The organism is Devosia sp. Z11_6 (assembly GCF_058133665.1).
This window is the reverse complement of sequence record NZ_JBYUNQ010000002.1, coordinates 335,986-447,187: the sequence shown is the minus strand read 5'-3', so window position 1 is coordinate 447,187 and position 111,202 is coordinate 335,986. Positions and strand designations below refer to the sequence as shown.

107 protein-coding genes, 1 tRNA gene and 3 pseudogenes (2 of these 111 running past the window's edge) are annotated in these 111,202 nt (G+C 63.2%); 56 read left to right on the top strand and 55 right to left on the bottom strand.

The annotated features are described in order from the left end of the window. Window positions 1-386 carry the 5' portion of an FxsA family protein gene (locus AC3YMN_RS07410; RefSeq protein ID WP_489889522.1) on the bottom strand. The gene continues 70 nt to the left of window position 1, outside the view, so 386 of the gene's 456 nt are visible here — the first part of the coding sequence; the start codon lies at window positions 384-386; the stop codon falls past the left edge of the window. A 161-nt stretch (window positions 387-547) separates the two neighbouring features. Between AC3YMN_RS07410 and AC3YMN_RS07405 the strand changes: the two genes are divergently transcribed. From AC3YMN_RS07405 to AC3YMN_RS07395, 3 genes are read left to right on the top strand one after another with little or no spacing between them, the layout of a single operon-like run. Further along, entirely contained in the window at window positions 548-1,261 is a 714-nt protein-coding gene (locus AC3YMN_RS07405) for a Tim44/TimA family putative adaptor protein (protein ID WP_489889521.1), read from the top strand. A gap of 18 nt (window positions 1,262-1,279) precedes the next feature. Beyond that, window positions 1,280-1,870: a Smr/MutS family protein gene (locus AC3YMN_RS07400; protein WP_489889520.1), complete on the top strand. Its 591-nt coding sequence runs from the start codon at window positions 1,280-1,282 to the stop codon at window positions 1,868-1,870. Continuing rightward, entirely contained in the window at window positions 1,867-2,232 is a 366-nt protein-coding gene (locus AC3YMN_RS07395) for a helix-turn-helix domain-containing protein (protein WP_172121695.1), read from the top strand. Before AC3YMN_RS07400 ends, AC3YMN_RS07395 begins: the two co-directional genes overlap by 4 nt. 155 nt (window positions 2,233-2,387) lie before the next feature. Here AC3YMN_RS07395 and hslU read toward each other — a convergent pair whose 3' ends face one another. The 3 genes from hslU to hslV are packed head-to-tail and all read right to left on the bottom strand — an operon-like array spanning window position 2,388 to window position 4,773. Beyond that, window positions 2,388-3,698 carry an ATP-dependent protease ATPase subunit HslU gene (gene hslU, locus AC3YMN_RS07390; RefSeq protein WP_489889519.1) on the bottom strand — a complete coding sequence of 437 codons (1,311 nt, stop codon included), beginning with the start codon at window positions 3,696-3,698 and terminating at the stop codon, window positions 2,388-2,390. Next, window positions 3,695-4,216 carry a GNAT family N-acetyltransferase gene (locus tag AC3YMN_RS07385; RefSeq protein ID WP_489889518.1) on the bottom strand — a complete coding sequence of 174 codons (522 nt, stop codon included), beginning with the start codon at window positions 4,214-4,216 and terminating at the stop codon, window positions 3,695-3,697. Before AC3YMN_RS07385 ends, hslU begins: the two co-directional genes overlap by 4 nt. Continuing rightward, window positions 4,213-4,773, bottom strand: a complete 561-nt coding sequence (gene hslV / locus AC3YMN_RS07380) for an ATP-dependent protease subunit HslV (protein WP_127754969.1) — start codon at window positions 4,771-4,773, stop codon at window positions 4,213-4,215. Before hslV ends, AC3YMN_RS07385 begins: the two co-directional genes overlap by 4 nt. A gap of 115 nt (window positions 4,774-4,888) precedes the next feature. Between hslV and hisB the strand changes: the two genes are divergently transcribed. The 8 genes from hisB to coaA all read left to right on the top strand — a co-directional run bounded on the left by hisB (window position 4,889) and on the right by coaA (window position 9,743). Next, window positions 4,889-5,506 (top strand): imidazoleglycerol-phosphate dehydratase HisB, encoded by a 618-nt coding sequence (gene hisB, locus AC3YMN_RS07375; RefSeq protein ID WP_489889517.1) that lies wholly within the window; start codon window positions 4,889-4,891, stop codon window positions 5,504-5,506. 118 nt (window positions 5,507-5,624) lie between these two features. Beyond that, the gene (locus AC3YMN_RS07370) at window positions 5,625-5,972 is read left to right on the top strand and encodes a DUF2628 domain-containing protein (RefSeq protein WP_489889516.1); all 348 of its coding nucleotides are present in this window, start codon (window positions 5,625-5,627) and stop codon (window positions 5,970-5,972) included. Then, complete coding sequence (gene hisH, locus AC3YMN_RS07365; RefSeq protein ID WP_489889515.1) at window positions 5,969-6,622, top strand: imidazole glycerol phosphate synthase subunit HisH; 654 nt, start codon at window positions 5,969-5,971, stop codon at window positions 6,620-6,622. Before AC3YMN_RS07370 ends, hisH begins: the two co-directional genes overlap by 4 nt. Further along, window positions 6,619-7,350 carry a 1-(5-phosphoribosyl)-5-[(5-phosphoribosylamino)methylideneamino]imidazole-4-carboxamide isomerase gene (hisA, locus tag AC3YMN_RS07360; protein ID WP_489889514.1) on the top strand — a complete coding sequence of 244 codons (732 nt, stop codon included), beginning with the start codon at window positions 6,619-6,621 and terminating at the stop codon, window positions 7,348-7,350. Before hisH ends, hisA begins: the two co-directional genes overlap by 4 nt. Further along, entirely contained in the window at window positions 7,351-7,668 is a 318-nt protein-coding gene (locus tag AC3YMN_RS07355) for a hypothetical protein (RefSeq protein WP_489889513.1), read from the top strand. A gap of 4 nt (window positions 7,669-7,672) precedes the next feature. Then, the gene (gene hisF / locus AC3YMN_RS07350) at window positions 7,673-8,476 is read left to right on the top strand and encodes an imidazole glycerol phosphate synthase subunit HisF (protein WP_489889512.1); all 804 of its coding nucleotides are present in this window, start codon (window positions 7,673-7,675) and stop codon (window positions 8,474-8,476) included. After that, window positions 8,473-8,790, top strand: a complete 318-nt coding sequence (locus AC3YMN_RS07345; protein WP_489889511.1) for a phosphoribosyl-ATP diphosphatase — start codon at window positions 8,473-8,475, stop codon at window positions 8,788-8,790. Before hisF ends, AC3YMN_RS07345 begins: the two co-directional genes overlap by 4 nt. Beyond that, window positions 8,790-9,743 carry a type I pantothenate kinase gene (gene coaA, locus AC3YMN_RS07340; protein WP_489889510.1) on the top strand — a complete coding sequence of 318 codons (954 nt, stop codon included), beginning with the start codon at window positions 8,790-8,792 and terminating at the stop codon, window positions 9,741-9,743. Before AC3YMN_RS07345 ends, coaA begins: the two co-directional genes overlap by 1 nt. A gap of 3 nt (window positions 9,744-9,746) precedes the next feature. Here the strand turns inward: coaA and AC3YMN_RS07335 are convergent, their stop codons facing one another. After that, on the bottom strand, window positions 9,747-10,097 hold the full coding sequence (locus tag AC3YMN_RS07335) for a VOC family protein (protein ID WP_489889509.1): 351 nt from the start codon (window positions 10,095-10,097) through the stop codon (window positions 9,747-9,749). 116 nt (window positions 10,098-10,213) lie between these two features. Between AC3YMN_RS07335 and dapB the strand changes: the two genes are divergently transcribed. Next, window positions 10,214-11,044 carry a 4-hydroxy-tetrahydrodipicolinate reductase gene (dapB, locus tag AC3YMN_RS07330; RefSeq protein ID WP_489889507.1) on the top strand — a complete coding sequence of 277 codons (831 nt, stop codon included), beginning with the start codon at window positions 10,214-10,216 and terminating at the stop codon, window positions 11,042-11,044. After that, window positions 11,041-11,655 (top strand): 2,3-bisphosphoglycerate-dependent phosphoglycerate mutase, encoded by a 615-nt coding sequence (locus tag AC3YMN_RS07325; RefSeq protein ID WP_489889506.1) that lies wholly within the window; start codon window positions 11,041-11,043, stop codon window positions 11,653-11,655. Before dapB ends, AC3YMN_RS07325 begins: the two co-directional genes overlap by 4 nt. Here the strand turns inward: AC3YMN_RS07325 and AC3YMN_RS07320 are convergent. Then, window positions 11,652-12,527: a methylated-DNA--[protein]-cysteine S-methyltransferase gene (locus tag AC3YMN_RS07320; protein ID WP_489889505.1), complete on the bottom strand. Its 876-nt coding sequence runs from the start codon at window positions 12,525-12,527 to the stop codon at window positions 11,652-11,654. The genes AC3YMN_RS07325 and AC3YMN_RS07320 overlap by 4 nt on opposite strands. A gap of 62 nt (window positions 12,528-12,589) precedes the next feature. Further along, window positions 12,590-13,072 carry a DUF2244 domain-containing protein gene (locus AC3YMN_RS07315; protein WP_489889504.1) on the bottom strand — a complete coding sequence of 161 codons (483 nt, stop codon included), beginning with the start codon at window positions 13,070-13,072 and terminating at the stop codon, window positions 12,590-12,592. Window positions 13,073-13,117: 45 nt separating this feature from the next. On the opposite strand from AC3YMN_RS07315, the gene nth reads away from it, so the two are divergent. After that, complete coding sequence (nth, locus tag AC3YMN_RS07310) at window positions 13,118-13,810, top strand: endonuclease III (RefSeq protein WP_489889503.1); 693 nt, start codon at window positions 13,118-13,120, stop codon at window positions 13,808-13,810. On the opposite strand, the gene AC3YMN_RS07305 is transcribed toward nth, so the two are convergent. Then, a complete protein-coding gene (locus AC3YMN_RS07305; RefSeq protein ID WP_489889502.1) occupies window positions 13,807-14,259 on the bottom strand; it encodes a DUF2214 family protein in 453 nt (150 codons plus the stop codon). The genes nth and AC3YMN_RS07305 overlap by 4 nt on opposite strands. A 51-nt stretch (window positions 14,260-14,310) precedes the next feature. Here AC3YMN_RS07305 and AC3YMN_RS07300 point away from each other — a divergent pair, with 51 nt between their 5' ends. Beyond that, the gene (locus AC3YMN_RS07300) at window positions 14,311-14,871 is read left to right on the top strand and encodes a TetR/AcrR family transcriptional regulator (RefSeq protein ID WP_127754985.1); all 561 of its coding nucleotides are present in this window, start codon (window positions 14,311-14,313) and stop codon (window positions 14,869-14,871) included. 86 nt (window positions 14,872-14,957) lie between these two features. Further along, window positions 14,958-15,962: an adenosine kinase gene (locus tag AC3YMN_RS07295; protein WP_489889501.1), complete on the top strand. Its 1,005-nt coding sequence runs from the start codon at window positions 14,958-14,960 to the stop codon at window positions 15,960-15,962. On the opposite strand, the gene AC3YMN_RS07290 is transcribed toward AC3YMN_RS07295, so the two are convergent. From AC3YMN_RS07290 to AC3YMN_RS07275, 4 genes are read right to left on the bottom strand one after another with little or no spacing between them, the layout of a single operon-like run. Then, window positions 15,959-16,522, bottom strand: coding sequence for an NUDIX hydrolase (locus AC3YMN_RS07290; RefSeq protein WP_489889500.1), 564 nt, complete (start codon window positions 16,520-16,522; stop codon window positions 15,959-15,961). The two genes, AC3YMN_RS07295 and AC3YMN_RS07290, sit on opposite strands and share 4 nt — an antisense overlap. Further along, window positions 16,515-17,213, bottom strand: coding sequence for an orotidine-5'-phosphate decarboxylase (gene pyrF / locus AC3YMN_RS07285; protein WP_127754988.1), 699 nt, complete (start codon window positions 17,211-17,213; stop codon window positions 16,515-16,517). Before pyrF ends, AC3YMN_RS07290 begins: the two co-directional genes overlap by 8 nt. 36 nt (window positions 17,214-17,249) lie before the next feature. Continuing rightward, window positions 17,250-17,888: a histidine phosphatase family protein gene (locus AC3YMN_RS07280; RefSeq protein WP_172121715.1), complete on the bottom strand. Its 639-nt coding sequence runs from the start codon at window positions 17,886-17,888 to the stop codon at window positions 17,250-17,252. Between the two features lie 6 nt (window positions 17,889-17,894). Then, on the bottom strand, window positions 17,895-18,440 hold the full coding sequence (locus AC3YMN_RS07275; RefSeq protein WP_489889499.1) for an NADPH-dependent FMN reductase: 546 nt from the start codon (window positions 18,438-18,440) through the stop codon (window positions 17,895-17,897). Between the two features lie 120 nt (window positions 18,441-18,560). Between AC3YMN_RS07275 and AC3YMN_RS07270 the strand changes: the two genes are divergently transcribed. Continuing rightward, window positions 18,561-18,791 (top strand): hypothetical protein, encoded by a 231-nt coding sequence (locus AC3YMN_RS07270; RefSeq protein WP_489889498.1) that lies wholly within the window; start codon window positions 18,561-18,563, stop codon window positions 18,789-18,791. Window positions 18,792-18,806: 15 nt separating this feature from the next. Here AC3YMN_RS07270 and dnaJ read toward each other — a convergent pair whose 3' ends face one another. After that, window positions 18,807-19,937 carry a molecular chaperone DnaJ gene (gene dnaJ, locus AC3YMN_RS07265; RefSeq protein WP_489889497.1) on the bottom strand — a complete coding sequence of 377 codons (1,131 nt, stop codon included), beginning with the start codon at window positions 19,935-19,937 and terminating at the stop codon, window positions 18,807-18,809. Between the two features lie 240 nt (window positions 19,938-20,177). Then, window positions 20,178-22,088 (bottom strand): molecular chaperone DnaK, encoded by a 1,911-nt coding sequence (gene dnaK / locus AC3YMN_RS07260; protein WP_127754993.1) that lies wholly within the window; start codon window positions 22,086-22,088, stop codon window positions 20,178-20,180. A gap of 282 nt (window positions 22,089-22,370) precedes the next feature. On the opposite strand from dnaK, the gene pabB reads away from it, so the two are divergent. Together pabB and pncA are read left to right on the top strand one after the other, a co-directional pair. Then, window positions 22,371-24,173: an aminodeoxychorismate synthase component I gene (gene pabB, locus AC3YMN_RS07255; RefSeq protein WP_489889496.1), complete on the top strand. Its 1,803-nt coding sequence runs from the start codon at window positions 22,371-22,373 to the stop codon at window positions 24,171-24,173. Further along, window positions 24,170-24,805: a bifunctional nicotinamidase/pyrazinamidase gene (pncA, locus tag AC3YMN_RS07250; RefSeq protein ID WP_172121720.1), complete on the top strand. Its 636-nt coding sequence runs from the start codon at window positions 24,170-24,172 to the stop codon at window positions 24,803-24,805. The genes pabB and pncA overlap by 4 nt, the downstream gene beginning before the upstream one ends. A 71-nt stretch (window positions 24,806-24,876) precedes the next feature. Here pncA and grpE read toward each other — a convergent pair whose 3' ends face one another. Then, a complete protein-coding gene (gene grpE, locus AC3YMN_RS07245; RefSeq protein ID WP_489889495.1) occupies window positions 24,877-25,458 on the bottom strand; it encodes a nucleotide exchange factor GrpE in 582 nt (193 codons plus the stop codon). A 72-nt stretch (window positions 25,459-25,530) separates the two neighbouring features. Beyond that, the gene (hrcA, locus tag AC3YMN_RS07240; protein WP_210258582.1) at window positions 25,531-26,613 is read right to left on the bottom strand and encodes a heat-inducible transcriptional repressor HrcA; all 1,083 of its coding nucleotides are present in this window, start codon (window positions 26,611-26,613) and stop codon (window positions 25,531-25,533) included. Between the two features lie 143 nt (window positions 26,614-26,756). On the opposite strand from hrcA, the gene rph reads away from it, so the two are divergent. The 8 genes from rph to AC3YMN_RS07200 are packed head-to-tail and all read left to right on the top strand — an operon-like array spanning window position 26,757 to window position 32,408. After that, entirely contained in the window at window positions 26,757-27,473 is a 717-nt protein-coding gene (rph, locus tag AC3YMN_RS07235) for a ribonuclease PH (protein WP_489889494.1), read from the top strand. Then, window positions 27,470-27,643 carry a hypothetical protein gene (locus AC3YMN_RS07230; RefSeq protein ID WP_489889493.1) on the top strand — a complete coding sequence of 58 codons (174 nt, stop codon included), beginning with the start codon at window positions 27,470-27,472 and terminating at the stop codon, window positions 27,641-27,643. The genes rph and AC3YMN_RS07230 overlap by 4 nt, the downstream gene beginning before the upstream one ends. Next, window positions 27,640-28,287 (top strand): non-canonical purine NTP pyrophosphatase, encoded by a 648-nt coding sequence (locus tag AC3YMN_RS07225; protein WP_489889492.1) that lies wholly within the window; start codon window positions 27,640-27,642, stop codon window positions 28,285-28,287. The genes AC3YMN_RS07230 and AC3YMN_RS07225 overlap by 4 nt, the downstream gene beginning before the upstream one ends. A gap of 54 nt (window positions 28,288-28,341) precedes the next feature. Continuing rightward, the gene (gene hemW, locus AC3YMN_RS07220; RefSeq protein WP_172121724.1) at window positions 28,342-29,493 is read left to right on the top strand and encodes a radical SAM family heme chaperone HemW; all 1,152 of its coding nucleotides are present in this window, start codon (window positions 28,342-28,344) and stop codon (window positions 29,491-29,493) included. A gap of 39 nt (window positions 29,494-29,532) precedes the next feature. Beyond that, complete coding sequence (rsmI, locus tag AC3YMN_RS07215) at window positions 29,533-30,414, top strand: 16S rRNA (cytidine(1402)-2'-O)-methyltransferase (protein ID WP_489889491.1); 882 nt, start codon at window positions 29,533-29,535, stop codon at window positions 30,412-30,414. Further along, on the top strand, window positions 30,383-30,778 hold the full coding sequence (locus tag AC3YMN_RS07210; RefSeq protein WP_489889490.1) for a YraN family protein: 396 nt from the start codon (window positions 30,383-30,385) through the stop codon (window positions 30,776-30,778). The genes rsmI and AC3YMN_RS07210 overlap by 32 nt, the downstream gene beginning before the upstream one ends. A 9-nt stretch (window positions 30,779-30,787) precedes the next feature. After that, window positions 30,788-31,732 (top strand): glutathione synthase, encoded by a 945-nt coding sequence (gene gshB, locus AC3YMN_RS07205; protein ID WP_489889489.1) that lies wholly within the window; start codon window positions 30,788-30,790, stop codon window positions 31,730-31,732. A 31-nt stretch (window positions 31,733-31,763) separates the two neighbouring features. Next, entirely contained in the window at window positions 31,764-32,408 is a 645-nt protein-coding gene (locus AC3YMN_RS07200) for a MarC family protein (protein WP_489889488.1), read from the top strand. A 170-nt stretch (window positions 32,409-32,578) separates the two neighbouring features. On the opposite strand, the gene AC3YMN_RS07195 is transcribed toward AC3YMN_RS07200, so the two are convergent. Both AC3YMN_RS07195 and AC3YMN_RS07190 read right to left on the bottom strand, forming a co-directional pair. Then, window positions 32,579-32,701: a hypothetical protein gene (locus AC3YMN_RS07195; RefSeq protein ID WP_282567566.1), complete on the bottom strand. Its 123-nt coding sequence runs from the start codon at window positions 32,699-32,701 to the stop codon at window positions 32,579-32,581. A gap of 84 nt (window positions 32,702-32,785) precedes the next feature. Next, window positions 32,786-33,622, bottom strand: a complete 837-nt coding sequence (locus AC3YMN_RS07190; protein WP_127755004.1) for a glycoside hydrolase family 25 protein — start codon at window positions 33,620-33,622, stop codon at window positions 32,786-32,788. A 176-nt stretch (window positions 33,623-33,798) separates the two neighbouring features. On the opposite strand from AC3YMN_RS07190, the pseudogene AC3YMN_RS07185 reads away from it, so the two are divergent. Both AC3YMN_RS07185 and AC3YMN_RS07180 read left to right on the top strand, forming a co-directional pair. Beyond that, window positions 33,799-34,443, top strand: a pseudogene (locus AC3YMN_RS07185) (magnesium chelatase domain-containing protein); the annotation flags it as partial. Window positions 34,444-34,667: 224 nt separating this feature from the next. Further along, window positions 34,668-36,833, top strand: a complete 2,166-nt coding sequence (locus tag AC3YMN_RS07180) for a phage infection protein (RefSeq protein ID WP_489889487.1) — start codon at window positions 34,668-34,670, stop codon at window positions 36,831-36,833. A gap of 37 nt (window positions 36,834-36,870) precedes the next feature. On the opposite strand, the gene AC3YMN_RS07175 is transcribed toward AC3YMN_RS07180, so the two are convergent. The 5 genes from AC3YMN_RS07175 to AC3YMN_RS07155 all read right to left on the bottom strand — a co-directional run bounded on the left by AC3YMN_RS07175 (window position 36,871) and on the right by AC3YMN_RS07155 (window position 43,276). After that, entirely contained in the window at window positions 36,871-39,522 is a 2,652-nt protein-coding gene (locus tag AC3YMN_RS07175; protein WP_489889486.1) for a DEAD/DEAH box helicase, read from the bottom strand. Further along, on the bottom strand, window positions 39,522-41,054 hold the full coding sequence (locus AC3YMN_RS07170) for a site-specific DNA-methyltransferase (RefSeq protein WP_489889485.1): 1,533 nt from the start codon (window positions 41,052-41,054) through the stop codon (window positions 39,522-39,524). The genes AC3YMN_RS07175 and AC3YMN_RS07170 overlap by 1 nt, the downstream gene beginning before the upstream one ends. A gap of 171 nt (window positions 41,055-41,225) precedes the next feature. After that, a complete protein-coding gene (locus AC3YMN_RS07165; protein ID WP_489889484.1) occupies window positions 41,226-42,185 on the bottom strand; it encodes a helix-turn-helix domain-containing protein in 960 nt (319 codons plus the stop codon). Between the two features lie 171 nt (window positions 42,186-42,356). Beyond that, entirely contained in the window at window positions 42,357-42,734 is a 378-nt protein-coding gene (locus AC3YMN_RS07160) for a hypothetical protein (RefSeq protein WP_489889816.1), read from the bottom strand. Window positions 42,735-43,006: 272 nt separating this feature from the next. After that, window positions 43,007-43,276, bottom strand: a complete 270-nt coding sequence (locus tag AC3YMN_RS07155) for a hypothetical protein (RefSeq protein ID WP_489889815.1) — start codon at window positions 43,274-43,276, stop codon at window positions 43,007-43,009. A 52-nt stretch (window positions 43,277-43,328) separates the two neighbouring features. Here AC3YMN_RS07155 and AC3YMN_RS07150 point away from each other — a divergent pair, with 52 nt between their 5' ends. After that, window positions 43,329-43,568 (top strand): hypothetical protein, encoded by a 240-nt coding sequence (locus tag AC3YMN_RS07150; RefSeq protein WP_489889814.1) that lies wholly within the window; start codon window positions 43,329-43,331, stop codon window positions 43,566-43,568. A gap of 153 nt (window positions 43,569-43,721) precedes the next feature. On the opposite strand, the pseudogene AC3YMN_RS07145 reads toward AC3YMN_RS07150, so the two are convergent. The 3 genes and pseudogenes from AC3YMN_RS07145 to AC3YMN_RS07135 form a co-directional block, all read right to left on the bottom strand. Further along, a pseudogene (locus AC3YMN_RS07145) lies at window positions 43,722-44,093 on the bottom strand (hypothetical protein); the annotation flags it as partial. Next, window positions 44,093-44,395: a plasmid mobilization protein gene (locus AC3YMN_RS07140; protein ID WP_489889483.1), complete on the bottom strand. Its 303-nt coding sequence runs from the start codon at window positions 44,393-44,395 to the stop codon at window positions 44,093-44,095. The gene AC3YMN_RS07140 and the pseudogene AC3YMN_RS07145, both read right to left, overlap by 1 nt. Window positions 44,396-44,830: 435 nt before the next feature. Further along, window positions 44,831-46,384: a recombinase family protein gene (locus AC3YMN_RS07135; RefSeq protein WP_489889482.1), complete on the bottom strand. Its 1,554-nt coding sequence runs from the start codon at window positions 46,382-46,384 to the stop codon at window positions 44,831-44,833. Window positions 46,385-46,414: 30 nt separating this feature from the next. Here AC3YMN_RS07135 and AC3YMN_RS07130 point away from each other — a divergent pair. Together AC3YMN_RS07130 and AC3YMN_RS07125 are read left to right on the top strand one after the other, a co-directional pair. After that, window positions 46,415-47,308: pseudogene (locus tag AC3YMN_RS07130) on the top strand (YifB family Mg chelatase-like AAA ATPase); the annotation flags it as partial. A 55-nt stretch (window positions 47,309-47,363) separates the two neighbouring features. Beyond that, on the top strand, window positions 47,364-48,002 hold the full coding sequence (locus AC3YMN_RS07125) for a DUF1294 domain-containing protein (RefSeq protein WP_489889481.1): 639 nt from the start codon (window positions 47,364-47,366) through the stop codon (window positions 48,000-48,002). Here AC3YMN_RS07125 and AC3YMN_RS07120 read toward each other — a convergent pair. Together AC3YMN_RS07120 and AC3YMN_RS07115 are read right to left on the bottom strand one after the other, a co-directional pair. Continuing rightward, complete coding sequence (locus AC3YMN_RS07120; protein ID WP_489889480.1) at window positions 47,999-48,694, bottom strand: helix-turn-helix transcriptional regulator; 696 nt, start codon at window positions 48,692-48,694, stop codon at window positions 47,999-48,001. The genes AC3YMN_RS07125 and AC3YMN_RS07120 overlap by 4 nt on opposite strands. 208 nt (window positions 48,695-48,902) lie before the next feature. Then, a complete protein-coding gene (locus tag AC3YMN_RS07115) occupies window positions 48,903-49,913 on the bottom strand; it encodes an aldose epimerase family protein (RefSeq protein WP_489889479.1) in 1,011 nt (336 codons plus the stop codon). A gap of 125 nt (window positions 49,914-50,038) precedes the next feature. Between AC3YMN_RS07115 and AC3YMN_RS07110 the strand changes: the two genes are divergently transcribed. From AC3YMN_RS07110 to AC3YMN_RS07065, 10 genes are all read left to right on the top strand, one after another. Beyond that, complete coding sequence (locus AC3YMN_RS07110; protein WP_489889478.1) at window positions 50,039-51,088, top strand: LacI family DNA-binding transcriptional regulator; 1,050 nt, start codon at window positions 50,039-50,041, stop codon at window positions 51,086-51,088. Between the two features lie 93 nt (window positions 51,089-51,181). Further along, a complete protein-coding gene (gene xylB, locus AC3YMN_RS07105; RefSeq protein ID WP_489889477.1) occupies window positions 51,182-52,648 on the top strand; it encodes a xylulokinase in 1,467 nt (488 codons plus the stop codon). After that, the gene (xylA, locus tag AC3YMN_RS07100; protein ID WP_489889476.1) at window positions 52,645-53,952 is read left to right on the top strand and encodes a xylose isomerase; all 1,308 of its coding nucleotides are present in this window, start codon (window positions 52,645-52,647) and stop codon (window positions 53,950-53,952) included. Before xylB ends, xylA begins: the two co-directional genes overlap by 4 nt. A gap of 248 nt (window positions 53,953-54,200) precedes the next feature. After that, window positions 54,201-55,814, top strand: a complete 1,614-nt coding sequence (locus tag AC3YMN_RS07095; protein WP_489889475.1) for a glycoside hydrolase family 43 protein — start codon at window positions 54,201-54,203, stop codon at window positions 55,812-55,814. Between the two features lie 186 nt (window positions 55,815-56,000). Next, window positions 56,001-56,816, top strand: a complete 816-nt coding sequence (locus tag AC3YMN_RS07090) for a DUF2189 domain-containing protein (RefSeq protein WP_489889474.1) — start codon at window positions 56,001-56,003, stop codon at window positions 56,814-56,816. Window positions 56,817-56,920: 104 nt separating this feature from the next. Continuing rightward, the gene (mutS, locus tag AC3YMN_RS07085; RefSeq protein WP_489889473.1) at window positions 56,921-59,632 is read left to right on the top strand and encodes a DNA mismatch repair protein MutS; all 2,712 of its coding nucleotides are present in this window, start codon (window positions 56,921-56,923) and stop codon (window positions 59,630-59,632) included. Then, entirely contained in the window at window positions 59,613-62,411 is a 2,799-nt protein-coding gene (locus AC3YMN_RS07080) for a [protein-PII] uridylyltransferase (protein WP_489889472.1), read from the top strand. Before mutS ends, AC3YMN_RS07080 begins: the two co-directional genes overlap by 20 nt. A 24-nt stretch (window positions 62,412-62,435) precedes the next feature. Next, window positions 62,436-64,025 (top strand): murein biosynthesis integral membrane protein MurJ, encoded by a 1,590-nt coding sequence (gene murJ / locus AC3YMN_RS07075; protein WP_489889471.1) that lies wholly within the window; start codon window positions 62,436-62,438, stop codon window positions 64,023-64,025. A gap of 78 nt (window positions 64,026-64,103) precedes the next feature. Then, the gene (gene trpS / locus AC3YMN_RS07070) at window positions 64,104-65,138 is read left to right on the top strand and encodes a tryptophan--tRNA ligase (protein WP_489889470.1); all 1,035 of its coding nucleotides are present in this window, start codon (window positions 64,104-64,106) and stop codon (window positions 65,136-65,138) included. An 11-nt stretch (window positions 65,139-65,149) separates the two neighbouring features. Then, window positions 65,150-65,623: a universal stress protein gene (locus AC3YMN_RS07065; protein WP_127755017.1), complete on the top strand. Its 474-nt coding sequence runs from the start codon at window positions 65,150-65,152 to the stop codon at window positions 65,621-65,623. A gap of 575 nt (window positions 65,624-66,198) precedes the next feature. Here the strand turns inward: AC3YMN_RS07065 and AC3YMN_RS07060 are convergent. Then, window positions 66,199-66,486 carry a DUF3817 domain-containing protein gene (locus AC3YMN_RS07060; RefSeq protein WP_489889469.1) on the bottom strand — a complete coding sequence of 96 codons (288 nt, stop codon included), beginning with the start codon at window positions 66,484-66,486 and terminating at the stop codon, window positions 66,199-66,201. A 126-nt stretch (window positions 66,487-66,612) separates the two neighbouring features. Here AC3YMN_RS07060 and AC3YMN_RS07055 point away from each other — a divergent pair, with 126 nt between their 5' ends. After that, window positions 66,613-67,182: a NifU family protein gene (locus tag AC3YMN_RS07055; protein ID WP_172121738.1), complete on the top strand. Its 570-nt coding sequence runs from the start codon at window positions 66,613-66,615 to the stop codon at window positions 67,180-67,182. A 51-nt stretch (window positions 67,183-67,233) separates the two neighbouring features. Here AC3YMN_RS07055 and AC3YMN_RS07050 read toward each other — a convergent pair whose 3' ends face one another. The 4 genes from AC3YMN_RS07050 to miaB all read right to left on the bottom strand — a co-directional run bounded on the left by AC3YMN_RS07050 (window position 67,234) and on the right by miaB (window position 71,444). Continuing rightward, window positions 67,234-68,268, bottom strand: coding sequence for a hemolysin family protein (locus tag AC3YMN_RS07050; protein ID WP_248305194.1), 1,035 nt, complete (start codon window positions 68,266-68,268; stop codon window positions 67,234-67,236). Window positions 68,269-68,328: 60 nt separating this feature from the next. After that, on the bottom strand, window positions 68,329-68,775 hold the full coding sequence (gene ybeY, locus AC3YMN_RS07045) for an rRNA maturation RNase YbeY (protein ID WP_489889468.1): 447 nt from the start codon (window positions 68,773-68,775) through the stop codon (window positions 68,329-68,331). Between the two features lie 23 nt (window positions 68,776-68,798). Continuing rightward, window positions 68,799-69,842, bottom strand: a complete 1,044-nt coding sequence (locus AC3YMN_RS07040) for a PhoH family protein (protein ID WP_127755021.1) — start codon at window positions 69,840-69,842, stop codon at window positions 68,799-68,801. 162 nt (window positions 69,843-70,004) lie between these two features. Beyond that, on the bottom strand, window positions 70,005-71,444 hold the full coding sequence (gene miaB, locus AC3YMN_RS07035) for a tRNA (N6-isopentenyl adenosine(37)-C2)-methylthiotransferase MiaB (protein ID WP_489889467.1): 1,440 nt from the start codon (window positions 71,442-71,444) through the stop codon (window positions 70,005-70,007). Between the two features lie 101 nt (window positions 71,445-71,545). On the opposite strand from miaB, the gene AC3YMN_RS07030 reads away from it, so the two are divergent. The 4 genes from AC3YMN_RS07030 to AC3YMN_RS07015 all read left to right on the top strand — a co-directional run bounded on the left by AC3YMN_RS07030 (window position 71,546) and on the right by AC3YMN_RS07015 (window position 75,673). Then, the gene (locus AC3YMN_RS07030; protein ID WP_127755023.1) at window positions 71,546-71,734 is read left to right on the top strand and encodes a hypothetical protein; all 189 of its coding nucleotides are present in this window, start codon (window positions 71,546-71,548) and stop codon (window positions 71,732-71,734) included. 180 nt (window positions 71,735-71,914) lie between these two features. Beyond that, entirely contained in the window at window positions 71,915-72,211 is a 297-nt protein-coding gene (gene rpsO / locus AC3YMN_RS07025; RefSeq protein ID WP_349236728.1) for a 30S ribosomal protein S15, read from the top strand. 468 nt (window positions 72,212-72,679) lie between these two features. Then, entirely contained in the window at window positions 72,680-74,806 is a 2,127-nt protein-coding gene (gene pnp / locus AC3YMN_RS07020; RefSeq protein ID WP_173088421.1) for a polyribonucleotide nucleotidyltransferase, read from the top strand. Between the two features lie 297 nt (window positions 74,807-75,103). Further along, complete coding sequence (locus AC3YMN_RS07015) at window positions 75,104-75,673, top strand: L,D-transpeptidase (protein ID WP_489889466.1); 570 nt, start codon at window positions 75,104-75,106, stop codon at window positions 75,671-75,673. 360 nt (window positions 75,674-76,033) lie between these two features. Here the strand turns inward: AC3YMN_RS07015 and infB are convergent, their stop codons facing one another. The 6 genes from infB to metK all read right to left on the bottom strand — a co-directional run bounded on the left by infB (window position 76,034) and on the right by metK (window position 84,022). Further along, a complete protein-coding gene (gene infB, locus AC3YMN_RS07010) occupies window positions 76,034-78,931 on the bottom strand; it encodes a translation initiation factor IF-2 (protein WP_489889465.1) in 2,898 nt (965 codons plus the stop codon). Between the two features lie 14 nt (window positions 78,932-78,945). Continuing rightward, window positions 78,946-79,626, bottom strand: a complete 681-nt coding sequence (locus AC3YMN_RS07005) for an RNA-binding protein (RefSeq protein ID WP_489889464.1) — start codon at window positions 79,624-79,626, stop codon at window positions 78,946-78,948. Between the two features lie 26 nt (window positions 79,627-79,652). Further along, window positions 79,653-81,260, bottom strand: a complete 1,608-nt coding sequence (nusA, locus tag AC3YMN_RS07000) for a transcription termination factor NusA (RefSeq protein ID WP_172121745.1) — start codon at window positions 81,258-81,260, stop codon at window positions 79,653-79,655. Further along, window positions 81,261-81,896, bottom strand: a complete 636-nt coding sequence (gene rimP, locus AC3YMN_RS06995; RefSeq protein WP_489889463.1) for a ribosome maturation factor RimP — start codon at window positions 81,894-81,896, stop codon at window positions 81,261-81,263. Between the two features lie 112 nt (window positions 81,897-82,008). Further along, window positions 82,009-82,719 (bottom strand): tRNA (guanosine(46)-N7)-methyltransferase TrmB, encoded by a 711-nt coding sequence (gene trmB, locus AC3YMN_RS06990; protein WP_489889462.1) that lies wholly within the window; start codon window positions 82,717-82,719, stop codon window positions 82,009-82,011. Window positions 82,720-82,765: 46 nt separating this feature from the next. Then, window positions 82,766-84,022 carry a methionine adenosyltransferase gene (metK, locus tag AC3YMN_RS06985; protein WP_489889461.1) on the bottom strand — a complete coding sequence of 419 codons (1,257 nt, stop codon included), beginning with the start codon at window positions 84,020-84,022 and terminating at the stop codon, window positions 82,766-82,768. A 217-nt stretch (window positions 84,023-84,239) separates the two neighbouring features. Here metK and AC3YMN_RS06980 point away from each other — a divergent pair, with 217 nt between their 5' ends. The 4 genes from AC3YMN_RS06980 (at window position 84,240) to trxA (ending at window position 91,776) form a co-directional block, all read left to right on the top strand. After that, window positions 84,240-84,932, top strand: coding sequence for a nucleotidyltransferase family protein (locus tag AC3YMN_RS06980; protein WP_489889460.1), 693 nt, complete (start codon window positions 84,240-84,242; stop codon window positions 84,930-84,932). Next, entirely contained in the window at window positions 84,929-87,943 is a 3,015-nt protein-coding gene (gene addB / locus AC3YMN_RS06975) for a double-strand break repair protein AddB (protein ID WP_489889459.1), read from the top strand. Before AC3YMN_RS06980 ends, addB begins: the two co-directional genes overlap by 4 nt. Further along, on the top strand, window positions 87,940-91,374 hold the full coding sequence (gene addA / locus AC3YMN_RS06970) for a double-strand break repair helicase AddA (protein ID WP_489889458.1): 3,435 nt from the start codon (window positions 87,940-87,942) through the stop codon (window positions 91,372-91,374). Before addB ends, addA begins: the two co-directional genes overlap by 4 nt. Before the next feature lie 75 nt (window positions 91,375-91,449). After that, entirely contained in the window at window positions 91,450-91,776 is a 327-nt protein-coding gene (gene trxA / locus AC3YMN_RS06965) for a thioredoxin (protein ID WP_489889457.1), read from the top strand. A gap of 75 nt (window positions 91,777-91,851) precedes the next feature. Here the strand turns inward: trxA and AC3YMN_RS06960 are convergent, their stop codons facing one another. From AC3YMN_RS06960 to AC3YMN_RS06910, 11 genes are all read right to left on the bottom strand, one after another. Continuing rightward, complete coding sequence (locus AC3YMN_RS06960; protein ID WP_489889456.1) at window positions 91,852-93,144, bottom strand: bifunctional folylpolyglutamate synthase/dihydrofolate synthase; 1,293 nt, start codon at window positions 93,142-93,144, stop codon at window positions 91,852-91,854. 98 nt (window positions 93,145-93,242) lie between these two features. Continuing rightward, window positions 93,243-94,214, bottom strand: a complete 972-nt coding sequence (accD, locus tag AC3YMN_RS06955) for an acetyl-CoA carboxylase, carboxyltransferase subunit beta (RefSeq protein WP_489889455.1) — start codon at window positions 94,212-94,214, stop codon at window positions 93,243-93,245. 96 nt (window positions 94,215-94,310) lie between these two features. Next, complete coding sequence (gene trpA, locus AC3YMN_RS06950; protein WP_489889454.1) at window positions 94,311-95,138, bottom strand: tryptophan synthase subunit alpha; 828 nt, start codon at window positions 95,136-95,138, stop codon at window positions 94,311-94,313. Window positions 95,139-95,212: 74 nt separating this feature from the next. Continuing rightward, window positions 95,213-96,424: a tryptophan synthase subunit beta gene (gene trpB / locus AC3YMN_RS06945; protein WP_127755040.1), complete on the bottom strand. Its 1,212-nt coding sequence runs from the start codon at window positions 96,422-96,424 to the stop codon at window positions 95,213-95,215. 83 nt (window positions 96,425-96,507) lie between these two features. Then, window positions 96,508-97,155, bottom strand: a complete 648-nt coding sequence (locus AC3YMN_RS06940) for a phosphoribosylanthranilate isomerase (RefSeq protein WP_489889453.1) — start codon at window positions 97,153-97,155, stop codon at window positions 96,508-96,510. A 32-nt stretch (window positions 97,156-97,187) separates the two neighbouring features. Next, window positions 97,188-97,550 (bottom strand): DUF1049 domain-containing protein, encoded by a 363-nt coding sequence (locus tag AC3YMN_RS06935; RefSeq protein ID WP_489889452.1) that lies wholly within the window; start codon window positions 97,548-97,550, stop codon window positions 97,188-97,190. A 28-nt stretch (window positions 97,551-97,578) separates the two neighbouring features. Next, window positions 97,579-97,860, bottom strand: a complete 282-nt coding sequence (locus AC3YMN_RS06930; RefSeq protein WP_127755043.1) for an integration host factor subunit beta — start codon at window positions 97,858-97,860, stop codon at window positions 97,579-97,581. 34 nt (window positions 97,861-97,894) lie between these two features. Beyond that, window positions 97,895-98,860: a signal peptide peptidase SppA gene (gene sppA / locus AC3YMN_RS06925; protein WP_489889451.1), complete on the bottom strand. Its 966-nt coding sequence runs from the start codon at window positions 98,858-98,860 to the stop codon at window positions 97,895-97,897. A 65-nt stretch (window positions 98,861-98,925) separates the two neighbouring features. Further along, window positions 98,926-99,432, bottom strand: a complete 507-nt coding sequence (locus AC3YMN_RS06920) for a GNAT family N-acetyltransferase (RefSeq protein ID WP_489889450.1) — start codon at window positions 99,430-99,432, stop codon at window positions 98,926-98,928. Window positions 99,433-99,496: 64 nt separating this feature from the next. Continuing rightward, a complete protein-coding gene (rpsA, locus tag AC3YMN_RS06915) occupies window positions 99,497-101,209 on the bottom strand; it encodes a 30S ribosomal protein S1 (RefSeq protein ID WP_127755045.1) in 1,713 nt (570 codons plus the stop codon). Window positions 101,210-101,357: 148 nt separating this feature from the next. Continuing rightward, on the bottom strand, window positions 101,358-102,002 hold the full coding sequence (locus AC3YMN_RS06910) for a (d)CMP kinase (protein WP_489889449.1): 645 nt from the start codon (window positions 102,000-102,002) through the stop codon (window positions 101,358-101,360). A gap of 130 nt (window positions 102,003-102,132) precedes the next feature. On the opposite strand from AC3YMN_RS06910, the gene AC3YMN_RS06905 reads away from it, so the two are divergent. The 4 genes from AC3YMN_RS06905 (at window position 102,133) to AC3YMN_RS06890 (ending at window position 104,556) form a co-directional block, all read left to right on the top strand. Then, a complete protein-coding gene (locus AC3YMN_RS06905; protein WP_127755047.1) occupies window positions 102,133-102,534 on the top strand; it encodes a TIGR02300 family protein in 402 nt (133 codons plus the stop codon). Window positions 102,535-102,674: 140 nt separating this feature from the next. Beyond that, window positions 102,675-102,750 (top strand) — tRNA-Ala (locus AC3YMN_RS06900). A gap of 147 nt (window positions 102,751-102,897) precedes the next feature. Beyond that, window positions 102,898-104,202 carry a nicotinate phosphoribosyltransferase gene (pncB, locus tag AC3YMN_RS06895; protein ID WP_489889448.1) on the top strand — a complete coding sequence of 435 codons (1,305 nt, stop codon included), beginning with the start codon at window positions 102,898-102,900 and terminating at the stop codon, window positions 104,200-104,202. A gap of 102 nt (window positions 104,203-104,304) precedes the next feature. Continuing rightward, window positions 104,305-104,556: a hypothetical protein gene (locus AC3YMN_RS06890; RefSeq protein WP_172121760.1), complete on the top strand. Its 252-nt coding sequence runs from the start codon at window positions 104,305-104,307 to the stop codon at window positions 104,554-104,556. Between the two features lie 312 nt (window positions 104,557-104,868). Here the strand turns inward: AC3YMN_RS06890 and AC3YMN_RS06885 are convergent, their stop codons facing one another. The 3 genes from AC3YMN_RS06885 to tsaB form a co-directional block, all read right to left on the bottom strand. Further along, window positions 104,869-105,270, bottom strand: a complete 402-nt coding sequence (locus AC3YMN_RS06885; protein ID WP_127755392.1) for a Fur family transcriptional regulator — start codon at window positions 105,268-105,270, stop codon at window positions 104,869-104,871. An 85-nt stretch (window positions 105,271-105,355) separates the two neighbouring features. Beyond that, the gene (gene rimI, locus AC3YMN_RS06880; protein ID WP_127755050.1) at window positions 105,356-105,835 is read right to left on the bottom strand and encodes a ribosomal protein S18-alanine N-acetyltransferase; all 480 of its coding nucleotides are present in this window, start codon (window positions 105,833-105,835) and stop codon (window positions 105,356-105,358) included. Beyond that, window positions 105,832-106,449 carry a tRNA (adenosine(37)-N6)-threonylcarbamoyltransferase complex dimerization subunit type 1 TsaB gene (gene tsaB, locus AC3YMN_RS06875; protein ID WP_489889447.1) on the bottom strand — a complete coding sequence of 206 codons (618 nt, stop codon included), beginning with the start codon at window positions 106,447-106,449 and terminating at the stop codon, window positions 105,832-105,834. Before tsaB ends, rimI begins: the two co-directional genes overlap by 4 nt. Before the next feature lie 136 nt (window positions 106,450-106,585). Here tsaB and lnt point away from each other — a divergent pair, with 136 nt between their 5' ends. After that, window positions 106,586-108,199, top strand: coding sequence for an apolipoprotein N-acyltransferase (lnt, locus tag AC3YMN_RS06870; RefSeq protein ID WP_489889446.1), 1,614 nt, complete (start codon window positions 106,586-106,588; stop codon window positions 108,197-108,199). A gap of 4 nt (window positions 108,200-108,203) precedes the next feature. Here lnt and pheT read toward each other — a convergent pair whose 3' ends face one another. Next, the gene (gene pheT, locus AC3YMN_RS06865) at window positions 108,204-110,627 is read right to left on the bottom strand and encodes a phenylalanine--tRNA ligase subunit beta (RefSeq protein ID WP_489889445.1); all 2,424 of its coding nucleotides are present in this window, start codon (window positions 110,625-110,627) and stop codon (window positions 108,204-108,206) included. 11 nt (window positions 110,628-110,638) lie between these two features. Beyond that, window positions 110,639-111,202 carry the 3' portion of a 3'-5' exoribonuclease domain-containing protein gene (locus AC3YMN_RS06860; protein WP_489889444.1) on the bottom strand. 480 nt of this gene lie beyond the right edge of the window, so only the last 564 of its 1,044 coding nucleotides appear in the window; its start codon lies beyond the right edge, outside the window; the stop codon is at window positions 110,639-110,641.

Below are 111,202 nucleotides of genomic sequence, written 5' to 3'. Positions count from 1 at the left end.
GCGCTTGAGCTTTGATAGCTGGCAGTACTCACCACTGTCATCCGCCTGGCAAGGCTCCGGTAGATCCAGCTGCGCACCGGCGGCAGCAGCAAGAACAGGGCAACAATGTCGGAGAAAAAGCCCGGCAGCACCAGGAGCACCGCGGCGATCCCCAGCATCATCGCATCGGCAATGGCGCGCGCCGGCATCTCGCCCCGGTTCATGCGCTGGCGCATTTGCGTCAGCACGCTCACCCCTTGCTGGCGCAACAGCACCGCGCCGAGGAGCGCCGCGAGGATCACGAGCCCCAGCGTTGGCCACAGGCCGATTGCCTGTCCCACCTTGATAAACAAGGCAATCTCGACAATAGGCAGCAGCAGCAGGGCAAACGGCAGATAGCGGATCACGCGAACACTCCTTGTTAAGCCAGATGCGGGGTGGCGCGACACAATGCAACTTGCCCGCTGGCGAACTGGTTTCGCCGTCAGCTTTGCCTATATATAGAAACACTTCGTGCGCATGCGAGCGCATCAGCGTCCTTTGCGGCGCTTCAAGCAAAGGTGCATTGATGGACGATTTTCTCGATCTGCCCACTCTCATTGTGATCGTGGTAGCCGTGATTGTTTTATTCCGGCTGCGTTCGGTGCTGGGAACGCGGACGGGAACGGAGCGTCCACCCGTCGAGCGCCGCAAGCCTGCCGAGGCCGCTGCCGCCGATGATACCGTCGTGCCGCTGCGCCCGCGTGGTGCCGGCCAACCTGAACTTGACGACGAGCGGCGCGCGCGCAAGCTCGAGGCCGAGATCGAGCAGCATTCGCGCGGCAATCAGCCTTTGGCACAGGGCATGCGCGACGTCGCGGCGGCCGACCCCACCTTTACGCCCAAATCCTTTCTCGATGGCGCCAAGCAGGCCTATGAAATGATCGTGACCGGCTTTGCCGCCGGCGACCGCGCTCTGCTCAAGACGCTGCTGGACAAGGACGTGTTTGACGGGTTCAACCGCGCTATCACCGACCGAGAAGCGGCGGGCCAGACCGTCGATTTCACCTTTGTGGGCCTCCCCAAGGTGGAAATCTCGGAAGCCGAGAACAATGGCAAGTCCGTTCTCGTGACCGTGCGCTTCCATGCAGAAGTGGTTTCGGCCACCCGCGACAAGGACGGCAATCTGGTTGAAGGCAATGCCGATCAGGTACAAACCGTCGCCGATGAATGGACCTTTGCGCGCAACCCCAAGTCGCGCGATCCCAATTGGAAGGTCATCACCACCAGCCAGCTCGACTGATCCGAGCCGGCCACCCCCATGTCCAAGCGTGATCCCAAGCGGCTGCCGCATGACTTCCACTTGTGGACGACGGTCGCCGCAACGGTGGATCCGCTCCGGCGCAAGGGGCTGATGCGCATGGGGGCTGGGCCGCTGCCCATGCCGCCGGCCGAAACGCCCGCTGAGCCCCCTGCGCGGCCCGCTCCCGGCAAGCCCAAGCCGCCCCGCAAACCGTTCCTCGCGCCGTACCAGGCGCCGCTCCCAAGCGCACCACCTCCCGAGCGCAGCATCGAGCCCGCCATCCATAAAAAGGTGCGCAAAGGCCGGATCGATATCGATGGCACCATCGATCTGCACGGCATGACCCAGAACGAAGCGCGCAGCGCGCTGCATCGCTATGTGCAATTGCGCTGGGCCCGTGGCGATCGCACGCTCCTCGTCATCACCGGCAAGGGTGCCCGTACCGACAATGACTACATTGCCGCCATGAACGAGCGCGGCGTTTTGCGCACCATGCTGCCGATCTGGCTGAGCGAGCCGGCGCTGTCGCCACTGGTATCAGGCTGGACCTTGGCGGCGCGCGGCCATGGCGGGGAGGGGGCGTGGTATGTGCGCCTGCGCCGCCAATGACCCCCCTTGGTGCTAAATTGCGCGCGCTGCGCGAAGAACGCGGCATCCAGCTCAAGGACATGGCAGCGGCGCTCCAGGTGTCGAGCGCCTATCTATCCGCTCTCGAGCACGGCCGGCGCGGCAAGCCCACCGGCTTTCTGCTCCACCGCATCATCGCTTATTTCAACGTCATCTGGGACGAAGCCGAGGAGCTGCAGCGCCTCGCCGAAATCAGCGACCCCAAGATAACCATCGACACCGCCGGCATGGTCCCCGAAGCCACCGAGCTCACCAACCGCCTCGCCGCCGATATCGGCAAGCTCACCGCCGAAGACCTCCGGTTCCTCCACACCGAACTGGTACGCCGCTCCACCCGCCGTTAGTTTCGAGCTGTTAGGGCCGGTGCTGTCTGTCGGCTCACCGCCCCAATCCCACCCCCGAGGGTTGGCTACTCAACATTTACGCGGCTGGAAGCCATCACACGGGCAAAATCAAAAGGGGTGAGAGAACCACCTCCCACCCCTTCACACCCAAAAGACTACAGCACGAACTTGCTCAGATCCGTGTCCGCCGCCAGCACGCCGACCTTTTCGGCCACGAAGGCCGCATCGATTCGGATGGTCTCGCCCTGCTTGTCCGGGGCCTCGAACGAAATGTCTTCCACCAGCCGCTCTAGCACCGTTTGCAGCCGCCGGGCGCCGATATTTTCCACCGACGAATTCACCCGCACCGCGGCATCGGCAATGGCCTCGATGGCATCCGGGGTGAATTCCAGCGTCACCCCTTCCGTGCCCATCAGCGCAACATATTGCTTGATGAGGCTCGCCTCGGTGTCGCTCAAAATTCCGATGAAGTCTTCGCGGGTCAGTGCCTTGAGTTCGACCCGGATCGGCAGGCGGCCCTGCAATTCGGGCAGCAGGTCCGAGGGCTTGCTCACATGGAACGCGCCCGAAGCGATAAACAGGATATGGTCGGTTTTGACCGGCCCATATTTGGTCGCGACGGTCGTGCCTTCGATCAGCGGCAACAGGTCGCGCTGCACGCCTTCGCGCGATGGCCCGCCCTGCACGCCGCCCTCGCGCGCCGCCACCTTGTCGATCTCGTCGATGAAGACGATGCCGTGGTTTTCCACCAGCTCGATCGATTCGGTCTTGAGCTGTTCCTGGTCGAGCAGCTTGTCGGCTTCCTCGGCGATCAGCGGCTCATAGGCATCCTTGACCTTGAGCTTGCGCTTGACCCCGCGCCCGCCCATTGCCGACTTGAACATGTCCGATAGATTGATCATGCCGATCCCGCCATTGGGCATGCCCGGCATCTCAAAACCACCAGTCGAGGGCGATGGGGTCAGCTCGATCTCGATTTCCTTGTCGTCGAGCTCGTTGGCCCGCAGCTTCTTGCGGAAGGAATCGCGGGTTGAAGGCGTGGCTGACGTGCCGACCAAGGCATCGAGCACCCGCTCTTCGGCATTATGATGCGCCTGGGCCTGCACATCGGCGCGGCGCTTGTCGCGCAGCACGGCAATGCCCGCTTCCACGAGGTCGCGGATGATCTGCTCCACATCCCGCCCGACATAGCCTACTTCGGTGAACTTGGTGGCTTCCACCTTGATGAATGGTGCTTGAGCCAACCTGGCGAGGCGGCGCGAAATTTCGGTCTTGCCGACGCCGGTCGGCCCGATCATCAAAATATTCTTTGGCGTCACTTCCCGGCGCAGCTCAGGGGGCAGCTGCTGGCGCCGCCAGCGATTACGCAGCGCCACGGCTACCGCGCGCTTGGCATCGGCTTGACCCACGATATTGCGGTCGAGCTCGCTGACGATCTCGCGCGGGGAAAAATTGGTTTCACTCATTTCGTTGTCTTTCCTGGTGCCTCGTCGAGCAAGCGCACCATCAGGTGTTCGTCGATATAACGACCGTTCACATAAAGAGACCGCGGTTCGGTCCCGTAGATTTCAAACCCAGCTTTCCGGTACAGCGCCAGGGCCGGTGCATTTTCTGCGCCAGCGGCCAGCAGCACCTGCTGGTGGCCGAGCTGTCTCGCACGGGCCACAGCCGCCTCGATCAGCGGCAGCCCCATGCCTTGGCCGCGCGCTCCAGGGCGGACATAAACGGTATAAAGATTGCCGATATGTCGCCGCTTGGCGCTCTGGCTCCAATACAGCCCGACCACGCCGCAGAGCCTTTCCGCAACAAAGCCACCAAACACGGCGCTGCCCGTCAGTTGATCGGTAAAGGCCTCGAGCGGTTGCTGGCTTTCCTCGCCATGATCGCCGCCAAAGGCTTCCGGTGTATCGAGCAGCGCTTCGAGCCGGATCGTCCGGAACGCTTCGGCATCCGCCGCCGTCAATTGCCGGACCGAAAAACTCACGCGTCCAGCTCGATGGTTTCCACCGTCACATTGCCATTGGTGTAGACGCAGATTTCCTCGGCGATCTTCATCGCCCGGCGCGCCACATCCTCGGCATCGAGCTCGGTTGCCTGGTGCAGGGCCAGCGCCGCCGAATGGGCGTAGTTGCCGCCCGAGCCGATGGCGATCACGCCATGATCGGGGGTCAGCACATCGCCATTGCCGGTCAGCACCAGCGTGTCCTTCTTGTCGGCCACGATCATCATGGCTTCCAGCCGCCGCAGATATTTGTCGCCGCGCCAGTCCTTGGCCAGCTCCACGGCCGCGCGCATCAGCTGGTCGGGATATTGCTCGAGCTTGGCTTCGAGGCGCTCAAAGAGGGTAAAGGCATCGGCGGTCGAGCCGGCAAAGCCGCCGATCACCTTGCCCCCGGCCAGGCGTCGCACCTTCTTGGCGCCGTGTTTCATCACGGTCTGGCCCATGGACACCTGGCCATCGCCAGCCACCACGACCTTGTTGCCCTTGCGCACGGAAACGATCGTCGTCCCGTGCCAGCCGGGGAATGCTGCATCACTCATGGGGAGAACTCCAGAACTTGTCGGTTCTTACTTAAGCGCAGCCCCGGTGATTTCAATGTGGGCGCGGGCGGGGCGCCACCTCGCTTCAATCCAATCTTTAAGGCTGCGGCGCTACATGCTAGGAGCCCGACGCCCGGAGGCCCCAATGCGCACTGCCACGATCGCCCGCAAGACCAACGAAACCGATATCCGCGTCTCCATCAATCTCGATGGCACCGGCAAGCACGCCATGGCGACGGGTGTCGGCTTTTTCGATCACATGCTCGACCAGCTGGCGCGCCATTCCCTGATCGACATGGAGATCAGCTGCACGGGCGATCTGCATATCGACTTCCACCACACGGTAGAGGATGTCGGCATTGCCCTGGGCCAAGCCATTCGCGAGGCCATCGGCGACAAGCGCGGCATCAACCGCTATGCCAGCTGCGATCTGCCCATGGACGGCACCTTGACCCGGGCAGCGCTCGATGTCTCGGGCCGCCCCTTCCTCGTGTTCCGCGCCCAGTGGAGCCGCGACAAGATCGGCGAGATCGACACCGAGCTGTTCCAGGAATTCTTCCAGGCCTTTGCGGTCAATGCCGGCATCACCCTCCACATCGAGAACTTCTACAGCGACAACAGCCACCATCTGGCCGAGTCCATGTTCAAGGCCGTCGCCCGTGCCCTGCGCGTGGCGCTCGAAATCGATCCGCGGGCAGCCGATCGCGTTCCCTCCACCAAGGGCACGCTCTAGGCTTTCACTGCGGCCCCTTTTGCCCTAATGGAGCAGCAGCGGGCGGGAACACCCCGCGCGGCAGGCCCACGCCCCGGGTCTGCCCTCCGCCGCGCTCTTTGTGCACTGGAGCCAACTGGTGACCTTTTACGCCATTTTTGACGCCAAGCCCGGCCAGGCCAATCTGCCCGTCGCCGTGGGGGATCGCTTCTCCTGGCTCGCCTTCTGGCTGCCGCCGGTTTTTGCCCTGCGCCATGGGCTCTGGCTCGAACTGCTGGCCTTTGTGCTCCTTGTCCTCGTGCTGGCTGTGAGTTCGCTCTGGCTGGGGCAGGGCGCCACCACAGCTCTTTATGGCGTGCTGGCCGCGTCGATCGGCTTTGCCGCGCCCGCGCTGCGCCGCGCCAAGCTGGCCCGCACCGGCTGGACCTATCGCCGTGAACTCTGGGCACCCTATCCCGAACAGGCTCAACTGGAGGCCCTGCAATGAGCCGCGTTGCCATCATCGATTACGGCGCAGGCAATCTGCACTCCGCCGCCAAAGCCTTCGAGCGGGTGGCAGGAAGCCTTGAGCATCCGCCGGAAATCCTCGTCACCGCCGACCCCGAAGTTGTCCGCCAGGCCGACCACATCATGCTGCCCGGCGTCGGCGCCTTTGCCGATTGCAAGCGCGGTCTCGATGCCGTGCCCGGCATGGTCGAAACCCTCAACAGCAAGGTCATCGCCAGCGGCACGCCGTTCCTGGGCATCTGCGTGGGCATGCAGCTCATGGCCGGCGAAGGCCGCGAGAAGGAAATCACCCCCGGCCTTGGCTGGATTCCCGGCCCCGTCGAGCGCATCACCCCCACCGATACCAGCCTCAAGATCCCCCATATGGGATGGAACACGCTTCGCTTCGAGCGCGCCCATGCCCTGTTGTCGGGGATCGCCGACGGCCCTGATGGGCTCCACGCCTATTTCGTGCATTCCTATCACCTGCGCCCCACCCATCCCGAGCATCTCATCGCCACTGCCGATTACGGCGGCCCGGTGACCGCTTGCGTTGGGCGCGACAATCTCTTTGGCGCGCAGTTCCACCCGGAAAAATCCCAAACCCTGGGCCTGCGCCTGATCGAAAACTTCCTGAGGTGGACGCCATGATCCTCTTCCCCGCCATCGACCTCAAGGATGGCCAATGCGTGCGCCTCAAGCTTGGGGACATGAACCAGGCCACCGTCTTCAACGACGATCCGGCCGCCCAGGCCAAGAGCTTTGAAGACCAGGGCTTTGAGTATCTCCACGTCGTTGACCTCAATGGCGCCTTTGCCGGCCAAAGCGTCAACGGCGCCGCGGTGGAAGCTATCCTTAAGTCCGTGAAATTTCCCGTCCAGCTCGGCGGCGGCATCCGCAATCTCGGCCATATCGAAGCCTGGTTGGAGAAGGGCCTAGCGCGCGTCATCCTCGGCACTGTCGCCGTGCGCGACCCCGCCCTCGTCAAGGAAGCCGCCCGCAAATGGCCCGGCCAGGTCGCCGTCGGCATCGACGCTCGCGCCGGCATGGTGGCGGTGGAAGGCTGGGCCGAGACCTCCGAGCTCAGCGTCATCGAGCTCGCCCAGCGCTTTGAAGGCGCTGGCGTTGCCGCCATCATCTATACCGATATCGACCGCGACGGCGTGCTCGCCGGTATTAATTGGGACTCGACCCTCGAGCTTGCCCGCGCCACCGGCATTCCGGTGATCGCCTCGGGGGGCTTGGCGTCCATGGCTGATATTGAGCGCCTGACCCAACCCGATGCGCAGGTGCTCGAAGGCGCGATCACTGGCCGTGCCCTTTACGATGGGCGCATTGATTCACGTGAAGCCCTGACCCTGCTGCGGCAGGCGGCCTGAATGGCGAACCGCTTTCCCTGGCGGTTCTACCTTCTGGCGCTCGCCGTAATCGTCTTTCTGGCCCTCCTGCCACTGATTTCGGTATGGCTGGCCACAGGTCTTGCCGATTGGCACAATTGCCAACTGGACGAAGGCTCTGTTCATGCCTGCATGATCGCCGGGGCCGATTGGGGGGAAGCGCTTTACGCCATGGCCCTGATGGGCTGGCTGATGCTGGCCAGCATTCCGTTCGGTGGCGGAGCCGTGCTGGTCTGGCTGATCATGCTTACTATTCACTGGCTGGCCTGGCGCCGGCACCATCGCCTGCCGCAAGGATAATCCGATGACTCTCAAGACCCGATTGATCCCCTGCCTTGATGTGATGGGTGGCCGCGTCGTCAAGGGCGTGCAGTTCGTTGACCTTCAGGATGCCGGCGATCCCGTCCAGGCTGCCATGGCCTATGATGCCGCCGGCGCCGATGAGTTGACCTTCCTCGATATTGCCGCCAGCCATGAAGGGCGCGACACCATTGTCGATGTGGTCCGCCGCACCGCCGAGCATTGCTTCATGCCGGTAACCGTTGGCGGCGGCGTGCGCACGGTCGAAGACATTCGTCGCCTGCTGCTGGCCGGGGCCGACAAGGTCGCGATCAACTCTGCCGCCGTCAGCGATCCCGATTTCATTGCTCGCGCCGCCGACAAGTTCGGCAATCAATGCATCGTCGTTTCCGTCGACGCCAAGGCCCGCGCCGAGGGGGCAGGTTGGGAAATCTGGACCCATGGCGGCCGCAAGCCCACTGGCATTGATGCGGTAGAATTTGCCACCCGCATGGTCGAGCGTGGCGCCGGCGAATTGCTCGTGACCTCCATGGACCGCGACGGCACCAAGACCGGCTTTGATCTGCCCCTCACCCGCACCATCGCCGATGCCGTGGAAGTCCCGGTGATCGCCTCCGGTGGCGTCGGCACGCTCGATCACCTCGTTGAGGGCGTCCGGGAAGGCCATGCCAGCGCCGTGCTGGCCGCCTCCATCTTCCACTTCGGCACCTTCACCATCCCCCAGGCCAAGCAGTACCTGCGCGACCACGGCATTGCTGTGCGCATGGACCCGCCCGATGTCGAACCCGAGCAAAGGATTGCCCCATGACCCTCGAGGAACTCGACGCCCGCATCGCTTTGCGCGCCCAAGCCTCCCCGGAAGAGAGCTACACCGCCAAGCTCCTGGCCCGGGGCATCGAAAAATCAGCGCAAAAGCTCGGCGAAGAAGCCACCGAAGCCGTGATTGCCGCCGTCACCGGCAATAAGCCTGAACTCACCAAGGAAGCTGCTGACGTGCTTTACCATCTGCTTGTCCTGCTGCGCGCGGCTGACGTGCCGCTGGCCGAGGTCATGGCCGAGCTTGACCGCCGCACCGCCCAGAGCGGGCTCGAGGAAAAAGCTTCGCGCGGCGCAGAGCACTGATGGCCAAGCTCAAGCGTCGTCCCCCCGAGCCCTATCACCACCTCACCAAGGCGCAATGGTCCAAGCTGCGCGCCGATGAGCCCATGACCCTGACGCGCGAGGATGTTGCGCGCCTGCGCACCCTCTCCGATCCCATTTCGCTCGAGGAAGCCGAGGAAGTCTATCTGCCGCTAACCCGGCTTCTGTCGTTCTATGTGGAAGCGGTGCAGAATCTGCACCAGGTTTCGACGCGCTTTCTGGGCACGCCCGACCAGCGCGTGCCCTTCATCATCGGCGTTGCGGGCTCGGTTGCCGTGGGCAAATCCACCACGGCCCGCATTCTTCAGGCGCTGCTGCGCCGCTGGCCGGCGAGCCCCAAGGTCGATCTCGTCACCACCGATGGCTTCTTGTACCCCAATGCCGTTCTGGCCGAGCGCGGCCTCATGGAGCGCAAGGGCTTTCCCGAGAGCTATGATCGCGCTCGCGTCGTCGGCTTCCTCGCCGATGTGAAATCGGGCAAGGGCAAGATCTCGGTGCCCGTTTATTCTCACCTCGTTTACGACGTCGTACCCGGCGAGGAAGTGGTGATCGATCGCCCCGATATCCTCATTGTCGAGGGGCTCAACATCCTGCAAACCGGCGAACTCCCCAAGACCGGGGACCCGATCCTCTTTGCCTCGGATTTCCTCGACTTCTCCATCTACATTGACGCCGACGAGGATGATCTGCGCGACTGGTACATGGAGCGGTTCTTCCGCCTGCGCGAAACCGCCTTCCGTGACCCCAATTCGTTCTTCCGCCGTTTTGCCGATATGACCGAGGAAGAGGCGGGGGCATTTGGGAACAAGGTCTGGGAAACCATCAACCTGCCCAATCTGCTCAACAATGTGCTGCCGACGCGTGGCCGCGCCGATCTGATCCTCAAAAAGGGCAAGAGCCATTTGATCGAGGAAGTGCGCCTGCGTCGCGTCTGACGCTTAGTACGTCCCCGGCCGCGGCTCGCTTAAGACGATCTGGTTGCCGTCGGGGTCGCGCAGCTTGGCGGTCTTGAAGAAATCACCCATCGATTTGGCCACCGGCTCGATGCCCACGCCTTTGAGCCGGTGCAATTCCCCCGCCAGATCATCGACGATCAGCGTCAGCGTCGATGCACCCGCCCGGTCCCCGTCGGTAATCAGCTGGATCCAGCCATCGGTTGGCAGTTTCCATTCGGCCACATCGCCCAGCGGGCGCGAATCGGCCTCCCGACCGAACAACAGCTCATACCAAGGCAGCGACTCGCCGAAATCGTCGACCGCGATGCCCGCAAGTGCATTGGTGATGGTCATGCAAGATCTACCCCGCCCTTAGAGTTTCCCAACCTAGCACGCCGGTCCCCGCGGGGCACGCAGTTGGCGCGGCCCGATGGCGCTGCTATAGGCAAAGCCGAAAATCGGAGTAGATGATGGCGGAACTGAGGGTAATCGTCGCGGGCGCCGGCGGGCGCATGGGCGCAGCTAATATTCGGGCGCTGGTCAACCATCCCGGCGTGGTGCTCCACGCCGCCCTGGATCGGCCCGGCTCAAGCGTGCTCGGGCGTGATGCCGGTACGCTAGCAGGGCTCGAAGCCCTCGGCATTCCGGTGGTCGATTCGATCGATACCGCGCTGCCCGGCGCCGACGCCATCATCGATTTCACCGCCCCCGCGGTCAGCGTCGCACTGGCACAGCGGGCCGCTGACACTGGCTTGATCCATGTGATCGGCACCACTGGTTGCACCCCCGAGGACGACTCGGCGATTGCCGCCGCTGCCAAGGCCGGCGCGCGCATCGTCAAATCAGGCAATTTCTCCCTCGGCATGGCCGTGCTCTCCAACCTCGTGGAACAGGCCGCTGCGGCTCTGGCCGACTACGACATCGAAATCGTTGAAATGCATCATAGCCGCAAGGTCGACGCCCCCTCGGGCAGCGCCCTCATCCTCGGGGAAGCGGCCGCGCGCGGTCGCGCCGTTTCACTGGAGGAAAAATCCGTGCGCGTGCGTGATGGCCATACCGGCCCGCGTGAAGCCGGCACGATCGGCTTTGCCACCCTGCGCGGCGGCACGGTCGTTGGCGATCACAGCGTCATCTTTGCCGGTCCCGGCGAGCGCCTCGAGCTCGGTCATCGCGCCGAAGACCGCTCCATCTTTGCCAATGGCGCCCTGCGCTCCGCGCTCTGGGCCCGCGATCAGGCCCCCGGCCTTTACACCATTGCCGATGTGCTCGGCCTCACCCAGTCATCAAGGACCTCATCATGACCGGCACCCTGATCCTTGTCCGTCACGGGCAAAGCGAATGGAACCTGCTCAACCTCTTTACCGGCTGGCGTAACCCCGACCTGACCGAGCAGGGGATGGAAGAGGCCCGCGCCACCGGCAAGGCGCTGAAGGCCGCGGGCATCGTGCCCGACCTTTATTATACCTCGGCTCTGCGCCGGGCCCAGCACACGCTCGATTTGATGCTCGAGGAAATGGGGGTTCTGAATTGCACCATCGTCCGCAACACTGCGCTCAATGAACGCGACTATGGCGACCTCTCGGGTCTCAACAAGGATGATGCCCGCGCCAAATGGGGTGAGGAGCAAGTGCTGATCTGGCGCCGCTCCTATGATGTGCCCCCTCCGGGCGGCGAATCGCTCAAGGACACGGCGGCCCGCACGCTGCCCTATTACGAAGCCGAGATCCTGCCGCGTCTCCAGGCCGGCGAAACCATTCTCATCGCTGCCCATGGCAACTCGCTGCGCGCCATGGTGATGGCCATTGAGGGGCTGACGCCCGAGCAGATCCTCAAGCGCGAGATCGCGACCGGCCAGCCCACGGTTTACGAGATCGGCGGCGACGGGGCGCTGGAGCGCCGCATCGAGCTCTAGGTTTCACGTGAAACCGGGTGGGTGGCCGAAATGACCCCGGCTTCCCACCCCAGGATCGCGCGCTTGCGCGGCACGCCCCAATGATAGCCGGTCAGCGCCCCTGAACTGCCCACCACTCGGTGGCAGGGTACCACAAAGCTGATCGGGTTCTTGCCCACCGCCGCCCCCACCGCCCGCGATGCCGAGGGCCGTCCCACCTGACGCGCCACCTCCGCATAGGTGCTGGCCTGCCCCAGTGGGATCGAAAGCAGCGTCTCCCACACCTTGACCTCGAAGTCGGTGCCGATCAGCACCACCCGCACCGGCTGCTCGGACGACCAATGCTCGGGCGAAAACACCTGGGCGACCATGGGCGCAATGCGCGCATCGTCGCGAATGAACCGGGCATTGGGCCAGCGCTGCGCCAGATCCTCGAAGGCCCGTTCGATGCTGGTCTCCCCATCGGCAAAGCCCAGCCCGGAAATACCGTAGTCGGTGGCAGTCACGACGGCGGTCCCGAACGGGGAGGGGGCCGCGCCCCAGATCATGTCGATCCCCGCGCCACCGGCCCGGAACACGCCGGGCGGCATCGCCTCATAGGTCACGAACAGATCATGTAGCCGCGAGGTCGAGGAGAGACCCACTTCATAGGTGGTGTCGAGTACGCTTTGCCGGCTCGCCAGCAGCGATTTGGCATGGTCGAGCGCCACTGCCTGGGCAAAGGATTTGGGCGTCAGCCCGCACCAGCGGCGAAACAATTCGCTGAGCGAACGCTCGCTTTGCCCCAGCGCGCGGGCGAACCGGGCGAGATCGAGTTCATCCGGGCCCGTTTCGCTGAGATAGCGAATGGCCGCGCGGATCGCCTCGTAATCATCGGCTGCGGATATGGTCACATGCGTGTTCATGGGGAAGAAGCTAGGCCAATGCGCCCCCGCAAGCGACCCGAAAACAACGTCTAGGCGCGCGCCTTGCGCAGGGCCGAACCGAAGGCCTTGCTGAAGCTCGACAGGTCATCGGGATGCAAGAACGCCCCCACCGGCGTATCGAGTCCGCCCGAGCGCAACAACAAACCCGTTGTGCGCTCGTTGATATCGCGCTCGATCACTAGCCGCACTTGGCGCGGGTCAAACAGCTGCGTGCTGGTTTCGCCCTTAGCCCCGATGCTGGTCAGCTCGAGCCGATCCTTCCACAGCCGCACCTGCTCGGCCTGCTTGCCGCCCTTGATCGAGGCATGCATCGCCCAGGCAATGGCCAGCACGTCTAGGCCCATGAAACCGATAACCGGCCAGGCGCCCATCGAGAAAAAGATAACCCCCGGAATCAGCGCGAGGACGCCTGCCAGGGCAACAACGAACCAGCCACCGCGTCGCGACAAGGAGCGGTGTGGCGTCAGCCTAGCTGCAAAGAGCGGCGCTGTGGTTGTAGCTTGCATCGACATGGTAAAGCTCTCAAGCCATATAACCCCAAAGCGGGGAGTGAGAAAATGCCGCCATTAAAAAAAGTGAAGTCACTGCTTCCCGCGGCTATCGCGGCGATCTTCGAGCGCTTCCACAGCATAGACCCTGAGCCGAAGGGCGAACTCGAATATGTCAACGCCTTCACTTTGTTGGTTGCCGTAGTGCTTTCGGCGCAGGCGACCGATGCCGGCGTCAACAAGGCGACCCGCGCGCTCTTTCAACTCGCGCCCACCCCCGCCGCCATGGTGGCGCTTGGCCCCGAGCGCATCGAGGAAATGATTCGCACCATTGGCCTGTTCCGCACCAAGGCCAAGAATGTCTATGCCCTCAGCCAAAAGCTCCTGGCCGAGCATGGCGGCGAGGTCCCGGCCGATCGGGAGGCGCTGGAATCCCTGCCCGGCGTCGGGCGCAAAACCGCCAATGTCGTGCTCAATATCTTTTTTGGCCAGCCCACTATGGCCGTCGACACCCATGTGTTCCGGGTCAGCAACCGCACCGGCATCGCTCCAGGCGCCACGGTGCTGGCGGTGGAAACCCGGCTCATGCAGGTTATTCCACCTGAGTATGCGCTCCATGCCCATCACTGGCTGATCCTGCACGGCCGTTATATCTGCAAGGCGCGCAAGCCCGAATGCTGGCGCTGCCCCATCCGGCAATGGTGCCTGTTCGAGCCCAAGACGCCCGCACCCGGCGGCGGACCGCAACCGCTCTCGAGTTAGCTGCCGTAACCCCGCGCCATCATCGCCGCGAAGATCGGCACGAGGATGAGAAAGCCCAGTTCGGCATGGAGGAACCGACGCTGCCGGCGAATTTCACCTTCGCTTGGGCGAAAGCCGGGATCGGCGCTAAGGGCTTTGCGCCACCGGCCAAAGGCAATTGTGGGCGCAATTGACAGCAGGCCCACCGCCACAAAGGCGGCCATCTTTCCCCAGAAGGCGTGATTGCTGAAATAATAGTCCGGACCCGCGGCACCCCAGTACAGCCGCATCACTCCCACTAGAACGACCAGCACTGCGGCGCTGCCATAAACGGCGTCGAGCCGCGCCAAGCGCTGCAGCTGTACGCCGTCTAGACCGGGACGCAGCAGCACGAATTCGGCTGCGATCGCGCCAACCAAGGTGAACACCGCTAGATGGTGACCGATCGCCAAGGCAAGATCTGCATCCATCTTCCGCTCCATTGTTGACGCTGTTCACATGCTAGTTTAGGCATGTGAACAATGTCAACTTCGAACCACCCGCCGTATCACCATGGCGATCTGCGCAACGCCTTGCTCGACGCCGCTCTCATCATTCTGGAGCGGGAAGGGGAGGCGGGCCTCGGCCTGCGCGAACTCGCCCGGGCCGTTGGCGTGTCACCAGCCGCGCCTTATCGCCATTTCGACGGCCGCATTGCCCTCCTGGAAGCGCTGGCGGTAACCGGCTTTCGCCGCTTCACCCAGATGATGGACGAGGTCGGCGCCACGAACCCGCCCGATCCGCTCGCCGCCATGGGCCGCGCCTATGTCTTGTTCGCGCTTGATAACGGCAATCTCTTTCGCCTGATGTTTTCCCCGCAGCTGCGCCGCGCCAATCGTCCCGGCCTGCGCATGGCCGCCGATGCCGCCTTTGCCACCCTGCGCCGCGTTGCTGGCGGGGAAGGGCGGGAAGCCCGCATTGCCTCGCTCACCGCGTGGGCGCGCGTTCACGGCCTTGCCGTGCTGCTGCTCGATGGCCAGATTGCCATTGAAGCAGGCGAAGACACCCGCGACCTGATCGCTCAGATCATCGGCCGCTCCTAAGCTGGCTACCCGCCTAGTTCGGCTGGCCAATTGCACAGCCCGGCGCGATCCTCTACACCGCCAAGGTCTGGTCCCGGAGCCCCTGCATGTCCGAAACACGGTTTGACGTTCTCACCATTGGCAATGCCATTGTCGATATCATCGCCCCCGTCGAGCCAGGCTTCATCGAGCGCGAAGGCATGAGCAAGGGCATCATGCACCTCATCGACACCGACCGCGCTGCCGATCTTTACGACAAGATGCCCCTGGGCAAGCAGCAGATCTCGGGCGGCAGCGCCGCCAATACCGCCGCCGGCGTCGCCTCCCTTGGTGGCCGCGCGGCCTTTATCGGCAAGGTCGCCGACGATCCCCTGGGCGATGTGTTTGCCACCGATCTTGATGCGCTGGGCGTCTACTACGCCACCAGCCGCCTCGAAAACGGCGCGCTCACCGCCCGCTCCATGATCTTCCTGTCCGAAGATGGCGAGCGCACCATGAACACCTATCTTGGCGCCTGCCACGAGCTGACCGAGCGCGACATCCGCCCCGACGAGATCGGCGGCGCTGCCATCACCTATATGGAAGGCTTTTTGTGGGACCCGGTCGAGGCCAAAAAGGCCTTTGTGCTGGCCGCCCACTACGCCCACAAGAACGAGCGCGCCGCCGCCTTCACCCTTTCGGACCCGTTCTGCGTCGATCGTTATCGCGCCGAGTTCCTCGATCTCATCCGCTCCAAGACCATCGACTATGTCTTTGCCAATATCAACGAGCTGAAATCGCTCTACCAGACCGATGATCTGGGTGTCGCCGTGCGCGAGATCGCCAAAGATGCCGAGCTCGCCGCCATTACCATGGGCGCCGATGGCGCCATGGCCATCTGCAATGGCGAAGTGGTTTCGGTACCAGCCTTCCCGGTGCCCCATGTCGTCGATGCCACCGGCGCCGGCGATCTCTTCGCCTCGGGCTTCCTCTTGGCCATTGCGCGCGGCCAAACCTTTGAAACCGCGCTCAAGACCGGCTGCCTCGCCGCCTCCGAGGTGATCACCCATATCGGCGCGCGCCCGCAGCTCGATCTGGGCGACCTCACCCGCCAGTACGGGCTAGCAGGCTAGGCTCGGAGCGCCTCCAGCCGCCGCAGCGCGCGCGGGGCGAAATCGGCCAGCGCCTCGACTGGCCGCCACTGCGCGCCATGCACTTCCTCGAGCTGGGGCGTGAGCGGCAAGGCCGGGTCGGCCACGAACAGATATTGCAGATCGTGGTGCACATGCGCCGGCTCGTTGCGGGCCGGTTTGCCCGGCACGTCATGGCTGTCGATGGTGAAGGGCAGATCGCCATCCCCGTGCCAGGAATGGAGCCGCAGATCTGCGACCCCCGTTTCCTCGAAGGCTTCCCGTGCCGCCGATTGGGCAAAGCGCGGCGCCGGTTCGTAGTGCCCGCCCGGCTGCAGCCATCGGCCGATGGTGACATGGTCGATCAACAGCGCCTGCCGGAGATCGGGCGAAAGCACAAAGGCGCTGGTCGTGACATGCCCCGGCAAGGTGCTCCGCTCATCGAGCTGATGCCCCTCTGCGATCTGCCAGCGTAACAGGGAGAGGTATTCTCCCCGCTCCGCCACTTCGGCAAGGTAGCGCTCCACGAGGGCATTTAGCGTGGGCAGGAAGAGTTTAGGCAAGCCGGGTGCCGCCGGCCATTTCGGCGAGGATCGCCCGGGCTGCCGCTGCGGGATCGGGCGCTTCGATAATCGGGCGCGCCACGACGAGATGGGTCGCGCCGGCGTCGAGCGCCTCGCGCGGACCCATGACCCGCTTCTGGTCCCCCGCCGGCGAACCGGACGGGCGAATGCCGGGCGTCACTACCGCGAGGTCAGGACCCACGAGATTGCGCACCATCCCCGCTTCATGGGCCGAAGCCACAACGCCACCGATCCCGGCTGCCCGCGCCTGTTCGGCCCGCAGCGCGACGAGGCCCGCCGCATCGCGCTCATAACCCGCTTCGCGCAGATCGGCATCGTCCATCGAGGTTAGCACGGTAACGCCCAACACGCACAGCCCCGATCCGGCGGCGGCCTTGGCGGCGGCGCGCATGGTCTTGGGATAGGCATGCACGGTCAGCATGGTCGCGCCCGTCTGCGCGAAAGCAGCGACCCCTTTTTCAACCGTGTTGTCGATGTCGAGGAGCTTGAGATCGAAGAATACCTTCTTGCCCGCGCTAATCAACTCCTTGCCCAGGGCAAACCCGTCCCCGCCATAAAACAGCTGGTAGCCGATCTTGTAGAACTCGACGCTGTCGCCCAGCCGCGCCACCATGTCTTCGGCCTTGGCGCGCGACGACAGGTCCAGACCAACAATCAATTCTCCGCTCACCGCTGCTTCTCCCGGGCTCAAAAACTGCCGGGAGGCTTAGGTCAAAACCCGCGCCTCCGCAATCGCCGGCGCGGTGAACCAGTCGGCCGGCAATTCCTCGAGCGGGGTCCAGTCCAGCAGCACTTGTCCCTCGGCAAGATCGAACACGAACCCATTGCCACCGCCCCGACCGCCGCGGCGTCCCTGGTCCTCCTTGCGATCGATCGGCACTCCTGCGACAAAGCATTTGAGCAGCGTGCCCACCCCGCCATGCCCGCAAAACACTGCCGGGGTGCCCGGGGGGACACTGGCCAGCGCCGTGCGCACCGTTTCAACGATACGGGCCTGCGCGTCGATCGCCCGTTCCCATCCCTGGTAGCTGCTATGGGGTTCGGCAAAGAACTGGTCCGCCGCCAGCTCAAACAGCGCCGGCGGCAGAAAGCCGGTGCTGCTGCGATCATTTTCCCCCATCAGGTGATCGCTCAACACCACTGTCCCGGTGCTCGCCGCGAGAACTTCTGCGAGATCGAGTGCCTTGCGCTCGCGGCTCGAAAAGATCATCGCGCCGGGCGGCACCACGCCCCGCGCCGCAAAGCGCTCAGCCCGCTCGCGCCCTTCGGCCGACAGCGGCCACAGCGGCACCGGCACATTGGCATCCATGCTGATCTGCGGGTGGGAAAGGTAAAGTGCCCGCATCGCTTGCTAGCCTCTGCTGAAATGGGTGAGATCGTGCACCAGCTGCTCGATCTTGCCGACCACGGATTTTTCGGTCGGATTGCCGGCCGCATCAAAGGCAGCGGCGCCCGGGCCAATGCCGAGCAGCGTCGGCACCACCAGGGCCCCGAGCTTGCTCAGGCTATCGCGCACATAGGACTGGCCCATCACCGCGCCATATTTGCCCGAACTCACCCCGCCAATGCCAAAAACGGCGTGCCGGAACGGATTGGGCTTTTGCCGGCTGAGCCAGGCAATGGTGTTGACCGTCAGGGGTGTCAGCCCGCCATTATATTCCGGACTGGCCCAGAAGATGATGTCGTGGCTGGCAAACAGCTGCGCGAGAACAGGCGCTGCTTCAGGTACCTGGTCCGGTTCCAGATCCTCGTTGAACAGGGGCATGGGAAAGTCGCCCAGTTCAAGCTGGGTGACCGCAACCCCGGCTTGCGTGAGCTTGCCCCCGACATGGTGCTGCAGCACGCGGTTGAGCGAGCCGCGCCGGATCGAGCCTGAAAGCGTCAATGCAGTGGCCATGCCGGCAGTGTTCCTCCGCGTTGGAGGATCAATGTTGCTCAGCTGCGGGATGTGCACAAGCCATGTTGACGCATAGCTGCCGATGGGATCGTCTCAACGCGCACTGAGGGAGACAATTTCATGGCTTCGAAGTTGAACGTGACCCATCTCTCGCACGACCTGACGGCCGGCAAGAGCTATCTGTCATTCGTGTGGGCCGATGACTCCAACAAGCGCCTTGGGCTTGAAGTGCCCTTCGGCACCGCCATCGCCGATGCCGAGGAAGCGGGCAGGGCGGCGCTCACAGCCCTGTCGCGTGAACTCGACGAAGCCGTGCTCGTCGTCCCGCCGGCGGCAACCGCCGGTTCTTGACCGGCAGCAGCGCCCTTAGGCGTCGAACATCTTTTTGAGCTTGGCGAAAAACCCGTCTGAAGTGGGGCTGGTTTCGTCCGTGGTCAGGCGCTGGAATTCTTCGAGCAGTTCGCGCTGCTTGCGGCTGAGGTTTTGCGGCGTCTCGATATCGAGCTGCACATAAAGATCGCCCTGGTCCTTGGAGCGGAGCACCGGCATGCCCTTGCCCTTGAGGCGCACGCGCTGCCCCGGCTGGGTGCCGGCCGGCACCTTGACCTTGGCTCGCGCATTATCAAGCGTTGGCACTTCGAACTCGCCCCCCAGCGCCGCCGTCGTCATGGCGATAGGGACACGCGCATAAAGATCGGCCCCGTCGCGCTGGAACAGGTCGTGCGGCTTGATTGAAATGAAGATGTAAAGATCGCCCGGCGGGCCACCGCGCAGCCCCGCTTCCCCTTCATTGGCCAGCCGGATGCGCGTGCCATCCTCGATCCCCTTGGGAATATCGACCGAAAGCTTGCGATTCTCCTCGCGCCGGCCCTGGCCACCGCAATCGGTGCAGGGCTGGTCCATCATCTGGCCGCGGCCCTGGCACACCGGGCAGGTCCGCTCGATGGTGAAAAAGCCCTGGGCAGCGCGCACCTTGCCATGGCCATTGCACTGCCGGCAGGTGTGGGTGCCGGTGCCCGGCTTGGCGCCCGAGCCATCGCAGGTGGTGCAGCCAACCAGGGTTGGCACATCGATCTCGACCGTGCGGCCGGTATAGGATTCCTCGAGCGAGATTTCGAGATTATAGCGCAAATCCGAGCCGCGCAGCTTGGCCGAGGCCCCGCCACCGCCGCGTCGGCCGCCCATGAAATCGCCAAAGATGTCTTCGAAGATATCCGACATCGAGGAGTTGAATTCGGGGCCAAAGCCCGCGCCTCCACGCCCACCGCCATTTTCAAACGCGGCATGGCCAAACCGGTCATAGGCGGCGCGCTTCTGGCCGTCCTTGAGCGTGTCATAGGCCTCGCTGATTTCCTTGAACTTGGCTTCCGCTTCGCTGTTGCCGGGGTTGCGGTCGGGATGATGCTGCATGGCCAGCTTGCGATAAGCACTCTTGAGTGCCGCATCGTCGGCTCCCTTGGCAACGCCAAGCACTTCGTAGAAATCTCGTTTGGCCAAGAAAATTGTCTCCAGACGCCGGGCTGCGGTACGGGCGTCGCGCGGGGAGCGCGCCAGCCCGGCACCGATGGGATTGGTTGGAACTGCCTCACAGATGGCGACGCTGCGCCGCCGGTGCAAGGGTGATTATCAAGGGTAGGGCACGCCAGCAACTCTTGGATTCACGTGAAACCCTGTTGCCCCGGCCCAAAAACAAAAAGGGCCCGGCCAAGCCGGACCCCTCTAGACCATTCTGAAGGCTTACGCCGACTTCTGGTTGTCGTCGTCGCGCACTTCCTCGAAGTCCGCATCGACCACGTCGTCATCGCCGTCGTCCGTGCCGGAGGCCTTGGCCTCGGCTTCCGCCTGCGATGCCTTGTACATGGCCTCGCCCAGCTTCATCGACGCTTCCGCCAGAGCCGCGGTCTTTTCCTTGATCGCTTCGGCATTGTCGCCTTCGATCACCGAGCGCAGATCGGCAAGAGCGGTTTCGATCGCCGTCTTGTCTTCGGCCGAAACCTTGTCGCCATATTCCTTGAGCGACTTTTCGGTCGAGTGGATCAGGCTTTCGCCCTGGTTCTTGGCTTCCACCGCTTCGCGCTTCTGCCGGTCGGCTTCGGCGTTCTGCTCGGCTTCCTTGACCATGGCTTCGATATCGGCGTCGCTGAGACCACCCGAAGCCTGGATGCGGATCTGCTGCTCCTTGCCGGTGCCCTTGTCCTTGGCCGAAACCTGCACGATGCCGTTGGCGTCGATGTCGAAGGTCACTTCGATCTGCGGCACGCCACGCGGTGCGGGGGGAATGCCGGTCAGGTCGAAATTGCCCAGCAGCTTGTTGTTGGCCGCCATTTCGCGCTCACCCTGGAACACCCGGATGGTCACGGCGCTCTGGCTGTCTTCGGCCGTCGAGAACACCTGGCTCTTCTTGGTCGGGATGGTGGTGTTGCGATCGATCAGGCGGGTGAACACGCCACCCAGGGTTTCAATGCCCAGTGACAGCGGGGTCACGTCGAGCAGCAGCACGTCCTTGACGTCGCCCTGCAGCACGCCGGCCTGGATCGCTGCGCCAAGCGCCACCACTTCGTCCGGGTTCACGCCCTTGTGGGGCTCCTTGCCGAACAGCTGCTTGACCACTTCCTGGACCTTGGGCATGCGGCTCATGCCGCCCACCAGCACCACTTCGTCGATCTGGGCTGCCGAAACCCCGGCATCCTTCATCGCCTGCTTGCAGGGGTCGATGGTCCGCTGGATCAGGTCTTCCACGAGAGTTTCGAGCTTGGAGCGCGTCAGCTTGAGCGTCAGGTGCTTGGGGCCCGAAGCGTCTGCCGTGATGAAGGGTAGGTTGATTTCGGTCTGGGTTGCGCTCGAAAGTTCAATTTTGGCCTTTTCGGCAGCTTCCTTGAGGCGCTGCAGGGCGAGCTTGTCATTGCGCAGGTCGATGCCCTGCTCTTTCTTGAACTCGTCGGCCAGATAATCCATCAGGCGGTTGTCGAAGTCCTCGCCACCCAGGAACGTGTCGCCATTGGTGGATTTCACTTCAAAGACGCCATCGCCGATCTCGAGGATCGACACGTCGAACGTGCCACCGCCAAGGTCATAAACGGCAATGGTGCCGCTGTTCTTCTTGTCGAGGCCATAGGCCAGCGCCGCTGCGGTGGGCTCGTTGATGATGCGCAGCACTTCAAGGCCGGCAATCTTGCCGGCATCCTTGGTGGCCTGGCGCTGCGAATCGTTGAAGTAGGCGGGAACCGTGATCACCGCCTGGGTGACGGTTTCACCGAGATAGGATTCGGCGGTTTCCTTCATCTTCTGCAGGATCATGGCCGAGACCTGCGAGGGCGAATATTTCTCGCCCGAGGCTTCCACCCAGGCGTCGCCATTGTCCGCCTTGACGATCTTGAAGGGCACCAGGTTCTTGTCCTTGGCCACAACCGCGTCATCGAAGCGGCGCCCGATCAGGCGCTTGACGGCAAACAGCGTGCCTTCGGGATTGGTCACCGCCTGCCGTTTGGCCGGCTGGCCAACCAAACGCTCGCCATCCTTGGAAAATGCCACCATGGAGGGGGTGGTACGCGCCCCTTCGGCGTTCTCAATCACCTTGGGATTGCTGCCGTCCATCACGGCGACGCAGCTATTGGTGGTGCCCAGGTCGATACCGATTACTTTAGCCATAACGTGCCTCTTTTTAAGCAAAACCCTTGATCGAAACCCCTCTTGAAAGCGGGTTTCCAGGGCCTTCGGAGCCGGGTTTCCTTGAATTGGGTGTGCTCATTGCTGAGCGTGAGGGGTATATAGGAGGGGGGCTGGAAGCGTTCAAGCAGAACAAAAGCGATTTGCCTGAACGAGGGGCCCTCCGGGGCCGCCATCGTGCCGGCCCGGCGCTGCTTGTGCCACCCGGCCGCGCTCGCGCCAAGTGGCTTTGCACGGCGGCCCATCCACAATAGAATCAAAGCCATGTTCGCTCCCGGCTCAGTGCTGCTCCACGACAATCTCGCGCCCGACGGCACCAATCTGCTGTTCACGGACCCGCACGCCATCCTTGTGGCCCATACCAGCGAGGAAGCCCGAGCCGCCCTGGCGGAACTGGAACGAGCCAAGCAGCAGGGCTTCTGGGCCGCCGGGTTTCTGAGCTATGAGCTCGGCTTTTTGTTTGAAGAGCGCCTCGAGCCCCTCCTGCCCGAGCGCTCGCCTTTTCCCCTGCTTTGGCTTGGCCTCTACAGCGCGCCCCAACGCTTGTCCGCCGGGGAAGTAGACCAACGCCTCGACAGCGCCATAGCCGGGCAGGGCGCAGAAGCCCTCGACCTCGTCCCCAGCCGGCCCTTTGCCGATTACGCCCCGGGCTTCGGGCAAGTGCAGCAATGGATCGGCGCCGGCGACACCTATCAGGTCAACCTCACCTTCAAGGCCCGCTTCCGCCTTGAAGGCCACCCCGCCGCGCTTTATCGCGATCTCGCGCGCAAGCAGCAGGTTGCCTATGGCGCGCTCATCAACACCGGCGAGCACTGGATCTTGTCGCGCTCGCCCGAACTTTTTGTCGCCAGCACCGGCGGCACGCTGTCCGCTCGCCCGATGAAGGGCACGCGGCGGCGCGCCGGCACCATTGCACAGGACGAAGCGGGCCGCGCGGCCCTCGCCGCCGATCCCAAGAACCGCGCCGAAAACCTGATGATCGTTGATCTCTTGCGCAACGATCTGTCCCGCATCAGCGCCGTCGGCTCGGTGCAGGTCACCGACCTCTTTTCGGTGCAAACCCTGCGCACGCTCCACACCATGACCTCGGGCATCACCGCGCAGCGCTTGCCCGATGTGTGCACCACCCAGCTGCTGGCCCAGCTCTTCCCCTGCGGCTCCATCACCGGGGCGCCAAAACTGCGGGCCATGGAAATCATCGCCGCGGTGGAGGCCGAACCGCGTGGGCTTTACACCGGCTCGATCGGCTATTTCGCCCCCAATGGGGACCTTACGCTCAACGTCGCGATCCGCACCGCTGTGATCGACGGGGAGGGGCAGGGGGAAATCGGCATCGGCGGGGGCATCGTTGCCGACTCGGTGGCCGAGGACGAATATGAGGAAGCACTGCTGAAAATGGCTTTTCTTGCGGACAAGAGCCCACCCATCTGCCTGATCGAAACCCTGCGCTGGACCAACACCACGAGCTTTTGGCTGCTCGAGCGCCATCTCGATCGCATCGCCGCTTCCGCGCAATATTTCAACATGCCGTTCGACCGCTACGCCGCAACAAGCCTCCTCACCGACATCGCTGCCGGCTGGAGCGAGCCGGCCATGCGGGTGCGCCTTACTCTCGACCAGGTGACGGGGCTCGGCCTGTCCGCCACCCCGTTGCCGGCCAACCCGGCGCTGTTCCGCTTCGCGGTTGCCGAGGAGCGGCTCGATTCCGGCTCGCTCTGGCTGGCGCATAAAACCACCAACCGCGCTTTTTACGACGAGCCGCGCCAGCGCGCCGCGGCCGCGCTTGGCGTCGACGAAGTCGTCTTTCTCAACGAGCGCGGCGAGCTGACCGAAGGCTCCATTACCTCCCTGTTCCTGCGCCAGGGCGGCGTGCTCCTCACCCCGCCGCTCGAGGCCGGCTTGCTGCCCGGCACCTTGCGTGCTGAACTGCTCGCAACCGGCGCAGCGAGGGAGGCGCGCCTGACCCTTGATGACCTGGCAAGCGCCGACGCCATTTATCTCGGTAATTCCGTGCGCGGCTTGCTCCGCGCCAGCTGGATTCACCGCCCAAGCAAGGATGCCACATGACCTTCGACATCACCCCGCATGACGTTCTGATCGTGGTGGATGTGCAAAATGATTTCCTGCCCGGCGGCAGCCTTGCCGTGCCCGGCGGTGACGAAATCGTGCCGCTGATCAACCAGCTGGCCCGCCGCTTTACCCATGTGGTGCTGACCCAGGACTGGCACCCCGCCGATCACATCTCCTTTGCCAGTCAGCATCCCGGCACCCAACCCTTCCAAACCATCGAGTTGCCCTATGGCACCCAGGTCCTGTGGCCCGACCATTGCGTTTGGGACACCCACGGCGCGCAGATTTCGGCCGATCTCGATATCCCCCATGCGCAGCTGACCATCCGCAAGGGCTATAACCGCGGCGTTGATTCCTATTCCGGCTTCCAGGAAGCCGACCGCCGCACCCGCACCGGCCTGGGCGGCTATCTCGCCGAACGGCGCCTCGCCAAGATCTATGTTGCGGGTCTCGCCACCGATTTCTGCGTCGCCTGGACCGCGCTCGATGCCGCCGAGGCGGGCCTCGATGTCAGCGTGATCGAAGACGCCAGCCGCGCCATCGACAGCAATGGTTCACTGCAACAAGCCTGGACCCAAATGCAGGACGCGGGCATCGGCCGCCTGATGAGCAGGGATATTTTAGGGTAGCGGGCCCTCCCCACTCCCTACAAACAAAAATCCCCGCCAAAGCGGGGATTTTCAGAACCGTACCTAAGCAATCAGGCTGATTTATCAACAGTTTCGGCGCCGTCTGCGGCGCGGGGGCCACCCTTGGCCACACCAACCATCGCCGGGCGCAGCACGCGATCGCCGATGGCAAAGCCGGTCTGCACCACCTGCACCACCGTCCCTTCGGGATGGCTGGGATCGGGCACTTCAAACATCGCCTGGTGCTTGTGCGGATCGAACTTCTGTCCTTCGGCTTCGATCGGCTTGACGCCATGCTTGGCCAGCAGGCGCTGCATTTCGCGCTCGGTCATCTCGATGCCCTCGATCAGGGACTTGGTCGTGGCATCGCCCGATTCGCGCGCTTCGGGCGGCAGCACCATCAGCGCCCGGCTCAGTGCATCGGTGGCCGAGAGCATGTCGCGGGCAAACCCGGAAATGGCATAGGAGCGCGTATCGGCAATATCGCGTTCCATGCGCTTGCGCAGGTTTTCCATCTCCGCTGCCGTGCGCAGCACCCGGTCCTTGAGCTCGGCATTCTCGGCGCGCAAGGCTTCCACGGGATCCACTTCGCTTTCCGGTACGGGCGTTTCGATCTCGAATTCTTCGCTGGGCGAGGTGTTTTCGTCGCTCATAAGGGCAAGCTTTCGCATTGGGAATGAATTTGCCCCCGATATCGGTCAATGCACCGGCTTTTTCAACCCTCCCTAGCCGCGCCCCTTGCGCGCCATCATCGAGGTGATGACATTGGCGGTATAGTCCACCACCGGCACGATACGGGCATAATTGAGCCGCGTCGGCCCGATAACCCCAAGCACGCCCACCACCTTGTCATTGGCGTCCTTGTAGGGGCTCAGGATCACCGAAGATCCCGAAAGGGAAAACAACTTGTTTTCCGAGCCGATAAAGATGCGCACGCCCTGGGCGTTTTCCGCATCTCCCAAGAGCTCCAGCAACCCGTCCTTGCTTTCGAGTTCGTCGAATAGCTGTCGCATGCGCGCCATGTCTTCGGACGCCATGGTGTCATTCAACAGATTGGCCCGGCCCCGCACGATCACCGTGGGCTGCGCCGCCGGCGATGGCTGGCTCAGTGTCGCGATCCCGGAATCAACCAGCTTTTGGGTCAGCTCGTCCAGTTCCGTCCGCTGCTCGGCGCGCTGCTCGCCCAGCGCCTTGCGCGCTTCCGCAATGGTGCGCCCCACCACATGATGGGCAAGGTAATTGCTGGCCTGTTGCAGCGCACTGGCGGTCAGGCCCGGGGGCAGGGGCAGGATGCGGTTTTCCACCTGCCCGTCCTCCCCCACCAGGATCGCCATCGCGCGAGCTTGGTCGAGCCGGACAAATTCGATGTGCTTGAGCACCATATCCGCTTTGGTCGCGATCACCACGCCCGCGCCCTGGCTTAGCCCCGACAGCAGCTGGCTGGCCTCGGCGAGGAGGTCTTCCACCTGCCCGCCCTGCGCGGTTTCGGCGATGTGCTGGGCAATGCGATTGCGCTCGCGCTCGTCGACGGCACCCACTTCCAGCATCGCATCAACGAAAAAGCGCAGGCCCTCCTGGGTGGGCGCGCGCCCGGCCGAAACATGGGGTGCGGCAATCAGCCCGAGATCCTCGAGATCGGCCATCACATTGCGCACCGAAGCGGGCGACAGGCCCAGTTGCAGCATGCGGCTCAGATCACGCGAACCCACCGGCTGGCCCGTGTCGAGATAGCGCTCCACGATGCGCCGGAAGATATCCTGGCTGCGCGTATTGAGGACGGCGAGAAAGTCTTCGGGTGGCTTGACCATCATATTCGTTCAAATTGTCGGCTTTAACCCTCCCCATTCATTTAGGGGCATTGCGGCCATTCGCCAAGCCAGCCTGGCTTGTGAGGACCTGCAGAGAGGGTTAAGAGGCGGTTAACTGTTTTTTACTGCCAAGGTGATTGCCTATGCGCCCTTCCGGACGCGAACCCAACCAGATGCGCGCGATTTCCATCGAGCGCAATGTTTCGCTGAAAGCCGAGGGATCCTGCCTTGTCTCGTTCGGCGATACCAAGGTTCTGGTGACCGCTTCGGTGGAAACCAATCTGCCGGGCTGGCTGCGCAACAAGGGCCAGGGCTGGGTCACTGCCGAATACGGCATGCTGCCCCGCGCCACCGGCTCGCGCACCCGCCGCGAAGCGACCGCCGGCAAGCAATCGGGCCGCACCCAGGAAATCCAGCGCCTCATCGGTCGCTCGCTGCGCGCCGTGGTGGATCTCCCCATGCTGGGCGAAAACCAGGTCACCCTCGATTGCGACGTACTCGAAGCCGATGGCGGTACCCGCACCGCCGCCATCACCGGCGCTTATATCGCGCTTGCCGATGCCATCCGCTGGATGGAGGAGCGCAAGCTTACCCGCGGTCCGGCCTTGCGCGATTCCGTGGCCGCCGTGTCCTGCGGCATCTATCGCGGCACCCCGGTGCTCGATCTCGATTATCTTGAAGATGTCGAAGCCCATACCGATGCCAATTTCGTTATGACCGGCTCGGGCAAGTTCGTGGAAATCCAGGGCACCGCCGAAGGCGCCCCGTTCAGCCGCGACGAGCTCGACCAGCTCATGGGCCTGGCCGAAACCGGCATCGCCGAACTCACCCGCCTTCAAACAGCAGCACTGCAAGCATGAACCTGTTTTTCGGCAAGAAAAGCGGCGCCGCCACGACTGCCCCCCAGGCAAGCGGCCGCAGCACGCCCGGCACCAATTGCCCCATCTGGCATGATGTGGCGCGCGCCCTTGATCAATCCGCCCGCGCCTCGGCCGGGCGCAGCAAGGCCCGGCAAGGATCCCCCAAATGACCGCCATTCCCCGTCTTCGCGCTGGTGACCGCCTCGTGCTGGCGTCGCACAATGCCGGCAAGCTGGCCGAATTCCGGGAATTGTTTGCCCCCTTCGGGCTCGAGCTGATCTCGGCCGCGCAGCTTGATCTGCCCGAGCCCGATGAAACCGGCACCAGTTTTGCCGAAAACGCCCGCATCAAGGCCCATGCCGCCGCGAGCGCCGCCAATATGCTGGCCCTGTCCGATGATTCCGGCCTGTGCGTGGATGCGCTGGGCGGCGATCCCGGCGTCTACACCGCCAATTGGGCCGGCCCCAACCGCGACTTTAATCACGGCATGAAGCGCGTCGAGGATGCCCTCCAGGCTGCCAATGCCACAACGCCAGCCCAGCGCCACGGCTCCTTCCGCGCCACGCTTTGCCTCGCCCATCCCGATGGCCGCGACGCCCTCTACGAGGGCCGCATCGATGGCACACTGGTCTGGCCGCCACGCGGCGATGTCGGCTTCGGCTTTGATCCCGTCTTCATGCCCGAAGGCTTCGACGTCACCTTTGGCGAAATGCCCTCGCGCGTCAAACATGGCTGGGCTCCGGGTCAGGAGGGTCTCTCCCACCGCGCCCGCGCCTTTGCCAAATTCGTCGAGGGCCAAATTGAGCAGGCTTGATCGCGTGCCCGCCAATCGCTGCCACGCCACCAACCCACATGAGGGGGCTGCCGCATGAGCCGTAACGACCTCTTTGGCGTTTATGTGCACTGGCCCTTTTGCGCGGCCAAGTGCCCCTACTGCGATTTCAATTCCCATGTGCATCGCGGCCCGCTCGATGAGCAGGCCTTTGTCGCCGCCTATCAGCGCGAGATTGCCCATACCGCCAGCCTCACTCCCGGCCGGGTCGTGCAGTCGATCTTTTTTGGCGGCGGCACGCCCTCGCTGATGAGCCCGTGGGCCGTCGGCACCATTCTCGATACCATCGCCGCCCATTGGACGGTCGAACCACGCGCCGAGATCACGCTCGAAGCCAATCCCACCAGCGTCGAAGTAGACCGCTTCAAGGGTTTTCGTTCCGCCGGCATCAACCGTGTCTCGCTCGGCGTGCAGTCCCTGCGCGACAAGCCGTTGGCTGACCTCGGCCGCCGCCACACCGTCGATGAAGCTATCGCTGCCGTGCGCATCGCCCAGTCGATCTTTGATCGCTCGAGCTTCGATCTGATCTATGCCCGCCCCGGTCAAACCCTCGAGGATTGGGAAGACGAGCTCAAGGAAGGCCTCTGGCTCGCGCGTGGCCATATCTCGCTCTACCAGCTCACCATCGAGCAGGGCACGCGCTATTTCGACCTGCATCGCGCCGGCAAGCTCATTATGCCCGATGAGGATCTGTCCGCCGATTTCTATGAGCTGACTCAGGAACTCACGGCCTCCGCCGGCCTGCCCGCCTATGAGATTTCCAACCACGCCCGCCCCGGCCAGGAAAGCCAGCACAACATGCTCTACTGGCGCTATGGCGAATATGCCGGCATCGGCCCCGGCGCGCATGGGCGCCTCTTGATCAACAACCAGCGCCACGCCACCGCCGCCGAAAAGCTGCCCTTCAAGTGGCAGGAAAAGGTGCTGGCGCAGGGCCATGGCCTCGTCACCGATGATGTGTTGACCTGGGAAGAGCAGGGCGACGAATTCCTCGTCATGGGCCTGCGCCTCAAGGAAGGCATATCGCCCCAGCGCTTCACCGCGCTGTCGGGGCGCCGCATCAGCCAGCGCCAGATCGAGGATCTCAAGGGCTATGGCTTTGTGGAAACCCTGCCCAACGGCAATATCCGCGTCACCGATCGCGGCTGGCCGGTGCTCGACGCCGTCGTTGCCGATCTTGCCGCTTAGCGATTGGGTGGCGCGCGCCTGCGTGCTAGCCTTGCGCCCATGAGTTCAGAGTTCTTCATCGCCGGCACCAAGCTCGAGGCCCCACCCCTGGCGCCCGGCCTTTACGTGGTTGCTACCCCCATCGGCAATCTGCGCGACATCACCATCCGCGCCCTTGAAACCCTCGCCGCCGCAGCCGCGGTACTGTGCGAGGACACCCGCATGTCCGCGCGCCTGCTCGATCATTACGGCATCAAGACCCGTCGCGTGGCGCTGCACGAACACAATGAACGCGCCAAGGCGGACGACATCGTTGCGCGCATCGCCGCCGGCGAAGCCCTGGCGCTGATTTCCGACGCCGGCACGCCCTTGCTTTCCGATCCCGGCTTTCCCCTGATCCGCGCCCTGGCCGCCGCCGACCTGCCGGTCTTTGCCGTCCCCGGCGCCTCAGCACTTCTTTCCGCTCTTGTCGTCGCGGGCCTGCCGACCGACGCCTTTGCCTTTCACGGCTTTTTGCCGGCCAAGGCGGGCGCTCGCGCCACCGCGCTTGCCGCCCTTTCGGTTTCACGTGAAACTCTGGTGTTCTACGAATCCCCGCGCCGCCTCGACGATACTTTGGTGGCTATGGCCGAAATTCTCGGTCCGGACCGGCAAGCGGCCGTCGCCCTCGAGCTCACCAAGCGCTTCGAACGCGTGCAGCGCGGCACTCTGGCCGAACTCGCTGAGAGCTTCGCCGAAGGCGATACCAAGGGCGAAGCCGTTATCGTTGTCGCCGGCGCGGCCGAAGCTCCGGCCCCCGACGCGGCCGATTGGCAGGCCGCGCTCCTTGCCGAAATGGCCGACCAGCCCCTCCGCGCCGCGGTTGACGCTGTCACCGCCCGCTTTGGGCTCAAGCGCAAGGAGGTCTATGATGCCGCCCTCGCCCTTAAAGCCACCGACTGAACCCAGCCGCGCCCGCCAGCGCGCCAACCGCGGGGGCGAACGCGCTGAAGCCCTGGCCGCGCTCTTTCTCCAGCTCAAGCTCTACCGCATTCTTGCCCGCCGCCACAAAACCCCGCTTGGCGAAATCGACTTGATCGCCCAGCGTTGGGGCACCACGGTCTTTGTTGAGGTCAAGGCGCGTGCTTCGAGAGCCCAGGAAGGCGAGGCGCTCACCCAGGTGAACCAGGCCCGCATCAGCCGCGCCGCCCACTACTGGCTCTCGCGCCACCCCGCCTATGCCCAAGCCAATCTGCGCTTTGACGTGATTTTCCTTGCGCCCTGGGCTTGGCCGCGCCATCACATCAACGCTTTCGACGCTTCCTAGGACCTCTGCATGTCACTCAAGATCGCCGTCCAGATGGACCCCATTGCCAGCATCAATCCCGCCGGCGACTCCACCTTTGCCATGATGCTCGAAGCTCAGGCGCGCGGCCATGCGCTGGTATATTATACACCCGACACGCTCGGCCTGCGCGGCACCACCGTTTCCGCCCTCGCCGCACCGGTCGAGGTCTTCGACAAGCCCAAGGGCGAGCACTTTAAGCTGGGGGCGTTCACGCGCATCGATCTGGGCGAGCAGGATGTGATCCTGATGCGCCAGGATCCGCCCTTCGACATGAGCTATACCACCATCACCCATATTCTCGAGCGGCTGCACCCGAAAACCTTCGTGGTCAATCCGCCCGCTGCGGTGCGCAATGCGCCCGAAAAGATCCTCGTCACCGATTTTCCCGAGCTGATGCCGCCCACCCTAGTGACGCGCGATCGCGAGATGATCCGCGCCTTCCGCCAGGAGCATGGCAACATCATCCTCAAGCCCCTTTACGGCAATGGCGGCGCCGGTGTCTTCTTCCTTCAGGAGGGCGACCATAACCTCGCCTCCCTGATCGAGCTGTTTGAGCTCAGCTTCCGCGAACCCTTCATGGTGCAGAAATATCTGCCCGATGTCCGCAAAGGCGACAAGCGCATCATCCTCATCGATGGCGAGCCCGTCGCAGGCCTCAACCGCATTCCCGCCGAAGGGGAATCGCGCTCCAACATGCATGTGGGTGGCCGCCCGGAACTGTCCGAACTCACCGCCCGCGAGCGCGAGATCTGCGCTGCCATCGGCCCCGCGCTCAAGGAGCGCGACATGATCTTTGTCGGTATCGACGTGATCGGCGACTACCTCACCGAGATCAATGTCACCTCGCCCACCGGCATTCGCGAGATCAAGCGCTTTGGCGGTCCCGATATTGCGGTGATGATCCTTGATGCCATCGAACGGCGCCGCCGCTGATCGTGCGACTTAACTTAAGGGCGGTGTGCTGATGCCGGTCGATACCTATCTGCTGGCGGTTACCACTTTTTTCGCCACCATCGGCCCCGCCGATCTGGCCGTGGTGTTCCTGGCGCTCACGCGCGACACCTCCTCGCCCGAGCGGCGCCGCCTGGCGCTTCGCGGGGTGCTGATCGGCGGATTGATCCTGCTCTTCTTCGCGCTCTTCGGCGAACCGCTCCTTGCGCTCTTCGGCATTACCTTGCCGGCACTGCGCACGGCCGGCGGCGTGCTGCTGCTCCTCATTGCCATCGACATGGTGTTCGCTCGCTCATCTGGCGGCACCTCCACTACCACCGAGGAAGATATCGAAGCGCGCGAGCGCGCCGACATTTCCGTCTTTCCTCTCGCCACCCCATTGATCGCCGGGCCCGGCGCCATCAGCGCCGTGATCCTGCTCATCGCTGGTTCGGAAGGCGATTACGTCAAGGACGCCGCGGTGATCGCGGGCCTGCTCACCATCTTGCTGCTGACCTATGTGATGCTGCGTCTCGCCATCCCCATCCAGCGCTTGCTGGGTGTCACCGGCGCCCATGTGGTGTCACGCGTGGTCGGCGTGCTGCTGTCGGCCCTGGCGGTGCAGTTCATCTTTGATGGCATTGCCTCGAGCGGCATCTTCCGCCCCTTGGCCAGCTAATCCCGCGGCGCCCCTTCTTTGGGCGCTCGCGCCCGCGGCGCCCCTTCTTTGGGCGCTCGCGCCCGTGGCGCCGATTCAGGCGCTCGCGCTGCTGGCCCCCGTTGCAGCCCCCAACAACAAAAAAGCGACCGGCCTTGTGCCAGTCGCTCATTCGCATTTGCTCGGCATGCTTACTTCTTGCCGGTATTGCCGGTGCTGCCGCTACCAAGGCCCGTGATCGGCTTTGCTGTTTCCAGCTTGTCCTTTTTGGGCTTCTTGGCTTCCTTGTTGCTGCGCATCTGACCTTTAGCCATGGCTGTTCTCCTCTGCGCCGGGCTGAGCCCGGAAGACGGGCTGGAATCTAGTCCTCGCCACCGCGGCTGACAAGTGACGGCGCCCTATTTGTAGACGCGGCACCGGCCAGTGGGGGCAAGGGCGGCAAATGAGCGTGGATCGCAGCCCGTCATCAGGAAATTGATCCAGTCATTCCGATCACCGTAAAAGGCGTTGCGGTCCACTTCACCTCGGATGCCGGGCACGACGCCAGTCTGCGTCCACTGCCAGAACGTCCAGCCGCGGTTACGATAGCGCTCATGCGGCTCGGCAGCCGTGGAGCGCAACCAGAACGCATTGGGGAAGTACTCCCCATCCAGCACGTCGCGGTGGAAGTTCATGTCGGTATAGATGATGGGCAGCTTGCCGGTATGGGCTTCCATTGCCGCCAGCATCACCCGGATCTTTTCCAGCGCATCGGCCCGCGATGGCTTCACCTTGCACGAGGAATGATTGTTCCACTCCAGATCCAGAACGGGCGGCAGCGCGTCAGGATCATTGGGCACATTGGCGATGAACCACTGCGCCTGCTCGGAGGCGAGCGAACACCAGGTCATGAAGTGGTAGGCGCCGCGCGGCATGCCCGCATCGCGTGCGGCCGCCCAGTTCCGGCGGAAGTTCGGATCGATGTAATCCTTTCCTTCCGTAGCCTTCATGAACACAAAGGCGATGCCCGAGCGCAGCGCCGTCGAAAAGTCGATATGGGATTGGTAGCGCGCCACATCGATCCCCTGGATCGGCATTTTGCGCGCCCGGTCCACTCCGGCATGAGGCCGGTTGTCCCCGTCGATCGGGCCATAAAGTCCACCGCCGCTCGCGCACGCGGCAAGCAGCACCACCATTGCCGCCATTGCGGCGCCCTTGAGCATGGAAGAAAAACGGCGCGCGCAGACTGGGGGCATGAATATACTCGTGTACGACCAGGCGAGCCTTTCATTCAACATGGCGCGGTTAAGGGAAGCTTGCGTTAACTCCAATCCGGCGCCTCGTGGTTAACCCCTATTTAATGTTCGCCGAACGTTCTTGTTGGAGCGGCAGTGCTCTGCTAGCCTCCTCCTGTTCTGGGGGAATGGCGTACATGGTAACCCGGGTTGCGACTGTGGCTTTTCAGGGCATCGAGGCGGTGCCGGTCGATGTCCAGGTGCAGATTGCGCCAGGCCTGCCCAAGTTTCTCATGGTCGGTTTGCCCGATAAGGCGGTCAAGGAATCGAGCGAACGGGTTTACGCTGCGCTGCTCGCTTCGGGGCTGAGCCTGCCGCCCAAGCGCATCACCGTTAATCTCGCTCCCGCCGACCTGCCCAAGGAAGGCAGCCATTATGATTTGCCCATCGCCCTGGGGCTGATGGCCGCGATCGGCGCCATTCCGCAGGATGCGCTGGAAGGTTTCCTTGCCCTGGGCGAACTGGGGCTCGATGGCCGCCTCGCTCCCGTAAATGGCATCCTGCCTGCTGCTATTGCCGCTGGTGCCCGCGACCTTGGCATCATCTGCCCCGAAGCCTGCGGCCCCGAAGCCGCTTGGGCCGGGGAAGACATCGACATCGTCGCTGCCGAAAGTCTTTTGGCCTTGGTCAATCACCTGACCGGCCATCAGCGCGCCCCGCGGCCACTGCCGCGCAAGCACCAGACCAATGGCGGCCTGCCAGATTTGAGCGAAGTGCGCGGGCAACTCGTCGCCCGCCGCGCCCTCGAAGTCGCCGCCGCCGGCGGCCACAACCTCCTGATGTTGTGTGCACAAATGTCTCACCTATAGCATGCCCACTATTTCTGCGTACCGGTGGGCCCGCTGCTGGGTTTGACAACCAATACCGTGCCGAGATCGACCAGTGGCGGTCTGACTACGGTCGATCTCATGCGACTGCTAGCGCGTCGTGAGCAGACGGTCGAACGCCTGGATCGACACATCGTCTGGGGTATGGCAAAGCTTCCTGTAAAAATGGGGGGACGCAGATGGACATGCTCGAAGTCGATTTGGAATATTGCTATGGAATAAAGTCGCTGAAGGCATCATTTGACTTCAGCAAGAAGTCTAAAGCTTATGCTATTTATGCCCCAAACGGCGCCATGAAGACATCGTTCGCGAAAACATTCCAAGATGTTGCGAATGGCACTGCTTCGGGAGACCGCATTTTCCCTGCGCGAATTGGAAAACGTTCGATAAAGGACGAGACGGGGAATCAAATTGGTGCGGACAGTGTTCTAGTCGTTCAGCCGTATGATGAAGTCTTTGGCCACACGGAGAAGACTTCAACACTACTCGTCAATTCTGTCTTGCGCCTTGAGTACGAGCAGTTGCACTTGGAGACCGAGGAGGCCAAAGACACTCTCCTGAAGGCCCTCAAGAAGCAGTCGGGATCCAAAAAAGATTTGGAAAAGGAAATCTCTCGGACCTTCACGACGAGTGATAATCAGTTTTTCAAAGCACTCTTGAGGATCGATGAAGAGCTGAAAGAACAGAAAGAGGCGCCGTTTGCCGATCTGAAGTACGATATTATCTTCGATGAAAAGGCGATTGAGTTCCTCGCAACGCCTGACGTCAATTCAGTGATCAAGGAATATATCGAAAAATACAATGAGCTCCTGGCAGCCTCTATCTATTTCAAAAAAGGTGTTTTTAATTACTACAACGCTGGGACGATTGCTAAGAGCTTGGCCGATAACGGCTTCTTCAAAGCGAAGCACTCGATCCGGCTACACTCGGACGCGCCGAAGGAAATCACTACACGTGAAGAATTGGAGGAGTTGATTGCGAGGGAAAAGGAGGCGATCACCGAAGACGCTGAGCTTCGCAAAAGGTTTTCCGAAATTGAAAATCTGCTCCAAAAGAATGCCGGCATGCGCACCTTCGATGCCTACCTTTCGGAACATGAGGACATCCTGCCCTTCCTTGAGAACATGGCAGGGTTCCGCGAGGAGGTCTGGAAGTCTTACCTGAAGACTCACGTCGACAAGTACGCCGACCTGGTCGAAAAGTATCGGGCTGCCCAAAAGCGGCGCGCGGAAATTGAAGTCGAAGCAGGTAAGGAACGGACGCAGTGGGAAGAGGTTATCGAGATCTTCAACGACCGCTTCTTCGTCCCCTTCAAGCTAACGGCTAAGAACCGAACCGAGGTCGTGCTGGGGCAAGAGCCTATGCTTAGCCTCGGCTTCACATTCGAGGATGGTGCGGACTCGGCAAGCATCGACCGCCCTGCGCTGATGGCTGCACTGAGCACCGGCGAGAAGAAGGCCCTCTATATTCTCAACATCATCTTTGAGATCCAGGCGCGGCAAAAGGCCGGCATCAAGACGCTAGTGATCGTTGACGACATCGCGGACTCGTTCGACTACAAAAACAAATACGCGATCATTCAGTACCTCAAGGATGTCGCTGATGGCGACAATTTCCGACAGGTCATCCTGACGCACAACTTCGACTTTTTCCGGACGGTGAAAGGAAGGTTCGTCGGCTATGGAAACTGCCTGATGGTGGCCAAGAGCGCCACTGGCATCACCCTCAACAAGGCCATCGGCATCGACAATGTCTTCATCAATGACTGGAAGAAAAACTTCTTCTCAGACGACAAAAAGCGCATTGGCTCGATTCCGTTCATGCGCAACTTGCTGGAATTCACTAGGGGTGAGCAGCACGCCGATTACATTCGTCTGACGTCACTTTTGCACTGGAAAGCAGACTCACAAAGCATGACGCAGGATGACCTCTGCGGCATCTACAATGACCTTTTTGGTGGGACGGAGAAACCTGCCAACGGCGCGACATCGGTGACTGACGCCATCTTTCAGGCGGCAGAAGACTGCTTGGTGGCAGGTGTCGGCGCGAACTTCGAGAATAAGATTGTTCTCTCAATCGCAATCCGCCTGAAGGCGGAGCAGTACATGGTGGGCAAGATCGCTGACTCTGCGTTTGTGGACGCCATTACCTTCAACCAAACACCGGTCTTGTTGAGCAGGTTTAGGAACGATTTTCCCGGCCACTCAGCGGGCCCGATCCTCGATCGTGTGATGTTGATGACGCCCGAAAACATCCATCTCAACGCTTTCATGTACGAGCCGATCATGGATATGTCGGACGAACACCTCCGCAAGCTCTACGCTGAGGTGAAGGCGCTGTCCTGAAGTCACGCATCCGCCGCCTGGCATTGTCGGGCGGCGTCTAGCGCGACAGCTTACTATCGAGACCTGCCGCGATCTGTCCGCGTACATCCTGCCCATTCACCTGCTTCTCGACCATTAAAAACACGCCCTTGCCTTGACTTGCCCTTTCCCATAGTGCGCCGATGGCCCGCTTCTCGTCGGTGTCGGCAGCGTCGATAAGGTGGGCACCCTTGTATTCGACGACGAGGATCCGGCCATCTTTCAACTCGGCCGCGAAGTCGGGATAGAAACGCCCGGAAGCGGTGGGTAGCCAAAACGCGCTTGGATGGCGGGCGACGTTCCTGATCCAGTGCTTGACGGCGCCGGTGGCGTCCAGGGCCTTGGCGCAATCGAGTTCCTCGCCTTCATCGGCACCGTCAAAAAACGGCACCTCGGCGGTAAAATGCTTGTTGAACCGGTAGTTGCCTCGATAGCGCCGGACATCGGCGAACATGTCGTCGGCGAAAACGAAACCGGTATCGAACGAGATTTCCGGCTTGGCTTCCGGGGCGAACAGCGAGCGCTGATAGACGCCCTGGCGTTCCTGGGCCCGGATGGCGGCGATACGATCCTTGATCTTGCGAGCGAGAACGTACTTGCAGGCCATCAGGACTGACAGGGGCAGGTTGCGCGGGCCCGTCAGGTAGTTGACCACGTCGGTCAGCCAGCGCACGAGGTCCCCTTGGCCGATGAACTTGTCGCGTACCTGCCGATCAAGGAACAAAACCAGCGCCTGCTCGCTCCACCCTTCTACGGGAATATCGAGCAGGAGCTGCGCGCTCTGGTCACTATGGCGCACGAAGAGGGATTGCCCATCGATATCGATCTCGAAGGTGTCGGCGGTTTCCTGGATGGCGAATTCACCCGCCTCCATCCGGGCGGAATGGTTCGCCAGCGACCAGTCGTGATCTTCCATGAGCACGTCAATGTCGGCCAGCTCAAGCTCGCCCTGGACCCATGTCATCAGCGCCGGAACGGTGAAACGCTCGCCGCGTTCGGCAGCCGATGCGTCCCCTAGGTTGGCCGATTCGTATTCGGCAACCTTCTCCCGCAGCGCACCGGCTTCGGCTGGCGGCAAAGCTTCATAGACCACCGCCTTTTCGCTGGCCTTGAGGAACCCGGTGATTTTGACCTGGGAGGCGCCCGCTGCCGTTGTGGTGACGGTGATTTTTCCGGGCGCAGCAGCCTGGATGGCGCGCAAGGCAGCGGAGTCAGCGCTGACCGTCACGGTTACGCTGGGCTTGGCACGACGTGCCTGGCCGAACAGACCGTCCTCGAGGTCGAGCTGTTGCGGGATGATATTGGCCTCGGCCTCGGTTTCCTCAAAGCCCATGCTGACCAGACGGTCTCGGAGGGCGTGGGCGGCTTCGGCAAACGATCTGGACGTGAGATGCGCGTAGGCTCGGTTGAGGGCTGGAGCGGCTCGCCTGCGGGCATAGGGCATCCGTAGCACCCGGCCCAGCAGCTGCTCGGCGTCGGTGGCGCTGGCGATGTTAGCCACCGAACAGAAGACGTAGGCAAATGAACAGTCCCACCCCTCCTTAAGGGCTTGCACGGTGATGATGAAGTCGATTTCACAGGCGGGATCGAACAGGTTGATTCCGTCCAGGTCGCGCTGGTCGCCCGTCGCCACGGCGATACGGTTGGCGGCGATGCCTTCGGTCTCGGTCAGGTGCTGCCTCAGCACCTCGACGGTGACGTCCTGGTCGCGGTTCTGGGCCTGAAACAGAACGATGGGGCGAATATACTCGCGGTCGGTCGTGGCCACTTCGGCCAATTCGGCCCGCTTGGCGATAGCGCCCGTCACAGCACCCTGCCAGGTCTGGTGCTCGGCCAGCATCACCGGCAACTTTATCATCTCCTCATCCTTGAGTTCCTGTGCGGAGACGGAATGGAGAATGTTCGAGTTCGGCTGCGGGGTGGCGGTGAATTCCACGATGGCGGTGGGGTTAACCCGGGCTTGCATATCGCGCGACAAGCCCGTGACGGCGGTATGGGCCTCATCGACGATCATGAGGGGGCGATGCAGGTGCAGCAGGTTGGCGAAGGAAAACTTGATGGTCCCCGCGCCGGGCTTCCCGTCCTCGATTACCTCCAGCCCCGGAGCCCTGGCAGGGACGCTGGTGAAATGGGGCTCCAGCATTTCGTGATGGGCATAGACCTTTCGGCCTTCGGTGTTGTTGACCCTTAGCGTCTGGATGGTGGCGACGACGACGACACAGTTCGATTTCAGGTCATGCGGCAGGATCTGGGTAAAGTCGCCGATATCGAACACCCTGACCCGACCGGAAAATGCCGTGTCTAGCGCTGCTCGATAGGCATGACGCGGATTCTTGAGCGCATCGACCGTTTGCTGCCGGATCGTGGTGGTGGGCACCAACCACAGCACCAGCGGAAAGTCTTTCTCGATCCATGCCGTCTTCGCCACGTTGACGGCGTGGGCTGCCAGCAACGTTTTGCCGCCGCCGGTCGGCAGCCGCAGACATACATAGGGAGTCTCGGGCATTTCGTTGAGGGGACGGTATCGCCCAGCGAAGCCGCGCAGTCGCCGGGCCTGGTCGGGCTGGGCCACGATGGCGTTATAGGCGGCTACAGGGCCGGTGATGCGGGCCTCGGCAAGAAACTGGCGCAGGGTATCCAGGGTGGCGGCTTGGTAGTTTTTGAGTTCCATCAGGCGTGCGCCTTCACATCATAAGGGGTCTGCTTGAAGGTGATGCCGAATTTCTCCAGCGTTGCCGGTGACAGGGCCGAACGCTCCCCATAGACGGACATCGGTCCCGCAAATCCCTCCGGGAGGGCGGCGCGGACAATCGCCAGCGTCCCGCGGGTCAACACGTTGCCGCCACTGGCCGACTTGTCGCCGAGGATGCCGTTATAGAGCAGAGCAACCGCTCTCCCATCATTTGTGCCCAGCACCGGCGATAGCGGCACCGGCGCGGTCCAGGGCGCGCGGGTCTCGGAAAACCAGATATGAGCGGCCAGCACGGGGAATTCTATGTCGGGACGTATCTGGCCGTTATCGTCAAACACCGATGGCCCAAGCCGGTAGAAGCGGAAGCCACCACCACCCTGCCAGCTCTGGGACTCCGATATACCGCCCTGTTCACCGTGGATGACCTTGTTCAGGCGTGGGGCACAATGGGTGGCTGCATGGTCGCCCATTTCGATGCCGATGTATTTCCGGCCCATTTTGTGGGCAACGGCTGCCGTGGTGCCGGATCCAAGGAAGGAGTCCAGAACCAGATCACCCGGGTTGGTGGCGATCTGCAGCACGCGCTCGATCAGACGTTCAGGCTTTGGGGTGCCAAACGATACGTCGTCTGGGAATAGGGCCCGCATCTCGTTTTTTGAAGTTCGGTTACTTCCTACATCGTCCTTTGACCAAAGGGTGCGCGGGACCAGGTCGCTTACCTCGGTCAGGTATCTCTTGATGCTGGGTCGGGCGGTGCCATTGGGTCCCCACCAGATACGGCCATCGGCATCCAATTCCCTGATACGTTCTTCCGACACGCGCCAGAATCGCCCAGGAGGCGGGGAGAACATGCGTCCAGTTGGACCGGTGAGCGTGTAGGTCCCGCGCGAGTAGGGCTTATTGGCATAGGGATCGCCGGGTAGCCACGGGCCGCGCGCATCATCATCGGGGTTACGGTAGATGGAGTTGGCTTCGGTCGTTCTTGTCAGCCTTTTCGGAGACCATTCCGGATTTCTGGAATAGACAAATATGTAGTCGTGGTCGCTAGAAAACTGACGGGCCGAATTTCTTGGCGAATCGGCCTTTTGCCAGATGACAGTGTCAACGAATGTCCCGCGCCCGAACACCTCGTCCATCATGACCTTGAGGTAATGCCCCTCGTTGTCATCGATGCTGACCCAGATGGACCCGGCAACGGGGTCAAGCAGGTCCCGCAATAACTCCAGTCTCGGCCACATCATCGCCAGCCAGCGGCTGTGTTCCAGATTGTCGTCGTAGTGCTCGAAGGCCGACTTCGTGTTGTAAGGCGGGTCGATGTAGATGCACTTCACCTGGCCGGCATAGAACGGCAGCAGCGCCTTGAGCGCATCCAGGTTGTCGCCCTGGATCAGCATGTTGCCGGTGTCACGGTCGCCATGGCCGAGTTCGGGCACTTCCTCCAGCAGGCGATACGGCACCTTCTCGGTGGCACGGATATCGTCGTCGCGGGTCAACCAGCGAAGTGTCGGCATTCAGGCATCCATTCGTTCACGCTTCGGCACCAGAGAACCGCAGCCCACTGTGGCCGTGGCTCGATACCCCAAGATGCGACCTATGCGTCACCTTAATAGTCTATGCCAAGCCTCGGCAGCTTCACGGTCAGCGTGGAACAGACACCAGCAGTGGATAGAGCAGGTGACCCGTTAAGATAGCTCCATCCAAAATTCTCTCCCATAGCCAGGAGGAACAACATCATAGATGTCCCCGTCCATAACCTCCTGCGACCACAGGAGCAGCTCTTCCGCATCTGAGGCCCGGCAGTCCTCTGTGACGTGGTGGGAAACGATCCTTGCACCCGGAAAGATAGCGAGGACGGCCATGACCAACGGGTCACTACTCGAGACAGCGAGGGAGTCCTGCTCCACTGGAAGTGAAGGAATAGAATTGGCCGATGCGACAACAGCCATGTCCATCCGCGATTCCAAGTCTGCGGATGTCGCCGCTGCAACCGACGAAGCATTGGATAAACAGGCGCGGGCGTCGGTCTTCATGGCGACAGGTAATGCTGGCCTGGCGGTGCTGTTGTCGGGGGTACCCCCTGGCAACATTGTAGATGTGGCCCGCTCATGGGACTGTGAATTAACCACTTCAGGGCTTGCAGGCCTGCTGGCGGGACTGCTGGGTGGCGTGTCGGCTGCGGAGATGTTCTCCAGTCCGGCGGATCGGCCTATCGATCCCGTCGATGGGACTGGCTTTTGTTTTCTCGGGGCGTCCGCAGTAGCGGCTACCTTGCCCCAACGAGCGAATTCCTTGCTCGCCAGTTCACCCGTCACGTCGTTCTTCAACTCGGTCAGCCGCCACTCAACCGCCAGGCGTTTCTGATCGAAGGTATGACTTTTCTCGCGGACGATGAAGCCGTGTTCCTCAAGCTCCTTGAAGTACCGGCTGGCGGAACTTTTGCCCAAGCCGAGGGCCGTTCCAGCGTCCCTGGCACTAAACGCCAGAGCGCCGTTGTTCTTGCCATTGAACCGTGCCTTGAGCTCAACATACAGAGCACGCGCCGTTGGCGTGAGGTCCTGCCAGGCGGGCGACTGTATCATCCATCGATATATCTGCACGAACGGGATCGTGCTGCGACCGCCCTTACCCATACGCTTGCTCATGCGCTATCCCATGTTCGGAGCCGATCCACGACGGTGGGAATCGGTCTGTACGGACATGTTCGAATCAGACGGGCCAAACGACCAGAGGATTCGGCAGGGCAAGATAGAAAATCGTGATGCGAGCCGTCCGGGAGTTTTCGGCGTCGCGGAGGGCAAGTGCCGCCAGAGGTCTTACGTCTCGAGCGGCAAGCCCCAGATGTCGCGGGCCAGCGGGTTCAGGAGATACCGGCGCCGGTCAAGCTGGCGACCGACCGACTGCACGAAGCTCGGGCCGCCGTAAGCCAGGCGTGGATAGTAGTGGATGACGCGCCTGGTGGTTCTGACCTGGTCAATCGTCGCGCGCGCTGCGCTGGCCCGGTGCTCGGTCTGGGCTCTCTGTACTTCCCCGGCTGCTCGATGGGCCCGCTCCGCCCGATCAACGCTGGCCTTTGCCGCCAGCCATCCGCGTTCCGCTGCCACCAGTTGACCCATGACTTGGGCCAAGGTCTTCGCGGCCTCGACGCTGGCGGTGTCGCCGGCACCACCATCACGGCCAAACAGGCGTGCCATCACGCCCGGCGGTTTAGGATCGGGCAGCGCCTCTAGGGCTCGGCGCTCCCTCCATAAAGCCTCCAGCCTGGCGCCGGTCGCCTGCTCCTGGGAAATCGCCGCGTCCAGTGCGGCCCGCGATGGCGACGGGGCGTTTTGCAACTTCCCCAGCTCGGCTTGGGCAGCCCGTTCCAACCCGTCGAGATGGCTATGAGCCCGGGCTGCAAACGGCTGCCCAATATCTATACGATGAAGTTGTACGAGGGCCTTGGCGGCGCTGCCGAATGCGGCGATTAGTCCTCGGTCATCACGCGGCGCAACGTCGCCGCGATACCCGGTTCCTCCAGGCGCCGATGCAGCGCCGCTACCGACTTCTGGGTCTCGTCCACGCCGTTGACGATCATCCCCAGCAGTCCGATTACCGTGTTGAGGAAACTGGCCTGTTCCCCCTCCAGCGGCACCGCCACGGTTTTCGCCAGCGCCAGGATAGTCTCGATGTCGGCCTTGATCTTGGCGGTGTCGTTGAGGATTGTCTGTGCTGCGCTCGGTGGCGTTGTCGTCATGCCTTGTCTCCATTTTTCGTGTGAATTCGTCGCGCCGTGCCCGGACCAACCGATGGCCAGACCCGAGAAACACGCCCTCGGTCGTGCGGATGACCCACACGTTTTCCTTGTTGCCAGGCGCTACGGTCATCCCGTGCTCGGCCAACGCCTCGGCAAAATCGTCTCCGGACGAGCTGGCGATCCAGGCGGCCACGACATGCGCCTTCAACAGGGCAAGGTCCGCGCCCTGCCGCTTGGCCGCCTGGTGCTCGGTCGTCGTGAAGGCTTCGCGTGGCCGCCTGCCGGTTGGTAGGGCCTCGGCCACCTTATCCGCCACCGCATGATCGCCGGCGGCCCGTAGGGCGGCGATGACGGCCTTGCCGTGTTTGCCCGGCACGATGGGATGGCCGAAAGCCACCTCCAGGCAGCGGGCAATTTTTTCATGCCTGGCGTGGCCATGGGCACTGGAAAGAACGCGGCCCGTGCGGGGATCGACCTCGGGGAGCACGACGTGCCAGTGCCGGTCGCTGACCCCATCAACGGCCCGTGCCTTCTGGTGCTCGACGATGAACGCTGCAGCCGGATTGAAACCGAATTCGGTGGCGAGCCCGTCAACGCATTTCCGGAACTGATCGCGATCGATACCGAACTCGGGGGAGATAATGAAGTGCCGGACGGCATAGACCCTGCCAAATTTCTGGGCATCGGCCACCGCATCATTGAGGTCGGCAGCGGTGCCCTGGATGACGGCGATGCTTTCGTTATCGCTGCCGTTCAGAAGATGCCGGGCTAGCGCTCGGGCCCCGGAGCTTGAGCGGATGCGGTTGGCCTTGATCATCATCGGCCAAGCAGCCGCTGGGCATCGTGATGAGCCTGACGAAGGTCGGCCTTCACGCGGTCTGCCTCCTCGTCGGTCCGGCCCCATTCTTCCACAAGCTGGCCGATAGCGTTGATCCGGCGACGCAGTGCGGCCACCTGGATAGACTCGATTTCGCCAACTGGCTCCGGCTGGTTCATCACCGCCTTCATACCTTTGCGCAGCAGGCTTGAAATCGACGTTCCCACCTTGTCGGCGTATTGGATGAGAGCGGCCTTCTCGGCGGTAGTGACACGAAATTCCAAACGGTCATCACAAGACATCTGCTTCTCCTTAGGGGTGCACGGGGGTCTCCCCCTGCGAAGCTGTCCGTGCAACGGACATGGCTGGCACTACTGATCCTGTTCTTGTTTAGGATTGTCCGGGCGAGCGAATTTCACCAGAGACGTGTCCGGACAAATCGCTAAGGAAAGATTCTGGATCCACTGAGCGAGCGAATTGGCGACCGGACCGGAGACACCGTATCGCAGGTCTGATTGCCGGTTCGCGGGCCGGGATAGCTGGCTTCTAACAAAGGACCACAGCAAGAAATTCAGAGCTGGAAGGACCCTTGACGTTTCTCAAGCTTGATGATGATCGATGCATAGCCACGGATCCTGGCGGCGTCATATGAACGTGCTGTGCAATGGCGCACGAAGTACGATGGCCTCAAGCATATTAGCGGAAGCTATGCCATCAGCTCGGCTCGAACATCGACCCTAGTGTCCGCCGAAGTAAAACTGCCCTTCGCCACCACCCATGAGAACGACGGTGCCCCCACTCGGTTGGATCACTATCTTCTCGACCATTCCCCGGAGCCTTTGAGAAACGGCTGCCCTTACCGCCGGCAGTTCATCGTCGCTGGAATCGCGTAGTTGCTTTTGAAGCGCCATAAACTGGTTTGGGATATCGCCACTGGTTGTGCCGTTGTAAGCTGCGATTTGAGTATCCAATGCCGCTACGTCGGCTTCACAACGGTGAATTTCAGCGCCTAGGGCTGCAACTCTGCTAGCTACGGCTGCACCGTTTCCGCCTGCCTCGACCAATTCGACCAGGTTCGCCTGCCTTGCTTTTAAATCCGACAGCTGGGTCATCGCGGTCTGCCGTTGACCGGCAACTAATGCCTTCTGGTCGCTATTCGACAAAATCAGGTCTGCCATCCGATCCGAGACAGCTGCGAAGGTCAGCAGTTCGACCATATGATAAGGGTAGGTGCTCCTCTCGCTACATCCACCAGAAGCATTGGCTTTCCCGCAGATAAGTTTTGGCCCGGAAGACCTCTTACCCTTGTCGACAATAACCAGATTCTCTTTACACCGATGGCATTTAGCCATTCCACGAAGAAGGTTGCGGTGGCCCTTGCTCGGTCGTCCTTGACTATTATTTCTCAATCCAGCAGCAGCTTTAGCTTGAAAAAAAACGGCCTCGTCTATGACGGCTGGGTAATAGTTTTCCAGGGGCGTGGCTCCAACCCCGGTGCCCCCCGCAAGTTTCGACAGCGGTTGAAACCTACCGAAGGTAGCCGGGTTTCCCAGAATCTTCTGGATATAGCTGTCGTGCCAATACTTACCCTTTTTACCCCCTCTGCCCCACGGCTCTACCCCAGCTTCATTTAGCTTACTGGCAATAGACCGCCTACCAATGCCCGCTATAGTATCTGCAAAGATGGTTTTGACTATCGCCGCCCGTTCGGGGACAAGTACGTAGTGTCCACTCTTGGGCCCGCCTCGCAGTTCAATCCATGCGGGTGCCGTGGCCGTCATCGCTTGGCCCGTTTCCGCTGCGAGTTGCCGTTTTGCTTGCCAAGCCTCGCTAACACGGTGCCCCTTTAGCCGCGACTCTTCGTGAGCACGGGCCATCTCCACTAAGCTGAACATTAGCGGCGTCCAGTCTACTGCAAGTTTCTCTGCGTTATATTCGTGCTTGTCGGATAGCGTCACAACCGTGATGCCAGCGTTGATCAGATCCAACAGGCGAGGAAATGCTGCAGTAACGGCCTGACGACTTATTCTATCTAGGCTTTCTACTAATAAGAAACTGCCCCGTGGAACCGTGCCATCCTCTACGAAATCCAGGAATTTTTTGAGCGCGCCGAACTGTGCATTCTTGCCGCGATACGCAGATTTCCCCAAGTCTCTGAGGGTGTCATCCAGCGTATGCCCCTCCTTGGAACACCATGAACGAGCAGCGCCAAGCTGCCGACGCAGGCTGTCACCTTTGGCTTGCTCAGGATTGGAAAACCGAATGTATGAGTACGCCTTTGCCATGCTCATAAGCGTGCTTCAACGTGACGCAATCGTCAACACATGATGCTGATGATCGGACCGCCCGGCGCCGGCAAGTCCATGCTCGCGGCCCGTCTGCCCTCCATCCTGCCTCCGCTCAATCCGCGCGAACTGCTCGATATCTCGATGATCCAGTCCATCGCGGGCGAACTGGCCGGGGGTGCCATTTCCGATCGTCGTCCCTTCCGTGCCCCGCACCATTCTGCGTCCATGGCGGCGTTGGTCGGCGGTGGCCTGCGCGTGCGGCCCGGCGAAGTCAGCCTTGCCCACAATGGGGTGCTGTTTCTCGACGAACTCGCCGAATTCGCGCCTCAGGTCCTCGATTCCCTGCGCCAGCCGCTTGAAGCGGGCGAAACCGTCATCGCCCGCGCCAATGCCCGCGTGTCCTATCCGTCGCGCGTCCAGCTGATTGCGGCGATGAACCCCTGCAAATGCGGTCTCGCCGGTACGCCCGGCCACACCTGCAAGCGCGGCGCCGCCTGCGCCAATGACTATCAGGCCCGCGTGTCCGGCCCCTTTCTTGACCGCATCGATATCCGCATCGACGTGCCCGCCGTCAGCGCCGCCGATCTGATCGCGCCCGCCGAACCCGCCGAAGCCTCCAGCGTAGTCGCCCACCGCGTCGAGCGCGCCCGCGAGCGCCAGCGCCAGCGCTTTCTCGAGCACGGCGCGCCCGGCATCTTCACCAATGCCGCCGCCGGTCCCACCCTGATTGAAACCGTGGTCAACCCCGATAGCGACAGCCGCAAGCTCCTGCTCCAGGCGGCCGAACGCTTCAACCTGTCCGCCCGCGCCTATCACCGCGTGCTCAAGGTCGCCCGCACCCTGGCCGACCTCGCCGGCGTGGACCGCGTCGCGCGCCCCCACATCGCCGAAGCCCTGAGCTACCGCGTCAACTTGGCCGCAGCCTGAGCGCGGACGATCGGTTAACCCAGCCCGGCTAATCTTGCGCGGGCAGGGGGCTCGCATGCAACGATCCGGTGTGCTGGTGGAATGGAATGACCGCCGCGGTTTTGGCTTCATCGACGGGGGTGATGGCAGCCGTTGTTTCGTGCATGTTTCGGCTATTGCCGGTCCAACGCGTCCCCAGGTGGGTGACCACCTCCGTTACCGGCTCGGCCCCGGCCGCGACGGCCGCCCGCAAGCCATGCAGGTTCAACTCGCTTCAGCCAAGCCTGCGCCAAGGGTCCCCCGAGCATCCATTCCATCTGCCGAGCCGGCAAGCTTGGGCTGGCGATCCGGTGCTGCAATCATTCTGGCCGCGCTGCTTGCCGTCGCCCTATTTCGGGGCTCTGTGCCACTGCCCCTTGGCGGCATCTACATACTCGCCAGCATTCTTGCCTTCTCCTTTTACCAGCACGACAAACAAGCGGCGAAGGCCGGGGAATGGCGCGTCAGTGAAGCCACGCTCCATGCACTCGATCTTGGTTGCGGCATTATCGGTGGCCTCCTGGCCCAGGAGCGGTTCCGCCACAAGACGCGCAAAGCGGGCTTTATTGCCTTCACCTTCGTGATCGCGGCCATGCACCTGCTCTGGTTGGGGGGCCTCGCCACGGGTCTGATCACCACCGCGGAACTGACCGACCTTTTGTCCCTATGGCCCTAGTGTTCCCACTTGGCTTCCCAATCGGGGTAATGCTCTTCCCAGAGCGCCTGCCATTCGCGCACCAGCGCCGCCCGCCTGCGGCCATAGCGCTGCTCGGTGAGCTCGAGCGCCAAAATCCGGTCGGTGCGGAAATTGCGGAACGCTTCGCGCAGGCAGCACCAGGCCGCCACCGTCTGCTTGCCCTCGAAAAACGCCACCTGCACCGGCCAGATCACCCGCTCGGTACGCTGGCCCGCTTCATCGGCATAGTTGATCCGCAGCGCCTTTTCGCAGCGCATCGCCATGCGCACGTCCCCAAGAATGGGCAGCGGCTCGCGCTCGCGCCAGAGCGCCACGGGCCACAGGCCCGTATCATTGATGCGGTCGCGCAGATCCTCGGGCGAGGCAGTGGCGATTTTCGCCAGCGCGTTCTTGGCCGCCAATCCCAGCCCGTCATCGGGCTGCGCCTGCACCCAGCGCGCGCCCAGCACCAGCGCTTCCAGCTCCTCGGGCGTGAACATCAGCGGGGGCAGGAAAAATCCGGGTTTTAGCATATAGCCGATCCCCGCTTCTCCCGCGATCGGCGCGCCCAGCCCGATAAGGGTCTGCACATCGCGATACAGCGTACGCACTGAAACGCCCTGCTCCTCGGCGAGCGCCGCAGCCGTAACCGGCCGGCGGTGCCGGCGCAGCGCATCCATGATCGAAAACAACCGCTCGGTCTTGTCCAGCTTGTGTTCTCCATCCCCGGCCCTCCCGCCTGCTGCGGAAAGGATGTTGCGCTTTGGCCCTGACAGCGCCTGTCAGGACGCCGCGACCTTTTGGTCGTCGGCCCCGCCGCGACCTCCTGGTCGTCGCCCCGCGGCGGGCCCTTGCTCGTCCGCTCCCGGCGAGCCCTTGCTCGTCCGCCCTGTTTATCGCCTAGCCGATCTCGATCTCGCACCAATGCCGGTAGGGCTTGTCGGACCCATGGATGATCGAGGGGAAATGCGGGTTGTGCAAGGCATCGGGGAACATCTGGTCCTCGAGACAAAACCCGGAATGCTTGGGATAGCGGCGACCGTTCAACCCGGGCACCGCCACATTGGTCATCACCCCGTTATAGAACTGCAGGCCCGGCCGGTCGCTCCACAGTTGGAGTGTCAACGCCCCGTCTGGCCCGCGCACGGTCGCGATGGGGTCGGCGAGGTCGCGGCCGGTGTCGAGCACGAGATTGATGTCGTAGTCGATGGGCGCGCTCGCTGCGTCGCGCAGGATGCGCCCGGCCCGCAGGTCATATTGCGTGCCGCGCGAAGGCAGGATGGCCCCAGTAGGGCACAGATCGGGGCCCAGCTGCGTATAGGCGCTCGAGGGGATCTGCACCCAATGGTCCAGCACCAGCGGGTCGGTGCCCAAATTCCAGTACTGGTGCTGCACGAGGCTGATCGGCGTGCGCCGGTCGGTTGTTGCCTCGAACTCGGTGCGCAGCCGATTGCCCACCAGCCGATAGGTCACGGCCAAATCAACATCGCCCGGATACCCCATTGCCCCGTCGGGGCTATGGAGGGTAAACCGCACGCTGGTGCCGGCACTGTCGACCTCGCCGGCCCAGACCTGGCGCCCCAGCCCTTCGGGCCCGCCATGCAGGTGAATATTGCCCTCATTGACCGGCAGGTCGTAGTGCTGCCCATCAAGATCAAAGGATGCGCCCACGATCCGGTTGGCCACCCGCCCCGTGATCGCGCCGAAATGCGGACTATGCTCGGGATAGGGCTCGAAGCTGTCGAATCCCAGCGCCACCGAGCGCAGGCCCCCCGCCACCGGCACCCGCCAGTCGCGCACCGCCCCGCCATAGCCGATAATGTCGATCTCGACCCCCTCATCGCTGCGCAGATGATATTGATCCACGCGCTTGCCGTTGAACTGGCCGAATTCGCTAACTGCTATGCTCATGCGCCTCTCCCTTTGCGCCCTGCTTTAGCCGGTTTGCGTTCACCCCTGCAACGGCGCACTTGACCAAACACTTGACCTAACCGGCTGCCCTCCGCAGTGTCTCGCCCGGTTTGGAGACAAGGGCAGTGAACGAGATCGGATCGAGGCGCCGGGCAACGGTTCATGATGTGGCGCGCGCCGCGGGCGTGTCGCTGGCCACGGTGGATCGCGTGCTCAACAATCGCCCCGGCGTGCGCCCCGTCACCGCGCAAAAGGTCGAAGCGGCAATGGTCGCTATCGGTTTCCAGCGCGATCTGTCCGCCTCGCTGCTGGCCCGCGGGCGCGATCTGCGCGTCGTTTTCCTCCTGCCCGCCGGCTCCAACGAATTCATGGGCAGCCTGGCCGGCGCGGTGGAGCGGCGCGCCCAATCCAGCGCGGGCGAGCGGCTGGCGCTCGAGCTGCGGCGCCTGCGCCCGCTTGATCCCGAAGGGCTCGCCCGCGCCCTTGACGGGCTCGAACCTGCCATCTGCGATTGCGCCGTGATCGTGGGCAGCGAAACGCCGTCTGTGCTCGCTGCCGTCGAGCGCGCCAGCCGCCGCGGCGTCGCGGTCGTCACCCTCGTGTCGGATCTGCCCAATTCCGCCCGCCGCCATTTCATCGGCATCGACAATCCCGCCGCCGGCCGCACCGCCGCCTCCCTCATGGGCCGGTTCTGCCCAAAGGGAGCCATCGGCGTCATCGCCGGCTCGCTCGCGCTGCGTGATCATCGCGACCGCCTCGATGGCTTTGGCGCCGTTCTCGCCCGCGAGTTCCCGGGCTTGCAACTGCTCGGACCGCTCGAAAGCCATGACGAGCCCGCCCAGGCAGAGGCGCTTGCCACCCGGCTTTTGGCCGACCATCCCGATCTCGCCGGCATCTACAATCTTGGCGCCGGCAATGCCGGGCTCGTGGCGGCGCTCGCCGCCTCCAAGCGCGCCCGCGCCGTCCGCGCCGTCCGCGTCATTGCTCATGAGCTGACGCCCGCCACCCGCGCCGGGCTTGATTCCGGTGTTATCGACGTCGTGCTGGATCAAAATCCCGATCACGAAATCCGCGAAGCGCTACGCGCGGCCCAGCAATGTGCCCTCGGCAGTGCCGCAGTCGTCACCACCGACCCCATTGAAATTGGGATATTCCTGCGCGACAATCTGCGCTAACACAGCAGCCGATCCAAAATTCGGCATCGCCCAAACGGGCAGGGGAGGGACTTTCGTGTTTTCACGCTTGCCAAATTGTGAGGTACGTTCCTCATGACCAACTTCCTTGGCATTGATATCGGCACCTCTGGCGTCAAGGTGATGCTGATCGATGCGGCCGGCCGTCCCATCGGCGATGCCACCGCGCCCTCGCCCGAGCCGACCCGTCCCCATGCCGGCTGGTCCGAACAGAACCCCGCCGATTGGTGGGCGGCAACGCAGGCCGCCCTTGATGGGCTGAGCCAAAGCCACGGGAGCGAGCTCGCCGCCGTGCGCGGCATTGGCTTGTCCGGTCACATGCATGGCGCCACGCTGCTGGGGGAAGACGATGTGGTTCTGCGCCCCTGCATTTTGTGGAATGACGGGCGCTCGGCCGCCGAATGCGCCGAAATGGAATCCGCGCTCCCCACCCTGCGCGACATTGCGGGCAATATCGCCATGCCCGGTTTCACCGCGCCCAAGATCGCCTGGGTGCGCAAGCATGAGCCCGAGGTCCATGCGCGCATCCGCAAGGTGCTGCTCCCCAAGGCCTATGTGCGCCTCTTGCTGACCGGCGACTATATCGAAGACATGAGCGATGCCTCGGGCACGCTCTGGCTCGATGTCGGGCGGCGCGACTGGTCCGACGAGCTGCTGGCCGTCACCGGCCTTGATCGTTCCCACATGCCGCGCCTCGTTGAAGGCTCCGCCCCCTCCGCCATCCTCAAGCGCGAGCTTGCTGCGCGCTGGGGCATGTCGGGCGATGTGGTGGTGGCCGGCGGCGCTGGCGACAATGCTGCCGCCGCTTGCGGCATCGGCGCCATTCGCCCCGGCGAAGGCTTTGTGTCGCTCGGCACCTCGGGCGTCCTGTTCGTATCCAACGACAAGTTCCGCCCCAACACCTCGGGCGCCGTGCATGCCTTTTGCCATGCCGTTCCCGACACCTGGCACCAGATGGGCGTGATCCTTTCGGCCACGGACTCCCTCAATTGGCTCGGGCACATCACCGGCCAAAAGCCGGCCGCCCTGGCCGGCGCTGCCGAAGCGGGTTTCACCGGTCCCGGCGAGGAGATTTTCCTGCCCTATCTCTCGGGTGAACGCACGCCCCACAACAATGCCGGCGCCCGCGGCTCCTTTGTCGGCCTTTCCCATCGCTCCGATCCCGCCCGGCTCGCCCAGGCGGTGATGGAAGGCGTTAGCTTTGCCGTGCGCGATTGCCAGCGTGTCCTTGAGGATGCCGGCACCCAGATCAACCGGCTGATCGCGGTGGGCGGCGGCAGCCGCTCGGCGCTCTGGCTCAAGCTGATCGCCACCAATCTCAACACCGAGATTGCCCTGCCTGAAGATGGCGATTTCGGCGGTGCGCTGGGCGCGGCCCGGCTCGGGCTCTGCGCGGCCACCGGCGCCAACCCCGCCGAGGTGATGACCATGCCCGCCATCAAGACCGTCATTGCACCCGACGCCCGTTTGTCGGCTGCCTATACCGAGCAATACCAGCGCTACCGCGCGCTTTATCCCGCCATCGAGGAGGCACGTTCGTGACTGATTTCTTCAAGGGCATTGCGCCCGTCAAATATGAAGGCCCGTCGAGCACCAATCCGCTCGCCTATACCCATTACAACAAGGACGAGATGGTCGCCGGCAAGCGGATGGAAGACCATATCCGCCCCGCCATCGCTTATTGGCACACCTTTGCCTATGAAGGCGGCGACCCCTTTGGCGGCCGCACCTATGATCGGCCCTGGTTCGATCGTGGCATGGACGGCGCCAAGATGAAGGCCGATGTGGCCTTTGAGCTCTTCGAGCTGCTCGACGCGCCCTTCTTCTGCTTCCACGATGCCGATATCGCCCCCGAAGGGGAAACCCTCGCCGAATCCAATCGCAATGTGCGCGCCATCGGCGAGATCTTTGCCAGGAAGATGGAAACGAGCCGCACCAAGCTCCTGTGGGGCACGGCCAACCTTTTCTCCAACCGCCGCTATATGGCGGGCGCCGCCACCAATCCCGATCCCGAGATCTTTGCCTATGCCGCCGGCCAGGTGAAGAACGTGCTCGAGCTCACCCATGAACTGGGTGGCGCCAATTACGTGCTCTGGGGGGGCCGCGAGGGCTATGAAACCCTCCTCAACACCAAGATCGGCCAGGAACAGGACCAGATGGCCCGCTTCCTCCATCTCGTGATCGATCATGCCGACAAGATCGGCTTTACGGGCCAGATCCTGATCGAGCCCAAGCCGCAGGAGCCATCCAAGCACCAGTACGACTTCGACGTCGCCACCGTTTACGGCTTCCTCAAGAAGTACGGTCTCGAAACCCGTGTGAAGTGCAACATCGAAGTCGGGCACGCCTTCCTTGCCAACCATTCCTTTGAGCACGAACTGGCGCTGGCCGCTTCGCTGGGCATGCTGGGTTCGGTCGATGCCAATCGCAACGATCTGCAGTCGGGCTGGGATACCGACCAGTTCCCCAATGACCCGCGCGAAATGACCCTGGCCTTCCTCCAGATCCTCAAGAATGGTGGCCTCGGGTCAGGCGGCTTCAACTTCGACGCCCGCGTGCGCCGCCAGTCGCTCGATCCCCAGGATCTGCTGATCGGCCATATTGGCGGTCTCGACGTCCTCGCCCGCGGCCTCAAGGCTGCCGCCGCCATCATCGCCGACGGCACCTATGACCAGGCTGTCGACCAGCGCTATGCCGGCTGGACCGAAGGCCTTGGCCAGGACATCCTCTCGGGCAAGCTGTCGCTCGCCGACCTCGCCCAGAAAGTGGAAACCGAGAACCTCAACCCCCAACCCGTCTCGGGCCGCCAGGAATATCTCGAAAACCTGATCAACCGCTTCATCTAGGGCAGTTGAGGCACAAGGCCTCGGCGCCATCCCCCCCTCCCCCTTGAGGGGAGGGGCCGGGGGAGGGGGTCCATCAGTAAACTCGCTTACCCATCCCTCCCCCGATCTCTCCTTCCCCTCCCCCTTGAGGGGAAGGAGAGATCGGGGGTGGGGGTTCCGGCCTCTCCCCCGCTTCGACTTCGCCGCTCGACAAACCCGCAGCCTCGATCCCGCCCTAGCGGCAGGGAAGCGCAGGAGTCTCAAGACCCATGCCCACCATCACCAATCCCATTCTGCCCGGCTTCAACCCCGATCCCTCGATCTGCCGTGTCGGCGAGGACTATTACATCGCCACCTCCACCTTCGAGTGGTTCCCTGGCGTTCAGATCCACCATTCCCGCGACCTCGCCAACTGGGACCTTGTCTGCCGCCCGCTGACCCGCAAGACTCAGCTCGACATGCGCGGCGATCCCGATAGCTGCGGCGTCTGGGCGCCCGACATTTCCTATGCCGATGGCCTGTTCTGGCTCGTTTACACCGACGTCAAGCGCAAGGACGGCTCCTTCAAGGACGCGCACAACTACATCGTCACCGCGCCCTCGATCACCGGGCCGTGGTCGGACCCGATTTACATCAACTCCTCGGGCTTTGACCCCTCGCTGTTCCACGACGATGACGGGCGCAAGTGGTTCGTCAACATGCTCTGGGACCACCGCACCCGCCCGCTGAAATTCGCGGGCATTGCGCTCCAGGAATTCGACCCCGCCGCCGGCAAGCTCGTCGGCCCCGTCACCAATATCTACCAGGGCACCGACCTCAAGCTCGTCGAAGGCCCCCATCTCTATAAGCGCAATGGTTGGTACTACCTGCTGACTGCCGAAGGCGGCACCGCCTATGAGCATGCCTGCACTTTTGCCCGTTCGCGCACCATTGATGGGCAATACGAAACCCACCCGGACAAGCATATCCTCACCTCCAAGGATGCGCCCTTTGCCGCCATCCAGCGCGCTGGCCATGGCGATCTCGTCGACACTCCGGATGGCAGAACCTATCTCGTCCATCTCGGCGGCCGCCCTACCACCCAGAACCGCCGCTGCGTGCTGGGCCGCGAAACCTCGATCCAGGAAGCCTATTGGGGCGATGACGACTGGATTCACGTGAAACAGGGTCCCGTGCCCTCTCTCCACGTCGACGTGCCCGGCATCCGCAACGACACCCCCTATTGGAGCGAGCAGCGCTATAGCTTTGCCGATGGCCAGCTGCATCAGGAATTCCAGTGGCTGCGCACCCCCGAGCCCGAGCGCATCTTTGCCCTTGAGGATGGCAAGCTGCGCCTTTTCGGCCGCGAATCCATCGGCTCCTGGTTCGAGCAATCTCTCGTCGCCCGCCGCCAGACCCATTTCTCCTACGATGCCGAAACCACGCTCAGCTTCGATCCCGTGGACGAGCGCACCATGGCGGGCCTCACCGCCTATTACAGCCGCTACAATTTCTTCTACCTGGCCGTCACCGCCCATTCCGATGGCCAGCGCGAACTGCTCTTGATGAGCTCGGAAATGAGCTGGCCCGACGGCAATCTGCGCTTCCCCGCCGAACCCGTGCAGATCCCCCAGACCGGCAAGGTCAAGCTCGCCCTCTCAATCCGTGGCGCCGCCTTGCAGTTCTACTACGCCCTCGAAGGCGAAGCCCTGCAGCCCATCGGCCCCGTGCTCGATGCCTCGATCCTTTCGGATGAATGCGGCGGTCACCAAGCCCATGGCTCTTTTACTGGCGCCTTCGTCGGCGTCGCCGCCCAGGATCTCAACGGCACCGCCCGCCCGGCCGATTTCGATTATTTCATCTATCGTCCCGAGCACCACGCCAGCGACCGCTACGAGGTCTAGCCGCCACAACGACGGGAGGGCAGGGCGCCATCGTGGCCCCGCCCGCCTGCCCCTTCACATCTTGCGGATGGGGGCGACACCGCGTCGCAGCTGCCCTATGCTCCTCCTGTTGCGGCTGCGGGTCCGCTGAACGCATCGCTGGTATTCTCACCGGGCCATGTGGCCTCCATTGGAGGATACCTCACCATGGCCAATTTCCACATTCTGACCGGCGCGGGCACCAAGCTCGACCTGCCGGTTATCCGCACCATCACCATCGCCGATCTGTTTGATGCCCTGCGCGCCGGCGCCAGCGATTTCTGGGCCAAGCCGAGCCACTATCTGCTGCTCGCCGTAATCTATCCGATCGTGGGCGTCGTGCTCACCGTTTGGATGAGCGGCTTTCACACCTGGCCGCTGCTTTATCCGCTGATCGGGGGCTTCGCCCTTATCGGCCCTATCGCCGCGCTCCCCCTTTACGAAGTCAGCCGCCGCCTCGAGATGGGCGAGGAGATATCCTGGGGCGAAGCCATGAGCGTGCTGCGCTCGCCCGCCATTGGCGCCATTGCCGTGCTCGGGCTCATGCTCTTTGTGCTGTTCACGCTCTGGCTTACCGCCGCCCAGGGTCTTTACGAAGCCCTCTTGGGCGCCTCCCCGCCGCGCACCTTCGACGCTTTCCTTGCCCAGATCATGGGCGAACCCGCCGGCCGCACGCTCCTTGTCGCCGGCACGCTCTTGGGCGCGGGCTTTGCCCTCGTCACCCTTTGCACCACCGTGATCGCCTTCCCGCTGCTGCTGGACCGCGATGTGGGCGCCTATGTGGCAATGGAAACCTCGTTCCGCGCCGTGCTGCACAACCCGGTGCCCATGCTGGCCTGGGGCGTCATGGTGGGGGCCGGGCTGTTCCTGGGCTCGCTCCCCATCTTTGTCGGGCTTGCCCTGGTGATCCCCATTTTCGGCCACGCCACCTGGCACCTCTATCGCAAGCTGGTGGATTCCGCCTCCCTGATCCGGGGTGCCTGACGCCGCAGCGGCAATCTTGCGGGCATATCCAAACTGCCGCAGTTGGCAATGCCCCGCTAAGCCCCTAAGGTCCGCGCTTTCGAGCCCGGACCTTTGAGCGCTTGATGCACGGATCGCCCACTTCTCCCGCCCCGACCGGCCCAGCCCCTGCGCTGACGCCGATGATGGCCCAGTTCTTCGAGATCAAGGCGAACCACCCCGGCTATCTGCTGTTTTATCGCATGGGCGATTTCTATGAGCTGTTCTTTGAGGACGCCGAGATCGCCAGCGCCGCCTTGAACATTGTCCTCACCAAGCGCGGCAAGCATCTGGGTCAGGATATCGGCATGTGCGGCGTGCCTATCCATGCCGCCAATGATTATCTCAATAAGCTCATCAAGCTTGGCCACCGCGTGGCCATTTGCGAGCAGGTGGAAGATCCCGCCGAAGCCAAAAAGCGCGGCGCCAAATCGGTGGTGCGGCGCGAAGTCGTCCGCCTCATCACCGCCGGCACCCTCACCGAAGACGATCACCTCGACGCCCGCCGCTCCAATTTCCTCGCCGCACTCGCCGCCGTGCGCCACGGGCAAACCGATTTCGCCCTCGCCTGGGCCGATATCTCGACCGGCGAAACCTTCACCCTCGAGCTGGCCGCAACCGAACTCGCCGACGAACTGGCGCGCATCGATCCGGCCGAACTCCTGGTCAGCGCCCCGACGCGCCTCCTGCTGCGCGAGCAGCATCTTTGGGCCCCCGCTTGGGACAAGCTCACCCACGAAGGCGACCCGGCCGTTTTCGACAGCGAAGCGGGCACCGCCCGCATCCGCTCCGCTTTGGGCGGCGAGGGCTTTGACCCGACCTCGCTGTCCCGTCCCGCCCGCGCGGCGCTGGGTGCGCTGCTCGCCTATGCGGAAGACAGTCAGAAGGGCGCGGCCGTCCCCCTGCGCGCGCCGGCCAGCGAAGCGCCCGGCAAGTTCATGGCCATCGACAGCGCCACCCGCGCTTCCCTCGAACTGCACCAGACCCAGCGCGGTGAAGCGCGCGGCTCGCTCCGCCACGCCATTGACCTCACCGTCACCGCCCCCGGCTCGCGCCTTCTTGCGGCCCGCCTCGCCGCCCCGCTCAACGATGCCCCGGCCATCAACGAGCGCCTCGATGCGGTCGCGGCCCTCGCGCAAGACCCAACCCTCACCGGGCGCCTGCGCACCGAGCTCAAATCGGTGCCCGATCTCGCCCGCGCCCTGACCCGCCTGGCGCTGGAGCGCGGTGGCCCGCGTGATCTCGCCGCCATTGGCCGCGCCATTGCCGCCGCCGCCGCGCTCGGCCACCAGCTGGCCGGCATTGAACGCTCGACCACCCTTTCGCGGCTGCACGCCATCCTGTCCGGCGCTCCGCTCCATCTCGCCACCGTCCTCGGCAACGCTCTCGCCGACGAACTGCCGCTCCTCGCTCGCGATGGCGGCTTTGTGCGCGAGGGCTATGAGCCCAAGCTCGATGCCGAGCGCCTCCTTGGCCGCGAAACCCGCGCCGTCGTCGCCGCGCTCCAGGCCGAACTCGTGACGCAAACCGATATTCGGACCCTCAAAATCCGGCACAACGGCATGCTGGGCTTCTTCGTTGAAGTCCCCGCCGCCCAAGGCTCCAAACTCCTTGAAGAGCCGCTGCGCCAAAGCTTCATTCACCGCCAGACCATGGTCAACGCCATGCGGTTCACCACGACCAAGCTGGCCGAACTCGAAGGCCGCATCGCTCGCGCCGGCGACGTCGCGCTCGAGCTTGAAACCGCAATCTTCGCGCGCCTCCGCACTGGCGTGCTCGACCACACACCAACCCTGCGTGCCCTCGCCGATGCGCTGGCCGAACTCGACGTCACCGCCGCGCTCGCCCATCTCGCCGCCACCCGCAATTATGTGCGCCCCGAGATCGACACTTCGCTCGCCTTTGCCATCACCGCCGGCCGCCATCCGGTGGTCGAGGAGATGGTGCGCGCCGACGGCAAGTCTTTTGTCGCCAATGATGCCGATCTCTCCGGTGACGAGGCTTCGGGCGGCGGGCATCTCTGGCTGGTCACCGGCCCCAATATGGGCGGTAAATCGACCTTCCTCCGCCAGAACGCCTTGCTCGCCATTCTCGCGCAAATGGGCAGTTTCGTGCCCGCCGACCGCGCCCATATCGGTGTGGTCGATCGCCTGTTCTCGCGCGTCGGTGCTTCGGACGACATTGCCCATGGCCGCTCCACCTTCATGGTCGAAATGGTCGAAACCGCCGCGATCCTCAATCGCGCCACCCGCCGCTCCCTCGTCGTGCTCGACGAGATCGGCCGCGGCACCGCCACTTTCGATGGTCTCTCCATCGCCTGGGCGGCTGTCGAGGCGCTGCACGAAACCACCGGCTGCCGCGCCCTTTTTGCCACTCACTTCCATGAGCTGACCAGCCTCGCCAAGACCCTCACGCGCGTGTCCAACCATACCATGAAGGTGCGCGAATGGGAGGGCGAGGTGGTGTTCCTCCATGAAGTGGGGCAGGGGGCGGCCGACCGCTCCTATGGCATTCAGGTTGCCCGTCTCGCCGGCCTGCCCGAGCCGGTTCTGCGCCGTGCTCGCCAAGTCTTGACCGTGCTGGAGGAGCGCGCGGCGGGTGCGGCCCCTTCCGGCCGCGTCACCAGCGTGCTAGACGATCTTCCGCTGTTTTCCCACCAGCCAGCGCCGGCGCCCGCCGTCGCCAACCCAGTTGATGAAAAGCTCGACGCTATCCGCCCCGATGAAATTACGCCCAAAGAGGCGCTCGAGCTGATCTACGAGTTGAAGAAAACCCGCGATGCCGCTCGCCGAAGTTGACGCCAAGCCGCGAAAACCGCTGTTTGCGACCCGGACTGCCCAAACCATCCTGGAAGAACTCGATGCTGCCATTGGCACCGAGCCACCCAAGAGCGCGGCGGCACGCGCTGCGGTCCTCGCCCATGTCAGGCAGTGCCTTGCCGAAGCGCGCCAGGGTGCCGAAGCCGAACTGATCGCCAGTGGCAAGGGCACGCGCTGCGCCCAGAATCTGTCGGCGGCGCAGGACGAGATCATCACCGCCGTCCACCTCTTTGCCACCCGCCGCGTTTACCCCGTCGATAATCCCTCCGGCGCTGAAGCCATCGCCCTCTCGGCCGTCGGCGGCTATGGCCGTGGCACCCTTGCGCCCGGCTCCGATATCGACCTGCTGTTCATTCTCCCCTATCGCCAGACCCCCTGGGGCGAACAGGTCACCGAATACATCCTTTATATGCTCTGGGATCTCGGCCAGAAGGTCGGCCATGCCGTGCGCTCGGTGGATGAATGTATCCGCATGGCCCGCGCCGACATGACCGTGCGCACCGCCACGCTCGAAGCGCGCTTCCTCACCGGCGACAAGGCGCTCTTCGACAATCTCGTCCACCGCTTTGAAACCGAGATCGTGCCCCATACCGGGCCCGAATTCATTGCCGCCAAAATGGCCGAGCGCGACGAGCGCCACCGCATCATGGGCAATACGCGCTATGTCGTGGAACCCAATGTCAAGGACGGCAAGGGCGGCCTGCGCGACCTCAACACCCTCTTTTGGATCGGTAAATACTTCTACCAGGTCAAGACCTCGGCCGAACTGGTCGACAAGGGCGTGCTCGCCCCCGCCGAATACCGCCTGTTCCAGCGCGCCGAGGATTTCCTCTGGGCCGTGCGCTGTCACCTGCATTTCCTCACCGGCCGCGCTGAGGAAAAGCTGACCTTTGACGTGCAGCCCGAACTCGCGCAGCGCATGGGCTATGCCAAGCGCGCCGGCATGCTGGGCGTCGAGCGCTTCATGAAGCGCTATTTCCTTGTCGCCAAGGATGTGGGCGATCTCACCCGCATCTTCTGTGCTTCGCTCGAATTCAACCACGCCAAGGACATGGACCTGGTGGGCCGCGTTCTCGCGCCTTTCCGCTCCGGCAAGTCCAAGATCAAGGGCGAAACCGATTTCATCCTCGATACCGGCCGGCTCAACATCGCCCGCCCCGATGTCTTCACCAAAGACCCGGTCAACCTCATCAAGATGTTCCTCGTTGCCGGGCGCCAGCAGCTGCTGTTCCACCCCGATGCGATCAAGGAAATCACCCGCTCGCTGCATCTCATCAACAACAAGCTGCGCACCGATCCCAAGGCCAACAGCTATTTCCTGACCATCCTGACCTCACCCCAGTCGGTCGAGCGCATGTTGCGCCAGATGAACGAAAGCGGCGTGCTCGGGCGCTTCGTGCCGGAATTTGGCAAGATCGTCGCCCTGATGCAGTTCAACATGTACCACCACTACACGGTGGACGAGCATCTGATCCGCGCCGTCGGCGTCATGGCCGAGATCGCCAATGGCGGCCTGCGCCAGGAACTGCCCCTCACTCACGAACTGCTGCCCCAGCTCAACGACACCCGTCTCCTCTATGTCGCGCTGTTCCTCCACGACATTGCCAAGGGTGGCCAGGAAGACCATTCCGAGGCCGGCGCCCGCATCGCCCGGCGCCTGTGTCCGCGCTTCGGCCTCTCGCCCGCCGAAACCGACACCGTTGCCTGGCTGATCCAGTATCACCTCTTGATGAGCGAAGTGGCCCAGGCCCGCGACATCCAGGACCCCGAAACCGCCAAGGCCTTTGCCGATATCGTCCAGTCGCCCCAGCGCCTCGCCCTGCTGATGATCCTCACCGCCTGCGATATCCGCGCCGTCGGCCCGGGCGTCTGGACGGGCTGGAAGGGCTCGCTGCTGCGCGCGCTTTATTACGCCACCGAGCCGCTGCTCTCGGGCGGCCATTCGCAGGTCACCCAGTCCGCCCGCATCGCCGATGTCCGCGCCACCCTCACCGAGGCCCTCTCAAGCTGGCCCGCCGAGGAAGTAGCGGCCTATACCGCCCGCCACTATGATCACTACTGGCTGCGCGCCGAGCCCGAACTGCAGATCGAGCACGCCCGCATGATCCGCCAGGCCGACCAGAACGGGGATGCCTTTGCCGGCTCCATCCGCGTCAAGGCCTTCGAGGGCATCACCGAAGTCAGCTTCTATACCCCCGACCATCCGCGCCTCCTCTCGCTGATCGCCGGCGCCTGCACCATGCAGGATGCCTCCATCATCGGCGCGCAGATCTTTTCCACCCGCGACGGCCGCGCCATCGACACCTTCCGCCTGCGCCGCACCTTCACCAATGACGAAGACGAAAAGGTGCGCGCCACCCGCATCATTGATACCGTCAAGCAATTGCTGCAGGGCCGCCGCACCATCCTCATCGATCTCGGCAAGGAATCGCGCCACAACCGGCGCCTCAAACCCTTCGCGCTCCCGGCCGAAGTGATGGTCTCCAACTCGCTCTCGGAAAAATTCACCGTCATCGAGGTTTCGGGCCTTGATCGCATGGGGCTCCTCCATGCCCTGACGCGTGAGATCTCCGATCTCAACCTCTCCATCGGCTCGGCCCATATTGGCACCTATGGCGAAAAGGCCGTCGACGTTTTCTATGTCACCGATCTGACCGGCGGCAAGATTTCGAGCAAGCCCCGTCAGCGCCGCATCCGCGATGCGCTCCTTGCCGTCTTCCACCCCCGCGCCGCCGAAGCCAAGGTGGCCAATGGCTGAGGCCCAGCCCCGGCGCCCCCGCCCATGAGCCTATACCGCAATTTCCTGTCCGTGGGCGGGCTCACCCTCGTGTCGCGCGTGGCCGGCTTTGCCCGCGATGCGCTGATGGCGGCGGTGCTCGGCATCAGCCCCGTCGCCGATGCCTTCAACGCCGCCTTCCGCTTTCCCAACCTGTTCCGGCGCCTCTTTGCCGAAGGCGCCTTCAACACCGCCTTTGTGCCCATGTTCTCGACCGCGCTCGAGCAACAGGGCCACGACGCGGCCAAGGAACTCGCCTCGCGCATCATGAGCTGGCTCGTCGCCGCCATCGCCGTGGTGACCATCCTCGCCGAAATTTTCATGCCCCAGATCATGGTTTGGTTCGTGCCCGGCTTTGCCGATGATCCGCAAAAGCTCGAGCTGACCGTGTTCCTCACCCGGGTGATGTTCCCGTATCTCGCCTGCATGTCGCTGATGTCGGCCTATGCGGCGATCCTCAATTCGCTCGGCCGCTACTTCGCCTCCGCCTTCGCCCCGGTCGTGCTCAACATCGTCAACATCGCCGCCCTCGTGCCGCTGGCCTTCCTGAACCTGCCCGATCAGGCCGATACCGCCTTCTGGATCGCCATCGCCACCATGCTCGGCGGCATTGCCCAGCTGGCGCTGGTCTATGGCGCCATTCGTCGCGCTGGCTTTGTGCCCCGCCTGCGCCTGCCGCGCTTTGACCCCGATGTGCGCCGCTTCTGGGTCCTCGCCATCCCTGCGATCCTCGCCGGCGGCATCACCCAGATCAACATTTTCGTTGGCACCATCATCGCCTCGACCAGCGACAACGTCATTTCCATCCTCGCCTATGCCGATCGCCTCTACCAATTGCCCCTTGGCATTGTCGGCATCGCCATCGGCACCGTGCTCCTGCCCGAACTCTCCCGCCATATTGGCGCCGGCCGCGATGCCGAAGCGCGCGCCAGCCAAAGCCAGTCCCTGCTGCTGGCCATGCTGCTTTCGCTCCCCGCTGCCGTGGCGCTCGCCACCATTCCCGTCCCCATTATCCGCGTCCTCTTCGAGCGCGGCCAGTTCGGCCCCTCCGATACCCTGCTTACCGCCCAGGCCCTGGTCGGCTACGCCGTGGGCCTGCCCGCTTTCGTTCTGGTGCGCGTGCTCCAGCCCGGCTTCTTTTCACGCCAGGATACCCGCACCCCCACCGTCTTTGCCGGCGTCTCGGTCGCGGCCAATATTGCCATTTCCCTCTGGCTGTTCCCGACCCTCCAGCATCTGGGCATTGCGCTCGCCACCTCCGCTTCCGCCTGGCTCAATGTCCTCCTCCTTGCCGTTTTCCTGCGCCGTCGCGGCCATTTCCGCATGAGCCTCTCGGAATGGCGGCGCCTCGCCACCATTCTCCTGGTCGCCATGGTCATGGGGGCGGTGCTCTATCTCCTTGCCGCGCGCGCCGGGGCGATTTTTGCCCCCGGCCACTCGCTCTTGGTGCAGATCACCGCGCTGGGCGCCATTTGCCTCTTTGGCGCGCTGACCTATTTCACCCTCGCCCATTTCAGCGGTGCTCAGTCGCTTGGCGGCCTCGTGTCGCGTCTGCGCCGCCGCCGCGCCAAAAGCCAGACTCCTGCCGGCTCTTGACCAACTCCAAGGTTCCAAACCGGGCATTTGCCCTATAATGCTTCCCCTCTGATCCCATTCCGTTCGACCAGGCGTTCCATGACCTTCACCCCGCGCATCTTTTCGGGCATCAAGCCTTCGGGCGATCTGCATCTGGGCAATTACCTCGGCGCCATCCGCCAGTTCGTGCCGCTGCAGGACACCCACGAGACCATCTATTGTGTGGTCGACATGCACGCGATCACGGTCTGGCAGGAGCCCGAGGATCTCAAGCGCCGCACCTATGAGATCGCCGCGGCCTATATCGCCGCCGGCCTCGATCCCAAGCGCTCCATCATCTTCAACCAGTCCCAGGTGATGGAACACGCCGAACTCAGCTGGATCTTCAACTGCGTGGCGCGCATGGGCTGGATGGCCCGCATGACCCAGTTCAAGGACAAGGCCGGCGAAAACAGCGAAAACGTTTCGCTCGGCCTCTTTGCCTATCCCTCGCTGATGGCCGCCGATATTCTCCTCTACAAGAGCACGGCCGTGCCGGTGGGCGAGGACCAGCGCCAGCATCTGGAGCTGACCCGCGACATCGCCAAGAAATTCAACCACGATTTCAGGAAGCAAATCGCCGAGCTTGGCCTTGAGGAAGACTTCTTCCCCATCACCGAAACCCTCGCCACCGGTCCGGCCATGCGCGTCAAGTCGCTCAAGGACGGCTCGAAGAAAATGAGCAAGTCCGAGTCGACATCCGACCTCGCCACCATCTACCTGCTCGATGATGCCGATGCGGTGGCCAAGAAGATCAAGCGCGCCACCACCGATCCCGAACCCCTGCCCAGCGAAGCGGCTGGCCTCGAAGCCCGCCCAGAGGCCGAAAACCTCGTCGGCATCTATGCCGCGCTCTCCAATCAAAGCGTCGATGCTGTGCTGGCCGAATATGGCGGCAAAGGCTGGGGCGCCTTCAAGCCCGCCCTCGCCGATCTGGCCGTCAGCGTGCTCTCGCCCATTGCCAACGAAATGCAGCGCCTCGTCGCCGATCGCGGCGAAATGGACCGCATCCTGCGCGATGGCGCCGATCGTGCCCGCGCCATTGCCGCGCCGGTGATGGCCGATGTGCGCCAGATCGTCGGCTTTATCCGCTAACGGAGGCCCGCATGGTTCCCGCCAACGAATACAAGCGCAAATTCCTCGTCGTCATCGATGAAACCGAGGAATGCGACCGCGCCCTCCTCTTTGCCGCCTATCGCGTCAAGCGCACCGGCGGCGCAGTCGTGCTGATGAGCGTGGTCGAGCCGCCCGAATTCATCGGCCTTGGCGTCGAGGAAGTGCTGCGCGCAGAAGCCGTGGAACAAGCCGAGCGCAATCTCGACACCCGCCTCGCGCGCCTGCGCTCCATCGGCGACATCAAGGTGGAATCGGTGATCCGCGAAGGCAGCGGCCCCGAACAGATCGAGCGCGTGATCGACAAGGACAAGGGCGTCGCCATCCTCGTCCTTGCCGCCTCCATCTCCCCCGAAGGCCCCGGCCCCCTGGTCCTCCACTTCGCCAACCGCGCCAACGCCCTCCCCATCCCCCTCACCATCGTCCCCGGCCACATGACCGACGAAGAAATCATCGCCATCTGCTAATTTTTGTCACCGGCGGGCGAACGCACGCGGCGCCAGCCTCACGGCTCCTGCCCACCCTCCCCCTTGCGGGGAGGGCCGGGGAGGGGGGGCGTGCAGTGATCCACCAAGCTGAAGCAACCGCACCCAGAAAACCCCGCGCCCCATCGTCCCCTCCCCATTGAGGGGAGGGCTAGGGTGGGGGTTCGAGCCCCTCAGCGAACTCGAATTAGGTGGGACCGCCCGAACCCCCACCCTCAATCCCTCCCCTCAAGGGGGAGGGAGGCGTCAGCCCTGCACTGACCGCAAGCAAAACCATCCCCCGCACAACAGCTGGTGCCCCATCGTCCCCTCCCCCTTGAGGGGAGGGCCAGGGTGGGGGTTCGAGCCTCTCCACAAACTGAGACTATGCGGGACCACCTGCACCCCCACCCTCAATCCCTCCCCTCAAGGCGGAGGGAGGCGCAGCCCTGCACTGACCGCAAGCAAAACCATGCCCTGCACAACCGCCGGCACCTCTTCGTCCCCTCCCCCTTGAGGGGAGGGCCGGGGAGGGGGTCCATCAGGTGAGCATCAAGCCGGTTCAAAAACCCCCTGCTTCAAACCCCAACCTGCTTACGCCTGAGCAACCCATCATTGGCAAACGTCCCGAACGGCACAAACGCCGCCAATGCCGTGCGCACCCACTCCGCGGGCGTAAACCCCTTGCCCGGCAGGCACACCAGCATGGCCAGCAGATACAGCACAAACGCCGCCCCATGCGCGGCCCCGACCGGGGGCACGAGGCTGGGATTGCCCAGAACATACTTCATCGGCATGGCGACGCCGAACAGCGCCAGCGTGGTGATGCCCTCAAGGAGAGCCAGTCGTCGAAACCATTGGATCATGCTGGCGTTGTACCGCCCGCAGCGCATGGGAGCCACGCGGCGCGAGGTCGCGCGAAACCTCTTGCACCGCGCCGCGAAAAGACTATTTTAGAAGCGTTCTAAACACGTCCACGGCAAGGAAGCGCCATGTTCATCCAGACCGAAGCCACGCCCAATCCGGCGACCCTCAAGTTCCTGCCGGGGCGCGATGTGCTGGTGGGCGAGCCGCGCGATTTCCGCAACCCAGATGCTGCCGCAGCGTCCCCGCTGGCGACGGGCCTGTTTGCCATTTCCGGCGTCACCGGTGTGTTCCTGGGCTCCGATTTCATCTCGGTCACCAAGGACGACACCAACTGGGCCCATATCAAGCCCGCCATTCTGGGCGTGATCATGGATCATTTCCTTTCCGGCAAGCCGGTGCTGGCGCCCGAAGGCGAGGGCGCTTCCGACTTTGCCGATGATGGCGCCGAGTTCTTCGAGGCCGAAGACAGCGAAACCGTCGAGGTGATCAAGGAGCTGCTCTCCACACGCGTGCGTCCGGCCGTGGCGATGGATGGCGGCGACATCATCTTCAAGGGCTACAAGGAAGGCACCGTCTTCCTGCACATGCAGGGCGCCTGCTCGGGTTGCCCCTCCTCGACCGCGACGCTCAAGAACGGCATCGAAAACCTGCTGCGCCATTTCGTGCCGGGCGTCGAAGCCGTCCAGCAAGTCTAGGCGCTCTTCTTCACTGACAAAAAAAGCCCGGAGCGATCCGGGCTTTTTTCATCAGGAGGCGGCTTTTTCGCCTTCGCTGCGCTGATCGGTGATCGCCAGCGGCTCTTCGGGAGCGCCACCCTCGGGCACCCGGCGAATGCGCAAGCGCTTGATACGGCGGCTATCGGCAGCCAGCACCTCGAACTCGAACCCCTTCAGTCCGCCAACCTTTTCGCCCCGTTTCGGCACGTGTCCGGCCAGGTCGAACACCAGCCCGCCCACCGTATCGACTTCCTCGGCGTAAGTGCCGGGATCGAAATCGGGCCCGATCAGCGCCTGCACATCGGCCAACTCCGCCCGGGCATTGGCGATATAGGTGTCTTCGCCCACCTTGCGGATCAGTGCGGCGGTGAATTCGTCGTGCTCGTCTTCGATCTCGCCGACCACGGCTTCGAGCAGGTCCTCAATGGTGACGAGCCCATCCGTGCCGCCATATTCGTCGATGACGATCGCCATATGGACGCGGCTGGCGCGCATGGATTGCAAGAGGTCCCCGACCGGCATGAAAGTGGGCACGAACATCGCCGTGCGCACGAGGTCGAGCTTGCCGATCTTGGAGCGCAGCGCCGGCGACACCAGCTTGACCGGCACGTCCTTTTCGGGATCGTTGACGCTGTCTGTGATGCGCCGCAGCGCGTCCTTGACGTGAATGAAGCCGAGGATGTTGTCGAGCCCGTCCTCGTAAACGGGCAGGCGGGAATGGCCCACATCGCGGAACTTGGCCAGGAGCGTGCCTAGATTGACATCGGCCTCGATGGCCTGGATGTCCGAGCGCTCCACCATCACATCGCCCACCGTCACATTGCCCAGCTTGAGCACGTTCTGCAGGATCGTCCGCTCGCTTTCGGAGAAATCGCCGGTTTCGGCGCTTCCCGGCTCGTCCAGCGCTTCCTGCAGGTCTTCGCGCAGGGACGCCGTGCCGCGCACCAGCATGGAGCGGATGCGGTTCAGGATCGAAAGCCCCCGGGCGGCTACCGGCGCGGGGGCGGGGGAAGAAGGAGGCTCGGCATTTTCGGGTCGGTGGCCCAAACTGTCACTGTCGGTCATTGTTTCATGCCGCAAACGGCGGCTCTTCTGCTGTGGGAAGGGGTGTGGGCCCTGCGGGCGCTAATCGGCATAGGGGTCCTCGACCCCAAGACTTGCCAATATCTGCGTTTCGAGCCCCTCCATTTGAAGGGCCTCGTCTTCAACAATATGATCATAACCCAGGATGTGGAGAAATCCATGCACCACCAGATGGGTAAAGTGATCGGTAAAACTCTTGCCCAACTCTTCGGCTTCGCGCGTGAGGGTCTCGTGGGCGAGCGTAATATCGCCAAGGATCCCGACCACCGGGCCAAAGGGCTCGATCTGGGGAAAGCTCAGCACATTGGTCGCGCTGTCCTTGCCACGCCATTGCGCATTGAGCTCGCGCTGTTCGGCATCGTCGGTGAGGAGGATGGAGATCTCGGCGGCGCCGGCCATCCGCGCCCCACTCTGCGCTAGGGCGGCCAGTACCGCCCGCTCCGCCAGCGGGTCGAGATCTTCGGGCCAGGCGTCGCTGTTGCGGATCACAGCGATCTCGAGTGGGGAAGCGCTCAGCGGGCCACCCCTTCGGCAAGCTTTTCCTGCGCCTTGCGGGTGGTGTCGGCCTCATAGGCCCGCACGATCCGCCCGACCAGGGCATGGCGCACCACATCCTTGTCGCCAAAGCGCGAGACATGGACGCCCTCGATCCCGTCGAGCAACCCCACGGCCTCAACCAGCCCCGACTTTTCGCCCCGCGGCAGGTCGACCTGCGTCGGATCGCCCGTCACGATCATCTTGGAATTTTCACCCAAACGGGTCAAAAACATCTTCATCTGCATGGAGGTGGTGTTCTGCGCCTCATCGAGGATCACCACCGCATTGGCCAGCGTGCGCCCGCGCATAAAGGCGAGCGGGGCCACTTCGATGATCCCCGAAGTGATGCAGCGCTCGACATTTTCGCTCTTCATCATGTCGTAAAGCGCATCGTAAAGCGGGCGCAGATAGGGATCGACCTTTTCCTTCATGTCGCCGGGCAAAAAGCCCAGCCGCTCGCCCGCTTCCACTGCCGGACGCGACAGGATGATGCGGTTGATATCCCCGCGCTCGAGCAGCGACGCGGCATGCGCGACCGCGAGATAAGTCTTGCCGGTGCCGGCCGGACCCACCCCGAACACCAGCTCGGCCCGGTCCATGGCCCGCATATAGGCGTCCTGGGCGGGCGTGCGCGCCAGAATGGTGGATTTGCGCGTGGCGATCTGCGCCATGCGCACCTTGCCCTTGCGCTCGAGCGTCGGGAGGGTGAGCTGGCTGTCCTCGGTTTCGATCATGCGGATGACCCCATCCACGTCGGAAATCCCGAGCGCGCGCCCTTCCTCGAGCGAGGCATACAGCGATTCCAGCACGCGCCGCGCCTGGTCCACGGCCTGCGCCGCGCCCTTAAGCAGCACGTGATTGCCGCGCGGCGCGGCCGCCACTTTGAGCCTTTGCTCGATCAGCGCCAGGTTCTGGTCGAAATCACCATAAAGCTGCGCCGCCAGGCGATTGTCTTCAAATGCGAGTTCGAGTTGGGATGCCAGTGCGTTGTCTGCGGTGGGTGCCAAATGCCTGCTCAAAAAAACTGGGGCTCCTCAAGGGAACGGAACACTGGCGCTGCCAGCAAGGGTGTAAACGAGGCTAGGACGATTTTGTCCCCGCGTCAGCAGTAATATTGTGACGCCCAGGCCCGCGCGCAAGCCGCTCCTTCGCGCCAGGCGCATCGCTATGCGCCTGCTGGCTTAACCCACGTGCATAACCGGCGCATCGCTACGCCGGAACTGCGGCAGATGCGCATGGCTGACGAGCCGCCCGACCAGCGAATTGGTCGAAGTGCCCACGATCTCCACCTGGTGGATCGACCCGATCAGCTCGGTCCCGCCCTCCAGATGCACCGCCTGCAGGTAAGGCGAGCGCCCGCCGACCTGCCCCGGCATCCGCCCGACGCGCTCGATCAGTACCGGCAAGGTCTTGCCGACGCAGCTCTGGTGGAAGGCCGTCGTCTGGGCATTCACCAGCTCCTGCAGCCGATACAGCCGCTCGGTCTTGACCTCTTCGGGCACCTGGTCGGGCAGATTGGCCCCCGGCGTGCCAGGTCGCGTCGAATATTTGAACGAATAGGCCGAGGCGTAGCCAACCGCCCGGATGATCGCGAGCGTGTCCTCGAAATCGGCATCGGTTTCCCCGGGAAAGCCGACAATGAAATCCCCTGACAGCGCCATATCCGGCCGTGCCAGCTTGATCCGCTCGATCAGAGCCAAATACTCCGCCGCCGTATGGCGCCGGTTCATCGCCTTCAAAATCCGGTCCGACCCGGACTGCACCGGCAGGTGCAGATAAGGCATCAGGATGGGCAGATCGCGATGGGCCGCGAGTAGCGCGTCGTCCATGTCGCGCGGATGGCTCGTCGTGTAGCGCAGCCGCTCCAGCCCGTCGATTTCTGCCAGCAGATAAGCCAGCTCCCCCAACCCTACTACCCGGCCGTCATCGGCCAATCCGTGATAGGCATTGACGTTTTGCCCGAGGAGGGTGATCTCGCGCACCCCCGCTTCGACGAGACCCCGCGCTTCGGCCAGCACCTGGCGCACCGGCCGGCTGACCTCGGCCCCGCGGGTATAGGGCACCACGCAGAATGAGCAGAATTTGTCGCAGCCTTCCTGCACCGTCAAAAACGCAGTCAGCCCGCGCTTGATCGTCACCTCGCGCTTCGGCGCGGGCAGGTGGTCGAACTTGTCTTCTTCGGGGAACTCGGTGTCGACGATGGTGCGCCGCAGCGAGGGGTGCACGGCGCGCCGCGCCTGCGCTTCCGCCAGCATTTGGGGCAGCTTGTGATAGGCCTGCGGGCCCACCACCATGTCGACCACCGGCGCGCGGCGGGCAATTTCCTCGCCCTCGGCCTGGGCCACGCAACCGGCGACCCCGATCATCAGGTCGGCGCCATCGGCCCGGCGCTCCGCCTGCAATTCCTTGAGGCGCCCCAGCTCGGAAAACACCTTTTCGGCCGCCTTTTCGCGGATATGGCAGGTGTTGAGCAGCACGAGGTCGGCATTGCCGATCTCGGTTGTCGCCTCATAGCCGTGCGGCGCCAGCGCATCGGCCATGCGGTCGCTGTCATAAACGTTCATCTGGCAACCATAGGTCTTGATGAACAGCTTTTTGGTGTTGGCACGCGTCTGGGTCATGGCGCTCCTTTACCAGAGCCTGCCGCCAGACCCAAGCGCTCCCTGCAACTTCCGGCCCCCCGCGCCGTTTAACGTGAGCTAACTTTTTCAAGGAGGTCATCATGACCGATCCGACCACGCCAGGCGCAGCGGCACTCAAGGACGGCGAAAAGCCCGGTCCCAAGGATTCCCCGGTGCAGATCCGTCCAGCCGGCGGCGAATCCCAGGCCGACAAACCCGAGGATTGGGATGAAGTGGATGAGGCCGTGGACGAAAGCTTCCCGGCCAGCGACCCCATCGCCAAGTACTAAGCGCCTGCAGGACCCGGTTGATGGCCGCTGCACCCCGGGTGTGGCGGCTATCGCCTGTTTGGCAATCCAATAAAATCTGGCTTTCCGCGCTCCAATGCAGTATAGGGCAGGGCAACTGTCGGGCTTTGCCCCTTCAGTTTATTCGGCCCCGCCTGGACGACATCCCGGCCGGGGCGACCCATCCTCCCAATTGAAAGGATATGCCCGATGTCGATTACTCCTGAGCGCAAGACCGCCCTGATCCAGGAATATGCGACCAAGCCAAACGATACCGGTTCGCCGGAAGTGCAGGTCGCCATTCTGTCCGAGCGCATTGCCAACCTGACCGAGCACTTCAAGGGTCACGCCAAGGACAACCATTCCCGCCGCGGCCTGCTCAAGCTGGTTTCGACCCGTCGCAGCCTTCTGGACTATGTCAAGAAGATCGACGAGGATCGCTACAAGACCTTGATCGAACGTCTCGGCCTTCGTCGCTAAGCGACGTCAGATGATTTGCGGATGCGGGACCCGGTTCCGCATCTGTCGCCGGCGCCTTGAGATTGCGTCAGGGCGAGCCGAATAGTTTGGTTTTCGAGAACCGGAGCGGAGCGTACATGGGTACCTCAGCACCGGGACCGCAAAAACGGACTTGCAGGCCGCCCTCACGCGAAGATCAAGGGGTCGGAAGCGTAGACCGGCGTTCGCCGGAGCATGGCAGGATTATTGGCCGCTCCCCGCCTCACGCACTGCAAAATCATTTCCTTGGTTTTGATCCCGTGAGGCGCCCTACCATTAGGGGAGCGTCTTGTTGTCTTGCCCATGTTTCAGCCCGCCGAACCGAAACAGTGTCTGGTTTTGAGCCGGCGCGGCACATGGGGTGCGGCGCTCGGTGCGGACACACTCGATGACTTCGCGGTCGCTATGCGCCGCGCTCCGGGTCATTGGGCAGAGATGAAAGACAAACACATGTTTGATCACCACAAGGTAGAGCTCAACTGGGGCGGCCAGCCCCTCACCCTCGAGACCGGCAAGATTGCGCGCCAGGCCGATGGTGCCGTTCTCGCCACCCTGGGCGAAACCGTGCTTCTGGCCACCGTTGTCAGCGCCAAGAGCCCCAAGCCGGGCATCGACTTCTTTCCGCTGACCGTCAACTACCAGGAAAAATACTTTGCTGCCGGCAAAATTCCGGGCGGCTATTTCAAGCGCGAAGGTCGCCCGACCGAAGCCGAAACCCTGACCTCGCGTCTGATCGATCGCCCCATCCGTCCCCTGTTCCCTGATGGGTACAAGAACGAAACCCAGGTGATCGTTACCGTTCTCCAGCACGACATGGAAAACAATCCTGACGTTCTGGCCATGGTCGCCGCTTCCGCTGCGCTGACCATTTCCGGCGTGCCCTTCATGGGCCCGATCGGCGCTGCGCGCGTTGGTTACGTTAATGGCGAATACGTCCTCAACCTGCCGGTTGACCGTCGCGCCGACTCCAAGCTCGATCTCGTCATGGCGGGCACTGCCGATGCCGTGCTGATGGTTGAATCGGAAGCCAAGGAACTGAGCGAAGAAGTCATGCTGGGCGCCGTGATGTTCGGCCACGCCGAATCGCGCAAGGTCATCGACGCCATCATCAAGCTGGCCGAGCTGGCCGCCAAGGACGCCCGCGATTTCGAGCCCGAGGATTTCTCGGCCATCGAAACCGAAATGCTCGGCGTGATCGAAGCCGATCTGCGCGCCGCCTACAAGATCACCAAGAAGGAAGATCGCTACGACGCGGTCGACAAGGTTAAGGCAACGGCCAAGGCGCATTTTGCTGCCCGCGTTGATGCCGGCGAGATCTCGGCCGAAGATGTTGGCGCCGTGTTCAAGTCGCTTCAGGCCAAGGTTGTGCGCTGGAACGTGCTCGACACCGGCTACCGCATCGATGGCCGCGATCTGCAAACCGTTCGCCCGATCGTTTCGGAAGTTGGCGTCCTGCCCCGCACCCATGGTTCGGCGCTGTTCACCCGCGGCGAAACCCAGGCGCTGGTGGTTGCCACCCTCGGCACCGGTGAAGACGAGCAATATATCGACTCGCTTGAAGGCACCCAGAAGCAGAACTTCCTGCTGCACTACAACTTCCCTCCATACTCGGTGGGTGAAGCTGGCCGCATGGGTTCCCCAGGGCGTCGCGAAATCGGCCATGGCAAGCTTGCCTGGCGCGCGATCAACCCGATCCGCCCTTCGGTTGAAGAGTTCCCCTACACGATCCGCGTCGTGTCAGAGATCACCGAGTCCAATGGCTCCTCCTCGATGGCCACCGTTTGCGGCACTTCGCTGGCGCTGATGGATGCTGGCGTGCCGCTGGCCCGTCCAGTGGCCGGCATTGCCATGGGCCTGATCCTCGAAGGCGAGAAGTTTGCTGTGCTCAGCGACATTCTCGGTGACGAAGATCACCTGGGCGACATGGATTTCAAGGTGGCGGGTACCGAAGAAGGCATCACCTCGCTCCAGATGGACATCAAGATCGCCGGCATCACCGAGGAGATCATGAAGATCGCCCTCGAACAGGCCAAGGGCGGTCGTATCCACATCCTGGGCGAAATGGCCAAGGCGATCACCGCTTCGCGCAGCGAAGTGGGCGAATTCGCTCCGCGCATCGAAACCATGAAGATCCCGACCGAAAAGATCCGTGAAGTGATCGGCACCGGCGGCAAGGTGATCCGCGAGATCGTCGAAAAGACCGGCGCCAAGATCAACATCGATGATGACGGCACGATCAAGATCTCGTCCTCGGACGGCGCTCAGATCGAAGCGGCCATCAAGTGGATCCGCTCGATCACCGACGAAGCGGAAGTGGGCGCGATCTACCAGGGCACGGTTGTCAAGACAGCTGACTTTGGTGCCTTCGTGAACTTCTTTGGCGCCAAGGATGGCCTCGTGCACATCTCGCAGCTGGCCGAGGCTCGCGTTGCCAAGACCACCGACGTGGTCAAGGAAGGCGACAAGGTCTGGGTCAAGCTCCTGGGCTTTGACGAGCGCGGCAAGGTCCGCCTCTCCATGAAGGTTGTCGATCAGGCAACCGGCAAGGAAGTCGAAAAGAGTGAACCGGCCGAATAAGCCGAAAAACATCTCCCAAGGGGGCTCGGTATCAAACCGGGCCCCTTTGCCTTAGTTGCGCCTCTGCAACACCACATTTCACATCTGTGCGAGGCAACCCACGCGTTAACGTAGCGTTGGCGTAGTGATGCTTTCCTGCACTCGACAATGGCTGTCACGGGGCTTAGGTCATTGTCGAATCACCATTTTTTCGTTCAGCCGCTCCACCAGGGAACTACTGTGCTCAACCGCCGCCTGTTTATGATTGGACTTCCCCTCGCCCTGGCTGCCTGTACCACGTCGCGTCGTGCGCCGACGATGTCAGAGCCGACCATTGATCCGTTCTACGTGTCCATGTACGGACCCGTGCTCGATGAACCTCATCCCGTCGCCGCCATGGACCTGCGCCGTGTCGACCCCAAGTGGTGGCGCCAGGAAGTGGAATATGTCACCGACGAGCGCCCGGGCACCATCATCGTCGATACTCCAAACCGCTTCCTTTACCTTGTGCAGGAAAACGGCCGCGCCATGCGTTACGGCATTGGTGTGGGCAAGGACGAAGCTCTTGAGTTCCGCGGCAATGCCACGGTCGGCCGCAAGGCTGCCTGGCCCCGTTGGACCCCGACCCGGTCCATGATCAAGCGCGAACCCGAGCGCTATGGCCAATATGCCGGCGGTCTTGAAGGCGGCCCGACCAACCCGCTTGGTCCGCGCGCGCTCTACCTCTACAAGAACGGGCAGGACACCCTGTTCCGCCTGCACGGCACGACCGAGCCCTACACCATCGGCACCAATGTCTCCTCTGGCTGCATTCGCCTGATGAACCAGGACATCATCGACCTGTATTCGCGCGTTCCCACCGGCACTCGCGTGGTCGTTTACAACTAAACGGATTGGGTCATTGCCGCGGCAGCGGGGCTCCTTTTTTCGGATCCCGTAGTCACCGAACCAAAGAACGCCGCTGTCGCGGCAATGACCCGGTTCAGCATCAAAAGCCCGCTCTCGTCGAGAGCGGGCTTTTTGTTTGCCGCCATTTGACTCCGGGGCCGCGTGTGGTTTTTTGCGCGCCTTATAACTGCGCTTGGGCGGCGATCGGCAGAAGGGCGGCTAGGTGTGCCGCCTCGCGCATGAACGAGCCGTCAGCGGCTGTTCAGAAGGCGTTCAGCTACATGGCCGCTTTGTGGCCAAGGCAACAAAAAGGGGCGCGGATCCGATCCGCGCCCCTTCTCAATTTCAGTGTTTTTAGGCCTACAGCGTGCGCTGCACCGTCTCGACGCGGAAGCATTCGATGACGTCGCCGGGACGCATGTCCTCGTAGTTCTCGAAGGCCATGCCGCATTCCTGGCCGGTCTGGACTTCCTTCACTTCGTCCTTGAAGCGCTTGAGAGTCTTGAGCTTTCCTTCGTGGATCACGACGTTGTCGCGGATCAAACGCACGCCCGAGCCACGCTCCACCATGCCTTCGGTGATCCGGCAACCGGCGACCTTGCCGACCTTGGTGATCTGGAAGACCTCAAGGATCTCCGCATTACCAATGAAGGTCTCGCGGCGCTCAGGCTTGAGCAACCCGCTCATCGCATTTTTCACATCATCCACAAGATCATAGATGATGTTGTAGTAACGAATTTCGATCCCGTCGCGGGTCGCAAGATCCGTGGCCTGCTTGTTGGCACGCACATTGAAACCGATAACGATCGCGTTCGAGGCCGAAGCCAGCGTCACGTCCGATTCAGTGATCCCGCCCACGGCGCTCATCAGGATCTGCGCCGACACTTCATCGGTCGAGAGCTTGTTGAGCGAAGCCACGATCGCTTCCACCGAACCCTGCACGTCGCCCTTGATGATCAAGGGGAACTTGGCAATGCCCGAGGCCTTGAGCTGGTTCATCATCTGCTCAAGGCTGGTCGCGCCGCCACCAGCAGTCTTCTCGCGGATAACCCGCTGACGGTATTCGGTGACTTCGCGAGCCCGTGCTTCGCTTTCAACCACCGAGAACCGATCACCAGCGCTTGGCACGCCAGTAAAGCCCAGGACCTCAACCGGGACCGAGGGGCCGGCCTCTTTGACCTGTTCGCCCTGATCGTTGATCAGCGCCCGAACACGGGCAAATTCGGTACCAGCCACCACGATGTCGCCGATCGCCAGCGTGCCGCGCTGCACCAGCACCGTCGCAACGGCACCGCGACCGCGGTCGAGCTTGGCTTCGATCACAAGGCCTTCGGCACGGCCGTCGCGCGCCACGCGTAGCTCAAGCACTTCGGCCTGCAGCAGGATGGTTTCCAGCAACTTGTCTAGGCCATCGCGCGTCTTGGCGGAAACCTCGACATCGAGCACATCGCCGCCCATGGTTTCAACAAACACTTCGTGCTGCAGCAACTCGGTGCGAACCCGGGTCGGGTTGGCATCGGGCTTGTCCATCTTGTTGATGGCCACGATGATCGGAACACCGGCCGCCTTCGCGTGCTTGATGGATTCAATGGTCTGAGGCATCACGCCGTCATCAGCTGCCACCACCAAAACGGCAATGTCGGTCGCCTGCGCACCACGGGCACGCATGGCGGTAAAGGCTTCGTGGCCCGGGGTGTCGAGGAAGGTGATCCGTGCACCGTTCTTTTCCACCTGATAGGCGCCGATATGCTGGGTGATGCCGCCGGCTTCCCCGCTCACCACATTGGCTTCGCGGATGGCGTCGAGCAGCGAGGTCTTGCCGTGGTCGACGTGACCCATGATGGTCACCACAGGCGCACGATTAGTCAGATCCTCAGCCCGGTCATCGGTGGGCAGATCATAAAGACCTTCTTCAACATCGGCTTCCGACACGCGCTTGACCGTGTGACCGAGTTCGGTCGCGATTAGCTCGGCCGTATCGGCATCGAGGATGTCGTTGATCTTCATCATCTGGCCTTGGGCCATCAACAGCTTGATGACGTCAACGGCGCGCTCGGCCATGCGGTTGGCCAGTTCCTGGACGGTGATCGCCTCGGGAATGGTCACTTCACGGCTAAGCTTGGGCGCCACCTGCTGGTTGCGGCCCATCTTCTTGTCGCGACGACGACGCATTGCAGCCAGCGAGGGACCACGATCACGGTCGCTTTCGGCGCCGGCATTGGTAACCGTCAGCCGGCCGCGAGCATTGGCATCCTCACCAACGCGGCGCGTCGGACGCTCCGGCGTGGCGCGAGATGCGCGGCGGGCATTTTCCAGTTCAGCTTCACTGATCGGGCCACGATTGGTGGGCGCGCTGGTGCGGATCTTGCGACCATCGGCTTCGCTGGGCGGTGCCGGCGGCACATTGCCGATCGGTGCCATGCCCGCGCCCGCCGGACGACGAGCCTCCGCAGGACGAGTGGCAGTGCCCGACGGACGGGCCGTGGCAGCACCGGGGCGCAGTGCAGCGCCTGCACCGCGCTCGCTTGCGGGGCGCAGATTGGGGTTGGGGCGGTCGCCTGCCGGGCGCGTTGGCCGCGGCGGCTGGCCTGGGCGGCCGGCAACCACACGGACACTGCTCGGCCCGGGATTGCGCTGAGACGCTGGAACAACGGGTGCAGCAGCTTCTGCCGGGACAGGAGTGGGAGCCGATGTCTCGGCCGCAGCTGCAACTGGAGCTGCTTCAGCCTGAGGGGCAGGGCTGGATGGCTCAGGTGTTTCTGATGCCGCTTCGCTGGCGCGACGGCGCTCTTCTTCGAGCCGGGCCGCCTCTTCACGCACCTGGCGGCGGCGGGCATCTTCCTCAACGCGGCGGGCTTCCTCGGCGGCAAAGCGCTGTTGCTCCTCCGCCTGGCGCGCGCCGGCCTGCAACAGGGCGTTGCGCCGGGCTTCAGCTTCAGCAGCTGACAGGCCCAAGGGGGCACGGCTCTGCCCGGCCGGGCGACCTTGCGGCGGACGCTGGCTCTGGGGAGGGCGCTGGCTTTGCGCTGGCCGCTGGCTCGCCGCGGCGGCAGGGGCCGCTGACTGGGGCCGCTGCGGTGCACCACTCGGGGCGCCCGGCGTGGGCACGCGGCGCGTGCGCTTCTCGACCACCACGGTACGCGACTGTGGACGCGACATGCCGGGGCGGTTTCCGGCACCCGGACCCCCCTTCAATGTCAACGTCTTCTTGCCCCCGCCAGAAGTGTCGTCGATGCGCTTGTCGTCGTTATCAGCCATGTATCTCGCGTCTCTCAAACTCGTTCGTCTGGCAAAACAGCACCGTCAACCGCAGGGCGGTCGGTGCTGTCGGCCATCGCTTGGGCGGTGTAAAGGGCCAGTCTGCGGGCCTTTTCCACTGCCGATTGGGCTGCCGCCCCTTTCGTTAGGGCAGCATGTATCACATTTTCCTGGCCAAGTGCCAAACCCAATTGCTCCGAAGAGAGCAATTCGAGATGAGGCACTTCAAAGTCGTCCACGCCTTCTTCGCGTGCGGCGTGATGAAGGGCCTTGAGGGGTCCTACCATCTTGCTGCGTCCATCCGCCGAGGCGTCGGACGCGGTGATCAGCGCAACCAGCTCGCCCGTGGCAAGGAGACTGCGAACTTTGGTCGCCCCGGTCACCAGCTGCCCCGCCTTGCGCGTCATGCTCAGGGCCTGCAACAAGCGCTGCTCAAGCCGGGTTCGCACCAGCTCGGGTAGGTCTTGGGGGACCACAACCTCGCTTTTGAGGCTGCGCCCGAACACCTTCTTTTTCACCGCCTCGGCAACGGCCTGCTGGTTGAGGCTGATCCAGACGCCCCGCCCATCCGCCTTCGCCTCTGTGTCAGGGGCCAGGACCCCGTCGGGGCCGAGCACGAAACGGATCAACTCGGCGACCGGCTTTTCTTGCCGAGTCAGCGCGCACATCCGCGTTGTTTCTTCGCGCCGGGCCAAACGGAGCTCCCTTGCCTTGAGGCGGCTTAAACCGCCGCCTCTGCTTGAGTGTCTTCGCCTTCTTCAGCCTGCGCGCCAGGCAGTTCGTCTTCGTTGATCCAGCCGGCCCGCACGCGCGCCTGCATGATCATGTCTTCAGCTTCCTCGCGGCTGACGGGGAAGTCCTTCAACGTGCCTTCGAACCGCTTGGTTTCGCCGTCCTTGCGCTCACTCCAGCCCACGAGGTCGTCGGCGGCGCAGCCCGCGAAGTCTTCCACGGTCTTGATGTCATCCTTGCCCAGAGCTACCAGCATGGCGGCAGTCAGGCCCGGGATCTCGTAAAGATCATCCTCGACACCGAGTGCCTGGCGCTCCTCGTCGTGAGCCCGATCAATGGCGGCCAGATATTCGGTCGCGCGGTTCTGGATTTCTGCGGCGGTTTCTTCGTCAAAGCCCTCGATCGACGCGATTTCATCGAGTTCGATATAGGCGAGTTCTTCAACCGACGAGAAGCCTTCGGAAGCCAATAGTTGGGCAACCATCTCGTCCACGTCAAGGGCATCCATGAACAGGGTCGAGCGTTCGGTGAATTCTTTCTGACGCCGCTCGCTTTCTTCCTGCTCGGTCAGGATATCGATATCCCAGCCAATGAGCTGGCTGGCAAGACGGACATTCTGGCCACGGCGGCCAATGGCAAGGCTCAGCTGCTCATCGGGTACCACGACTTCAATGCGTTCGGCCTGCTCATCGAGCACAACCTTGGCAACATCTGCCGGCTGCAGCGCCGAAACCACCAGATCGGCAATGGAGTCGGTCCATGGGATGATGTCGATCTTTTCGCCCTGCAGCTCGCCCACCACCGCCTGCACGCGCGAACCGCGCATACCGACGCAGGCGCCCACGGGGTCGATGGAAGAGTCCGACGAGGTCACCGCGATCTTGGCGCGCGATCCCGGATCACGGGCAATCGAGCGAATGGTGATGATGCCATCATAGATCTCGGGCACTTCCTGCATGAACAGCTTGGCCATGAACTGCGGATGGGTGCGCGACAGGAAAATCTGCGGGCCGCGCTGTTCGCGGCGCACGTCATAGACATAGGCGCGCACGCGATCGCCATAGCGGAACATTTCGCGCGGGATCAGCTCGTCACGGCGAATGATGGCTTCGCCACGGCCCAGATCCACGATCACATTGCCGTATTCGACGCGCTTGACCGTGCCGTTGACGATCTCGCCGATGCGGTTGAAGTATTCGTCATACATGCGCTCGCGCTCGGCATCGCGCACCTTTTGCACGATAACCTGCTTGGCCGACTGAGCGGCAATGCGCCCAAATTCCATTGGGGGCAGGGGTTCGGTCAGGAAGTCGCCGATCTTGGCGGTAGGCGATTTGATCTGGGCGGTCTTCAGGTCAACCTGACGGCTGGGCTCTTCAACCTCGTCAACAATTTCCAGCAGGCGCCACATCCGGGTCTCACCCGAGCGGGGATTGATCTCGACCTTGATCTCGGTTTCCGCGCCATAGCGGCCCTTGGCGGCCTTTTCCATGGCGTCCTGCATGGCTTCGATCACAACCATGCGGTCGATCGATTTCTCGCGGGCGACGGCATCTGCAATCTGCAAAAGCTCGAGTCTGTTCGCGCTAACGGCCATTTAGTGGGTCTCCTGAACGATTTGGTCGTCTTCATCGTCGTCGCCGGGATCGGTGAACTCAACCGTTTCCGTTTCGTCGTCATCGATGGGATGGGCTTCCTGGTCGATTCGCGCCTTTTCCATCAAGGCATCGGTCATAACCAGCTTGGCTTCGGCAAGAGCCGTTAAGGGCAGGCGGAAATCGGGATCGGTGCCGCCCGGCGCATCGGGAATGGTAATGACGAAGGCATCATCCTCGACGGCCTTGATGATGCCGCGGAAGCGCTTGCGGCCATTAAGGGCATCGGCCAGTTCCACCTTGGCTTCGTGACCGATATAGGTCTCGAAGTCTCGGCGGCGCACCAGCGGGCGATCAATGCCTGGCGACGACACTTCCAGGTGATATTCGCGGTCGATCGGGTCCTCGACATCGAGCACCGGCGAAAGATCCTTGGACAGCGTTTCGCAATCGGTGATGGCAAAGCGGCCGTTCTCGTCCTCGGCCATGATCTGCAAGGTCATGCCATTTTCCTGGGTGACCTTCACCCGCACCAGGGCATAACCAAGGCTGTTGGCGACCGGCTCGATAATGGCTGCCAGCCGTTGCTCGAGTCCGGTTTCCTTGATGAAGCGTTTTTCAGTAAGATCGATTGGCATTGAACCTTCAGGTAATAAAAAAGAGCGGGGCCGGGAAGGCGCCCACTCTGCAAACTGCCAGAGATGTTGAACCCTTATATAGCGCTGTATTGTCAGCGCTGCAAGGCTTCCATCAGCGACGCTCGAAACTGAAGTAGAACGACACCATCCGGCCTTCCCGGCGCGCCTTGGTCTCGTACCGCGTCGCTTCCCAGCCAGGATAAGGCTCGTGCCACTCGCCCGCACCACCGGGATTGAACGCGAAATCGGGGCTGCGCAGGATATGAGCGAGGCACCAATTCGCGTAATCCTCGATGTCGGTGGCGAAATAGAACTTCCCACCGGGGCGGATCACTCGCGCGAGTTCCCCCAGTGTTGTCGGCGACACAAAGCGCCGCTTGTGGTGTCGCGTCTTGGGCCAGGGATCGGGATAAAGCAGGTAAACGCCATCTAGGCTGGCGTCCGGCAGCGCCATCAGCAGCTTGAGGGCATCATCGGTAAAGAGCCCGATATTGCGCAGCCCCTGCGCGGCGATGGTCTGCACCATCTTGCCGATGCCTCCGGTAAACACTTCGCAGCCGATAAAGCCGGTTTGCGGATGCCGGCCGGCCTCAAGGGCAAGATGCTCACCCCCACCATAGCCGATCTCGACGATGATCTCGTTGGCGTCGGGAAACAGCGAGCGGGGATCGAGTGATCCTTCGAGCTCGATCTCAAGCGCGGGCAGGGTGGCGTCGAACACCGCCTGCTGCCCGCCATGGAGCTTCTTGCCGGAACGGCGGCCAAAAAAAGCGCGCGGTTCACCCGCGCGCGTTTGCGGAAGTTGGTGAGCGGTCTTGGTCATCAGGTTCGCGGCTATAGCAGGCCGCTGCCCGTTACGCCAAGGGCTCCTACTTTACCGCCGCCTTGAGCGCCCCTACGAGGTCGGTTTTTTCCCACGAAAACGAGCCGTCTCGTCCCGCTTTGCGCCCGAAATGGCCATAGGCCGAAGTCTTGGCATAGATGGGCTTGTTGAGATCGAGATGAGTGCGGATGCCGCGCGGGGTCAGATCCATAACCTGGCCCAGAGCCAGCTCCACGGCTTCTTCCTCGACCTTGCCCGTGCCATGCAGGTCCACATAGATCGAGAGCGGCTGTGCCACGCCAATGGCATAGGACAGCTGAATGGTCGCGCGATCGGCCAGACCTGCTGCTACGACATTCTTGGCGAGATAGCGTGCTGCATAAGCGGCCGAGCGATCCACCTTGGTCGGATCCTTGCCTGAAAAGGCGCCACCACCATGGGGGGCAGCCCCGCCATAAGTATCGACAATGATCTTGCGGCCGGTCAGTCCGGCATCGCCATCGGGGCCACCAACCACGAACTTGCCGGTTGGATTGACGTGCCACACCGTGGCGTCATCGATCCAGCCGTCGGGCAGGGCCTCGCGCACGAAGGGTTCGACAATCGTTCGCACATCGGCCGAGGTCAGGTCTTCATCAAGGTGCTGCGTCGAGAGCACGATCTGGGTAACACCAACCGGCTTGCCGTTCTCATAGCGCACCGTCACCTGCGATTTCGCATCGGGCCCCAGCACGGCCGCCGGACCCACTCCCGACTTGCGCGCCTGGGTCAGCACATCGAGAATCTTGTGGGCATAAAAGATCGGTGCTGGCAGCAGTTCGGGGGTTTCGCGGCTGGCATAGCCGAACATGATCCCCTGGTCGCCTGCGCCGACATCCTTGTTGCCGGCTTCATCCACACCAGCTGCGATATCGGCGGATTGCCCATGCAGCAGCACGTCGATCTTGCAGGTTTTCCAGTGAAAGCCTGCCTGCTCATAACCGATGGCACGGATCGCCTTGCGGGCCGCGGCCTTGAACTTGGCCGGATTGACGCGTGGCTGGCCGGCACCGTCGAGCACGACATTGCCGTCCTTGTCTTTTTTGAGCAGTGTTTCGGGCACGCGCACTTCACCCGCGATCACCACGCGGTTTGTGGTCGCCAGCGTTTCGCAGGCAATGCGGACCTTGGCCGGGTCCATGCCGGCTTTTTTGGCTTCGCGAAAGACGAGGTCCACGATTTCATCGGAAATGCGGTCGCAGACCTTGTCCGGATGGCCTTCCGAAACCGACTCAGAGGTGAAAAGATAAGAAGAGCGTGCCACGCCTTGTTCTCCGCTACCGTCAGAGGGGCAGCATTTCCCCTCTTCAGGGGTGGTTTTGGCACCGGGGGCCGTAGCGGTCAAGGCGGATATAAAGAAAGCTTGATATCTCATTGGCGTGAAGGTGAGCAAAGCCTGCCCATGGCTTGAGGCGTTCAGGGGACCAACAGCGAGAACTCTTGGTCTGGACAGGGTCCAGTCCAGCCCTTCATATCGGCCCATGACCGAAATCGCTCGATTCCCCGACGTCATGCTGCTGGCCGCCGGCCTTGGCACCCGGCTTCGTCCCCTCACCGAGACTATGCCCAAGCCCCTGGTGCCGGTGGGCGGCACCCCGCTGATCGAGCGGGTCATGGCAAGTGCGCGCGCTGAAGGGGCCAGGCGCTTTGTTGCCAACGCCCATTATCGGGCCGACCAGCTGCTCGCCCATTTCGGCGGCCTGCTCAAAGTGTCGCGGGAAGACACGCTGCTGGGCACCGGTGGCGGGGTCAAGGCAGCGCTGCCCATGCTTCATTCCGACCCGATCCTCGTGATGAACACTGATGCCTTCTGGCTTCCGGGCGCTGACACGCCGCTCGCGCGCATGCTGGAGCGCTGGGAGGGAGGAGAAGCGGAGATTGTGCTGCTTTGTGTCCATCCCAGCCGGGCAACAGGGTTCGGGCGCAGTCACGATTTTTGTCTTGATCCCTTCGGCCGGGTCACGCCGGACTATGGCGCGCCCGTGATCTATGCCGGCGTCGCTCTCCTTGGCAAAGCGGCCTTTGCCGATACCCCTGATGGAGCGTATTCCCTCACCCGATTGTTCGACCGGGCAATGGAGCGGGAAACCCTTGCCGGCGTAGCGTTGAACGCACACTGGTTTCACGTCGGCGACTCCGAGGCACTGGCGGCGGCGGAGCAGGAACTGGCGTGACAATCTCTTCCATTGCGCCCCATGCGCCCTTCCTGCCCAGGCTGGCAGATCGTATTCTTGATGGCACGTTGCTGGGCGACTGGGACCGCAGCCAGCCTTTCTGGTTGAGCGACGTCACCGTGATTGTCCCGACGCAGCGCGCCCGGCTGGGGCTCGCAGAAGCCTTTCGGCAGCGTGGCGGTGGCCTATTGCCCGATATCCGGACCTTTGGTGGCGAAGTGGAGGATGAAGAGCCGTTCCTGCCGCCCTTCGATGCGCCCTTGCTGCCGCCGGCCGCGTCCGGGCTGGAGCGCCGCCTGGTGCTCTCGCGCCTGGTTGGCGCCTGGGCCAATACCAGCGAAGGGCACGCGGCATTTTCGACCCCGCCCACGGCCGGCGAAATCCTGTCCATGGCCGAGTCCCTGGGTGAGCTGATCGATGACCTGACCACCGAGGAGCGCACCGCCGGCGACCTGCGCGCTATCGCCGCTGGGGTGGAAAGCAATCTCGGTGCTTATTGGCAGCAAACCCAGCGCTTCCTCGATATCGCCCTGCAGTTCTGGCCCGAGCACCTGCGCGAGCGGGGCCGTGCCGATCCGGCCGCATTGCGTTCATTGCGCCTCGACCGGCAGGCGGCCGCCGCGCCCTTGCTCTACGGCGAGCGGCCGGTGATCGCGGCCGGCTCCACGGGATCTATTCCCGCAACGGCACGGCTTCTGGATGCCATCCGGCGGCTCCCTCGCGGTGCGCTGGTGCTGCCCGGCTTCGATACCACGATGAGCGAGGCTGATCATGCCGCGTTGCTCGATGATGCCAACAATCCCCATGGGCACCCTCAATATGGGTTGAGCAAGCTGCTGCGCGGGCTTGGAGCGGGGATCGGTGAGGTGATCGAGCTTGAGGATACCCCCGCCGCCCGTACCGACCTGGTCCGTCTCGCGCTCGCGCCAACGCCCCAAACCGCTATTTGGTCCGAGCAGCGCATGAGCGACGAAGCGCTTGCGCTTGCAACTTCAGGCATGAGCATTCTTGCCGCGCGCACCGAAGACGAGGAGGCGCGCGCCATTGCCCTGGCGGCCCGAGCGGCGCTTTCAGAGCACAAGACAGTGGGCATCGTCACGCCTGATCGTAACCTCGCGCGCCGGATTGCTGCGGAACTGGCCCGTTGGGACGTTCGGGTGGATGACGCCGCCGGCGCTCCTCTTTATCAATCTGCCGCGGGACGGCTGGTTCGTGAGATCCTTGCGCTCGCCGCCAATGGCTGTGCGGCCGTTGACCTCATGGCATTGCTGCGCAACCGCGCCGCCCTTTTTGGCCGCTCCCGTGGCGAGATCGCCCGGGTCGCTGACATGATCGAGCTGGGCCTTTTGCGAGGGCAGCGCTCCAGCCCCGGCCTTGACGGCATTCGCACCCTGCTGGCGGCCAATCTCGATGGCACCACCGCTTTCCCCGCCTTACGGCTGGACCCACGGGCGGGTGCCGACATATCGGGCTTGCTCGACATGGTGGAGGCGGCCCTCGCGCCCTTGCAGGCGCAGCTGGCCGCGCCCGAGATCACGGCGGCGGGCCTCGCCTCGGCCTTGCTGGCCGGCTTTGTCGGCGTCGCCGACGGCGCCGATATCCCCGGGCGCCGTGAACTCGAGGCCTGGGCCAATGAACTCGATGGTCACGGCGAGCAGGGCCTTCGCTTTGCCCCACGCGGCCTTGACGCCGTGCTGCGTGCCCTTATGGCCGGGTTCCAGGTGCGCACGCTCGAAACCCGGCGCACTGACATCACCATCTGGGGCCAACTCGAAGCGCGCCTGCAAAACCCCGATCTCCTAATCCTCGCCGCGCTCAACGAAGACAAATGGCCCGAACCTGCCGATCCTGGCCCCTGGCTCAGCCGCGGCATGCGTCTTTCTGCCGGGCTCGAGCCGCCCGAGCGGCGGCAGGGCCTGGCCGCGCACGACTTTGCCCAAGCGCTGGGTAATGGCGAAGTGCTGCTCGCCTTTTCCGAACGCATCGGCACCAGCCCCGCCATCGCCTCGCGCTTGGTGCAGCGCCTCGAAGCCTTTGCCGGCGACGACTGCGTCAAGGAGTTGCGCTCGCGCGGCAACCGGTGGTGCCTAGAGGCGCGGGCGCTTGACGCGGTAGCGGCCGTGGTGCCGGCGACCCGCCCCGCACCCAATCCGCCGGTGGAAGTGCGCCCACGGCGCCTTTCGGTCACCGAAATCGAAACCCTGATGCGCTCGCCCTATGATCTCTATGCCAAGCACGTGCTCGGCCTGCGCCCGATCGATGCTCTGGGCAGCCCACCCGATGCGCGTGAACGCGGCACCATCATCCATGACATCTTTGCACAGTTCGTGATCGATGGTCATGATGCGATGGCCGCCGATGCCATCGACGTCCTCAATGCCATTGCGCGGGTCAAATTCGCTGGGCTCGACGCCATTTCCGAGCGGCGCGACATCTGGCTGCGCCGCTTCGATACCGCTGCCCGGCAATTCCTCGATTGGGAGCGGAGCCGCGACGCCGAGATTCGGCGCCGGCATGCCGAGATCGATGGCGACTGGGCGCTCAAGCTCAAGGAGCCCATGCGCATCACCGGCCGGGCCGACCGGGTCGACGAGCGCGTCGATGGCACGCTCGAGATCGTCGATTTCAAGACCGGCACTCCGCCCAACAAGGCGGCCATGCAGAACTTCCAGGTGCCCCAATTGCTGCTTGAGGCGCAAATGGCGCGCGTCGGCGCGCTGGAGGGTGTGGCGCCCGCCGATACGGCTGCCCTGACCTATGTGAAGGTTGGCTTGGGTCCTGACGCCTTTGTGCCCAAGTCCTTTGTTCCCACCGAAGGGCATGACCTGATGTCGGCAGCGGACGAACTGGCGCGTCGCGCCCAGGCCCATATGGAGTATTTTCTGTTGCGCCAAACGCCCATGCCGTCCCGGCTCTTGCCCATGGCCGGCCAGCGCTTTGCCGGGGCCTATGATCATCTCGCCCGGGTTGCCGAATGGAGCGCCATGGATGGCACGGAGGGCGACCAGTGAGCGATCGCGGCGAACTTCAGGTCCCGTTCAATACACGGGCCAATCAGGCCCAGGCGGCTGATCCGGGCCTGTCCATCTGGGTGTCGGCCAATGCCGGCTCGGGCAAAACCTTCGTGCTCACGCGCCGGGTGCTGCGCCTCCTGCTGGCTGGGGTCGATCCTCAGGCTATTTTGTGCCTGACCTATACCAAGGCTGCAGCCGCCGAGATGCGGCGCCGGGTGGCGCGTGAATTGGCGCGCTGGGCAACCATGGAGGAGCAGGCGCTCGACGAGGACCTAGGCGAGCTTGAGGGCGCAAGCTTTCGCCCCGGCATGCGCGAGCGCGCGCGCACCTTGTTTGCCCGCGCGCTGGAAACCCCTGGCGGTCTGCGCATCAACACCATTCACGCTTTCTGCGAAAGCGTGCTGCATCGTTTTCCACTCGAAGCGCGGGTGCCCTTCGACTTCTCCGTAGTGGAAGATGACACGCGCGAAGACATGCTGCTCGGCGCCCGCGAAGCGGTGCTGGCCGAAGGCATCGGCGTTGAAGGCGCCGTTGAAACCCTCTTTCGCACCCTTTCCGATGACCAAATCCGCAAGGCCATCGGCGATGCCCTGGCTGATGGGCGGAAGCTCAAGACTGTGCTGCAGCATCCCGATCGGGCTAAGGCGAATCTCCGGCGCCTGGTGGATGCCGGCAACCGCTCCAGCGCCGAAGTGGAAGCCGAGCTCCAGAACGATACGCTGCTTAACGCGCTTAGCTGCCGTGATCTCGTGACCATATTCGCCGGTGATCCCCTCAAGGGGGTGGGCGCGCGCTTTGTTGACATGCTTGCCCGCTGCAATCCCGATCTGATCACCGCGGGTGAGTTGCGGCGCCTCTTCCTGACGGACAAGGGGCCGCGTTCGCGCCTGCTCACGGCCGCCCAGCAGGCCAAGCGCCCCGATCTCTTCGATCTGCTGACCCGCGAGCAGGGGCGCGTGGTTCGGCTCGATGCGGAATTGAGCAAGCTCGAACTGGTGGAGCGCAGTGAAGCCTTTCTCCAGATCCTGGGCGCCATCCACCAACGCTACGAGGATGCCAAGCGCCGGCAGTCCAAGCTCGATTTCGACGACCTGGTGGAGCGGCTTGCCGATCTGTTTGAGCGCGAAGCGGGCGAATGGGTGCGTTACAAGCTCGATGCCGGAATTGACCACATCCTCGTCGATGAATCCCAGGATACCAATGGCGAGCAATGGCGGGTGGTCAAGGCGATCACGGCCGAGTTCTTTGCCGGTGAAGGGGCGGTGACGCGCCCGCGTTCGCTCTTTGCTGTGGGCGACCAGAAGCAATCCATCTATTCGTTCCAGGGCGCCCAACCTGAACTCTTTGGCGAAACCGGCCAGCTCTACCGCCGGCTGGCCGCTGAAGCCGATGCTCCCTTCCTGCCGGTGCCCCTGCGCACGAGCTTCCGCACCCTGCCAGAGATCTTGCAGGCGGTGGACCTCGTCACCAACAGCCCCGAGATGCGGGAAGCCCTGCTGGAAAACGAGCCGGTGGAGCACCAGGCCGCCCGCACCATGCGCGGGGGTACGGTGACCCTGTGGCCCCCGCTGCAGCAGCCGGCGGGCGGCAGGGAGGGCGATGAATGGCCCACCAGGGTTCCGCCCACCGAACAAACGGCGCCGCGCCAGGTCGCCGAACGCATTGCCGCCGAGATCAGCGGCTGGATCAAGGGAGGGCGTCCGCTCACCGGCCGCGGCCGCCCCGTGCGAGCCGATGACGTCCTGATCCTCGTGCAATCCCGGGGTCCGCTTTTTGCCGAGATCATCCGGGCGCTCCGCAAATGGGACCTGCCCACTCCGGGCGCCGACAGGTTGGGGGTCACCAGCCACATCGCGGTCATGGACCTCTTGGCGCTCTGCGACGTGCTGCTGAACCCCGCCGACGATCTGCAACTGGCCGCCTTGCTGCGCTCGCCCTTGTTCGACATCACCGAGGATGATCTGTTCGGCCTCAGTCATGGGCGGGCGCGGGGGCAAAGCCTGTGGCAGGCCCTCAGCCGATGTGCGATTGCCCCTTGCGCAGAGGCTTATGAACGGCTCCATCGCTGGCGCGGCGAGCTCGATTTCGAGCGTCCGTTCGAGTTTCTGGCCCAGGTACTTTATGCCGAAGACGGGCTTGCGCGCTTTCACGCCCGGCTCGGCAGCGAAGTGGACGACGTGCTGGCAGCGCTGCTGGAACTGGCCCTCGCCCACGAGCAGACCGAACAACCCTCCCTACTGGGCTTTGTGGCGGCGATGCGGGGGCTTGGTGGCACCGTCAAACGGGAACTGCCCGAATCGGGGGCAGGGGTGCGCATCATGACCGTCCATGGCGCCAAGGGGCTCGAGGCCCCGATTGTGATCCTTGCCGATGCCGTCAACAAACCACGCCCGCAACAGCTGGGGCGGCCGATCTACCTCGTGCCTGACTATCCCGGCCCGCTCCTGATCCATGCGAGCGGGGCGAACGGGCACTTGACCGAAACCTCGCCCCTCAAGCAGCGTATCGATGCCAATCTGCTTAACGAATATTGGCGTAAGCTTTATGTCGGCATGACCCGGGCCGAAGATGAGCTTTACCTGACGGGCGCGCTCACTCCCGGGACCGACGCCGGAAAGCAGCTCCAGGGCAGTTGGTATGCAGCCGTGGAAGCCGCCCTTCGCCCGCTAAGCCAAAGCATCACGGATAGCGATGGCGTAGAAACCGCGCTGGTCTTTCCACGCGATCGCGAGCAACCGGCCGCCTTGGCCGGCAGGACTGCCCAAGAGGTCCAGAGCGGGGGCACGCTTGCGCTTGAGCCTCTGCCAACATTCCGCGCCATTCCCACCGTTACGCCCGCTGGAGCGGGCACGCAGGGCGCGCCACGTACCCCCTTCAGCACCGCGCTTGAAGGGGTGCGCGACGCCGAGGCTTCGCGGCGCGAGGGCATTGCGCTCCATGCGCTGCTGCAGCATCTCGGCCGCGTGGAGCCTGCGCTTTGGCCCCGGGTCGTGCCCAAGGCGGTCGCAGCGCTCTTGCCCGAGGCGCCGGAACGACAGCCGGTCGTAGGCGCCAAGGCTATCTCCATCCTGACCCGGCCCGAATTGGCGGGGCTCTTCGGCGCCTCGAGCCGCGCGGAGGTGCCGTTTCTGTTTGATGCCGCCCAAAATGGCGAGCCAATTCGGCTGGCGGGGCGCATGGACCGCATCGTCGTCGATGCCGACGGCGTTCTGGTGATCGACTTCAAATCCGACGCCATCGTTCCTGATGCACCTGAACTAGTGGCGCGGAACTACCTGACCCAGCTGGGGTTGTATGCACTGGTTGCAGAACAGCTCTTCCCTGGACTGCGGGTGCGGGCCGCCATCCTGTGGACGACGCTGGAATCATTGATGTATCTTCCACCCCACCTCTTGCACGAGGCGCGCGAAGGTTTCACCATCCGGTGAGTCTGCTTGCTGAAACGCTAGACTCTTCCCAGCTTTGGGAGCAAACAAAGCACCGCTTTCAACCAAAAGGCAATTTTGATGACCAAACACGTTTCCGACGCCAATTTCGGCGAGGAAGTTCTGAATTCCAAAGAGCCCGTTCTGGTCGATTTCTGGGCCGAATGGTGCGGGCCCTGCCGGGCGATCGCACCCGTGCTCGATGAGCTGTCGACCGAATTGGCTGGCAAGGTCAAGATCGTCAAGCTCAACATCGACGAAAACCCCTCGACCACCGTCAAATACGGCGTTCGTTCCATCCCGACCATGATCCTGTTCAAGGACGGCGAGGCGGCGGACATGAAGATCGGCGCCGGCACCCCCAAGGCCGGCCTAAGCAAGTGGCTGTCCTCGCACGCCGCCTAAGCTGATCAACCGATCACGAGACTAGCTGACACCGCCGGAGCGATCTGGCGGTGTTTCTTTATGTGCGCTACTGCCTCAGTTCGGCGGGGTGCCGTTGAGCGCCAGCGCGTGCCCGGCAAGATAAAGCGAGCCGCAAATCACGACCCGCGCGCCCGGATCACCCGCGGCCTTGCGGATGGCGGCACCAAGCGCGCGCTGCGGGCTGGCCTCAAGGCCAAGTGCCTGAGCGGCTTGGGCGATAGCGGAAGCCTCGTGGGCGTTGGCTTCGCCGGGGATGGTCAAGCCCAGAACCTTCGGATTGAATTGCTTGAGGGGCTCAAGGAAGGTTGCAGGCGAGCGGTTGTTCATCATGCCCATGATCAGCACCAACGGGGCTGGGCGTTGGCCCTGGAGAGCCGCCAGCGCGCGGGCCAGTGCGGCAGCGCCATGGGCATTATGGCCACCATCGAGCCAGAGTTCTGCACCGGGGGGCAAGGCATCGCGCAACTTGCCCGTGAGCGGGGTCATGCGCGCGGGCCAGGAAACAGTCCTCAGCCCCCTCTCCAGTGCCTGCTTGTCGACCGGCAAACCGAAGCGCCGCACGGCGGCAATGGCGAGGCTGGCATTGTCCACCTGGTGATCGCCAAAAAGGGCCGGCGGGGGCAGGTCGAGGAGGCCATCGCCATCCTGGAACACCAAACGCCCATCTTCCAGATGCCCGTGAAAATCCTCGCCTTGAAAGGCGGGGTGAACGCCAAGCCGGCGTGCCGCCCGCTCGATCACATCGCGACCTTCGGGCTGCTGATAGCCGATGACGGCCGGGCTGCCGCGCTTGAGAATGCCGGCCTTGCTGACGGCGATCTCGGCAATGGTGTTGCCGAGGAATGCCTGGTGATCGAGGTCCACGGGTGTGATAACGACGCCTCGGGGCTGGGCAACGACATTGGTGGTGTCATAGATGCCGCCCATGCCCACTTCGAGCAGCAGGAAATCGGCCGGTGTTTCGCTGAATAGCAGGAACGCGGCGGCGGTGGTCACCTCGAAGAGGGTGATGTTTTCGCCCCCATTGACCCGCTCCACCCGCTCCAGGGCCTCGTTGAGGCGGCGCGTCGGCACGAGCTGCCCACCAAGCCGGATGCGCTCGTTGAAGCGCACGAGGTGAGGGGAGGTGTAGACATGCACCGATTGCCCCGCGGCCTCGAGAAAGGCGCGCATGAAGGCGATGGTCGAGCCTTTGCCATTGGTGCCCGCGACATGGATCACCGGCGGCAGCCGATCCTGTGGCCGCCCCAGCGCCTCAAGCAGCCGCTCGATACGCTCCAGCTCCAAATCAATCAATTTGGGATGAAGCCCCGAAAGGCGTTGTAAAATGAGGTCGGTACGCGACATGGGGCCCCCTGACTGGACGGCACTCCCTAGCCCCGATCTCGCCGCCGCTCAAGCGAGCAGCGTGAGATCGGCTGATCAGTCGCAATCAGCGGCTGGCGCTATTCGGCATAGGCCGGGGGCTGCGGCCGCGCCTCGTCATCGGCCTCTGCCGCCACGGCCACTTCACGCAGCGTTACCTGCTGCAGCAGCGGCGAGGACGAGGCGAGTTCCGCTACCGGCTCGGTCTTGGTGAAGATGCCGGCAAGGGAGCCGATGGTGGAGCGCAGATTGTGGCGGTGCACCACCATGTCAACCATGCCGTGCTCATACAGATATTCCGAGCGCTGGAAGCCCTCGGGCAGCTTTTCGCGAATGGTCTGCTCGATAACGCGCGGCCCGGCAAAGCAGATCAAGGCGCCCGGTTCGGCAATATGCACATCGCCCAGCATCGCATAGGATGCGGTAACGCCGCCCGTGGTCGGATTGGTGAACACGACAAAGAAGGGCAGCCCCGCTTCGCGCAGCCGCAGCACGGCAACTGTGGTGCGCGGCATCTGCATCAGCGATAGGATGCCTTCCTGCATGCGCGCGCCGCCCGATGCGACAAACAACACCAGCGGCGTCTTGCGCTCGAGCGCGGTTTCAAGCCCGGTGATGATGCCTTGGCCGGCGGCCATGCCGAGCGAGCCGCCCATGAAGTCGAAGTCCTGCACCGTCACCGTGATGGGATGGCCATAAAGCGTGCCGGTGGCGACGATCACCGCATCTTCGTGACCCGTCTTGGTGCGATTTTCCTTGAGGCGATCGGTGTAGCGCTTCTGATCGCGGAATTTCAGCGGGTCCTGCGGCACGGCCGGAACAGGCACCAGGTCATAGCGGCCTTCGTCCATGAAGGTGGCGAGCCGATCGGCCGGCTTGATCTTCATGTGGTAGCCCGAATTCGGCACCACCCACTGATTGGCTTCCAGATCGCGATAGAACACCATCTCGCCCGACTCAGGGTCCTTGACCCAGAGGTTTTCCGGCGTGTCGCGCTTCGTGTTGAGGAACGAGCGGATTTTCGGGCGGACGAAGTTATCGATCCAGTTCATGCGAAAGCCTCGGCGGATTGGTCGCGAAAGGATGGCTTAGGAGACGATTGTGGCATTGTTATCAGCGGCGACCACAATCGCCAATGTGGCGGGGGTTCACCCGCGGGCGCGCCGCACGCCGCCGGCAAGGCTCGCTACAAGGTCGCGCACTGCCCCGACGGTTGTGCCGGTGGCCTTGCCGTCCTGTAACGAATTGCGCACCGCGTCCACCAGGACCGAGCCAACCACGATGCCATCGGCATGGCGCCCGATTTCGGCGGCGTCTTCTGCGGTCTTGATGCCAAAGCCGACGGCGACCGGTAGATTGGTATGGGCCTTGATCCGGTCAACCGCCTCGCCGACAGCGCCGCGCGACTTGATCGCCGAGCCGGTCACCCCGGTCATCGACACGTAATACACAAAGCCAGAAGTGTTCTGCAGCACCTTTGGCAGGCGTTTGTCGTCCGTCGTCGGCGTGGTCAGGCGAATGAAGTTGATGCCAGCCGCGAGCGCAGGCAGGCACAACTCCTCGTCCTCCTCGGGGGGCAGGTCGACGATAATCAGCCCGTCAACGCCTGCTTCCTTGGCGGCGGCGACAAAACGCTCAACCCCAAACGAGAAGATGGGATTGTAGTAGCCCATCAGCACGACTGGGGTGGTTTCGTCCTTGCGACGGAAATCCTCCACCATGCCAAGTACCCCCCGCAGCGTTTGGCCGGAAGCCAGCGCCCGCTGACCGGCCAACTGAATGGCAACGCCATCGGCCATGGGGTCGGAAAATGGCATGCCCAATTCGATCACATCAGCGCCCGCTTGCGGCAAGGCCTCGAAGATGGCCTGGCCCGTGGCGAGATCTGGATCCCCCGCCATCACAAAGGTCACGAGCGCCGGGCGGCCCTCGGTCTTGAGCTGGGCAAAACGCTTGTCGATACGGGATTGAAACATGAATGGTTCCGATGGGAGCAACTGGGCGGTTTAGGAGCAGAAGCGGGCAGCTGTCAACGACAGCCGCTGTCGCGTCAGAGCAGACCCAGGCGTCGGCCAACGCTCTCCACATCCTTGTCACCCCGGCCCGAGAGGCATAGCACCACCGACTGCTCCTTCGGCATCGTGGGGGCAAGCTTGATCACCTGCGCCAGGCCATGGGCCGATTCCAGCGCCGGGATGATGCCCTCTAGCCGGGTACACAGCTGGAAGGCTTCGACGGCTTCGGTGTCCGTGATGGGCACATAGGTGACGCGCTGGGTGTCGTGCAGGAAAGAGTGCTCGGGTCCGACGCCGGGATAATCGAGGCCGGCCGAAATCGAGTGACCTTCAAGGATCTGCCCGTCGCGATCCTGCAGCAGATAGGTGCGGTTGCCGTGCAGCACGCCGGGACGGCCGCCAGTCATCGACGCCGCATGGCCGTTCTCCACCTCAATGCCATGGCCGCCGGCCTCGGCGCCATAGATCGCGACCTCCGGATCATCAAGGAAAGCATGGAAGGTACCGATGGCATTGGAGCCGCCGCCCACGCAGGCCACGATCGCTTCGGGCAGCTTGCCCTCGGCCTGCCGGAACTGTTCCTTGAGTTCAGTGCCGATCACCGACTGAAAATCGCGCACCATCTCAGGATAGGGGTGGGGACCCGCGGCAGTGCCGATCAGGTAATATGTGGATTCCACATTGGTAACCCAGTCGCGCAGCGCCTCGTTCATCGCGTCCTTGAGCGTGCCCGCTCCGGCAGTGACGGGCCGCACTTCAGCGCCCAGCATCTTCATGCGCAATACGTTCGGCATCTGCCGCTCGACATCCGTCGCACCCATGAAGATGGTGCAGGGCAGATTGAACTTGGCGCAAACGGTAGCGGTCGCCACACCGTGTTGCCCCGCCCCGGTTTCGGCTATAACGCGCGTTTTGCCCATGCGGCGTGCGAGCAGGATCTGCCCCAGACAATTGTTGATCTTGTGCGAGCCGGTATGGTTCAGCTCTTCACGCTTGAACCACACCTTGGCTCCACCAAGATGCTCCGTCAGCCGCTCGGCAAAATAAAGCGGGCTCGGCCGGCCGGCGTAATGGGTCGACAGGTCGTTCAGTTCGGCGGCAAAGGCGGGATCTTTTTGAGCTGCGCGATAGGCCGCCTCCAGATCCAAAATCAGCGGCATCAGGGTTTCGGCAACGAATCGGCCGCCATATGGGCCAAAGCGGCCCGCTTCATCAGGGCCATTGCGTAAAGAGTTGATGCCGTCCATGGGGTCTCGCCAATCGATCGCGGAGCAGAAAGGAAGCCGGAGCTTGCCGCTTCAATAGGCCGTGCAACGTCCCAATTGCAAACTCAAAGCGCGGCGCGGGCGTTCCGGATAAAGGCTTCCACCAGGCGTTTGTCTTTTACGCCGGGTGCGGATTCCACCCCCGAGGACACATCGACGCCCATTGGCCGCACGGTGCGGATGGCATCAGCGACAGTCGCGGGCGTCAGACCCCCCGACAGCATGAAGGGAATTCCCGGGTCCAGCGTCTCGAGCAGCGACCAGTCAAAGGTCTCTCCGAGACCGCCCGGCCGGTCGGCACCCTTGGGCGGCTTGGCATCAAGCAGAATACGGTCGGCCACTTCAGAGAAACCAGCCACATTGGCGACGTCCTCGGCAGTCCCGATCGGCACCGCCTTGATAATCTCGACGCCGGCTTCAGCGCGGATCGCGGCGACGCGGTGCGGGCTTTCGGGCCCATGCAACTGGATCCAGTCTGGGCCGAGCGCCGCTACTTCCGCGACGCAGGAATTGTCCGGATTGACCAGCAACACGCTGCTCTCGATCCGGCCGCGAGCCGTGGAAATCAGCCCGGCAATATCCTCGATGGTGCAGTGGCGCGGCGAGCGCACGAAATGCACGAAGCCCACCATGTCGGCGCCCGCCGCAATGACGGTTTCGAGCATGTCGGTGGTCTTGATGCCGCAAATCTTGATGATGAGGGGGTCTGCCATCGCCTGTCACGAATTGGGGGGCAAGCTGCGCATCAGCGCAGTTCCAGAAGATCGTCGACTTCAGCAAGGGGAGCGTTTGCGCCGGTTGCCGGGGTCTTGCGCAAGCTTTCGAGCTCGCTTTGAAAGGCATAGGCTTCACGCCGCCAATGCCGCTCGCCACTGCGATGCCGAGCCTGGGCGAACCAGGTGGCAATACCCCCCAGGAGCACGCCCACCAGCAACACGACATACAGTACGACGAACAACGGCACGCCATAACCGGGTGTCGCCATGGATTCGACCGGCACGAACGGGTTGAAGTTGATCAGCACGAAATGGCGGTTGGCCAGCGCGAACACGATCAAGAGGGCGCATAGCGGCACCAGAACCAGCCAGCCGACGATTTTCTTGACCATAAAAGCGCTGCCTTGGGCTGTGTGCCCGTTACGAACGGTTTAGCCGCTCGCGGATTTCTTTGCCAGCCTTGAACTGGGGAACGTATTTCTCCCCCACATCCACCTGCTCGCCAGTACGCGGATTGCGCCCAAGGCGCGCCGGCCGGTTCTTGACCGAAAAGGCCCCGAACCCACGCAGTTCCACCCGGTCGCCCCGCGCCATCGCATCGCCGATCTCATCCAGGATGGCATTGACGATGTTTTCGATATCGCGCTGGAACAGGTGCGGATTTTCGGCCGCAAGTTTCTCGACGAGTTCCGACTTGATCATGTTTGGCTCCGAAGGTGCCCTAATCCGTCCCCACTCACGAGGCGGGGTCAACCTGCCAAAGCGAAACCAACCCGTCAAGCGCGATGGCACCGGCAGGAGGCAGCCCGAGTGCCGCCCGGGCCTGGCCGGAGATCATGGCGCCAATCCAGCCCAGACCCTGATCAGGTTTGGGCCAGGCGGTCACAAGCTCCAGATTCTCGGCAATGCCGCGCTCTGCCACTAACCATTCAATGGCCTCACGCTCGGACCCGATACCGTCGACCAGTTTGCTTGCAACAGCCATTCGCCCTGTGACAATACGCCCGTCCGCCAGCGCCAGCGCTTCGGGGCGCGGCAAGCCCCGCCGTTCCGCCACTACGTCTACGAACCACTCAAAGCTGTCGTTGACGAGGGCCGCGATGGATTCGCGTGCTGGGCCCACGAGGGGCTCATCAAAGTCGGGTTCAGCCTTGAGAGGGCCTGAAGCGACCTTGTCGAGATTGACGCCAATTATATCCATCAGCTTGCCGGCATTCACATGCTGGTACAGCACGCCAATGGAGCCAACGATGGATAGTCGTCGCGCCAAAACGCGATCTGCGGCGATGGCGGTCATATAGGCGGCCGATGCGCCCAGTTCCTGGACCACCGCGATAACAGGCTTGGTTTGGCGCAGTCGGCTCAGCGCTTCATAGAGTTCCTCGCCCCCCGCAGTCGTGCCACCAGGTGAGTTGATGGCCACGATGACAGCGGTCACGCTGTCGTCCTCGGCGAGCTCTTCCAACGCTTCCAGCCGATCACGATTGGTGCTGATGGGACCATCGATCACGACCCGGGCAATGTGGTCGCCAACCACGCCATCGCCAACGGTGAACCGACCCAGCAGCGCCAGGATGGCCACGACAATGGCGACCGCGGCAACAATGCGCCACCAACCGCGTGACCGGCGGAAATGGACGGCAGCAAGCGCCCCATGCGGATCGGGCGGGCGGAAAGGCTCAGGAGACGGCTGGTCGGTCATGATCGGCTCACTCTTTGCCCGCCAAGCGGTAGCGAGGCAGCCGCGGGAAAGCAAGCAGCGGCGGGTCAGCTCAGTTGCCGCACCATATATTGCGCGGCGTCTTCATAGCTCAGCAGCGCTTCGCGCAACTCGGGCACATCAGCAGGGACGAATCCGTGGCGGCTCCAGAACGGCGCCGAGCCATTGACGGCGGCCAGGCTGGCGGTGGCAAAGCCGGCGCGCTTGGCATGGTCCAGCACCTGCTCAACGATCACTCGCGCCGCGCCATAGCCCCGAGCCTGGGGCAGCAGTGCCAAATCGTGCAGATAATAGGTCTGCGGCCCGATCGGCAGGGCGCCGTAAAGCTGGTTGAGCTTGGGCATGGTGCCGGCAGTCCAAGGGTGGGTGAGGAAATAACCGCTCGGTGCGCCATTGATGTCCAGCAGCCAGGCGCCATCCGGGTACAAGGCGCGGCGCTCGGCAAACACCGCAAGATCCTCGGGAAAGCTAGGATGCACGCAAGCGGCAATAGCTTGCACCGCCGGCAGGTCCAGCGTCGTCATGCCCCGCCAGTGAATACCCTTGCTTGTCATGGCATACCCGCAAAAGAAAGGACCCGCGCTAGAAAGCGCGGGTCCAGATGGCGATAAGCCAATCTTAGTTGTTGTCGCGACCCTTGAGCGCAGCGCCCAGGATGTCGCCGAGCGAAGCGCCCGAATCGGAGGAACCGTAATTGGCCACGGCTTCCTTTTCCTCGGCAATTTCCAGCGCCTTGATCGAGAGCTGGATGCGCGAGGTCTTGCGATCGTACTGGGTGACGCGTGCGTCGACCTTTTCGCCCTTGCTGAAACGCTCGGGGCGCTGGTCGTTGCGATCGCGCGACAAGTCGGCGCGGCGGATGAAGGCCGTCATGTCGCTGTCGGCCAGCTTCACTTCGATGCCGCCATCGTTGACGTCGATCACGGTGCCGGTGACCACAGCGCCCTTGCGGATGCCGCCGGTCTCGCCCTCAGCCGAGGATGCAGTCTCGCCGGTGGCCAGCTGCTTGATACCCAGGGAGATGCGTTCCTTCTCGACATCGACGTCGAGCACCTTGGCCTGAACCATGTCGCCGCGGTTGTAGTCGTCGAGCGCGATTTCGCCGGACTTCTGCCAATCGAGGTCGCTGAGGTGCACCATGCCGTCCACATCTCCTTCGAGGCCGATGAACAAACCAAATTCGGTCTTGTTCTTGACTTCGCCTTCGATGACCGAACCCACGGGGAACTTGTCAGCAAACGATTCCCACGGATTGGCCAGGGTCTGCTTGAGGCCAAGCGAGATACGGCGCTTGTCGGGATCGACCTCGAGCACCACCACTTCCACTTCCTGGGAGGTGGAGACGATCTTGCCGGGGTGGACGTTCTTCTTGGTCCAGCTCATTTCCGAGACGTGGATCAGGCCTTCAATGCCTGGCTCCAGTTCCACAAACGCACCGTAGTCGGTGATGTTGGTGACGCGACCGGAGAACTTGGCGTTGATCGGGTACTTGGCTTCGATGCCTTCCCACGGATCGGCCTGCAGCTGCTTCATGCCGAGGCTGATGCGGTGCGATTCGTGGTTGATGCGAACGATCTGGACCTTGATGGTCTCGCCGATCGTGAGCACTTCGGACGGGTGGTTGACCCGGCGCCAAGCAATGTCGGTAACGTGCAGGAGACCGTCAATGCCGCCGAGGTCCACGAACGCACCGTAATCGGTGATGTTCTTGACCACGCCGTCAACAACCTGGCCTTCTTCAAGCTGCTGGACGATTTCCGAACGCTGCTCGGCCCGCGATTCTTCCAGAATGGCGCGACGCGACACAACGATATTGCCGCGGCGCTTGTCCATCTTGAGAATCTGGAAGGGCTGGGGAACGTTCATCAGTGGAGCGATATCGCGGATCGGGCGAATATCGACCTGCGAGCGCGGCAGGAAGGCGATGGCGCCTTCGAGGTCGACCGTGAAGCCGCCCTTGACCTGGTTGAAGATCGTGCCTTCAACGCGCTCGTTGTTGTTGTACATTTCTTCGAGCTTGACCCAGCTCTCTTCGCGGCGGGCCTTTTCGCGGCTCAGCACCGCTTCGCCCATCGCGTTCTCGACGCGATCGACATAAACCTCGACCACCGAGCCGACGGTGATGGTGCCGTCGCGGCCAGCTTGGCCGAATTCCTTGAGCGCAATGCGCCCTTCGGTCTTGAGACCGACATCGATGATCGCCAGATCCTTTTCGATCGCGACCACGGTACCCTTGACGACGGTGCCTTCCAAAGGCTCGTTGTCGATGAACGAATCCATCAACAGGGATTCAAAATCTTCTTTAGTCACAGTTTGCTGTGCCAAATTCATCTCCAGAAGCGCCGGCGGTTAGGGGTTGGCATTGTCGCAATGGGGGCTCGCCATCTGTTGGTCAGATGCCGGCGCGCGGGCGCCCGATCGGAACGGCAATGGTGGGTATTCTGCCCGGCAGCCGAAGCCAGCATGCGCAAAGATTGAATTAGGGCACGAGCCCTGCCTTGCGCCTGATGGCTCCATCGACAATAGCGATGGCTGCGCGGAGTGCGGCTTCTATATCGAGAAGCGTAGTGTCGAGCAAGTGCGCGTCCGCCGCCTTGTAAAAACCGCCATGGGGATTGGCCATGTCCCGGGCATCCCGCTCTTCTATTTGGTGATAAAGGGCGTAGCGATCAACTACCTGGCCGCGCAATTCCAGCTGGCGCGCCCGTCGTTCCATCCGCGCCTTGGAATCAGCCTGGATAAAGAGCTTGGCATCCGCCTCGGGGCAGATCACGGTACCGATGTCGCGACCATCGAGTACGGCACCGCCCTCCTGCAGGGCAAACTGGCGCTGATAGTCAAAGAGTGCCTGACGGACTTCTCCAAGCACGGCGACTTTGGACGCCAGCTGGCCGGCCCGCGCCGAAAGCAGTAGTTCGGACTGCAAGTCCGCCTCATCAAGCTTCCGGGCCGCTGCGATGGCGCGGTTCTCAAAATCCGGCGCGTCCTCAAAGCCGTCCACCGCCTGCCCGACAGCGCGGTACAACAGGCCCGTATCCAGATGCGGCAGCCCGTAATGGCGGGCGAGGCCGCTCGCGAGCGTGCCCTTGCCCGAAGCAGCTGGTCCGTCGACGGCGATGATCATGGCTTTCTCCGGGCGGCTGGAACGGCGGGGCGGGCTTAGCATTTTCGGTTTGACAGGGGCAAGGTTTGCCCATAACCGGACGAGCCAAAGCGGGGCTTGCCCCGCGCTCCCCCATCGACGAGGACCACCCATGGCCAGTTCCGAACGCGGCACCAAGCGGACCGATCCCGACACCGGCAAGAAGTTCTACGACCTCAACATGGACCCGATCGTTTCGCCTTATACGGGCAAGAGCTATCCGCGGTCCTACTTCGAGCAGGTGCTGGTCGGCAAGGCTTCCCCGGCAACCGCCCGGAAAGTTGAGGAAGAAGACGAGACGGAAGAAGAAGACGAGGTCGTCGACGCAGCGGCGCCCGAGATCGTTTCGCTCGAGGACGCCGATGCTGAAGAAGCCGGCGAGGACGAAATCCCTGATGTCGAGGATGTCGAGGTCGACGAGGAACTCGGCGACGACGAAGACGTGTTCCTGGAAGAGGAAGACGACGAGGACGACAGCCTGGCATTCGATGTTGGCGGTGACGAGGATCGTTGATTTCGCTTGAATTTTTTCGCCGGCCAAGCTTTTGGCCGGCGAAATAAAAAAGTGTCATTTAGGCACTTGCAAGGGGACGGAGCATCCAATAGGTTCCGCCTCGCTTCGGACGGGAATGACCCGGACGAACCCGAAAAGATGGGGCCATAGCTCAGCTGGGAGAGCGCTTGCATGGCATGCAAGAGGTCAGCGGTTCGATCCCGCTTGGCTCCACCAATCTTTCGATAACTCCCTGACGAGACTATTCTCGGGTTGAGCCCCGCTCGGGGTTCTCAATCACTCGGCGACCCAACCCGCTGCAGCCGCTTTCCATCCACCGCCCGCCGCGCTACAAGGCGGCCGCGTCAGCTGGAGGTGAACCGCGTGCCCACAACAGATATCGCTCGGCGGGTCTATGATCATACCTGGAAGCTCGACCCGATCATCCGGAGCCTGCTGGACACCGACTTCTATAAGCTGTTGATGCTGCAGATGATCTGGGGCTTGTACCCCAAGATCGACGTCACCTTCTCGCTGATCAACCGCACCCGCTCGGTTCAGCTTGCCCATGAGATCGACATCGCCGAGTTGCGCGCCCAGCTTGATCACGCGCGCACTCTGCGCTTCTCCAAAAAAGAAATGATCTGGCTGGCCGGCAATACCTTTTACGGCTCGCGCCAGATTTTCGAGCCAGCCTTCCTGCAATGGCTCGAAGACTTCCGGCTGCCGGAATACCATCTGGAGCAGCGCGACGGTCAGTTCGTTCTGGAATTTCCAGGCAAGTGGTTGGAAACCTCGATGTGGGAGATTCCCGCCCTTTCAATCATCAACGAGTTGCGCAGCCGCGCCGCGATGAAGCGCTACGGGCCTTTCACGCTTGATGTGCTCTACGCCCGGGCCAAGGCCAAGATGTGGGAAAAGGTGGAACGGCTGCAAAAGCTGCCGGAATTGCGCATTTCCGATTTTGGCACACGCCGGCGCCATTCTTTCCTCTGGCAGCGCTGGTGCGTCGAGGCGCTCAAGGAAGGAATCGGGGAAGCTTTTACCGGTACCTCCAATGTCATGCTGGCCATGGATACCGATCTCGAGGCTCTCGGCACCAATGCGCATGAGCTTCCAATGGTCCTCGCGGCGCTGGCCAAGACCGATGACGCCCTGCGCGAGGCCCCCTATGGCGTGCTGCAGGACTGGGAAAGCTATTATGGCGGCAATCTCAAGATCGTGCTGCCCGATGCCTTCGGCACTGATTCCTTTCTCGAGCATGCCCCCGATTGGGTTGCCGACTGGACTGGCTTCCGCCCAGATAGTGCCCCCGCTATCGCTGGCGGCGAACGCATCATCCGTTGGTGGCAGGAGCGGGGGCGCGACCCGCGTGACAAATTGCTGATCTTTTCCGATGGGCTCGATGTCGACATGATCGAAGAGGCCTATTTGCACTTCGACGGGCGCGTGCGCATGGCCTTTGGCTGGGGCACCAACCTGACCAATGATTTTGAAGGCTGCGCGCCAGAGCCCAATCCGGGACTGGACCCAATCTCGATCGTCATCAAGGTCAGCGAGGCTAATGGGCGGCCGGCGGTCAAGCTGTCCGATAATCCGGCCAAGGCGACGGGCGAGAAAAGCGAAATTGAGCGTTATCTGCGCGTTTTTGGTGATGCCGGTCGGGTAGAGCACGCCGTGCGCGTTTGACCCGCCCGCACGCTGTGGAGAACCGCCTTTAGTTCGAGGCGGTTAACTGGGCTGGAACGCTAAACGTCCAAAATCGTTGCCTGTCCACAGGGCCGGAACCGTTTGACTTACCAACTTATCGACATTGCCGTAGCGCATAAAAGCGCCCATCCCCGCTTGCCTCACCGCGTAACTGGCAAGGTGCGCGCCGTGCTGACCGAAATACGCGATGGGCGCGAACAGCGCCACGATCTGGATATCCCGGTTTGGGCCAACACGTCCGAGACCATGAGCGAAGAAGATATCGACATGGCCTTGCTGGTGAAAGCCGCCGACATTTTGGCGCGGCTGAAATCGAAGCTCGATCAGGTATAGGGCTGATTGCCTGTGGTCTGCAGGAAGGCGCAGTAGGCGGGCGAAAGGCCGGGAAAAGTCTGAGCGTTTTGAGCCTCTGCCGCGGCTCGTGGGGCAGGGGAAGGGTAGAGCCGGGCCGCCCTCCGCCGGCGACGATGCTCTTGGCGCTCATCCACTGCAAACCACAGCACGGCGGGCACCACTAGCGTCCAGATCGCGATCAATTGCCAAGACACGCCAACCTCCCTGCAGCGCCAGCAAGGATGCTGTACTCGTCGAAGGCTCGTTAACGCTAGAAGGCTCGGCGGTTAGTGTTAACTTGGGACGGCAGTGCTACTGCGGCTCGCCCTTGGCGGGCTTGGATCCGGTTTCGATCGGCACGGCATAAAGCTCAAGGCGATGATCCACCAGCCGGTATCCCAGCCGCTTGGCAATCACTTCCTGGATCGCCTCGATTTCCTCGTTGCGGAACTCGATCACCCTTCCGCTTCGAACATCGATGAGGTGGTCGTGGTGCTCGTCGGGAATCAGTTCGAACCGGGCGCGTCCATCCTTGAAATCGTGCTTGGTGACAAGGCCGGCTTCCTCAAACAGGTTGAGCGTCCGGTAGACTGTGGATAGTGAGATGCCGGCGTCGATCGCCGCTGCGCGCCGGTGCAATTCCTCGACGACGGGATGGTCAGCACTGTCCTGGATCACGCGGGCGATGATCCGGCGCTGGTCGGTCATGCGCATGCCCTGCGCCACACAGGCCTCTTCCAGGGTCGGTTCGCTGCTGGTCTTGCTCACAAGCGGGTCCTGCCAAGGCTATGGGAAGGAGTTAGCCAAGATCGGCGGCCATGACAAGCGCGGTGGCTGCCGAACCATCCGGGCGGGGATAATAGCCCTTGCGCCTACCCACTTCCACAAAGCCATGACTGCGATAAAGTCGCAGCGCTGCACTGTTGCGCTCATCCACTTCCAGGAACATGCGGCGGGCATTGGTAAACAGCAGATCATCCAGAGCCGCTCGCAGCAGAGCCTGGCCCACCCGCTTGCCCCGCCATTTAGGCTCAACGGCAATGCTGAGCAATTCCGCCTCATCACCAATCAGTCGCACCAGGATGAAACCGGCAACTTGGCGCCGTGGGTCACAGGCGACCAGGGTAGTGCATTCCGTTTCCTGGAGGAAGTCGGCAAACTCCTCGCGAGACCAGCCACGAAAGAAGCCCTGGGCGTGAATAGCGGCCAAGACCTCGGCATCGCCTACCTGGGCGGGCTCCACATGCAGGCCATGCGGCCCCAGCCACAGCTTTCTCACGGGGCGAGCCGGGGTATGCGGGCGGCAGTCTGGGGCTTGGCATCTGCTTCGCGCACATAGGCAGCTTCCGGGGGATAGTCGGCCGGATCAGCGGTAGCCCCAAAGCGGGCCAGCAAGCTGACATCGATGAAGGGGCCGCGCAGCAGAGTTGCCCCTGCTGGCACCGCAGCTTCCGCTTGCGCCATTGGCAGCAATTGCGCCGCACCGGCCGGAACGCCTCTAGTGCTGAAAGTCTGTAAATAGGCCTCACCCCGCCGCGCATCGAGCAGCACCGCTATCGGCCCCTCGCCTGGAGCGGAGAGTGACAGGGCCAAAAGGGTCGGGGCACCCACCACCGGGGTGCCCCGGGCCAACGCTATGCCTCGGGCAGCGGAAAGCCCGATGCGCAAGCCGGTAAAGGAACCAGGCCCCGTCGAGACGGCCACCCGCCCGAGATCGGAATAACTCAACCCATTGCGCTCCAGCAGCGCCGCGAGCCGCCCGAAGATCAATTCGGCATGGCCGGTGGCGATCTCGTCGACCAGCACATCCACGCTTCCATCCGCGAGCAGCAGAGCGAGCTGCAGCCGGGGCGCAGCAGTATCAATGGCGAGGGTGATGGGCAGGGTCTGCATAGCTATCGCTCTAGCGGCGTCGTCCTTCGGTGTCGAGACCGATCAACTCGCCAATGTGCCTCGGGCAGCGCCTTGACGCTGGGGCTTTGCGCAGCCAGCTTGCGCCCATGCACCCCGATTCGCGCAGTAGTTCGCAATGACCTGGCTGGCCGAGACCGCCATGCTGAGCCATGGTTGGCGCCGTCTCATGCTGCTGGTGCTGGCCGGGGCGATGGCGGGGCTCGCTGTGCCCCCCTTGTTCGTGTTGCCGGCGCTGTTCCTGGCGTTTCCCGTCTGGGTCTGGTGCCTTGATGGTGCCGAGCATGGCCGCGGCTGGCGGCGATTGTTCGGACCAGCCTTCGCCATTGGTTTTGCTTTCGGCTGGGGCTATTTCACAGTCGCGTTGCACTGGTTGGGCGCGGCTTTCTTTGTGGATGGCGGCGTCATGCTGTTGCTGATGCCCTTTGCCATCTTGGCCCTTGCCGCTTTGATCGCCTTGTTTTGGGGGTTGGGCAGCGCTGGAGCGCACCTACTCTGGTCCACCGGACCTTGGCGCATTGTGACGCTCGCGACCTTTGTGACCGCCGCCGAATGGGCGCGCGGCCATGTGCTGACCGGCTTTCCGTTCGACCTGCTTGGCTATGCCCTGACGCCAACAACCGAGATGATGCAGGCGACCGCCCTGGTGGGCGTTTATGGACTAACCTTTGTTGCGGCCCTCCTAGCCATGACGCCAGCCCTGATCTGGCCCGCTGACGGGCGCCCGCTGTCGCGGCGACTGCTTCCGTTCTTCCTGTCGCTGGCGGTCCTGGCTGGCCAGCTAGGCTACGGCTTCAACCGGCTGGCAGGCACCCTGGTCGGCGAGCGTACCGATATCGCCATGCGCCTGGTGCAGCCTTTGGTGTATGAGCACGCCAACTGGGCCCGGGTGGATCCGGCTGGCCTCATCGACCGGCTGCTGATGCTGTCGGAAATCCGGATGGATCCGCAGGACCAGGGTCTTGCCGACATCACCCATCTGGTCTGGCCCGAATCCAGTCTGCCCTTCTTTCTGGCGTCCTATCCCGATGCTCTGGCGCGGATTGCCCGCATGCTGCCGGACGACACCATCCTCCTCACCGGAGCGCCGCGCCAGCAGTTTGCTCCCGGCGCTACCACCCCATCCGGTCCACCCTTCAATGCCATTCTGGCGATCAACAGCGATGGCGAGGTGATCGACAGTTACGACAAGGCTCACCTGGTGCCCTTTGGCGAGTTCCTGCCCTTTCAGGACTTCTTTGCCCAGCTTGGTATCAAGCAATTCGTGCCCGGGGCGGAGGGCTGGGGCCATGGCGACGCGCGCCGGCGCTTGCTGAACCTGCCGGGGACGCCGGCTCTATTGGCGCTGATCTGCTACGAAATTCTGTTTTCCGGTGATCTGGGCGACACGGCCGAAGCCCAGTTCCTGTTCAACATCACCAATGATGCCTGGTTCGACGGCTCGATCGGTCCGGCCCAACATGCCCACCATGCCCGGGTGCGGGCAGTGGAAGAGGGGATGAGCCTGATCCGGGCGGCCAATACTGGCATTACCTTTGCCACTGATCCGCTGGGCCGCATCACCGGGCAGCTGGCGCCCCTGGAGATGGCCGCGCTCGATGTGCGCCCGTCCGAACGGCTGGCCAGCACGCCGTTTGCCCAATGGCGCCACTGGCCCTTGCTCGCGGTTCTGTCCCTGGGCCTGCTGATCTCGGTGCTGGCCTGGCGCGCCGAGCGGCCCCGGCGGCGCTAGGCTCCTAGGTCCGCAGCACGCCGCCGCTGGCTTTGCTGACGGCATTGACCACAGCGGCCGAAACCTTCTCGATCTGCTCGTCGGTCAGCGTCTTGTCGGTAGGCTGCAGCGTTACCGCGATCGCCACCGACTTCTTGCCCTCACCAACATGGGTGCCTTCATACACGTCGAACACCTCGACGCCGGTGATCAGGGTTTTGTCGGCACCGCGGGCAGCCTTGATGATGGTGCCGGCGGAGACCGACTTGTCGACCACAAAGGCGAAATCGCGGCTCAGGGGCATGAGGCTGGAAAGCGGCAGGGCCGGCTTGGTGCGCGTCGGCTTGCGGCGCGGCTCGGGCAAGGCATCCAGATCAATCTCGAAGGCTGCGACGGGCCCAACAAGGTCAAGCTCGGCACTGAGCGCCGGGTGCAGCTCGCCAAACCAGCCCAGCGTCACCTTGGGTCCGAGCGCCAGGCGCCCGCCACGACCGGGATGGCTCCAGGAGGCGGCTTCGGGCAGCACCTGCACCTTCTCGATATCAACCCCAAGGGCGTCGAGCACGGCGGCCAGATCCGCCTTGGCGTCAAACACGCCAACGGGCTCTGCCTTGCCGTCCCAGCGGCGCCCGCTGCCGGTCAGCTTGGCCGTGCCGGTGCGAATGCCAGTCGCATAGGTGTGCTGGCCCTCAGGAGCATCGGACAGGAACACCTGCCCGACCTCGAATAGGGCTAGATCCTCAATGCCCCGATTGGAATTGCGTCGCGCCGCGGCCAACAGGCCTGGCAGCAGGGAAGGGCGCATATCGGTCATATCAGAAGCAATGGCATTGGCCAGCTGCAGGGTCTCCCCGCCTCCGCCGAAGCGCAGCGCTTCCTTGTGCGAGATGAACGACCAGGTGACCGCCTCGTCCAAACCGCGGGCGGCGAGCAGGCGCCGCGCAATACGCCGCCGGTTCTGCATGGTCGTCAACACGCGCGGGGCGACATGATGCAGCCGCGGCAGCGGCTCGACGGGCACGGCATCAACGCCCACCATGCGCATCACTTCTTCAACAATGTCGGCCTTTTGCGTGATGTCGGGCCGCCAGCTGGGCACTGCGACGTCGCGCATCTCGCCACTGCCGCTCACCGCAAAACCGAGACCTTCGAGGATGGCCTCGATCCGGCCGGGTTCAACCGTCAGGCCGGTTAGGCGCTTGACCTCCGAAAGCGGGAATTCCAGCCGCGTATTGGGGAAGACGTCCTCACCCGAGATCACCGGCTCAGCCGGCTCGCCGCCGCAGAACTCCAGCACCAGCCGGGTGGCCAGCTCGAGACCAGGTTCGGTCAGCGCCGGGTCAACGCCACGCTCGAGCCGATAACGCGCATCCGAGACAATGCCGGTCTTGCGTCCGGTTCGGGCAATCAGATCAGGATCCCAGCTGGCGCATTCCATCAGGATCGTGGTGGTGCCGTCGGTGCAACCCGAGCGTTCGCCGCCCATGACGCCGCCAAGGCAGAGCGGCCCCTGCTCGTCGGCGATCACCGTCATGGTTTCGTCGAGTGGGTGGAGCTTGTTGTCGAGACCATCAAGGCTCTCCCCGGCGCGCGCATTGCGCAGCACGGGCTGGCCCACAATCTTGTCCGCATCATAGGCATGGAGGGGACGCCCCCAGCCCAGCGACACCAGATTGGTGATATCCACCACCGCATTGATGGGGCGCAGACCCACTGCGCGCAGGCGGCTTTGCAGCCACTCAGGGGAGGGGCCATTCTTGATGTTGCGAATGACCCGGCCAGCGAATTTGCGGATGGCCTTGGGCTCGCCTTCGGCGAATTGGTGGGGCAGGGGCGCCAGGGGACTGGGGCCCTTCGAGGCCACGGGCGACATGTCGGTGCGCTTCAATGTGCCAAGGCTAAAGGCTGCCAGGTCCCGGGCGATGCCATAAACGCCGGTGGCGTCGCCGCGATTGGGCGTGATCGAAATGTCAAAGACGACACCATTGATGCCGGCATAGTCGACATAGCGCTGTCCCACCGGTGCATCTTCTGGAAGCTCGATGATGCCGTCATGGTCGCTCGACAGATCGAGCTCTGCCGCCGAGCATAACATTCCATTGGAGGCGGCACCGCGGATATTGCCCACCCCGATAGTCATGTCCTTGCCCGGAATATAGGTCCCGGGGAACGCAAACACGGTCTTGAGCCCGGTCCGGGCATTGGGCGCGCCGCACACGACGTCGATCAGCTCGCCGCTGCCCGCATCGACCTTGCACACGCGCAGGCGGTCGGCATTGGGGTGCTGCTCGGCCGAAACGACATGGGCCACCACAAAGCTCTTCAGCGCTTCGCCCTGATCTTCCACGCCTTCCACTTCGAGGCCGATCATGGTCAGCGATTTGCTGATCTCATCCACGGAGGCTGTGGTGTCGAGATGCTCGCGGAGCCATTCAAGGGTGAACTTCATGATCGCATACCTTAACGGAAGTCGCTCTGGCTGCCGGTGATCGGCGGCAGGGCGCGGGAAATCTTGAACAATTCGACAAGGACCCGGGCAAAGCCGCGGGCATCGTCGATCGCATGATGGGTGTGGGCGATATGGCCGTAGAACTCGGCGGGCAGCTTGCTCATGCCCCAATCGAGATAGGGCGCGCCACGCAGCGTTCCGGCCATGGTGTAAAGGCAGACCCCGCCGCCACGAAAGATCTGCCGGCCCTTGAAGGGACCGCTCAGCACTCGCGTGCCGGCAAACTGGTCGAGATAATGGTCCATCCACAGGCCGTCAAACATAAGGGGGGCGGCAGCAAAGACCTTGGGTCCGGGCAGGTTTTCCACCCAATCGGCAAAGCGCGGCATTACCGTCTCCGCCGGCTCGGCTCCCGTGGTTGCTGCTGCCCAGGCTTCCGGCTGGGTTTGCCACCAGGCCATGGTGGTTTCGTTGGCATGCCGATCCGGGCGCGCCTGCAGCACGGCCTCGAACTCGCCATGTCGCGTCCCATCTGCTTCGACCGCCACGGCCGCAAAGCTCAGCATCGAATTGTG

What these genes read in the sequence shown, in the direction of transcription:
- infB (WP_489889465.1), bottom strand. Translation starts at nt 78,931, where the DNA reads ATGGCTGATAACGACGACAAGCGCATCGACGACACTTCTGGCGGGGGC.
- AC3YMN_RS07060 (WP_489889469.1), bottom strand. Translation starts at nt 66,486, where the DNA reads ATGATCCAATGGTTTCGACGACTGGCTCTCCTTGAGGGCATCACCACG.
- AC3YMN_RS07030 (WP_127755023.1), top strand. Translation starts at nt 71,546, where the DNA reads ATGACCGATCCGACCACGCCAGGCGCAGCGGCACTCAAGGACGGCGAA.
- trpS (WP_489889470.1), top strand. Translation starts at nt 64,104, where the DNA reads ATGACCTTCACCCCGCGCATCTTTTCGGGCATCAAGCCTTCGGGCGAT.
- rph (WP_489889494.1), top strand. Translation starts at nt 26,757, where the DNA reads ATGCGCCCTTCCGGACGCGAACCCAACCAGATGCGCGCGATTTCCATC.
- AC3YMN_RS07300 (WP_127754985.1), top strand. Translation starts at nt 14,311, where the DNA reads ATGTCAACTTCGAACCACCCGCCGTATCACCATGGCGATCTGCGCAAC.
- AC3YMN_RS07055 (WP_172121738.1), top strand. Translation starts at nt 66,613, where the DNA reads ATGTTCATCCAGACCGAAGCCACGCCCAATCCGGCGACCCTCAAGTTC.
- AC3YMN_RS06905 (WP_127755047.1), top strand. Translation starts at nt 102,133, where the DNA reads ATGGCCAGTTCCGAACGCGGCACCAAGCGGACCGATCCCGACACCGGC.
- AC3YMN_RS07325 (WP_489889506.1), top strand. Translation starts at nt 11,041, where the DNA reads ATGACCGGCACCCTGATCCTTGTCCGTCACGGGCAAAGCGAATGGAAC.
- AC3YMN_RS06940 (WP_489889453.1), bottom strand. Translation starts at nt 97,155, where the DNA reads ATGGCAGACCCCCTCATCATCAAGATTTGCGGCATCAAGACCACCGAC.
- sppA (WP_489889451.1), bottom strand. Translation starts at nt 98,860, where the DNA reads ATGACCGACCAGCCGTCTCCTGAGCCTTTCCGCCCGCCCGATCCGCAT.
- pnp (WP_173088421.1), top strand. Translation starts at nt 72,680, where the DNA reads ATGTTTGATCACCACAAGGTAGAGCTCAACTGGGGCGGCCAGCCCCTC.
- AC3YMN_RS07280 (WP_172121715.1), bottom strand. Translation starts at nt 17,888, where the DNA reads ATGCGGGCACTTTACCTTTCCCACCCGCAGATCAGCATGGATGCCAAT.
- AC3YMN_RS07405 (WP_489889521.1), top strand. Translation starts at nt 548, where the DNA reads ATGGACGATTTTCTCGATCTGCCCACTCTCATTGTGATCGTGGTAGCC.
- AC3YMN_RS07115 (WP_489889479.1), bottom strand. Translation starts at nt 49,913, where the DNA reads ATGAGCATAGCAGTTAGCGAATTCGGCCAGTTCAACGGCAAGCGCGTG.
- AC3YMN_RS07315 (WP_489889504.1), bottom strand. Translation starts at nt 13,072, where the DNA reads ATGTCGATGCAAGCTACAACCACAGCGCCGCTCTTTGCAGCTAGGCTG.
- trpA (WP_489889454.1), bottom strand. Translation starts at nt 95,138, where the DNA reads ATGTTTCAATCCCGTATCGACAAGCGTTTTGCCCAGCTCAAGACCGAG.
- AC3YMN_RS06885 (WP_127755392.1), bottom strand. Translation starts at nt 105,270, where the DNA reads ATGCGCATGACCGACCAGCGCCGGATCATCGCCCGCGTGATCCAGGAC.
- AC3YMN_RS07210 (WP_489889490.1), top strand. Translation starts at nt 30,383, where the DNA reads ATGCCGCCCTCGCCCTTAAAGCCACCGACTGAACCCAGCCGCGCCCGC.
- AC3YMN_RS06935 (WP_489889452.1), bottom strand. Translation starts at nt 97,550, where the DNA reads ATGGTCAAGAAAATCGTCGGCTGGCTGGTTCTGGTGCCGCTATGCGCC.
- AC3YMN_RS07355 (WP_489889513.1), top strand. Translation starts at nt 7,351, where the DNA reads ATGGCGAACCGCTTTCCCTGGCGGTTCTACCTTCTGGCGCTCGCCGTA.
- lnt (WP_489889446.1), top strand. Translation starts at nt 106,586, where the DNA reads ATGACCTGGCTGGCCGAGACCGCCATGCTGAGCCATGGTTGGCGCCGT.
- AC3YMN_RS06980 (WP_489889460.1), top strand. Translation starts at nt 84,240, where the DNA reads ATGACCGAAATCGCTCGATTCCCCGACGTCATGCTGCTGGCCGCCGGC.
- AC3YMN_RS07125 (WP_489889481.1), top strand. Translation starts at nt 47,364, where the DNA reads ATGCAACGATCCGGTGTGCTGGTGGAATGGAATGACCGCCGCGGTTTT.
- pncA (WP_172121720.1), top strand. Translation starts at nt 24,170, where the DNA reads ATGACCTTCGACATCACCCCGCATGACGTTCTGATCGTGGTGGATGTG.
- AC3YMN_RS06930 (WP_127755043.1), bottom strand. Translation starts at nt 97,860, where the DNA reads ATGATCAAGTCGGAACTCGTCGAGAAACTTGCGGCCGAAAATCCGCAC.
- dapB (WP_489889507.1), top strand. Translation starts at nt 10,214, where the DNA reads ATGGCGGAACTGAGGGTAATCGTCGCGGGCGCCGGCGGGCGCATGGGC.
- rimP (WP_489889463.1), bottom strand. Translation starts at nt 81,896, where the DNA reads ATGCCAATCGATCTTACTGAAAAACGCTTCATCAAGGAAACCGGACTC.
- nth (WP_489889503.1), top strand. Translation starts at nt 13,118, where the DNA reads ATGCCGCCATTAAAAAAAGTGAAGTCACTGCTTCCCGCGGCTATCGCG.
- AC3YMN_RS07305 (WP_489889502.1), bottom strand. Translation starts at nt 14,259, where the DNA reads ATGGATGCAGATCTTGCCTTGGCGATCGGTCACCATCTAGCGGTGTTC.
- AC3YMN_RS07140 (WP_489889483.1), bottom strand. Translation starts at nt 44,395, where the DNA reads ATGTCTTGTGATGACCGTTTGGAATTTCGTGTCACTACCGCCGAGAAG.
- AC3YMN_RS07400 (WP_489889520.1), top strand. Translation starts at nt 1,280, where the DNA reads ATGTCCAAGCGTGATCCCAAGCGGCTGCCGCATGACTTCCACTTGTGG.
- AC3YMN_RS07230 (WP_489889493.1), top strand. Translation starts at nt 27,470, where the DNA reads ATGAACCTGTTTTTCGGCAAGAAAAGCGGCGCCGCCACGACTGCCCCC.
- hslU (WP_489889519.1), bottom strand. Translation starts at nt 3,698, where the DNA reads ATGAGTGAAACCAATTTTTCCCCGCGCGAGATCGTCAGCGAGCTCGAC.
- hisF (WP_489889512.1), top strand. Translation starts at nt 7,673, where the DNA reads ATGACTCTCAAGACCCGATTGATCCCCTGCCTTGATGTGATGGGTGGC.
- AC3YMN_RS07200 (WP_489889488.1), top strand. Translation starts at nt 31,764, where the DNA reads ATGCCGGTCGATACCTATCTGCTGGCGGTTACCACTTTTTTCGCCACC.
- AC3YMN_RS07225 (WP_489889492.1), top strand. Translation starts at nt 27,640, where the DNA reads ATGACCGCCATTCCCCGTCTTCGCGCTGGTGACCGCCTCGTGCTGGCG.
- coaA (WP_489889510.1), top strand. Translation starts at nt 8,790, where the DNA reads ATGGCCAAGCTCAAGCGTCGTCCCCCCGAGCCCTATCACCACCTCACC.
- AC3YMN_RS07175 (WP_489889486.1), bottom strand. Translation starts at nt 39,522, where the DNA reads ATGGAACTCAAAAACTACCAAGCCGCCACCCTGGATACCCTGCGCCAG.
- gshB (WP_489889489.1), top strand. Translation starts at nt 30,788, where the DNA reads ATGTCACTCAAGATCGCCGTCCAGATGGACCCCATTGCCAGCATCAAT.
- AC3YMN_RS07335 (WP_489889509.1), bottom strand. Translation starts at nt 10,097, where the DNA reads ATGACCATCACCAATGCACTTGCGGGCATCGCGGTCGACGATTTCGGC.
- AC3YMN_RS06920 (WP_489889450.1), bottom strand. Translation starts at nt 99,432, where the DNA reads ATGACAAGCAAGGGTATTCACTGGCGGGGCATGACGACGCTGGACCTG.
- pheT (WP_489889445.1), bottom strand. Translation starts at nt 110,627, where the DNA reads ATGAAGTTCACCCTTGAATGGCTCCGCGAGCATCTCGACACCACAGCC.
- grpE (WP_489889495.1), bottom strand. Translation starts at nt 25,458, where the DNA reads ATGAGCGACGAAAACACCTCGCCCAGCGAAGAATTCGAGATCGAAACG.
- AC3YMN_RS07270 (WP_489889498.1), top strand. Translation starts at nt 18,561, where the DNA reads ATGGCTTCGAAGTTGAACGTGACCCATCTCTCGCACGACCTGACGGCC.
- AC3YMN_RS07170 (WP_489889485.1), bottom strand. Translation starts at nt 41,054, where the DNA reads ATGCCGACACTTCGCTGGTTGACCCGCGACGACGATATCCGTGCCACC.
- mutS (WP_489889473.1), top strand. Translation starts at nt 56,921, where the DNA reads ATGCACGGATCGCCCACTTCTCCCGCCCCGACCGGCCCAGCCCCTGCG.
- AC3YMN_RS07090 (WP_489889474.1), top strand. Translation starts at nt 56,001, where the DNA reads ATGGCCAATTTCCACATTCTGACCGGCGCGGGCACCAAGCTCGACCTG.
- xylB (WP_489889477.1), top strand. Translation starts at nt 51,182, where the DNA reads ATGACCAACTTCCTTGGCATTGATATCGGCACCTCTGGCGTCAAGGTG.
- miaB (WP_489889467.1), bottom strand. Translation starts at nt 71,444, where the DNA reads ATGACCCAGACGCGTGCCAACACCAAAAAGCTGTTCATCAAGACCTAT.
- murJ (WP_489889471.1), top strand. Translation starts at nt 62,436, where the DNA reads ATGAGCCTATACCGCAATTTCCTGTCCGTGGGCGGGCTCACCCTCGTG.
- AC3YMN_RS07160 (WP_489889816.1), bottom strand. Translation starts at nt 42,734, where the DNA reads ATGGCACGCCTGTTTGGCCGTGATGGTGGTGCCGGCGACACCGCCAGC.
- AC3YMN_RS06910 (WP_489889449.1), bottom strand. Translation starts at nt 102,002, where the DNA reads ATGATCATCGCCGTCGACGGACCAGCTGCTTCGGGCAAGGGCACGCTC.
- hrcA (WP_210258582.1), bottom strand. Translation starts at nt 26,613, where the DNA reads ATGGTCAAGCCACCCGAAGACTTTCTCGCCGTCCTCAATACGCGCAGC.
- AC3YMN_RS07080 (WP_489889472.1), top strand. Translation starts at nt 59,613, where the DNA reads ATGCCGCTCGCCGAAGTTGACGCCAAGCCGCGAAAACCGCTGTTTGCG.
- AC3YMN_RS07150 (WP_489889814.1), top strand. Translation starts at nt 43,329, where the DNA reads ATGGCCAGACCCGAGAAACACGCCCTCGGTCGTGCGGATGACCCACAC.
- hisB (WP_489889517.1), top strand. Translation starts at nt 4,889, where the DNA reads ATGCTAGGAGCCCGACGCCCGGAGGCCCCAATGCGCACTGCCACGATC.
- tsaB (WP_489889447.1), bottom strand. Translation starts at nt 106,449, where the DNA reads ATGCAGACCCTGCCCATCACCCTCGCCATTGATACTGCTGCGCCCCGG.
- accD (WP_489889455.1), bottom strand. Translation starts at nt 94,214, where the DNA reads ATGAACTGGATCGATAACTTCGTCCGCCCGAAAATCCGCTCGTTCCTC.
- AC3YMN_RS07295 (WP_489889501.1), top strand. Translation starts at nt 14,958, where the DNA reads ATGTCCGAAACACGGTTTGACGTTCTCACCATTGGCAATGCCATTGTC.
- AC3YMN_RS07155 (WP_489889815.1), bottom strand. Translation starts at nt 43,276, where the DNA reads ATGACGACAACGCCACCGAGCGCAGCACAGACAATCCTCAACGACACC.
- AC3YMN_RS07095 (WP_489889475.1), top strand. Translation starts at nt 54,201, where the DNA reads ATGCCCACCATCACCAATCCCATTCTGCCCGGCTTCAACCCCGATCCC.
- rpsA (WP_127755045.1), bottom strand. Translation starts at nt 101,209, where the DNA reads ATGAATTTGGCACAGCAAACTGTGACTAAAGAAGATTTTGAATCCCTG.
- rsmI (WP_489889491.1), top strand. Translation starts at nt 29,533, where the DNA reads ATGAGTTCAGAGTTCTTCATCGCCGGCACCAAGCTCGAGGCCCCACCC.
- AC3YMN_RS07395 (WP_172121695.1), top strand. Translation starts at nt 1,867, where the DNA reads ATGACCCCCCTTGGTGCTAAATTGCGCGCGCTGCGCGAAGAACGCGGC.
- AC3YMN_RS07195 (WP_282567566.1), bottom strand. Translation starts at nt 32,701, where the DNA reads ATGGCTAAAGGTCAGATGCGCAGCAACAAGGAAGCCAAGAAGCCCAAA.
- AC3YMN_RS07275 (WP_489889499.1), bottom strand. Translation starts at nt 18,440, where the DNA reads ATGGCCACTGCATTGACGCTTTCAGGCTCGATCCGGCGCGGCTCGCTC.
- hemW (WP_172121724.1), top strand. Translation starts at nt 28,342, where the DNA reads ATGAGCCGTAACGACCTCTTTGGCGTTTATGTGCACTGGCCCTTTTGC.
- AC3YMN_RS07135 (WP_489889482.1), bottom strand. Translation starts at nt 46,384, where the DNA reads ATGAGCATGGCAAAGGCGTACTCATACATTCGGTTTTCCAATCCTGAG.
- AC3YMN_RS07180 (WP_489889487.1), top strand. Translation starts at nt 34,668, where the DNA reads ATGGACATGCTCGAAGTCGATTTGGAATATTGCTATGGAATAAAGTCG.
- nusA (WP_172121745.1), bottom strand. Translation starts at nt 81,260, where the DNA reads ATGGCCGTTAGCGCGAACAGACTCGAGCTTTTGCAGATTGCAGATGCC.
- pabB (WP_489889496.1), top strand. Translation starts at nt 22,371, where the DNA reads ATGTTCGCTCCCGGCTCAGTGCTGCTCCACGACAATCTCGCGCCCGAC.
- hslV (WP_127754969.1), bottom strand. Translation starts at nt 4,773, where the DNA reads ATGAGTGATGCAGCATTCCCCGGCTGGCACGGGACGACGATCGTTTCC.
- AC3YMN_RS06960 (WP_489889456.1), bottom strand. Translation starts at nt 93,144, where the DNA reads ATGTCGCGTACCGACCTCATTTTACAACGCCTTTCGGGGCTTCATCCC.
- AC3YMN_RS07345 (WP_489889511.1), top strand. Translation starts at nt 8,473, where the DNA reads ATGACCCTCGAGGAACTCGACGCCCGCATCGCTTTGCGCGCCCAAGCC.
- AC3YMN_RS07065 (WP_127755017.1), top strand. Translation starts at nt 65,150, where the DNA reads ATGGTTCCCGCCAACGAATACAAGCGCAAATTCCTCGTCGTCATCGAT.
- dnaK (WP_127754993.1), bottom strand. Translation starts at nt 22,088, where the DNA reads ATGGCTAAAGTAATCGGTATCGACCTGGGCACCACCAATAGCTGCGTC.
- hisA (WP_489889514.1), top strand. Translation starts at nt 6,619, where the DNA reads ATGATCCTCTTCCCCGCCATCGACCTCAAGGATGGCCAATGCGTGCGC.
- hisH (WP_489889515.1), top strand. Translation starts at nt 5,969, where the DNA reads ATGAGCCGCGTTGCCATCATCGATTACGGCGCAGGCAATCTGCACTCC.
- trmB (WP_489889462.1), bottom strand. Translation starts at nt 82,719, where the DNA reads ATGACCAAGACCGCTCACCAACTTCCGCAAACGCGCGCGGGTGAACCG.
- AC3YMN_RS07190 (WP_127755004.1), bottom strand. Translation starts at nt 33,622, where the DNA reads ATGCCCCCAGTCTGCGCGCGCCGTTTTTCTTCCATGCTCAAGGGCGCC.
- AC3YMN_RS07015 (WP_489889466.1), top strand. Translation starts at nt 75,104, where the DNA reads ATGTCAGAGCCGACCATTGATCCGTTCTACGTGTCCATGTACGGACCC.
- AC3YMN_RS07050 (WP_248305194.1), bottom strand. Translation starts at nt 68,268, where the DNA reads ATGACCGACAGTGACAGTTTGGGCCACCGACCCGAAAATGCCGAGCCT.
- trpB (WP_127755040.1), bottom strand. Translation starts at nt 96,424, where the DNA reads ATGGACGGCATCAACTCTTTACGCAATGGCCCTGATGAAGCGGGCCGC.
- AC3YMN_RS07165 (WP_489889484.1), bottom strand. Translation starts at nt 42,185, where the DNA reads ATGAGCAAGCGTATGGGTAAGGGCGGTCGCAGCACGATCCCGTTCGTG.